Source organism: Actinoplanes sp. KI2 (assembly GCF_025630775.1).
GTDB lineage: Bacteria > Actinomycetota > Actinomycetes > Mycobacteriales > Micromonosporaceae > Actinoplanes.
Genome location: NZ_JAOSZE010000006.1, coordinates 112,712 through 225,383, shown reverse-complemented (window position 1 = coordinate 225,383; position 112,672 = coordinate 112,712). Strand labels below are relative to the sequence as shown.

Below are 112,672 nucleotides of genomic sequence, written 5' to 3'. Positions count from 1 at the left end.
CGCCACGACCGCCGCCGCCACGGCGATCCGTCTGCGCTGCATCTGAGGAACTCCCCTCGCCACGGGTGCCGTGGGGGCGGCACCGTGACCAGAGGTACGGACCTCGCAGACGGAAGGTTCAGACCTCGACGACCGTCGGCACGATCATCGGGCGTCGTCGATACGCGTCGTTCACCCAGCGGCCCACCGTGCGCCGCACGACCTGCTGCAGCTGGTGGGTGTCGGTGATGCCGTCCTCGGCCGACCGGTGCAGCGCGGCGGTGAGCAGCGGGATCACCGGGTTGAACGCCTCCGGGTCCTCGGAGAAGCCCTTCGCCGACACGCTCGGTTCGCCGACCACCTTGCCGGTCACCGAGTCGATCACCACGGTCGCCGAGATGAAGCCGCCGTCGCCGAGGATGCGCCGCTCGGTGAGCAGCGACTCGCTGACGTCGCCGACCGCGAGACCGTCCACATAGACGTATCGGTTCTCCACCCGGCCGACGTGCCGGGCGTGCCCCTCGACCAGGTCGACCACGTCGCCGTCCTCGCAGAGCACCACCCGGTCGGGGGCGACCCCCGACTCGACGCCGAGCTGAGCGTGCGCCCGCAGGTGCCGCCACTCGCCGTGCACCGGCATGAGGTTGCTCGGGCGTACCACGTTGAGCAGGAACAGCAGCTCGCCGGCCGGGGCGTGGCCGGAGACGTGCACCTTCGCCGTCTCCTTGTGGATGACCGTGGCGCCGGCCCGGGACAACTGGTTGATCACCCGGTAGACCGAGGTCTCGTTGCCCGGCACCAGCGAGCTGGCCAGCACCACCGTGTCGCCGGGGGCGATGGTGATGTGCCGGTGGTCGCCGGTGGACATCCGCCCGAGCGCGCTCATCGGCTCGCCCTGCGACCCGGTCGACATGAAGACGATCTCTTCGCCGGGCAGGTTGGTCGCCTCGTCCAGGCTGACCAGCAGGCCGTCCGGGATGTGCAGCAGGCCGAGGTCGCGGGCGATGCCCATGTTGCGCACCATCGAGCGGCCGATCAGCGCGACCTTGCGGTCGTACTCCCAGGCCGCGTCCATCACCTGCTGGACCCGGTGCACGTGGGAGGCGAAGCTGGCCACGATGATCCGGCCGCGGGCCTTGCCGAAGATCGAGCTGAGCACCGGGCCGATGTCCCGCTCCGGCGCCACGAAACCGGGCACCTCGGCGTTGGTCGAGTCGGAGAGCAGCAGGTCGACGCCCTCGGCGCCGAGCCGGGCGAACCCGGCCAGGTCGGTGATCCGGCCGTCCAGCGGCACCTGGTCCATCTTGAAGTCGCCGGTGTGCAGCACCAGGCCGGCCGGGGTGCGCACGGCGACCGCCAGCGCGTCCGGGATGGAGTGGTTGACCGCGAAGAACTCGCACTCGAACGGGCCGAGCCGCTCGGTCTGTCCCTCGCGCACGGTCAGCGTGTACGGGTCGAGGCGCCGCTCGGCGAGCTTGGCCTCGACCAGCGCCAGCGTGAACTCGGAGCCGACCAGCGGGATGTCCGCCTTGTGTGCCAGCAGATAGGGCACGGCGCCGATGTGGTCCTCGTGGCCGTGGGTGAGCACGATGGCCTGGATGTCCTCGAGCCGGCTGAGGATCGGGGTGAAGTCGGGCAGGATCAGGTCGACGCCGGGCTGCTCGACGTCGGGGAAGAGCACCCCGCAGTCGATGATCAGCAGCTTGCCGTCGAACTCGAGCACGGTCATGTTGCGGCCGATGGCTCCGAGCCCGCCGAGCGGAGTGACGCGCAGGGCGCCCTCGGGCAGCGGCGGTGGCGGATCCAGCTCCATGTGGGCTTGACTCATTCGCGTCTTTTCTCTTTCAGAGGACGATGCCGGCTTTCGCCGCGTCCTCGCGCAACTGGTTCAGTTCTTCGTCGCCGGCGTCGACCAGCGGGGACCGCACCGGGCCCGCGGGCAGGCCACGGGCGCGCAGGCCGGCCTTCACCAGCATGGTGCCGGGCGCCCGGAAGATGCCGGTGAACAGCGGCAACGCCTGCCGGTGCAGGGCCAGGGCGGTGGCGACGTCGCCCCGCTCGTACGCCTCGATCATGTCCTTGGCGAGCGGCCCGGTGAAATGGGTGGAGGTGCCGACCAGCCCGACCCCGCCGATCGACAGCAGCGGCAGGGTGGCCGCGTCGTCGCCGGAGTAATACGCGAGATCGGTGCGGCTGGTGACCCACGAGGAGGCGGTGAAATCGCCCTTGGCGTCCTTGACCGCGACGATCCGCTCGTGCTCGGCGATCCGGCACATGGTCTCGGTGGCGATCGCCGTGCCGGCCCGGTGCGGGATGTCATAGACCATGATCGGGAGATCGGCCGCCCCGGCCACGGTCAGGAAATGCTGGGCCACGCCGGCCTGCGGGGGCTTGTTGTAATACGGCGTCACCACGAGCAGGCCGTGCGCGCCCGCCTTCTGCGCGGCATGCGCCAGCTCGACGGTGTGTGCCGTGTTGTTGGTGCCGACCCCGGCCACCACCCGGGCCCGGTCGCCGACCGCCTCCACGACCGCGCGAAGCAGCGTCTCCTTTTCCGCGTCGGTGGTGGTCGGGGACTCGCCGGTGGTGCCGCTGACCACGAGTGCGTCGTTGCGCTGCTCATCGACGAGGTAGGTGGCCAGTTTCGCCGCGCCCTCGACGTCGAGGGAGCCGTCCGGGGCGAACGGGGTGACCATGGCGGTCAGCAGCCGTCCGAAGGGTCGCGGGTCGTGCGTCATACCGAACAACCTATCGGACGGCCCGCTCAGACGTAGAAAGCGGTGAACGGGGCCCAGGGCAGGTTACGCAGCACGCTCCAGACACCCCAGACCGCCACGAATGCGATCATCGTGCGCGGACCGATGGTGAGCTGCGGCAGCTTCCAGTTGAAAAGCCGCTTCCCGGCCCAGGCGATGTACATGTACACCAGGAACGGCGCCGCGAACGTGAAGATCGCGTGGTGCCGGGCCGCGGCCGGGACGTTGCCGTGCAGCAAATACCATGCCGCGCGGGTGCCGCCGCACCCCGGGCAGACGAAGCCGGTGGTGTATTTCAGCAGGCAGGTCGGTGCGTCGCCGGCGCCCGCCGCGGCCGGGTGGGTGGCCAGCGTGTAGCCGATCGCGCCGGACATGCAGACGAGCATCGCCATCGGGGCGGCCCAGACCGGCGACCTGCTCCAGGCGCGCTGGGCCAGGCGGGTGACCACGTCGGGGCGGGGCGCCACCCACTCCGGGGGCAGGGCGGGACCCTGCACGGGCTCGTCTGCCAGGGTCATGAGCGTCACGGTACACCCGCGAGGGCAGCTGCCAGCGGGCCCGCGAAGTCACCCTTGACCGGGGCGGCGATCGACTCCAGCCCCAGCCAGCCGGCCAGCCGCCGCAGCTCGGCCGCCAGGGCGAAAGCCGTCTCATCCTGATCCGCGGTCGGCTCCAGCCACGCCGCCGGGATCTCCAGCACGCCGGCCTTGCGGTCGGCCTTCAGATCGACCCGGGCGGCGAACCGATCGCCTAGCAGGAAGGGCAGGACGTAGTAGCCGTAAAGGCGCTGCGGCGCAGGCACATATATCTCGATCCGATAGGACAAATCGAACAACCGCTCCGTCCGCCCGCGCTCCCAGATCAGCGGATCGAAGGGGCTCACCAGCGTGGCCGCACGAACCCAGCGCGGGATCTTGGCGTCCTGATGCAGATAGGCCGGTTGTTTCCACCCCTGCACTGCGACCGGTACGAGCACCCTGTCCTCGACGAGCTCCGACACCGCCTGTTTGAAGCCGTCGACGGGCAGGCGGAAGTAGTCGCGGATCTCCGGCTCGGCGGCCACCCCCAGCGCCCGGGCCGACATCTCGACCAGCGCCCGGATCGCGTCCGGATATGCCGGGGTCGGCGCATCCAGCACCGTCGCGGGCAACACGCGTGACGGCAGGTCGTAGCGGCGGGCGAAGGACGTCGTCCGCTCGGCCGCGGTCACCTGGCCGGTGTAGAACAGCCACTCCAGCGCCTGTTTCACCACCGACCAGTTCCACCCCCAGTGATCCTTGCGGCGGGGCGCGTCGTGCTCGATCTCGGCGGCCGTGATCGGGCCCCGGGCGCGCACCTCGTCGAGCACCCAGGCGACCAGCTCGGGCTGCTCGGCCACGACCCGTTTCATGTTGCCCCAGGCGAAGTCGGCGGCCCGGGCCATCCGCCAGCGGAAAAGCGGCTGCAGATCGGTGGTGATCAGCGACGCCTCGTGCCCCCAGAACTCGAACAGCTCGCGGGGCTTGCGGTAGGCGGCACGCTCCAGCAGCTGCACCGGATAGGGACCCAGTCGGCTGTAGAGCGGCATGAAATGGGCGCGCTGCAACACGTTCACCGAATCCATCTGGATCAGATGCAGCCGGCGCAGCACGCGGCGCAGGTGGCGCAGATCGGTGGCGCCGCCCGGCCGGGGGTCGGTGAAGCCCTGGGCCGCGAGCGCGACGCGCCGGGCCTGGCTGACGGAGAGCGATTCGGGTGCCATCGATCTGCACGCTAGAGCAGGGGTACGACAATTTCGCCGAGCCACCCGCTCGGTAGGCTCGGCGCATGGCACTCGGCTTCGTCCGTCCCGCCCGTCCCGAGGACGCCGCGGAGATCGCCCGCATCCAGCTCTCCACCTGGCGCACGGCGTACCGGCGGATGTTCCCGGCGCACGTGCTGGCCAACCTCGACGAGGCCTTCCTGGCCCGCACCTGGCTCGAGGCGATCGAGCAGCCACCATCGCCGCGGCACCGGGTGCTGATCGCCGTCGAGCAGGGCGAGTCGGCCACCGAGGTGGTCGGCTTCGCCGCGGCCGGCCCCGCCGACGAGCAGGCGCAGGCCCCCGAGGAGCCGCCGCTGCCGGCCGAGGTCGCCGCCGTCACCGACCTGCTGGTCGAGCCGCGCTGGGGTCGCCGCGGCCACGGCAGCCGGCTGCTCTCGGCGACCGTCGACCTGTGGCGCGAGGACGGTTTCACGCACGCCGTGGCCTGGGCCTACGAGCAGGACGTCGCCACCCAGAAGTTCCTGACCTCGGCGGGCTGGTCCCCCGACGGCGCCGGCCGCGCGCTCGACGTCGACGACATGCTCGTACCGCAGCTGCGGCTGCACGTCGACCTGGCCGCAGAATGACCACGGCGACCCCGACCTTCGTCTACGACGGCGACTGCTCCTTCTGCACCACCTGCGCCGAGTTCATCGAGCGCCGCATCCCCACGCGCGCCCGCGTCGTCCCGTGGCAGTTCGCCGACCTCGACCGGCTGGGGCTCAGCCAGCAGCAGTGCGAGGAATCGGTCCAGTGGGTGTCCTCCGATCAGCGCGGCTCCGGCCCCGACGCGATCGCCCTCCTGCTCAACGACGCCGGCCGGTGCTGGCAGGTCGCCGGCGGCCTCCTCCAGCGCGGCCCGGTCCGCCTCGCGGCCTGGCCGGCGTACCGCTGGATCGCCGACCACCGCCACCTTCTCCCGGGCGGAACGGCAGCATGTTCGCTACCGCAAGCTCAGCGCGACGCACTCTTCGGAAAACCTTCCTGACGTACGCGTAGGCCAAGTCCCCGATGCGGCGCGCGAGCTAGCTGCAACCCACCCTCCGCGCGCGGCTGCCGGGCTGTCCTGCATGGCCGAACCCCTCAACCGCCGCCGATATCGACCGATCGATCGAAGCCGGTGGGCGGAATTCCGTCCCGCGACCGATGTGCAGCTTGACATGATCGACGATGCTGCAAGCGTGTACGACCGGCACGGGGGAGAAGGCGATGAGGCTGGCAGCACGCTGGTGCCCAGGAGACGAGGGACGACCGTGGCCGGGGTGAGCCGCCGCGCGGTCCTCGGCGGCGCCCTCCTCGGCGCGGCCGGGGTGGCCACCGGCGTGGCCGGCGCACCGCTGGTCCGCGGCTGGCTGGGCCTGGACCGGCTGCCGGTCTCCGGCGGTTACGCCGCCGCGGCCGACCACCTCGAAGCCGTCGCCAACCCGGCCGTGTCGGTCCACTACTACGCGCAGACCGCCGAGCCGGTGGTGGCGTTCACCTTCGACGACGGCCCGGCGCCGCACTGGACCCCGATGGTGCTCGACGAGCTGGACAAGGCCCAGGTCCCGGCCACGTTCTTCATGGTCGGGCGCAACCTGTCCGAGCATGCCGAGCTGGTCCGCGGCCGGCTGGCCCGGCACGACGTGGGCAGCCACTCGTGGCAGCACGACGACCTGGCCACCAAGGACCTCGCCCAGATCGGCGACGACCTCGACCGCACCCAGAGCGCGATCCGGCAGTACACCGGCCGGACCGCCACCCTGTTCCGGCCGCCGTACGGGCACCTGGGCGGATCCACCCTGCTCGCCGCCGACCAGCGCGGATACGACATCGTGCTGTGGTCGATGGAGATGCACGAGAACACGTACCGCAACGATCCGGCCGGGCAGGCGCGCTACATCGTCGAGTCGGCGCGGCCCGGATCGATCATCCTGGCCCACGACGCCGGCGGCGACCAGCGACTGGTCACGATCCGCGGCCTGGCCGCCATGTTCGACGGGCTGCGCCGCCGCGGATTCCGGCTGGTCACCGTCTCGGAGCTGCTGAGCACCGCGGCGGCGAAGCCGTCGACGTCGGGCCAGATGCCGGTCCGGGCGGTCGGGCCGAGCCGTTGATACCGTCCCGGCCGGTGCACCGCTAGGACGGACGGGACGAAGGAGGTCGCGTGCGACACCTTCAGCCCCTCCTGCACGACCTCGTCCCGTTGATCGCCGCGCCGACCACGGCGCTCTGCGGCGCGGACGGGCAGATCCGCCCGGCCGGTGTGCAGGGCGTCTTCCACGCCGACCGCCGGGTGCTCTCCGCGGCCGTGCTGCGCCTCGACGACCGCGAGCCGGAGCCGATCGGCTGGGCCGCGGCCGGGCCGGGTGCCGCCCGCTTCGTCTCGGTGGCCCGCTGGCTGGGCGATCAGATCGCCGACCCTACCGTACGGGTGGTCCGCACCCGCCGGGTCCGGCCCGGCTCGATCGACGAGGAGATCGAGGTCGCCTCCACCGCGACCGGGCCGGTCACCACCACGGTCACCGTCGAGACGGCGAGCGACCTCGCGCCGATCGAGGCGGTCCGCGCCGGCCGCCCCGGCCCATCGGCGCCGGGCGCCATCACCGTCCGGGTCGAGCCGATTCGCACCTGGGCGGTGACGCTCGCGCCCGGCGAGTCGACCGTCCTGCGCTGGTCGGCGACCGTCGATGACCCCGGCGCGGTGATGCTGCCCGGCCCGCGCGGCGCCTTCGCCGCCCCGGCCGTCCGCGCCCACGACCGGCGGCTCGCGAGGCTGGTCGCCCGGTCGGTCGACGATCTCGCGGCGCTGCGCCTGACCACCGCGATCGACGACGGCGACACCTTCCTCGGCGCCGGTGTGCCGTGGTATCTCACGCTCTTCGGCCGGGACAGCCTGTGGACGGCCCGGATGATGCTGCCGCTCGGCACCGAGCTCGCCCTGGGCACGCTGCGCGCGCTGGCCCGCCGTCAGGGCACGAGGGTCGACCCGGAGACCGGCGAGGCACCCGGCAAGATCATGCACGAGCTGCGCCGGTCCGACGTCTCGCCGGCCCACCGGCTGCCGGCCGCCTACTACGGCACGATCGACGCCACCCTGCTCTGGATCAGCCTGCTGCACGACGCGTGGCGCTGGGGCTTGGCGTCCTCGTCCGTCGCGGAGTTGCTGTCGCCCCTGGAGGCGGCACTGGGCTGGCTGGCCGAGCACGCCGACCCGGACGGCGACGGCTTCCTCGAATACCGGGACGAGACCGGGCGCGGCCTCGCCAACCAGGGATGGAAGGACTCGGGCGACGCGGTGCGCTTCCACGACGGCCGGACGGCGGCGGCGCCGATCGCGCTGGCCGAGGTGCAGGGCTACGCGTACCGTGCCGCCCTGGACGCGGCCGCCCTGCTGGAGGCGTTCGGCCGGCCCGGCGGTGCCCGGTGGCGGTCCTGGGCCGCGGCGATGGCGACCCGGTTCCGGGGCGCGTTCTGGGTGTCCGAGGGCCGCTACCCCGCGCTGGCGCTCGACCGGGACAAGCGGCCGGTCGACTCGCTCACCAGCAACGCCGGGCACCTGCTCGGCACCGGCCTGCTGACCGCGGCGGAGGAGGCGAGGGTGGCGGCCGCGCTGGCCGCCCCGGCGATGTCCGGCGGGTACGGCCTGCGCACGATGTCGTCGGCGGACCGCGGTTTCGCGCCGCTGTCCTACCACTGCGGCTCGATCTGGCCGCACGACACCGCGATCGTCGCCGCCGGCCTGGCCCGGGGCGGCTTCGCGGCCGACGCCCTGGCCCTGTTCGACGGGCTGCTCACCGCGGCCGAGGCGTTCGACTTCCGGCTGCCCGAGCTGTACGGCGGCGACGCCCGCACCGACCTGTCCCGCCCGGTCCCCTACCCCGCCGCGTGCCACCCGCAGGCGTGGTCCGCGGCCGCGGCGATCCTGATGATCCAGGCCTGGCTGGGCCTGGACCCGGACGTCCCGAACGGTGTGGTTCGCCTCGGCCCGCTCCCGGGCGCGCCCGTGGTCGACGGCCTCCGGATCGCCGGCCAAGCGGTGTCGTTCGACGGCGAAACCCTGACCGGCCTCCCCAAGGGCCTGCGACTCGACTGAGATGCCGCCGGCCCGACCCAGCTGCCCGAGCGCCTGCGACTCGGCTGAGATGCCGCCGGCCCGACCCAGCTGCCCGAGCGCCTGCGACTCGGCTGAGATGCCGCCGGCCCGACCGAGCCGCCCGAGAGCCGGCGACTCGGCTGAGCCGGGGGCGGCGGGAGCGGCAGCTCAGCCCGGCGGTGGCGGCACGGGCTTGCGTTGCAGCAAGCTCGCCTGCGGTTGGGGACGGTGCCGACGCGTACCGGCAAAGGGGTTTTGGAAAGCCGCGAGAAATCAGGCGAGGAGCGAGTCGATACCGACCGTGAGACCCGGAAGTTCAAGGACATTACGGACGGCGAGCAGCACACCGGGCATGAACGACACGCGGTCCAGGGAATCGTGGCGGATCGTGAGGGTCTCGCCGGCGCTGCCGAACAGGACCTCCTGGTGGGCGACCAGCCCGGCGGCGCGCACCGAGTGGATGCGGACGCCGTCGACGAGGGCGCCACGAGCCCCGTCGAGCTCCTCCTTGGTCGCGTCGGGCATCGGCGGGCTGCCGGCGGCGGCGCGAGCATCGGCGATCAGGCGGGCGGTGTGCGTCGAGGTGCCGCTCGGTGCGTCGAACTTGCGGGGATGGTGCTGCTCGATGATCTCGACGGACTCGAAGTAACGGGCCGCGGTCGCGGCGAAGCGCATCATGAGCAGGGCGCCGATGCCGAAGTTCGGCGCGACCAACACGTTCGCCCCGGGCTTCTCGGCGAGCCAGCCGCGCACCCGGTCGAGGCGCTCCTCGGTGAAGCCGGTGGTGCCGACCACGATGCTGATGCCCTGCTCGATCGCCCAGCGCACGTTGTCGAGCACCACGTCGGGGCTGGTGAAGTCGACCAGCACCTGGGCCGTGGCGCCGCTGAACAGCTCGTCGCCCTGATCGATCATGGCGACCAGCTCGAGGTCGTCGGCGGCGTCCACCGCCTTGCACACCTCGAGGCCCATCCGGCCGCGGGCTCCGAGCACACCAACGCGAATCGAGTCAGTCACCCGGTGAACTTAACGCACGCCGCCGGGCCCACCGGCGCTCCCCCAGCCCGACCGCGACGAAGGTCAGCGCCACGTACAGCCAGCCGACCAGCACGTCGGCCACGTAGTGCTCGCCGGTGTAGACCAGGGTGAACGTCATGGCCAGCGGGTATGCCAGCAGCAGCGGCCACCAGCGCTTACCCACCATGGGCAGGAAAAAGGCGACCGCCATCATGGCGTACGCCGTGTGCAGCGACGGCATCGCGGCCACCGGATTGGACTGGTCGGCCTGCAGCGCGTTCAGCGTGTTCCCGGCGCTGTGCAGGCCGATCGCGGCGAAGCCGTTGGACGAGATGCGGGCGACCGGCTCGGCGAGCGCGCCGTTCGCCGCGGCCCACCACGGCGGCGCGGCCGGGTACAGGAAGTACGTGACCAGCCCGGCCAGGCTCAGCGTGACCCAGCGGCGCATGAAGCGGTAGGACAGCCGACGGTTGCGCAGCCAGAGCACCACCGCCACGGTCGGCACGGTGAGGAAGTGCGACACGTAGATCAGCGTGACCACGACCTCCCACCACTGCACGTGGCCGGGCTGGTAGAGGTGTTGCTGGAGCCAGACGGTCGGGATGCGGCCGCCGGTGAGCCGGCCGAACATCCACTCGTCTGCGTCGATCATGAAGTGGACGTGCGGGGCGAAGAACCGGTCGGCCGAGCCCCGGGACAGGTTGTAGAAGACCAGCAGCAGCACGACCGGCAGCCAGTCGCGCAGGAACAGCAGGTGCTCCCGCCACGGCCGGTAGTTGCGCCAGGCGATAGTGGCCAGCCAGAGCCAGGCGAACGCGGTGAGCGGGTCGCTGGTGGGCACCCCGACAATCACCACGAAACCGGCGAAGGCCACCGCCCAGACGGCCATCCCGACGATCCTGCGCTGGCGCACATCAGGTTCGACGGGGGTCTCGGGCGGTGTCTCCAGGGTCGTCACGAGGTCCAAGGTTAACGGCGGCCGAACTCCGCCTCATCAAACGGCCCCACCACGGCTAACGACATGGGTTGGGTCAGCAGCTCGGCCGCGACCGCGTCGATGTCCTCGCGGGTCACCGCGTCGACCCGGGTGAGCAGCTCGTCCACGCTCATCAGGTCGCCGTAGAGCAGCTCCGACTTGGCCAGCCGGCTCATCCGCGAGCCGGAGTCCTCGAGGCCCAGCACGTACGAGCCCTTGACCATGCCCTTGCCGCGGGCGATCTCCTCGGCGGTGAGCCCCTTGGCCGCCACCTGCTCGAGCTCGCCCCGGACGATGTCCAGGACCTCCTCGACCTTGCCGGGGGCGCAGCCGGCGTAGACGCCCAGCAGGCCGGCGTCGGCGTACTGGCTCGCGTACGAGTAGACCGAGTAGGCCAGTCCGCGCTTCTCCCGGATCTCCTGGAAGAGGCGGCTGGACATGCCGCCGCCGAGCACGTTGTTGAGCACGCCCAGGGCGAACCGGCGCTCGTCGAGGCGGCCGATGCCGACCCCGCCCAGCACCACGTGCGCCTGCTCGGTGTCCCGGTTGCGGACCACCGTGTGCGCCTTCTGATGCCGGACCCGCTTCCGGACCCGCGGGCCGGCCGGGTCGGCCGGGGACGCGTCCAGCGCGGTGCCGGCCAGCGCCCGGCGCACCAGGCGCACCACCGTCGCGTGCTCGAGGTTGCCGGCCGCGGCCACCACGATCTGCGGCGCGGTGTACCGGTGCCGGTAGAAGCTGTTGATCTGGTTCCGGGTCATCGGGGTGATCGACTCCTCGGTCCCCGAGATCAGCCGGCCCAGCGGGTGGTCACCGAAGATGGTCTCGGTGAAGATGTCGTGCACCTCGTCGCTGGGCTCGTCCTCGTGCATGGCGATCTCTTCGAGGATCACGCCCCGCTCGATCTCGACGTCGGCCGGGTCGAGCAGCGAGTCGGCCACCGCGTCGCAGAGCACGTCGACCGCCAGCGGCAGGTCCTCGTCGAGCACCCGCGCGTAGTAGCAGGTGTATTCCTTCGTGGTGAAGGCGTTGGTCTCGCCGCCGACCGCCTCGATCTGAGCCGAGATCTCCAGCGCCGTGCGCTTGTGCGTGCCCTTGAAGAGCAGGTGCTCGAGGAAGTGCGAGGCGCCGGACATGGCCGGCGTCTCGTCCCGGGAGCCGATGCCCACCCAGACGCCGAGCGACGCGCTGCGCGTGCTGGGGATCGACTCGGTGATGATCCGCAGTCCGCTGGGCAGCACGGTCCGGCGGGCGGTTCCCTCGAGGGCCTTGGTGACCGCGCGGGCCGGCCTTCCGGCCGACCCGCGCGAACTGGTTGTCACCGGTGGTTACTCGGCGCGCGGTGCGCGGTCGCCGCGCTCGCCGCCGGTGCGCTGGCGCCGCCGACGCGGCTCGCCGCCGCCGTCCCGGTCGCCGCGAGGACCGCGGTCCTCGCGCGGCGGGCGGGACTCGCGGGCCTGGCCCTCGGCCGGAGCCGGGGCCTCCTCGCCCTCCGGGCGGACCTTGTCGAGGTAGATCTTGCCGCGGGCGTCGATGTCCGCGATCGAGACCTCGACCTTGTCGCCGACGTTGAGGAAGTCCTCGACCTTCTCCACCCGCTTGCCGTCGCCGACCTTGGAGATGTGCAGCAGGCCATCGCGGCCGGGCAGCAGCGAGACGAACGCGCCGAACGCGGCCGTCTTCACCACCGTGCCGAGGAACTTGTCGCCGATCTTCGGCAGGGTCGGGTTGGCGATCGCGTTGATCCGCTCGACCGCGGCCTCGGCCGACGGGCCGTTGGTCGCGCCCACGTAGATCGTGCCGTCGTCCTCGATCGAGATGTCGGCGCCGGTCTCGTCCTGGATCGCGTTGATCGTCTGACCCTTGGGGCCGATCACCATGCCGATCTTGTCGACCGGGATCTTCACCGAGGTGACGCGCGGGGCGTACTCGGACATCTCGGCCGGCGCGTTGATCGCCTGCTGCATGACCCCGAGGATCGTGGCGCGGGCCTCGTGCGCCTGCTGCAGGGCGGACGCCAGCACGTCCGACGGGATGCCGTCGAGCTTGGTGTCCAGCTGCAGGGCGGTGACGAACTCGCTGGTGCCGGCGACCTTGAAGTCCATGTCGCCGAACGCGTCCTCGGCGCCGAGGATGTCGGTCAGCGCCACGTACTGGGTCTTGCCGTCGACCTCGTCCGAGATCAGGCCCATCGCGATGCCGGCGACCGGCGCCTTCAGCGGCACGCCGGCCTGCAGCAGCGACAGGGTCGAGGCGCAGACCGAGCCCATGCTGGTCGAGCCGTTCGAGCCGAGCGCCTCGGAGACCTGGCGGATCGCGTACGGGAACTCCTCGCGCGACGGCAGCACGGGCACCAGGGCCCGCTCGGCCAGCGCGCCGTGACCGATCTCGCGGCGCTTCGGCGAGCCCACCCGGCCGGTCTCACCGGTCGAGAAGGGCGGGAAGTTGTAGTTGTGCATGTAGCGCTTGGACTTCTCCGGCGCGAGGGTGTCCAGCGCCTGCTCCATGCGCAGCATGTTCAGCGTGCTGACGCCCAGGATCTGGGTCTCGCCCCGCTCGAAGAGGGCCGAGCCGTGCACCCGCGGCAGGACGCCGACCTGAGCGGTCAGCGGCCGGATGTCGCGCGGACCACGGCCGTCGATGCGGATCTGCTCGCGCAGCACGCGGGCACGCACCTCGGACTTGGTCAGCGACCGGAAGGCGGCGCTGATCTCCTTCTCGCGACCCTCGAACCGCTCGTCGAGCAGCTCGTGCGCCTTCGCCTTGATCAGGTCGAGGGCTTCCTCGCGCTCCTGCTTGGCGGCGATCTTCAGCGCCTCGGCGGTCTCCTCACGGACGGCCTCCGTGACGGCGCCGAGGACGTCGTCCTGGTAGTCGAGGAAGACCGGGAACTCGGCGACCGGCTTGGCGGCGACCTCGGCCAGCTCGCTCTGCGCGCGGCACAGCTCACGGATGGCCGGCTTGGCGGCCTCCAGGCCGCTGGCCACTACCTCCTCGGTCGGCGCGACGGCGCCGGCCGAGATCAGCTTGATCGCGTGCGGGGTGGCCTCGGCCTCGACCATCATGATCGCGACATCGCCGTCCGGGAGGACCCGGCCGGCCACGACCATGTCGAAGGTGGCCCGCTCGAGCTCCTCCAGGGTGGGGAAGGCGACCCACTGGCCCTCGACGTGCGCGACCCGCGTCGAACCGACCGGGCCGCTGAACGGCAGGCCGGAGAGCTTGGTCGACATCGAGGCGCCGTTCATGGCGACGACGTCGTACGGGTGGGCCGGGTCGAGCGCGAGGACGGTCTCGACGACCTGGACCTCGTTGCGCAGGCCCTTGGTGAACGACGGGCGCAGCGGCCGGTCGATCAGGCGGCAGGTGAGGATCGCGTCCTCGCTCGGACGGCCCTCGCGGCGGAAGAACGAACCGGGGATGCGACCCGCGGCGTACATCCGCTCCTCGACGTCCACGGTGAGCGGGAAGAAGTCGAAGTGCTCCTTCGGCGCCTTGCTCGCGGTGGTCGCGGAGAGGACCACGGTCTCGCCGAGCTGGACGATCACCGATCCGGCGGCCTGCTTGGCGAGGCGGCCGGTGGAGAAGGTCACCTCGCGGGTGCCGAACGCACCGTTGTCGATGATGGCGGTCCGAGACTCGGTGCCGAGAGCGTTCTGCTCTGTCATGTTGTTGTGGTGCTCCTTCGTCGAGGACCCGGCGGTCTGCTACGCGGTGTTTCAGGCGGCCGGTCTTCGATCGAAGTGCCCAGGAGGTCTGCCTGGGAACCACTACCGAGGACCGGTGTCTGTTGGCCTGCAACCGCGCGGGTCCGTGGGTTTTGCTGCGGTTTCGCTGCACCGCGAAGGTTTCGCCAAACCGCGAAAGGGGAGCAGCCCGGTGGCCGCTCCCCGTTGCGAACTATCGGCGCAGGCCGAGCCGCTCGATGAGCGACCGGTAGCGCTGGATGTCCTTCTTCTGGACGTAGTTGAGCAGGCGGCGACGACGGCCGACCAGCAGCAGCAGGCCACGCCGGCTGTGGTGGTCGTGCTTGTGCACCTTGAGGTGCTCGGTCAGGTCGGCGATCCGCTTGGTCAGCATCGCGACCTGGACCTCGGGGGATCCGGTGTCGCCGTCCTGCGCCTTGTACTCGTCGATGATCTTGGTCTTGGTCTCTTGATCGAGCGCCATGTTCTCCAAAATTCTGTGTTGCCGAATGTCTCGGTTCCGTACCCGCGGCGTCGGGCAGGCACACGGAACCGGTCGTTGGATAGCCAACAGTGCTGTCAACCCTACCAGGGGGTCACCGGAGCAATGCGCGGGTCTCTTCCACGTCCTCGCGGATCTGCGCGACGAGCGGTTCGATGCCGTCGTAGACCCGCTGTTCCCGCAGGTGGGCGACGAAATCGAGGCTGACCCGCTCACCGTAGAGGTCACCGGCGAAATCGAGCACGTACGCCTCGACCCGGCGCTCCCGGCCGGAGAAGGTCGGGTTGGTGCCGATCGACACGCTGGCGGGCAGTCGCGCGGCGTGCTCGCCGCCCCGGATCAGCCAGGCCGCGTACACGCCGTCGGCCGGGACCGAGGCGTACCGGTGCACCATGAGGTTGGCGGTCGGGAAGCCGATCTCCCGCCCGCGCTGGTCACCGCGGACCACCACGCCACCCAGCCGGTGCGGCCGGCCGAGCGCCGCGGCGGCGGCCCGCACGTCCCCGGCGTCGACACAGCTGCGGATGTACGTCGAGGAGAACACCACCCCGTCCGCGGACACCAGCGGCGCGTCCTCGACCGTGAACCCGAACGACCGCCCCAGCCGCTCGAGCAGCGCCACGTCGCCGGCCGCCTTGTGCCCGAACCGGAAGTTGTCGCCGACCACCACGACCGCCGCGTGCAGCGCCTCGACCAGCACGTCGTGCACGAACGCCTCGGCCGGCAGCTGCGAGAACGCCGGGGTGAACGGCACCACGCAGAGCGCGTCGACGCCCAGCTGCTCGATCAGCTCGGCCTTGCGGACCGGCTCGGTGAGCACGGCCGGGTGCGAACCGGGGCGGACCACCTCGGCCGGGTGCGGGTCGAAGGTCATCACCACCGACTGCATGCCGAGGTCGTGGGCGCGCTTCACGGCGTGCCCGATGATCGCCTGGTGGCCGCGGTGCACGCCGTCGAAGACGCCGATCGTGACCACCGACCGGCCCCATCCGCCCGGCACCGCCTCGTAGCCGCGCCACCGCTGCATTGCTCCCCGCCCTCCTCGTACGCCCCTCGGGCAACAGCGTATCGGCCGGTTTGCGCCTCTTCAGGCGGGAGCCAGCACGATCTCCGCGCGGGCGCGTCCGGCCCGCTCCGACACGATCGCCAGGACCTCGCCGTCCGGGTCGAACACCGCATACGGCCCGCCGATGCCCACCGGCTCCAGCGGCCCGCCGTGGCTGAGCACCCGCGCCTCCTCCGGCGTGGCCGTACGCTGCGGAAACGCCTGCCGCGCCGCCTCGGCCAGGGAGAGCCCGACGACGTCCGGCGCCCGCTGTTCGAGCTCCTCCAGCGTCACCGCCTCGGCCAGCGTCATCCGCCCGACGGCCGTCCGGCGCAGCGCCGTCAGATGCCCGCCCACGCCGAGCGCCGCCCCGAGATCGCGCGCGATCGCCCGGATGTACGTCCCCGAGGAACACTCCACGTCGATGTCCACGTCGATCACCGCCGGCTCGCCCACCCGCCGGATGTCGAGCACGTCCAGCCGGGAGATCGTCACCCGCCGGGCCGGCAGCTCGACGGCCTCCCCGTCCCGGACCCGCTTGTACGCCCGCTGCCCATCCACCTTGATCGCGCTGACCGCGCTGGGCACCTGCTCGATCTCCCCGGTCTGCGCCGCCAGACCCGCCCGGATCGCCGCATCGGCAACCCCGGCGACATCCGCAACCGCGGTCGTCTCCCCCTCCGCATCATCGGTGATCGTCGACTGCCCGAGCCGGATCGTGGCGGCATAGCTCTTGCCCGAGCCGATCACGTAGGTCAGCAGCCGGGTGGCCCGGTTGACCCCGATGATCAGCACCCCGGTGGCCATCGGATCGAGCGTGCCGCCGTGCCCCACGCGCCGCGTCTTGGCCAGCCGCCGAATCCGCGCCACAACATCGTGCGACGTCATCCCCGCCGGTTTGTCCACCACGATCAGGCCGTCAGCGCTCACCCGCCCACCCTAGGGGGGCCACCGCCGGGCAATGAGTCTCGGGTCTGCCCCAGGGGCAGAGTCAAATCGGCCCTGTGGAAAACGGGCCGGCTCCCCGACCCGGTCGGGCCTGGCACCCAGGGGCCCACCAAGGCTCAGCGGACCACCCCGAGCACCGCCCACCGCCCCGAGCGCCACCGCCACACCGTGGTCACGAACCGGATCAGGATGAACAGCCCCAGCCCGGCCCAGACCCCGCCCAGCCCCAGGTCGAACGCGTACGCCAGCCAGACGGCCGGCAGGAAGCCGAGCAGCGCCGACGCCAGCGTGAGATTCCGCAGATAGCGCACGTCCCCCGCGCCGATCAGCACGCCGTCCAGGGCGTAGACCACACCGGCGAACGGCATCAGGCCGACGAACCACGGCCACACCACCGCCGCCTGCGAGTGCACCGCCGGATCGGGCGTGAACCAGCCGGGCACCACCCGGGCACCGGCCGCCGCGAGCACGGCGAACCCGATCCCGGCGACTCCGCCGGCGATCGTCACCCGGCGGGCGACCTCGCGGGCGGCCGTCCCGTCGCCGCCGCCCAGCGCCGCTCCGACCAGCGACTGCGCCGCGATGGCCACCGCGTCGAGCGCGAGCGCGCTGAAGAACCACAGTTGCAGCGCGATCTGATGCGCCCCGACCGAGGCGACCCCGAACCTCGACGCCACCGCGGTGGCCGAGAGGAAGCAGGCCTGGAAGGCCGCCCCGCGGATCAGCAGGTCACGGCCGAGGCGCAGCTGCTCGACGATGATCCCGGGCCGGGGGCGCAGCTCCCGGGTCTCCCGGACCAGCGCGACCAGGAAGCAGCCACCCGACACGGTCTGCGCGACCACGTTGGCGACGGCCGACCCGGTCAGCCCCCACCCGGTCGAGAAGACGACCGGAAAGACGAGCAGCGGGCAGAGCACGGCGGAGAGCACGTTCGCCCCGAGCACGAAGATCAGCGGCCGCCGGGTGTCCTGCACGCCGCGCATCCAGCCGTTGCCGGCGGCGGCGAGCAGCAGCCCGGGCGCGCCGAGCGCGGCGATCCGCAGCCACCCGGCCGCCGCCTCCGCCGTGGCGGGATCGCCCGCGAGGGCTTGCGCGAGCGGTCCGGCGCCGACTTGCGCGAGCAGAGCCAGCAGTACGCCGGCGGCCAGCGCCAGCCAGGACGTCTGCACACCCTCGGCGACGGCGGCGGGACGGTCACCGGCGCCGAAGCGACGGGCCGCGCGGCCGGTCGTGCCGTACGCCATGAGCGTGCCGAGCCAGGCGGCGACCGACATGACGGTGCCGCTGACCGCGACGGCCGCGAGCGGAAGACGCCCGAGGTGGCCGACGACGGCGGTGTCGACGAGCACGTAGAGCGGCTCGGCGGCCAGCACGACGAGGGCCGGGACGGCGAGCCGGGCGATCGTGCGGGCGGTCGGCGGCGCGGGCGCCTCAGCGGCAGACCGGGCAGACGGGCTCATGAAAACTCATGATGCCCGCCCGGCTGTAACGATCGCAAACAGATGTGGTGCTTACTTCCCCTACTGCCGCGTGTCCAGCGAGGTCTGCAGGGCGCGACGCGCCTGCTCGCGAGCTTCGTCGGTGGGCTGGGGCTTCGGCTTGGCAGCCATGATGGTGGATCCTCCGGTGCAGGAGGGCGCGGCACAGAGGGCGCGCGCCCAGAAACGGAATCGGTCGAGCGGTGGCGTCACGAGGCCGGTCCGGGGTCGCCGGACACATGGCGAAGGTGGCGCGGCCCGGGATCGGTGGACCCGGGTGGCTCGAGGTTTCGCGGCGGGCGGTGGTGACGGCCGCGCGAAACCAAATCACCGTTAAGGACCAAACTATCGTTCAGTTCCCGAGATCGAGACGCTCTTCCCACGCTCCGGGACGGAGGAGCGAGGAAAACCGCTACCAACCAGTACCTTTGCCGGGTGCGCTGGTCCGACTACGCCATCTGGTGGCACGTCTATCCGCTCGGCTTCCTAAGCGCCGAAGAAGCCGAGCGCTCCCCTGGCACGCCCGTCGAGCACCGGCTGCCCGAGCTGGCCAACCGGCTCGATCATCTGCTCGAGCTGGGCTGCAACGGGCTCGCGCTCGGGCCGGTCTTCGCGGCGGAGACCCACGGCTACGACACCGTCGACCATTTCCGGGTCGATCCGCGGCTCGGCGACGAGGACGATCTGGTGACGCTGATCGAGAAGGCGTCGGCCAAGGGCGTACGCGTGCTGCTGGACGGGGTTTTCAATCACGTGAGCCGATCGTTCGCGCACCGCGACTGGTTCGTCCGGGAGGGTGACGACTACCGCACCTTCGAGGGTCACCACCGACTCGTCACGCTCGACCACGCGAATCCCGCGGTCGCCGACTACGTCACCGACGTCCTCGGCTACTGGCTCGATCGCGGCGTGTCCGGCTGGCGGTTCGACGCGGCGTACGCGGTGCCGCTCCCGTTCTGGCGCACGGTCACCGACCGGGCCCGGGCAAAGCACCCGGACGCGTGGTTCGTCGGCGAGGTCATCCACGGCGACTACCGGTCCTACGTCACCGAGGGCGGGCTCGACTCGGTCACCCAGTACGAGCTGTGGAAGGCGATCTGGAGTTCGCTCAACGACGTCAACCCGCACGAGCTGGCCTGGGCGCTGGGCCGGCACAACGAGCTGCTCGCCACCTTCGCGCCGCAGACCTTCGTCGGCAACCACGACGTGACCCGGATCGCGAGCCGCCTCACCGACGCCCGGCACCTGCCGCACGCGCTGGCCGTGCTGTTCACTGTGGGCGGCATCCCGTCGGTCTACTACGGCGACGAGCGGGCCTGGCGCGGGGTGAAGCAGGAGCGCGAGGGCGGCGACGACGCGATCCGCCCGGCGTTCCCGGACGACCTCGGCGACGACGGCCTCGACACCCAGCGGCTGCACCAGCAGCTGATCGGCATTCGCCGGCGCCATCCGTGGCTGGTCCGCGCCGCCACCGAGATCCACTCGCTCGGCAACGGCGTGCTGTCGTACACGCTGGCCGGCCCGGACGACGCCGCCGTGGCGGTCGCCCTCAACTTCGGTGACGTCCCGGCCCGCGCCGAGCTTCCGCACCGGCCCTGGCGGCCGGAGGCCGGCAGCCCGACGGCCGACCTCCCGCCGTACGGCTGGATGGTCGCCACCGTCTGAGGCCCGCCGCCAGGTCAGGCTCCGGTCGAGAAGGTCAGGCTCCGGTCGAGAAAGGTCAGGCTCAGGTCGAGAAGGTCAGGCTCTGGTCGAGCAGCGCCCGCACCTGGGCCACCACCTCGCCGGGTGTGCCGTAGCCGGTGAAGCCCGCGGCCAACCGGTGCCCGCCGCCGCCGAGGGCGACCGCGACCTTGCTCACATCGACCGCGCCCTTGCTGCGCAGCGACACGCCCCACTCGTTCTCGGCCGCCTGCTTCACCAGGACCGCCACGTCCGCCTCGGCGACGCTGCGGACCGGGTCGATCAGCGCGTCCAGCACGTACGGCCGCTGGTCGAACCGGTCGAGGTCGGCGAGCGTCGCGTACGTCCAGACCATGCCGCGACCGCCCGCCGCGGTGGGGTCCAGACAGGCGCGGCCGAGCACCTCGCCGGCCAGCTTCATCGCCCCGAACGGGCGCGTGTCGAAGATCCGCCGGGAGATGTCGCCCGGCCGGATGCCGGTGGCGACCAGCCGCGCGGCCAGCTCGTGCACCGCGGGCGTGGTCAGCTCGAACTTGAACGAGCCGGTGTCGGTGGCCAGCGCCACGTAGAGGCACTCGGCGATCTGCGCGTCCAGCGGCACGCCGAGCCGGCCGAGCAGCCCGTCGACCATCATCGAGGTGGCCGCGGCGCGCGGGTCGACCAGGTGGACCCCGCCGAACCGGGTATTCGACGCGTGGTGGTCGAGCACGATCACGCACGGCGCCGCGAGCAGACGCCTCAGGTCGCCGAGCCGGGACACGGCCGCCACGTCGAAGATCAGCACGATCGCGGGCCGGGCGTACGCCTCGTCCTGCGGCACCAGAAGATCAAGACCAGGGAGATTTTGGTACGGGACGGGAAGCTCGAACTCGCCCGGGAACGTCGCGCGCACCCGGGTGAAGCCCAGTCGCCGCATGCCGAGCGCGAACCCGAGCATGCTGCCCAGCGCGTCCCCGTCCGGATTCACATGGCAGACGAGCTGGATCTCGTCGCCGTCCGGGCCGGGAGCGAGCCCGCGGACCGCCTCGACGGCCGCGGACCACTCCGCCTCGGTCACTCCCCCGGGCTCGCCCGAGGGAGTAGTCACCCGAGGTCCTCGCGCGCGCCGACCCGCTCACCGCTGTCGTCCAGCTCGGCGTCGTCCTCGTCCTCGGCCTTGTACGGGTCGGGATCGCCGGCGTACTGCTTGCCCGCCGCCAGGCGCTGAACCTCCTCGTCGCGCAGGCGAGCCTCGGCGAGCAGGTCGTCGATCTCCTTGGCATGGTCGAGCACGTTGTCGAGCACGAACGTCAGGCTCGGCGAGTGCCGCAGCCCGAGGGCATGGCCCACCCGGCTGCGCAGCATGCCCTTGGCGCTCTCCAGCGCGGCCTGGGTGGCCGCCTGCTCGGTCGGGTCGCCCAGGACCGTGTAGTAGACGGTCGCCTCCCGCAGGTCGCCGGTGATCCGGGCGTCGGTGATCGTCACCATGCCCAGTCGGGGGTCCTTGATCTCACGCACCAGCGACGCCACCAGTTCCCTGACGCGCTCCGCATGCCGACGCGTCTTGGCCGGGTCCGACATATCGCCCACCTCCGACTGTGAATCCCGCGGGCCCGAACCGCTCCCGCCCAACTGCTGAAGCCTACCCACGTGCCGTTACCGACGAACGTCCGCGATCGAAGCGGAACCGGCGAGCTCAATCGTCGTCGCCATACAGCCGTCGTTTGACCGACAGCAGCTCGATCTCGGGGCGGCCGGCCACCTGATGCTCACAGGTGTCGATCACGGAACGGGCCTGGGAGGCGTCGGCCGCGACCACGGCCACGCCGATCTGGGCCCGGCCGTGCAGGTCATGGAAGCCCACCTCGGCGGCGCTGACCTCGTACTTCTTCAGCATCGCGAGGATCGGGCGGACGTAGGAGCGCTTCTGCTTCAGCGAGCGGGAGTCGCCCGGAAGCAACAAGTCGAACACTGCGGTCTCGGTAAACATCAGCCAGCACGGTACCGCCGGGGCCGGACAGAATCAGCCGGGTTTCCTGGCGATCAGCACATCCCGCTCGATGCCCTGATCGACGCGGTGTTCCAGGGAGAGCTGCGGGACGATCTCGAGACCGCCGGCGAGCAGGATGTCCTCGGCCAGTTCGCGGCGGGCGACCTTGACGTTCCAGGAGAGGCCGACGGCGCCGCCCGGGCGGACCAACGGCAGCCAGTGCGGCACCGCGCGCTCCAGCAGGTCGAGCGGGCTGCGGGAGAGGCCGCCCCGGTCGTCGTGGCTGCCGTGCGCGATCCCGTACGGGAGGTCGGCCACCAGCACGTCGGCGACGCCCCCGCGCAGCAGCCCGTCCAGCTGGGTGGTGTCCGCCTGCAGCACGGTGACCTTCTGCACGGCGCCGGCCTTGTGGTCGTCCTTGCTGGCGGCCATGGTGACCTCCAGGCGGCGGGCCGCGCGGCGGCCCTGCCGCCGCACCGGGACGAGGTCGGCGGTGTGCTTGAGCCGCTTGCGCTTGAGCCAGGTCTGCAAGAAGAGCTTGTACGCCTCGACGTCCTTCCCGTCGATCTCGACCCCGACCGCGTCGTATCCGTACATCAGCGCCTGGTTCAGCGTGGTGCCCCGGCCGCACAGCGGGTCGAGCACGGTCAGGTGACCGTCCAGCATCCGGCCGGCCGACGCCGAGGCGAGCAGGGTGAGGTTGAGCAGCAGCTTGGTGAACTGCTCGTTCGTCTTGCCCGCGTACTTCGGGATGGTGATGAGGTCGCTGTCGTAGCGGGCCAGCGGGGTCAGCATGACCGGCCGCAGCAGGTGCTCGTCGACCCGTTCGAAGAGCGCGTACGCCGAGGACATGTTCGACAGGTACGAAATGTCGCGTGGGGACAGCTCGCCGGCAAAGGTCAGGTACTCCACGCCGCCGATGGACGCCAGGGAGATGTCCGAGACATCGGTCGACAGCGCGGGCTCGAAGGCGGCCAGTTCGGCCGAGGCGAGGCGGCCGGCCTGATCGGCGTAGACACGATTGGCGGAGGGCGCGAGCAGCAGGGCGTACCGGGACATGCCTGACATTGAACAGGGACGGCCCCGACTCCGAAGAGCCGGGGCCGTCCCTGACCTACCTGCTTACGCGCGCGGCTTCTCGCGCATCTCGAAGGTCTCGATCACGTCGCCGATCTGCGGCGTGCCGAACCCGCTCAGGGTCAGACCGCACTCGAAGCCCTCGCGGACCTCGGTCGCGTCGTCCTTGAACCGGCGCAGCGAGCTGATCGTGACGTTCTCCGCCACCACGACACCCTCGCGCAGGATGCGCGCCTTGGCGTTGCGGCGGATGAGACCGGTGCGGACCATACAGCCGGCGATGAGACCGATCTTGGACGAGCGGAAGACCTCGCGGATCTCCGCCGTGCCCTGCTCGACCTCCTCGTACTCCGGCTTGAGCAGGCCCTTGAGCGCGGCCTCGATCTCCTCGATGGCCTGGTAGATCACGCTGTAGTAGCGGATCTCCACGTTCGACCGGTCGGCCATCTCCTTGACCTTGTTCGAGGCCCGGACGTTGAAGCCGATGATCGTGGCGGTGGCGTCCGAGGACGCCGAGGCCAGGTTCACGTCGCTCTCGGTGATCGCACCGACGCCGCGGTGGATGACCTTGAGCTGGATCTCGTCCGGAATCTCGATCTTGAACAGCGCGTCCTCGAGGGCCTCGACCGAACCGGACGAGTCACCCTTGATGACCAGCGTGAGCGAGGTCTTCTCGCCCTCCTTGAGCTGCTCCATGAGCGTCTCGAGGGTCGCCTTGGTACGCGAGTTGGCGAAGCTGGCCGCACGACGGCGAGCCTGCCGCTGCTCGGCGATCTGCCGAACCGTGCGGTCGTCCTCGCCGGCGAGGAACGTGTCGCCCGCGCCCGGCACCGAGGTGAGACCCAGCACCAGGACCGGCCGGGCCGGCAGCGCCTCGGCCACCTGGTTGCCGTTCTCGTCGAGCATGGCGCGGACGCGGCCGTGCGCGCCACCTGCCACGATCGAGTCGCCGGCCCGCAGGGTGCCCTTCTGCACCAGCACGGTCGCGACCGCACCACGGCCCTTGTCGAGGTGCGACTCGACGACCGCGCCCTGGGCCGCCCCGTCCACCGGAGCGGTCAGCTCCAGCGACGCGTCGGCGGTCAGCAGCACGGCCTCGAGCAGGTCGTCGATGCCGATTCCGGGCTTGGCGGCCACGTTCACGAACATCGTCTCGCCGCCGTACTCCTCGGCGAGCAGGCCGTAGTCGGCCAGCTGCTGGCGCACCTTCTCCGGGTTGGCGTCCGGCTTGTCGACCTTGTTGACCGCGACCACGATCGGCACCTCGGCGGCCTTGGCGTGGTTCAACGCCTCGACCGTCTGCGGCATCACGCCGTCGTCGGCGGCCACGACCAGGATCACGATGTCGGTCACCTGGGCGCCACGGGCACGCATGGCGGTGAACGCCTCGTGACCCGGGGTGTCCAGGAACGTGATCGCCCGCTCCTCGCCGTTGTGGTCGTAGTGCACCTGGTAGGCGCCGATGTGCTGGGTGATGCCACCCGCCTCGCCGGCCACCACGTTGGTCTTGCGGATCGCGTCGAGCAGCTTCGTCTTACCGTGGTCGACGTGACCCATGACGGTCACCACCGGCGGCCGGACGACCAGCCGGTCCTCGTCCACCTCGGCGTCGAGGTCGATGTTGAACTGCGCGAGCAGCTCACGGTCCTCGTCCTCCGGGCTGACGATCTGCACGTCGAAGCCCAGGTGCTCGCCGAGCAGCAGCAGCGTGTCGTCGGAGCACGACTGCGTCGCCGTCACCATCTCGCCCAGGTTGAACATCTCCTGGACCAGCGAGCCGGGGTTTGCGTTGATCTTGTCGGCGAAGTCGGAGAGCGACGCGCCGCGGGACAGCCTGATCTCCTGGCCGTTGCCGCGGGGCGCGCCCGAGCTCATGGCCGGAGCCGACAGGTTGTCGAACTCTTGACGCCGCTGCTTCTTCGACTTGCGGCCACGCGTGGGCCGGCCACCCGGACGCCCGAAGGCACCCGCGGCGCCGCTGCCACGGCCACGACCGCCGCCACCGGGACGACCCGGGGCGCCGGCACCGACCGGGCCGCCGCCACCACCGCCGCCACCGGGGCCGCCGCGGTAGCCACCGCCACCGCCGCCACCACCGCCGGGACCGCCGCGGTAGCCACCGCCACCGCCGCCGCCACCGCCCCCACCGGGACCGCCGCGGAAGCCGCCACCGGCTCCGCCGCCGCCACCGCCGGGACGGAAGCCGCCGCCGGCACCACCACGACCGCCGCCGGGACCGCCGGGGCCGCCGGGACGACCGGCGCCACCGCCGCCGGGGCCGGGCCGGCCGGGGCGCTGCGAGGGCATGGACGCGGGGCTGGGCCGCGGCGGCATCGACGCCGGGCTCGGCCGCGGCGGCATGCCGGGCTGGCTGGGACGCGGCATCGCCGCGGGCGTGGGCCGGGTGGCCCCGCCGCCGGAGACGCCGAACGGGTTGTTACCGGGACCGCGCGCCGGCGGTCGCGGAGCGCCACCGGCCGGGCCGGGACGCGGGCCACCGGGAGCACCCGGTGCACCGGGACGGCCGGGTGTGGCCGACGGGGAGCCGGGGCGCGGGGGAACCGCGCCGGGACCCGGGCGGGGGCCGCTCGGGCGACCCTCGGCCGGCGGCTGCTGGGCGCGACGCTCGGCGTCGCGGGTGCGGGCGGCCTGTGCGGCCTTGACCGCGGCCTCCTGCTCGGCCTTGAGCGCCGAGGCACGCGCCTCGGCCGCCGCGACCTCGATGTCGTGGGCGCTGGCCGGCTTGGCGACCGGTCCGGGCGCGGGGCTCGGACGGCCGGCGGGCGGCTTGGGACGGGCGAACGAGCCGGGCGACGGTGCCGGGGACGTGGGCGCGCTGGGCGCGCCCGCGGCCGGTGCGGCGGGCCGACGCGGCGGCTGCGGCCGCGCGCTGGTGGGCGGAGCCGGACGAACGGCGGCGGGGGCGGACGCGCCGGACGCGGACGGGGCGGGCGCCGCCGCGGGGGCGGAACCGGCCTCGAGGGCGCCACGCAACCGCCGGGCCACCGGGGCCTCGACCGTGCTGGATGCGGATTTGACGAACTCGCCCATCTCCTTGAGCTTGGCGAGAACGGTCTTGCTGTCGACCCCGAGCTCCTTCGCGAGCTCGTGTACGCGGGCCTTGCCTGGCACTGCACTCCTCACTTCGAGGTCGTGCGAGCGCACCCGCAACGACCTCACTCGTGCACTAGAAGCCTGTTCATTTCAGGGACTTCATCGTGTGCTCATCTGGGTCGTCCTACCTTGGGTCGTGACCCGGCCACCAGGGCCGGATCATCAGTCGTTCCGAGCGGCCACGGAGACCGCACGGATGTGCTCGGCCAGCGAGCCGGTGTCGGGGACACCGGCGAGTCGCAGCGCCCGCCCGAAGGCCCGGCGCCGCTCCGCCAGCGCGAAGCAGGCCGGATCAGGATGCAGATGCGCTCCCCGACCCGGCAGTCGGCGGCTCGGATCGGCCTTGAGCAGGAAAGAATCTCCGCACGCGGCCGCTACGAACCTGATCAAACTGGAGGCCGGCGCGCGTTTGCGGCAACCGACACAGGTGCGTGTCGGGCCGACCACCGAAAAGTCTACCCCGCGGCCGCGCCCGCCGCTTATCCGGTCAGCTTCCCGCCTCGGCCGCATCACGATCCGCCTGTGTCGCCCGGTCCGACGGGGCCGCCGGCTCGTTGTCCGGCCGGATGTCGATCCGCCAGCCGGTCAGCCGGGCCGCGAGCCGCGCATTCTGCCCTTCCCGCCCGATCGCCAGCGACAGCTGGAAGTCGGGCACGGTGACCCTGGCCGTCCGGGTGGCGGCGTCCACCACCTCGACACGCAGGGCCTTTGCCGGCGACAGCGCGTTCCCGACGAACTGCGCCGGATCCTCCGACCAGTCGATGATGTCGATCTTCTCGCCGTGCAGCTCGCTCATCACGGCCCGCACCCGCTGGCCCATCGGACCGATGCACGCGCCCTTCGCGTTCACGCCCGGCACGGTGGAATGCACCGCAATCTTGGTGCGGTGACCTGCCTCACGTGCGATCGCGGCGATCTCCACGGTGCCGTCGGCGATCTCCGGCACCTCGAGTGCGAACAGCTTCTTGACCAGGGCCGGGTGCGAGCGGGACAGGGTCACCTGGGGGCCGCGGAAGCCCTTGGCCACGTGCACCACGATGGCCCGGATCCGGGCGCCGTGCTCGTACGTCTCGCCGGGCACCTGCTCGGACTGCGGCAGCACGGCCTCGATCTTGCCGAGGTCGACGGTCACGATGCCCTTCTCGGCCCGTGCCGCGTCGGCCTGCACGATCCCGGTGATCAGGTCGCCGTCGCGTCCCGCGTACTCACCGAAGTGCTGCTCGTCGGTCGCCTCCCGCAGGCGCTGCAGGATCACCTGTTTGGCGGTCATCGCCGCGATCCGGCCGAAGTCGTGCGGGGTGTCGTCCCACTCGCGGACGACGGTGCCGTCGGCGTCCAGTTCCTGGGCGAGGACCGACGCCACGCCGCTCTTGCGGTCGATCTCCACGCGGGCGTGCCCCTGCGCGCCCTCGGTGTGCCGGTAAGCGGTCAGCAGCGCGGTCTCGATCGCCGCGAGGATCGTCTCGAACGGGATCTCCCGCTCGCGCTCCAGTGCGCGCAGCGCCGCGAGGTCGATGTTCACTCCTCGCCCTCCCCATCCTCTTCGTCGTCTACGTCGTCTTCGTCACCGAAGTCGGCCTCGTCCAAGCGCTTGAACTCGATCTGCACCTTGCCCGGTCCGAGCTCGGCGAAGGTCAGCGCGCGGGTCACCCCGTCGACGTCGAGCACCACGCCCGCGTCGTCCACGTCGACCAGCCGGCCGGTCAGGCCGTTGACCGCGACCAGCCGGCCGCGGTTGCGCCGCCAGTGCCGCGGCAGGGTGAGCGGTCGGTCGACCCCGGGCGAGCCGACCTCGAGCTGATATTCCCCGGCCAGGACCTCGCCGCCATGCTCCTCGGCCTCGTCCAGGGCCGCCGAGATCTCGCGGGAGACCACGGCCACGTCATCCAGGTTGATGCCCCCGTCGGTGTCGACCAGGACCCGCACCACGTGCCGGCGCCCGGCGCGCGACACGTTGACCTCCTCGAGGTCGTAACCGGCCTGCGCGATGACCGGCTCGATCACCGCGCGCACCCGGGCCCGCGCCGCCACCAGGTCGATCCGCGGGGCGGTGGGCGTCCGCTGCTGTTCGTCGTCCCGGCGGCGGGCGCCGGGGTGGCTGCCAGGCCGGGCGCGACCACGCTGCGTCATCGGGCTCGACCTTTCGCTCATCGTCAAAGGAAAGCACTATATGCCGCCGGGCCAGAAAGCCCCGCGGCTGATGCAGAGCGTAACGCGCGGGACGCCCCGGAGGTTCTCCGGCGCTCCGATTTCCCGCTATCGCCCCCCACCACCCAGGAAAGGAGTGAAGGCAGCCGACTGCGCCGCCTTTGCTCGATGGTGTTGACTGGGCCGCGTGCGGACCAGCGGGACGGGACATACACGGCGGCAACTGCTTGGGGCCGGCCTCGCCGTCACGACGCTCGCCGGCTGCGGCGTCTTCGACGACAAGCCCGCCCCGGCGGCCACGCCCGACGCGCTGCAGCCGTTGCTCGACGAGGCCCTGGCGCTGGCCGCCGCGTACGACCGGGCGGCCGCGGCCCAGCCGGCGCTGAGCGCCCGGCTCACCCCGCTCGCCGCCGACCACCGGGCGCACGCCGCCGACCTGGCTCACCTGATCGGCACGTCGGTGCCGCCCGCGGCAAGCACGACGAGCGCGCCCGGGGCGACGGGCTCGACGGGCACGACGGGCACGACGGGCGAAAGTGCCGCGGCCGACCCGTTCACCGCCCTGCGCGCGGCCGAGCAGGCGGCGCAGAAGACGGCGGCAGCCGCCTGCCTGGCGGCGCCGCCCGACCGGGCCGGGCTGGTCGGGTCGATCGCCGCGTGCCGGGCCACCCACGCCGAGGCGCTGCGATGAACCAGCAACTCGCGGCCGCGATGGCCGCCGAGGAGGCGGCGATCTACGCGTACGGGATCCTCGGGGTGCATCTGGTGGCGCCGGCCCAGGTGGCCGAGGCCCGGGCGGCCGAGACGGCGCATCGGAACCGCCGCGACTACCTGCTCGGCCAGATCGACCAGCCGCCGGCCGCGGCGGCCGGGTACGACCTGCCGTTCCCGGTGGCCGACCCGGTGTCGGCGGTCAGGCTAGCGGTGCACGTCGAGGACGGCGTGGCGCAGTCCTGGCGGCCGGTGCTCGGGGCGAGCCAGGGTGCGGCCCGCGCGGCGGCGCTGTCCGCGCTGACCGACGCGGCCGTACGGGCCACCCGCTGGCGCCGGATCGCCGCGCTGTCGCCGGTGACGATGCCCTACCCGGGCAAGGCCGCTTGACGGGGATTTGTCGATTTTCGTGCTCGGCGGCGGACACCTTCCGTCGACCGGGGATTCACCGAGAATGACGGGGTGCACGAAGAGATCGACATCGCGTCGCCGCGGGCCCGGCTGGCGGTGCGCCTCGGCGAGATGATCGAGCGGCGCTGGCCGGCCGACGTGCAGGCGATCGGCGTGCACGGCTCGCTCGCGCACGGCGACGACCACGACGGCAGCGACGTGAACATGCTGGTCGTGACGTTCCGCGCCGGCGCCGGGCCGAAGCCGGCGCTGCGCCAGGTGGACGGCACGACCGTTGATCTCACGGTGGTGACCGCGGAGGAGGGTCTGCGCCGGGCCCGGGAGCTGACCGCCCGCTGGCCGCTCGAGGCCGACCGGCACGTGACGACCCGGCCGCTGCACGATCCGAAGGGGTGGTTCGCCCGACTGCGCGACACCCATCTGGCGCGGCTGGCCGAGGCGCGGCCGCCGGAGTTCAGCGCGCCGGCCCGGCACAACTGGGCGCTCGCCGCGGCCGCGCGCAGCCGGGCGGTGCGGCTGGCCGAGTGGTACGAGACCGACGCCGCCCTGCTCATGATCGCCGAGTCGCGGCTGCACGCGGCGCTGGTCACCGGCCTGCTGACCCGCACGTACTTCCGCAACGCGGCCGACGCGGTCCGGCGTACCGGCGTGGCCGGCGCGGACATGCAGGAGCTGAGCGCCGTGCTCAAGGAGCAGGCCGAGGAGCTCGCGGCGCGCGGCAAGCCGGTGGACGGGAGCCTCCCGGCGCTATTTGATTAGCGCGCCGATCCCGTAGGTGACCGTGGCCGCCAGTGCGCCCAGCGCGAGCTGCCGCAGGCCGCTGAGCCACCATTTGCGCCCGGTGAAGCCCGCGAACAGCGCGCCCGCCGCGAACAGCCCGAGCCCGCCCATGCCCAGCGCCAGCCCGAGGCTGCCGAACCCGAGCAGGTACGGGATCAGCGGGATCAGCGCCCCGACCGAGAAGCACACGAACGAGGACCCGGCCGCCACCCATGGGCTGGGCAGCTCGTCCGGCACCACGCCCAGCTCCTCCTGCGCGTGCACCCGCAGCTCCTGCTCCGGATGATGGCGCAGCGCCGCGGCCACCTCGCGGGCCAGCGACTCGGGCAGGCCCCGCGCGGTCCAGGTGGCGACCAGCTCCTCCCGCTCCCCCTCCGGGTTGACCCGCAGCTCGTGCCGCTCCTTGGCCAGCTCGGCGGAGATCTGCTCGTTCTGGGTGGCGACGCTGGTGTACTCGCCGAGTCCCATCGAGATCGCGCCGGCGACCAGGCCGGCCACCCCGGTGAGCACCAGCGTGTGGCTTCCGGCGCCGCCGCCGCCCACCCCGGCGATCAGCGCGATGTTGGTGACCAGGCCGTCCATCGCCCCGAACGTGGCGGCGCGCAGCCAGCCTCCGGAGACGTCCGCGTGGTGGTGCTCGATGACCGGCGCCGTCACGGGAGCGTAAGGATCTCGAAGCCGTCCTCAGTCACCACGAGCGTGTGCTCGAACTGGGCGGTCCACTTGCGGTCCTTGGTGACCACGGTCCAGCCGTCCGGCCAGATCTCGTACTCGTGGGTGCCCAGGGTGATCATCGGCTCGATCGTGAAGGTCATCCCCGGCTCCATGACCGTGTCGAGGCGAGGGTTGTCGTAGTGCGGGATGTACAGCCCGGAGTGGAACGTCTCGCCGATGCCGTGCCCGGTGAAGTCGCGGACCACGCCGTAGCCGAAGCGCCGCGCGTACGCCTCGATGACCCGCCCGATCGCGTTGATCGGCCGGCCCGGCGCCACCGCCCGGATGCCCCGCATCATCGCCTCGTGGGTGCGCTCGACCAGCAGCCGGGCCTCCTCGTCGACGTCGCCCACGCAGAACGTCGCGTCGGTGTCGCCGTGCACGCCGCCGATGAAGGCCGTCACGTCGACGTTGACGATGTCGCCGTCCTCGAGCACGGTCGAGTCCGGGATGCCGTGGCAGATCACCTCGTTCAGCGAGGTGCAGCACGATTTGGGGAAGCCCTTGTAGCCCAGCGTCGACGGGTACGCACCCTGGTCCACCAGGAACTCGTGCACCACCTGGTCGATCTGGTCGGTGGTGACCCCGGGCTTGCAGTGCTCGCCGGCGAGCTGGGTGGCCTGCGCCGCTATCCGCCCGGCGAGCCGCATCTTCTCGATGGTCTCGGGGGTCTGCACGTGCGAGCCGCGCCACTCTTTCGGGCGCTTCTTGCCGACGTACTCGGGACGGACGATCTGCGCCGGGACCGCCCGCCAGGGCGACTGCTTTCCCGGCGCCAGTGCGGCGCGAACGGTCATAGTCCCAGCCTATCGTCGGGAGCCTCGCGGCCACCGGTGGCGGCGGGCGCACGATAACGGCTCGGCTGCCCTGTTCGGCCGGTTCTTGCTGCCCCCGGGGGCCTGTGTAATCGTGTGTTCGTGGATCACCAGGGGCTGGACCCGCACTTCTCGGCCACCTCCGCCGTGTCCGACGACCGCGCGCTGGTGACCGTCACCGGCGAGGTGGACATGTCGACCGCCGACGCGATGTTCCGGGCCGCGACCAAGGACGACGCCTCGGCGGCGACGCTCGATCTGCGCGGGGTGACCTTCTTCGACTCGGCCGCGATCCATGCCCTGCTGCAACTGGCCGAGTTCTACGGCGAGCGGCTTCGGGTGCTGCCCTCCCTGCAGGTGCGCCGGGTTCTGGAGATCTCCGGGCTGTCGTCCCAGCCGTGGCTGGGCACTGAAGGCTGAGCCGCACCGGGCGCCGAGCGGCCGGCGCAACGTCACCGCGGTCCCGCCCGGTTCGCGCGCCACCGACAGCTCGGTCAGCGTCCCGATCTACGCCTGGCGGGCGTTGGCGTTGCGCCGGCGTAGGTATTTATGCAGATGGCGGGACAGCGCGCCGTGGTTGGGGTGGTCGAGTCGCAGCCCGTGGAACTGCCGGACGCCGTACAGCAGCCTGACTGGATGCCCCGGTTGAGCACGGTAATACCGGGGCGACGGACCGCGCCGGGATGGCGGCGGGCCGCGGCCCGGACCGGGCGGCCGGGCGGGTTACGCGGCGATGGCGGCGGGCCGCACACCGGCCCGGCCGGCGGCGGCCTCGGCCAGCGCCGCGAAGACGCGCAGGTCCGGGGTGCGCTCCGGGTGCCACTGCACGCCCAGCGCGAACGACCGCTGTGGATGTTCGATGATCTCGACGACCCGGTCGTCCGGGCACCAGCCGACCGCCCGGAACTCGCCCAGGCCGTCCACCGCCTGGTGGTGGAACGAGTTGACGGTCAGGCGCGCGCCCAGCAGGTCGTGCGCCCGCGACCCCGGCTTCACCACGACGTCGTGCCGCCCGTACGCCGACGCGTCCGCGGCCAGCGGGTCGGTGCCCGAGGCGGCGCGGTGCCGGTCGTGCCCGATCAGGTCGGGCAGGTGCTGATGCAGCGTCCCGCCGCCGACCACCGCCATCACCTGCATACCCCGGCAGACGCCGAGCACCGGCAGGTCGCGATCGAGCGCCTCGCGCATCAGCATCAGCTCGGCCTCGTCCCGCGCCGGGTCGACGTCCGTCTCCGGATGCCGCGCCGCCCCCCAGTTCGCCGGGTCGACGTCCCCGCCACCGGAGAACACGATCCCGTCCAGCGACTCGAGCACGTCGGTGTCCGGGTCGTCGGGGGTGATCAGCACGGCCCGGCCGCCGGTCGCGTGCACGGCTCGCACGTAGGTCATCGGCAGCATGCCCGCCATGACGTCGTTGCTACCGTATTGCACCTGCTGGGCGTACGCGGTCAAGCCGATCAGGGGCCTGCGCATGCGGTGGGATCCTCCTCCTGGTCGCTCACGGTCTCCGTGACTTTCGGCACGCCGCCGGGCCCGTTTAGGGTTCGGCGGCCGCGACCAGCGCGCCGAACAGGCGCCGGTCGCGGACCACCTCCGGATGCCACTGCACGCCGAGAACGAACCGCTTGGCTCGGTCCTCGACCGCCTCGGGCAGCCCGTCCTCGGCCCAGCCGGTGACGGTGAGCGCGCCCGGGTCGGCGACGCCCTGGTGGTGGTAGCAGTGGATGACGACGTCGTCGCCCATCAGCGCGTCGATCCGGCTGCCGGGCTCGAACCTGGCCTCGTGCTCGCCGTACACGCCGGGGGCGGGCCGGTGCTTCTCGTGGCCGAGCACGTCGGGCAGGTGCTGGTGCAGCCGGCCGCCGGCCGCGACGGTGAGCACCTGCATGCCCCGGCACACGCCGAGTAGCGGGAGGTCCAGCTCCAACGCCTGCCGCACGAGCGCGAACTCGCCGGCGTCCCGCTCCGGGTGACTCTCGGTCAGCGGCTCGCGCGCGGCACCGTACCGGCCGGGCTCCAGGTCGGGCCCGCCTGCCAGCACCAGGCCGTCCAGCCGGGCGAGCACATCGGCGTCCTGGTCGTCCGGCGGCAGCAGCACCGCCCGGCCGCCGGCCTCGTGCACCGCGGCGACGTAGTCGTACGGAACCAGCGCCGAGGGCAGGTCGTGCCAGACCCCGAAGGTCGCGGGCAGCACATAGGTAGTGATGCCGATGATCGGACGCATCGCTCCACCGTAGTCAGATCATGTTTCGGTCTGTGTCGCCCAGACGGCGGATCCCGTACGTCCTCCTGTGCGGTTCCTGGGTGCGCGGCGTCGTCCGTCGCCGGACGGCGCCGCGCCCGGGCCCCTCTGCCCACCGGCGCAGGGGCAGGCCTGAGTCGGCGGGGATTCGACCCCTACGCCTGCTGAGCTGGGCGTACCACCCTCGTCCCCATTGATCGGGGTGCTCAAACATCACAATGGAGTTACATAAGCCCCGGTGATGCCGCCGTCGACCACGAACTGGGACGCGGTCATGAACGAGGCGTCGTCGCTGGCCAGGAACGCCACCGCGGCGGCGATCTCGGCCGGCTCGGCGAACCGGCCCATCGGCACGTGCACGAGCCGGCGTGCGGCCCGCTCCGGATCCTTCGCGAACAGCTCCAGCAGCAGCGGGGTCGCCACCGGTCCCGGACAGAGCGCGTTGATCCGGATTCCCTCGCGGGCGAACTGCACGCCGAGCTCCCGGGTCATCGCCAGCACCCCGCCCTTGCTCGCGGTGTACGCGATCTGCGAGGTCGCCGCGCCGAGCAGCGCCACGAACGATGCGGTGTTGATGATCGAGCCCTTGCCCTGGCGCTGCATGTGCGGGATCGCGTACTTGCAGCAGAAGAACACCGAGGTCGTGTTGACCTTGAGCACCCGCTCCCACGCCTCGATCCCGGTGACCAGGATCGAGTCGTCGTCGGGCGGCGAGATGCCGGCGTTGTTGAAGGCGATGTCGACCCGGCCGTGCCGCTCGACGACCCCGTCGAAGAGCGCCCGGACCTGCTCCTCGTCGGACACGTCGCAGGCGACGAACTCGCCGCCGGTCTCCTCGGCGATCGCCTTGCCCGTCTCGGCGGAAATGTCCACGGCGACGACGAAGGCGCCCTCGGCCGCGAACCGCCGGGCGGTGGCCAGCCCGATCCCACTGCCGGCGCCGGTAATCACGGCGATCCGGTCCTGCAAACGATCCACTTATTCTCCCGAGGCTAGGAACACGTTCTTGACATCGGTGAAGCCGTGCAGCGCGTCCGGGCCGAGCTCGCGGCCGAGGCCGGACTGCTTCATGCCGCCGAACGGGGTCCAGTAGCGCACCGAGGAGTGGCTGTTGACGCTGAGCGCGCCGGTCTCCACCGCTCGCGAGACGCGCAGCGCCCGGCCCAGGTCGCGGGTCCACAGCGAGCCGGAGAGGCCATACTCGGTGTCGTTGGCCAGCCGGACGGCGTCCTCCTCGTCCTTGAACGGCAACACGCTCAAAACGGGCCCGAAGACCTCTTCACGCCAATGCCGGTCGTCGGGCGAGCGGGCGAGCAACACGGTCGGCGGGAACCACCATCCGTCCCCTGAGGGGGCAGTTCCGACAAATCCGATATCAGCGCCGTCCACGTAGGATGCCACGGTGTCGCGGTGGGCCGCGGAGATCAGCGGGCCCATCTCGGCGGTGGCCTCGGCGGGATCGGAAACCCGGAAGGCGCGGACGGCCGGCTCCAGCAGGGCCAAGAACTTGTCGTACACCGACTCCTGGACCAGCAGCCGGGACCGCGCGCAACAGTCCTGGCCGGCGTTGTCGAAGACGGACGACGGCGCGGACGCCGCCGCCTTCTCCAGGTCGGCGTCGGCGAAGACGATGTTGGCGCTCTTGCCGCCCAGCTCGAGCGTCACCCGCTTCACCTGGTCGGCGCAGCCCGCCATGATCGACTTGCCCACGTCGGTGGAGCCGGTGAAGCAGACCTTGCGGACCGCGGGGTGGGTGACGAACCGCCGGCCGACGATCGAGCCCTTGCCGGGGACGATCTGGAAGACGTCCGCCGGCAGGCCCGCCTCCAGCGCGAGCTCGCCGAGGCGGATCGCGGTGAGCGGGGTGAGCTCGGCCGGCTTGAGGACGACCGTGTTACCGGCCGCGAGCGCCGGGGCGAACCCCCAGCCGGCGATCGGCATCGGGAAGTTCCACGGCACGATGATGCCGACCACGCCGAGCGGCTCGTGGAAGGTCACGTCGAGGCCGCCGGGGACCGGGATCTGCTTGCCGATCAGCCGCTCGGGCGCGCCCGCGTAGTAGTTGAGCACGTCCCGGACGTTGCCGGCCTCCCATCGGGCGTTGCCGATGGTGTGCCCGGCGTTGGCCACCTCCAGACCGGCGAGCTCGTCGAGGTACTCGTCCACCACCGCGGCGAAACGGCGCAGCAGCCGCGCCCGCTCGCCCGGCGCGACCGCCCGCCAGGCCGGAAAGGCCCGGTGAGCCCGCTCGATCGCGGCGTCGGTCTCCTCGAGCCCCAGCGAAGGGACGCTGGTCAGTACGGTTCCCGTCGCCGGGTTGATCACATCGGTCGGCACGAAACAGAGCCTTTCACAGTCTCTCGAAGCCCCGGCGCAGTTCCCAGTCGGTCACCGCGGCGTCGAAGGCGGCCTGCTCGACCCGGGCCATGTTCGCGTAGTGGCCGAGCACGTCCGCGCCGAACGCCTCCCGGGCGATCGAACTGCCGAGCCAGAGCTCGCCCGCCTCGCGCAGCGTCGCGGGCACCCGCGGGGCGGTGGCGTCCTGGTAAGCATTACCGGTGAACTCGGGCTCCAGCTCGAGTTCGTGTTCGATGCCATAGATCGCCCCGGCCACCAGCGCGGCGATCGCCAGGTACGGGTTGACGTCCCCGCCCGGAACCCGGTTCTCCACCCGCATGCCCTGGCCGTGCCCGGCCATCCGCAGCGCACAGGTGCGGTTGTCCACGCCCCAGCGCACCGCGGTCGGCGCGAACGACCCGGGCTGGTACCGCTTGTACGAGTTGATGTTCGGCGCGAAGAACAGGCTGAACTCGCGCATCGTGGCGAGCAGCCCGGCCAGCACCCGCTGCCCGGTCACGCTGAGATGGCCGGGCCCGTCGCCGAGCATCGCCGACCGCCCGTCCCGCCCGCGCAGCGAGAAGTGGATGTGGCAGGAGTTGCCCTCGCGGGCGTTCGGCTTGGCCATGAAGGTGAGCGCCATGCCCTCCTGGGCGGCGATCTCCTTGGCCCCGTTCTTGTAGATCACGTGATGATCGGCGCAGGTGAGCGCGTCGGCGTAGCGGAAGGCGATCTCGTGCTGGCCGAAGTTGCACTCGCCCTTGGCGCTCTCCGGTTGCAGGCCGGCGCCGTACATCTCGTTGCGGATGCGGCGCAGGAGCGGCTCGACCCGCGCGGTGCCGAGCATCGAGTAGTCCACGTTGTACTGGTTGGCCGGGATCAGGTCGCGGTAGTTCTTGTCGAACGCCTGCTCGTAGCTGTCCCGGTAGAGCACGAACTCGAGCTCGGTGCCGGCGAACGCGGTCAGCCCGTGCTCGGCGAGGCGATCCAGCTGGCGCCGCAGGATCTGCCGGGGCGACGCGTAGACCGACTCGCCGCCGACGGTGAACAGGTCGGCCAGCACCAGCGCGGTCTTCGGCTGCCACGGCACCCTGCGCAGGGTGGCGAAGTCGGGCTGCATCACGAAGTCGCCGTAGCCGGTGGACCAGGAGGACATCGGGTAGCCGTCCACCGTGTTCATGTCGACGTCGACGGCCAGCAGATAGTTGCACCCCTCGCTGCCGCCGGTGACCACCTCGTCCACGAAGTACCGCCCGTGCAGGCGTTTGCCCTGCAGGCGGCCCTGCATGTCGGTCAGGGCCAGCAGCACGGTGTCGATGCTGCCGTTGTCGACGGAGACGTCGAGCTCCTCCAGGTCCATGGCACCGTCCTCACGATGATTCCGGGGGACGAGCGAACGCCCGTCCCCCGGACTTCATCAGTTGATCATTCGGTAGGCAAGGTCTGCTCGCCGTGTGCGGCCTTGTCGATGAGGTTGGACCGCGGGCCGGTGAACCAGTTCTTGGCGCTCGCGAACCACCAGATCGTCGCGGCGCCCACCACGATCGCCACGGCCACGATCGTGTAGTTGAAGGTCGTCGCCGTGATCGGGCTGGCCGTCGGCAGCACGAACAGCACGCAGATGACCACGACCCAGACGATCGCGATCCAGCCGACCGGCGCGCTCCATTTGCCGAGGTTCCACGGACCGGGCTGGAACTCGGGGTTCATCCGCCGCAGGAACACCGGCGCCACGTACGCGATGTAGAGCCCGATCACCGCGATCGAGGTTGCCGCCAGGTACGCCGTGGTGTTCCACAACGACGGGAGCACCAGGATGGCGGCGAGCGTCACGCACAGCCAGATCGAGTTGGTCGGCGTGCCGGTCCGCGGGTTGACCTGCTTCCAGATCCGCGAGCCGGGCAGCGCGCCGTCCCGGGAGAACGCGTACGACATCCGCGAGTTCGCGGTCACCGACGCCATCCCGCAGAACCACTGCGCGACCATGCAGATGAACACCAGGAACGTGCCGGTGTTGTGGCCGACCGCGTCGATGAAGATCTGTGCGGGCGGCAGGCCCAGCGCGGTGGTCCGCTCGGCCTCGTAGTCCTGGATCGACCAGGTGATCGCGAACAGCAGCACGAAGCCGGCGATCACCGAGACCACCACGGACATCACGATGCCGCGCGGGGCGGCGTTGGCGGCGTCGTGCGTCTCCTCCGCGACGTGCGCCGACGCGTCGTACCCGGTGTAGGTGTACTGCGCCATCAGCAGGCCGATGAGAACGGCGTACACGCTCGCCCCGGCGAAGGTGAAGCCGGTGGCGTTGTGCACCTCGGTGAACACCTGGGAGATCGGCTTGTGCTGGTCGGGCAGGACCGCCAGCAGCACCACGATCACGCCCACGCCGACCAGGTGCCACCAGGCGCTGACGTCGGAGAGGATCTTGACGAGGTTGACGCCGAAGGTGTTCAGCAGCCCGTGCACGATGATGATCGCCAGGAAGATCAGGAAGGTGCGGGCCGGGGTGACCTCCATGTCGAAGGTCAGGCTCAGGAACGCCGCCGTGGTGATCGCCGCGCCGAAGTCGATGGCCGCGGTGACCGCGACCTCGCCGAGGAAGTTGAACCAGCCCACGAACCAGGCCCAGGCGGCCTTGTTCTTCCGGGCGAGCGCCGCCGCCCACCAGTAGAGCGCGCCGGCCGTCGGATACGCCGAGCAGACCTCGGCCATGGCCAGCGCGACGAAAGTGACCATGATGCCCACGGCCAGCCAGCCGAGCGTGATCGCGAGCGGGCCGCCGGCGGTCATGGCGATGCCGTACGACGTGATCGCACCGGCCAGGATGGAAATGATCGAGAAGGAGACCGCGAAGTTCGAGAAGCCGGAGAGTCGGCGATGCAGTTCCTGTTGGTAGCCGAGTTGGGCCAGGCGTTCTTCGTCGGTGCTGGGTGCTGGGTTGACGCTCATGCGCACTCCCTGGACCGAAGGGTTGCTGTGACCGAAGTCACCGCGTGCCGTGATGATCTCCCCAGGTTGTTACGCGCGTCAATGATCAGCGTTAATTGCGTTGCTCGCGGTGCGTGCGGACCGCCACACTCGTAGACAGAACAGACAACGCAAGCCCTCGGCAGGCTTCGCGCTCAGGGGCTGTCCACTCGCCCCTGCCCCGCGGCGGTGCGGGGCGCGGTCACCTCTCTCCAGTGCGGCTTCGCCGCGCCCGGCGCCCGCCCCGCACCGCCGCCATAGACACCGAGGCCAAGCCTTGGTCGGACCTTTTGTCCGAAAAATCTACAGCCGCGGTACTAGAAATCAGCGCGTCTCGGGCATAGCATTCCTGGAGTCGGCCACGCACAGCCGACATGCAACTGGCACAGACCCCGAGTTGGCTAAGGAGGACGAGATACCGCAGCAACGCGTAATCACAACGTCCCCGACCCGACAAGAGGTGATCGCAGCCGATGCCCATCATTCAGGTCGTCCGCTAGCGGCACGCAGACGGACGACCGCATGCGCCGACGACGGTCGGCATCAGAATTGAAAAGCCAGGGCCCCGGTTACCCGCCGGGGCCTTGGACTGTGATCCCCCGCGTGACATCCTCCCCAACCCCCGGGAAAGGACAGATGAGCTCCGCCTTCGATGACGCCGACTTCCCGGCGTACACGATGGGCCGGGCGGCCGACATGATCGGTGTGACTCCGGCCTTTCTCCGCAGTCTGGGCGCCGCGGGCTTGATCGAGCCCGACCGCTCCGCCGGCGGCCACCGCCGCTACTCGCGCCACCAGCTCCAACTGGCCGTCCGCGTCCGCCAGCTCCTCGACGAGGGCATCCTGCTCACCGCCGCATGCCGCATCGTCATCCTGGAGGATCGCCTGGCCATCGCTCATCGCCGGATCATCGAGCTGGGCGGCGTCCTCACCCCGGAAGACGACCTCGACCGCCCCACACCCACCGCGCCGGCCGCCTAAAGCCGGCGGCGGACGATCGCCAGCAGCGACTCCTCGACGTCCTCGATCGGCCGCTCCGGCTGGAAGACCAGCCAGTCAACCGCCACCACCAGTCCGATGCCGAACAATGCCGCCGACGCGACCCGCACGTCGAGATCGCTCGGCAGGTCGCCGGTGTCCACACCGGCCCGCAACGTCTCGGCGATCACGCCGATCGCCTGCTCACGCAGCAGGATCAGGGTTTGGTGCCACTCCCGGTTGGTGCGCCACATCTCGGAGAGCAGCAGCTGGGCGAACGCCTGATAGCGCTGGATGTAGTTCAGCTGAGCCCGCACCAGCGCGCCGACCGCCTCGCGCGGCGGCAGTCCTTGCACCGCCGCGCGGAACTCGTCGGTGAGCAGCTCGATCCCGTGCCGCAGCAGCTCCTCGAACAGGTCGTTCTTCGACTTGAAGTTGTAGTAGACGGTGCCCTTGGCGACCTTGGCGCGCAGCGCGATGTCGTCCACCGTGGTCGCCGAGAAGCCCTGCTCGGCGATCAGCTCGACGGCCGCCTCGTACAACCGCTGCCGGGTGTCGGCTCGCCGCCGACTGCGCCCGTCCGTCACGGTCCCGTCCTTCGTCACGACGCCAGTTCATCACACCGCTCAGATCGCCAGCTCCGGGTGGAGCTTCGACGGGGTCAGTTGCCGCCCGCGGCGAGCGACGAGCACGGTCAAAATCCACGAGCAGATTCCGTACGCCAGGAGCACCAGCACCCCGGTCACCACCGGACCGGTCGTGCCCCCGTCGATCGCCTGGCGCACGGCCGCCACCACGTACGTCATCGGCATCGCGGGGTGGATCGCCTGGAAGAAGCCCGGGGTGGTCTGCACCGGATAGGTGCCCCCGGACGAGGTCAGCTGCAGCATCAGCAGAGCCAGCGCGATGATCCGGCCGGCCGCGCCGAGGGCGGCCCCGATCAGCTGCATGATCGCGGCGAAGGCCGCGGCGGTGAGCAGCAGCAGCCCCCAGGTCAGCATCGGGTGCATCGGGGACAGCCCGAGCCCGAAGCACACCACCGCGAACAGCAGCGTCGCCTGGGTGAATCCGATCGCGACCGCGGGCAGCAGCCCGGCCAGCGCGACCCGGGTGGCCCGCACGCCGGACATCTGGTGCCGCCGGTTGAGCGGGCGCAGCAGCATGTACGTGATCATCGCGCCGACCCAGAGCGCCAGGGCGAGGAAGTACGGGGCGAAGCCGACGCCGTACGTGCCGGCCGGGTGCTGCACGGTGCGCTCCAGCGAGACCGGGTCGGCCAGCACGTCGGCCCGCTGCGACGGGTCGTCGCCGTAGCCGGGGATCTGCGCGGCGCCGTCGCTCAGCCCGGAGGCGAGCTGGTCGGCGCCGCCCTGCAACTGGCCGAGACCGTCGACCAGCTGGTGCTGACCGGAGGAGAGCTGGGCCAGTCCGCCGCTGAGCTGGCGGGCGCCGGTGTCCAGCCGGTAGATCCCGCCCTGCAGCTTCTCGGCGCCGTCCTTGGCCTGCGCGGTGCCGGTCTGCAGCCGCTGCGCGCCGGTGGCGAGCTGCCCGAGCCCGTCGGCCAGCTGGTCGACCCGGCTGCGGGCCGCGTCGATGTCGTCGGCGAGGTGCGGGGCCGCCACGGCGACCTGCCGGGCCGTGGCCGCCACCTGCTTGAGCTGTTTGCGCAGCTGGTCTAGGTCGGCGGCCTTGATGATGTGCTGCGCCTTCTCGGCCGCCGCGACCAGCTTGGCGGCCGTCGCCTTGGCGTCGGCGAGCCCCGGCGTGTCGGGCGGCAGCTCGTTCAGGTAGGCCTGCAGCTGCTTCGCGTCGTGCACGGCCTGGTTGGCGAGCTGGTCGATCTGGCCGATGTTCGCGGCGAGGGTGTCCGCGCCGGCCGCCACCAGGTTCGCGGCGTCCGCGATGTTCTTCGCGTTGTTCCGCAGCGCCGGCTCGATCTTGTCGGCCGCGGCGTCGACCGCGGTCGCGAGCTGCCGGCCGCCGGCCGCCGCCTGCTGGGTGCCGGTGGCCAGCTGCTGGGCGCCCTCGTTCAGCCGGGTGAGGCCGTCGACCAGGTCGCCGGCGCCGTGGTTCGCCTGGTCGAGCCCGGTCGCGAGCTGGCCGGCCCCGCGGTGCGCCCGGTCGATCCCGGTCGCGACCTTCCCGGCCCCATTACCGGCGGTCCGGAGGTTCGTGTCGATCTTTCCCGCACCGTCGGCGGCCTTCTGGGTCTGCGACTTGAGGTCGGTGAAGCCGATCAGCATCTTGTCGTAGTACTTGACCGAGGCGCTGGCCGAGGCGGCCGAGCGCACCTCGTTGAACGCGGTCTTCGCGAACACGCCGGACAGGTAGTTGGTGGCGTCGTTGCTGACCGCCCGCAACTGGGCGGTCTGCGCGGTGTCCTTGGCGTTCGGGGCCTTGGCCAGGTTCGCCGAGAAGTCCGCCGGAATGCGCAGCACGATCTGGTACTTGCCGTCGGCCAGACCTTTCTCGGCCGCCTTCTCGTCGGTGGCGTGCCAGTCGAAGACCTGCCGCCGCTCCAGCTCGTCGGCGAGGTCTCGCCCGGCGTGCACCGTGCTGCCGTCGCTCGCCTTGGCCGGCCGGTCCTCGACGACCAGCGCCGCCGGGATGTGGTTGAGCCGGCCGTACGGATCCCAGAACGCATACAGGTAGAGCGCGCCGTACAGCAGCGGCACCACGCAGAGCACGGCCAGCGCCGCCGCCGTGAGCCGGCTGCGCAGGAATCGCCTGATCTCCATCCTGGCCAGGGTCAGGATCTTCATCGTTCCCCCTCGGTGTCCGCCGCATCCACGTCGGACCCCTCCACATCGGACATCTCCGGAAAAGTCAGCACTGCGGTATCCGCCACGGAAATCTGCAGCACCGCGGTATCCGCGGAGACCTGCAACACCGCGGTATCCGCCGCGGAGGCAGATGCCGTCACCGCCGGCATGGCCGCCTCGCCGTCGCCGGCATGCCGGCCGACCAGGCGGATCACCGTGGTCACCGACGCCGGGTCGATGTCACGGGCGGTGAAGACGACCGCGGTGCCCTCGGCGGCGATCTCGGCCAGCTGCTTGAGCAGGGCCTCTCGCTCGCCCGCTTCCAGGCCGTCGTCGAGGCCGTCCAGCGCGATCAGCGCCGGACCGGACAGCAGCGCCAGGACCAGACCCAGGACCTGCTTCTCGTACGGGGTCAGATCGCGCCCCTTGAGCTCCGGGTCGAGGCCCAGCAGGTCGACCGGCTCGCCCTTCTTGCGGCCCAGCAACGCGAGCCGCTCGCGGACATGCTCGGCGACCGTGAAGACCGGTTCCGGCGCGGTCACCGCGGGCACGTGGCCCAGCGCCGACCCGCCGTCGATCGTGATCTTCCCGGCCGACAGCCGGAACCGGCGGGCCAGCGCGAGCAGCAGCGTCGTGCGGCCGCTGCCGGGCGGGCCGACCACGGCGACCAGGTCGCCCGGCTCGACGTGGAGGTCGAGATCGCGGAAGAGCCAGCGGCGGCGGTGACGAACCCCGGCCCCTCGGGCGGTGAGCACCGGCATCATGGACCCTTCTTTTAAACTGACCGGTCAGTACAAAAATATAGCCGCGAGGGGTTAATCCCACACGTCACGGTGGTGGACCTCACTCACAACGCCAGGCAGGATCATGCGCATGTCGATGCGATGGGGCATGACCGTGCCGCTGGGCGGGGTTCCGCTGGCCGACCACCGGGCCGTCTGCGACGCGCTGGCCGGGGCCGGATTCACCGATCTCTGGTCGTCCGAGGTGGCCGGGAGCGACGCCTTCACGCCGCTGGCGATGGCCGCCGCGTGGACGCCGTCGATGCGCCTGGGCACGGCGATCGCGCCGGTCTTCACCCGCGGGCCGGGCCTGCTGGCGATGAGCGCCGCCGCGCTGGCCGAGGCGGCGCCGGGCCGGTTCCAGCTCGGCATCGGCTCGTCGTCCCCGGTCGTGGTCGGCGCCTGGAACTCGGTCGACTTCACCGAGCCGTACGCGCGCAGCCGCGACATGCTCCGCTTCCTCAAGTCCGCGCTCGCCGGCGACCTGGTCGACCACGACTACGGCACCTTCGCGGTGCGCCGGTTCCGCCTCGAACGCCCGCCGGCCACCCCGCCGCAGGTCCTGCTGGCCGCGCTGCGCCCCGGCATGCTGCGGCTGGCCGCCGCCGAGGCCGACGGGGTGATCCTGAACTGGCTCTCCCCCGCCGACGTCGGCACGGCGCTGGCCGAGACGAAGGCCGCGCCGGCCGGCTTTGACGTGGCGGCCCGCATCTTCGTCTGCCCCACCGACGACGCCGCTTACGCCCGCGCGACGGCCCGCCGCCTGATCGCCGCCTACCTGACCGTTCCGGCGTACGCCGCGTTCCACCGCTGGCTGGGCCGCACCGAGACGCTGACCCCGATGTGGGAGGCGTGGGCGGCCGGCGAGCGCAAGGCGGCCCTGGCCGCGATCCCCGACGAGGTCGTCGACGACCTGATCGTGCACGGCAGCCCGGCGCAGTGCCGGTCCAAGGTGGAGGCCTACGCCCAGGCCGGCGTGACCGTCCCGGTCATGGCCCTGCTACCGACCCCGGAGCTGGAGTCCGGCGGCCCGGCGGCCCTGCTGGAAACCCTGACCGCCCTGGGCCGGTAAGCACCGTACGGGGCTCGCCTCGTACGGTGAAAGCAAGAAGGCGCACCCCCGCGGAATGCGCCTTCCCACCCGGCTGAAGCTCTTTCCCGGCCGGCCTTACTCGGCGTCGGCGAGGATCGCGTAGAGCTTGCGCTTGGTCTCGTTGAGCACCTCGAGCGCCTTCTGGCGCTGCTCCGGGGTGCCGTTGAAGCCGACCTGCTTGAGCGCGCCCATGATGCCGACCGCCGCGTCGCGGAAGTCCTGCACCTGGTTCATGGTGTCGTCGCCGATGCTGGCCCACGGCGGGTTCTGCGCCGCCGTCTCGGCCTCGGGCCGGCCCGCGTCGGTCAGGTGATAGCTCTTGCGGCCGCCCTCGGCCGCCGCCTCGATCAGGCCCTCGTCCTCCAGGAGCTGGAGGGTCGGGTAGACCGAGCCGGGGCTGGGACGCCAGATGCCGTTGGTGCGGGAGTCGAGCTCCTGGATGATCTCGTAGCCGTGCATCGGGCGCTCGAGCAGGAGCGCGAGCACGGCGGGCCGCACGTTGAGCCGGCTGCCGCGGCCTCCGCGGCGTTGGCCTCGGAAGCCGGGCCCGCCTGGGCCGAACCCGCCGGGGCCGCCGAACTCCGGGCCGCCGAAGGGGAACCCGGGGCCGAAGAACCCGCCACGCATGCGACGTCCGTGGAAACCTTCTGTGTGCCTCATGATTATCTCCGTTCTGTCGTCGATAGTTTGACGATATATCGGCAATGCATCGCTGGCAAGGGTTTCTTCAAGACAGGGGGTTGCGGCACGTGTCGAGGGCACCGGATCTGGCAATGTGATACCTGTGCTGACGGTGCCCATTCGCCAACTCGGGGAGTCCGAGCGCGCGGCGGTCGAGCGGATCCTCGACCGCGATCCCTACGCGGGCGCTCAGATCGCCGAGCGGGTCGCCGCGCACGGCCTGAACTGGTGGCGGTCCGACGGGCGCATCTTCGGGTACGGGCAGGGCCGGCGGGTCGAGTCGATCGTCTGGTCCGGCGCGCACCTGGTGCCGGTCTGCGCGACGCCGAACGCGACGGCCGCCTTCGCCGACATGCTCGGCTCCGAGACCCGCATCTGCTCGTCGATCATCGGCCGCTCCGAGCAGGTCCTCGACCTCTGGGACCGCCTCGGCGGGTATTGGGGCCGCGCCCGCGACCTGCGCCCGAACCAGCCGCTGCTGGTTGCCGACCGTGATCCGGCGATCGGGCCCGACCCCGAGGTGCGACTGGTCCGCCCGAGCGAGGTCGACCAGCTCTTCCCCGCGGCCGTGGCGATGTACACCGAGGAGGTCGGCGTCTCCCCGCTGCTCGACGACGGCGGCCGCGGCTATCGGCGCCGGATCGCCGAGCTGGTGAAGGGCAAGCGGGCGTACGCCCGGTTTCTCGGCGACCGGGTCATCTTCAAGGCCGAGCTCGCGATCGTCACCCGGAGCACGGCGCAGGTGCAGGGGGTGTGGGTCGACCCGGAGTTCCGCGGCCGGGGGCTGGCCGCGCCGGCGATGGCCACGGTGGTGCGGGACGCCCTCCGGCGGGTGTCACCGACCGTGAGCCTGTACGTCAACGATTACAACGAGCCGGCTCGGCGTGTTTACGCTCGGTGCGGGTTCGTCTCCGCGGGCTCGTTCGCGACGGTCCTCTTCTAGCCGGCCTCTCCCCGGCACTCGTGATCGCATTGCCCCGGGCTGCTCCACGATCATGCAAAGGTCCAGTTCAGAGGGGCTCGATCTGATCTGTCAACCTTAGGTTCATGAACGCGGAGACGAGCCGGCTTCTGAGCCACGACGAGCTAGCGATGGTGGCCGCTCTGCTTGACCTGCCCGATGTGGACGGCGTCCGGCTCCGGCAGCAGATCACCGACCTGCGCGTGGTCGGCACGTGCGGGTGCGGCTGCCCGACCGTCGACTTCCGCGGCGGCCCGGACGGCCTGGAGCTGATCGCGGATGCCAGGGTGGCGGGCACCGACGGCGACGCGATCCTCCTCTTCGGCCACGACGGGCTCCTGGACCGCCTGGAGTACGTGTGGGTCGGCGGGCCGCCCCCGGCGATCTGGCCGTCCCCGCGCATGCTCCGCAAGCCGCGCCGCCCCGACCCGGCGGCCGAGGCGGACCGTGACTGGTGACCCTCAGTGCACGGTGACCTGCGGCCCCGGCATCAGCTCGCGCAGTTCGTCGGGCAGATCGGCGCCCATCTCGTCGGCGAGGCGCAACGCCTCCTCGACCAGGGTCTCGACGATCACCGACTCGGGCACCGTCTTGATCACCTGGCCCTTCACGAAGATCTGGCCCTTGCCGTTGCCCGAGGCGACGCCGAGGTCGGCCTCGCGGGCCTCGCCGGGACCGTTCACCACGCAGCCCATGACCGCCACCCGCAGCGGCACCGGGAAGCCGTCCAGCGCCGCGGTCACCTGCTCGGCGAGCGTGTAGACGTCGACCTGGGCGCGGCCGCAGGACGGGCAGGAGACGATCTCGAGGCCCCGCTCACGCAGGCCGAGCGACTCCAGGATCGCGTTGCCGACCTTGATCTCCTCGACCGGCGGGGCGGACAGCGACACCCGGATCGTGTCGCCGATGCCCTCGGCGAGCAGCGCGCCGAACGCGACCGAGCTCTTGATGGTGCCCTGGAAGGCCGGGCCGGCCTCGGTGACGCCCAGGTGCAGCGGGTAGTCGCACTGCTCGGCGAGCTGCCGGTACGCGCGGATCATGACGACCGGGTCGTTGTGCTTCACCGAGATCTTGATGTCCCGGAAGCCGTGCTCCTCGAACAGCGAGCACTCCCAGAGCGCCGACTCGACCAGCGCCTCGGCGGTGGCCTTGCCGTACTTCTCCAGCAGGCGCTTGTCGAGGCTGCCGGCGTTGACGCCGATCCGGATCGGGATGCCGGCGTCGGAGGCCGCCTTCGCGATCTCCTTGACCTTGTCGTCGAACTGGCGGATGTTGCCCGGGTTGACCCGGACCGCCGCGCAGCCGGCGTCGATCGCCGCGAACACGTACTTCGGCTGGAAGTGGATGTCGGCGATCACCGGGATCTGCGACTTCTTGGCGATCGCGGGCAGCGCCTCGACGTCGTCCTGCGACGGGACGGCCACCCGGACGATCTGGCAGCCCGACGCGGTGAGCTCGGCGATCTGCTGCAGGGTGGCGTTCACGTCGGAGGTCAGCGTCGTCGTCATCGACTGCACGCTCACCGGCGCGCCGCCGCCCACCGGCACGCTGCCGACCATGATCTGGCGGCTCGCCCGACGGGGTGCCAGCGGCGGAGGAGGCACGGCCGGCATACCGAGACTGACTGCGGTCACTTTCGCATCACCTGCTGAAGATCTGGATCGGGTTGACGATGTCGGCGGTCACGGTCAACAGCGTGAACGCGCCGCCGATGAGTATGACCGCGTACGTGATCGGCATCAGCTTGTAGTAGTCGACTCGCCCGGGATCGGGTTTACCCAAACGGCCGTACAGCCACGACCGCACCCGCTCGAACCAGGCGATCGCGATGTGCCCGCCGTCCAGCGGGAGCAGCGGCAGCAGGTTGAAGATGCCGATGAAGATGTTGAGCGTGATGAAGATGCTCAGGAACAGCTGGGGCACGCCGTGCTCGATGGCTTCGCCGCCGAGCCGGCTCGCGCCGACCACACTGATCGGGGTGTTCGGGTCGCGCTCGCTGCCGGTGAGCGAGTGCCACAGGGCCGGCACCTTCCCCGGGATGTGGCCGAGCGACCGGAACGTGTTCTCGACGATGTACCAGCCGTAGTTGAGGGTGCCGCCGACCGCCGACGCGGGGTTGTACTTGATCGTGCCGGGGACGCTCTCGCGGTCCCAGCCGAGGCCGGCGACGGCGACCGTGCTGACCGGGCCGTTGTCGTCGGTGACCGGCTTGCGCTGGGCCGCGACCAGGGTGACCGGAATCGTCTTGGTGACGCCGTCGCGGACGAACTCGAAGGTGACCTGGCCCGCCTTCTGTGCCCGGATCGCGTCGGTGAGCTGGCCGTAGGTGCCGACCGCGGTGCCGCCGACCTTGGTGATCAGATCGCCGTTGCGCAGGCCGGCCGCGTACGCCGGGCCGGGCACCGAGCCGGCCTCGCCCGGCGTGCAGGAGTGCCCGTCGGCCGGGATGTTGATCCAGGCGCAGTCCGAGATCTCGATGTACGGCTTCTGCGCGAGCTGGGCGTCGGTGGTCACCGGGTACGACGTGTTGGGCAGGCCGATGGTAAAGGCGACCACCCAGGCGGCCGCGAGGGCCAGCAGGAAGTGGGTGATCGAGCCGGCCGACATGACGATGGTCCGCTTCCAGACCGGGAACCGCCACATCGCGCGCGGCTGGTCCTCCGGAGCGACGTCGTCGTCCTGTGGCGTCATCCCGACGATCTTGCAGAAGCCGCCGAGCGGGATCGCCTTGAAGCCGTACTCCGTCTCGCCCCGGCGCCATGAGAACACGGTCGGGCCGAAGCCGACGAAGTACCTCGTCACCTTCATGCCGAAGCGCTTGGCGGTGATCATGTGACCCGCCTCGTGCAGGCTCACCGAGATCAGGATGGTCAGCGCGAAACCGGCCACTCCCAGCCAGTACAGCATCAGGCTCCTTCGGCCACAATTGAGATCATCCGCTGCGCCTGGGCACGAGCCCATGCCTCGGCGGCAAGCACCTCCTCGACGGTACCCGGCTCGGCAAACTCCGGGGCCGCGGCGAGGACCCGCTCCAAGGTGTCGACGATGCCCAGAAAAGGTAGCCGACCGGCGACGAAGGCGGCCACACATTCCTCGTTCGCGGCGTTGTAGATCGCCGGACGGCAGTGCCCCTGCCGGCCCGCGTCCTTCGCCAGGCGTACGGCCGGGAAGGCCTCGTCGTCGAGCGGACGCAGCTCCCAGTTGTGCGCCTCCCGCCAGTTCACCGCGGCGGCCGCGCCCGGCACCCGCTCCGGCCAGGCCAGCGCCAGCGCGATGGGCAACCGCATGTCGGGTGGGCTGGCCTGGGCCAACGTCGAGCCGTCGGCGAACTCGACCATCGAGTGGATCACCGACTGGGGATGCACCATCACCTCGATGTCGTCGTACGCGACCCCGAACAGCTCGTGCGCCTCGATCACCTCGAGACCCTTGTTGACCATCGTGGCCGTATTGATCGTGACGACCGGGCCCATGTCCCAGGTCGGGTGCTTCAGCGCGTCCTCGACCGTGACCGTGGCCAACTCCTCGCGGCGCCGGCCCCGGAAGGCGCCGCCGCTGGCGGTCAGGATGAGCTTCGTCACCTCCGCCGCCGCGCCGCCGCGCAGGCACTGGGCGAGCGCCGAGTGCTCGGAGTCGACCGGCACGATCTGGCCCGGCTTGGCCACCTTGTGCACCAGTGGGCCGCCGGCCACCAGCGACTCCTTGTTCGCCAGGGCGAGGATCCGGCCGGACTCGAGCGCGGCCAGCGTCGGCGCCAGGCCCAGGCTGCCGACGACGCCGTTGAGCACCACATCGCAGGGCACTCGGGCGAGCTCGGTCATCGCGTCCGGCCCGGCCACGATCCGCGGGATGCGGAAGCCGCCGGTGGCGTACCCGCGCCGCTGCGCCTCGGCGTAGAAGGCGAGCTGCAGGTCCTGCACGACGCTGGCCCGGGCCACGCCGACGACCTCGACGCCCAGCTCGAGCGCCTGCTCGGCGAGCAGTGCCACGTTGCCGCCGCCGGCGCCGAGCGCCACCACCCGGAACCGGTCGGGGTTGCGCCGGACGATGTCGATGGCCTGGGTGCCGATGGAACCGGTCGAGCCGAGCAGAACGAGGTCACGCATACGTCCATCTTCCCGGAAGCGCCCGGGCCACGGGGAGCGGCGGTGGGGGTCGCCGATCGGGCCGCACGCCGATCGTGAGTGAATACGGGTGGAAATTCACGTACGAAGCAATGAGGCCGACGCGCCTTCGGCCGCGCTACGCTCGCACGTCATGACGCCTATCCCCGCCCAAGCCGACGTCGTGATCATCGGCGCCGGTCACAACGGTCTCGTGTCCGCGATTCTGCTGGCCCGGGCCGGGCTCGACGTCGTCGTGCTCGAGTCCGCGAGCGTGCTGGGCGGGGCGACCCGCACCGAGCGGCCGTTCGCGAAGGTGCCCGGCCTCGGCCAGTCCACCGGGTCGTACCTGCTCGGCCTGATGCCCCCCGAGCTGCTGCGCACCCTCGACGTGGACATCCCCGTGCTGCGCCGCGACCCGCACTACTTCCTGCCCACCCCGGGCCCGGCCGGCTCGCCGTACCTGCTGTTCGGCCGCAACCACGCGGACACCCGGGCCCAGCTCGAGCGCTTCTTCTCGCCGCGCGACATCGCCGCCGACGAGCAGCTGGCGGTCGAGATCGCGGCGCTGCGGGCCGACCTCGCGCCGGCCTGGCTGGAGGAGCCGTCCGGTGTCGAGGAGATCGCCGACCGGCACATCCGGCCGCAGCTGCAGAGCACGTTCATCGATCTGGTGCGCGGCTCGGTCGCCGACTACCTGGCCCGGTTCGGTTTCAAGAACGAACTGCTGATCAGCATGTACGCCGTGACCGACGGGCTCTCCGGCCTCAACGCCGGCCCCGACGACCCGGGCACCGGCCACAACTTCCTGGTGCACAACATGTGCCGGCTGCCCGGCGCGGACGGCACCTGGATGATCGCCGAGGGCGGCATGGGCACCGTCTCCCGGACGTTCGCCGAGGCGGCGCGGGCGGCCGGCGCCCGGCTCTACACCGACGCCGAGGTCACCGGCGTGACGACGGACGGCGGAGCGGCCAGCGGGGTGGTGCTCGCCGACGGCCGGTCGCTGCGGGCCCGGGTGGTGCTCGGCTCCTGCGACCCGTACCGGCTGATGAGCCTGGTGCCGTCGGGGGTGCTGCCCGAGTCGCTGACCACGCGGATGGAGTCGGTGCGCCGCCCCGGCACCACACTGAAGGTCAACCTGGCACTGCGCGGGCTGCCGCAGTTCTCCTGCCTGCCGGCCGGCACGCCGTCGCCGTTCGGGTCGACGATCCACCTGCTGCCCGGGTCGGCCGGCCTGGCCGGGACGGCCGACCGCGAGTCGCCGATGGCGGCGCTGCGGGCCATGTGGGCGGAGGTGCAGGCCGGCCGCCTCCCGGAGGAGCCGACCATCGAGTGGTACCTGCACACGACCGTCGACCCGTCGCTCCAGGACGCCGCCGGGCACCACTCGTCGGCGCTGTTCGTGCAGTCCGTGCCCTACGAGCTGGAGGGCACGACCTGGGACGAGGCGCTGCCCGGGTACGTGGAGAAGCTGCTGGCGATCTGCGACCGGTACGCGCCGGGCACGTCGGAGCTGGTGGCGGACATGATGCCGCTGACCCCGCCGGGCATCGAGCGGCACTTCGGCATCACCGGCGGCCACATCCACCACGTCGACAACACGGTCGCGTTCGACGAGCGCATGCCGTACTTCACCGGCGTGGACGGGCTGTACGCGGGCTCGGCCGGCACCCACCCGGCGGGCAGCGTGATCGGCGCGGCCGGCCACAACGTGGCCAAGCGCATCCTCGCCGACCTGGGCAAGTAAACCGACCACCGCCAGTGGCCGTCGCTCCGATGAGCGGCGGCCACGCGCCGCTACGCCCGCTCTGCGCCCCCGCTTTTGCGCCTCCGAGCCCGCTCTGCGCACGCTTACGGGGGGCTGAGGCTGGAGAGCAGCCGTGCCGCCAGCGGATGCGCGCCTGAGGGCGGGGCGGGGGCCGGGCCGGCGGTCCCGGGAGGTCGCCCACCGCCTCACGCGAGACGCGCGCTACGACCTTTCGCGGCAGGTGGCCGCGCTGGTAGCCGGGGGCGGCCGCGATCGGCGGGGAGCCGTCGACTCGTACCTCTGCTTGGGGTTTGTCCTGCTCTGCTCGCCCTGCTCAGGACTGCGTCTTCTCCGCCCGGAGCTTGTGGCCGACGCTGGTGAGGCACCGCCCGCTGGGGAGGTCGAACTTCCAGCCGTGCAGCTGGCAGGTGAGGGTGTTGCCCTCGACGATGCCGAAGCGGCTGAGGTCAGCCTTGAGGTGGGGGCAGCGGCGCTGCACGGTCCAGTCGCCGAGCTGGGTGTCCTCGGCCTCGACGGTCTTCTCGTGCTCGTCGTACCAGCCCTCGGCGTACTGCAGGCGCTCCTCGCTGAGGCACTTGAAGAACGCGTAGACGAACTCGTTGTACTGCCCGATGCGGGCCGCGGAGAAGCGGCAGGACAGGAACAGCGAGTTGACCCAGTCACCCTCGTCGATGTGGATGAGGTGCTCGATCAGGGCGCGGCCGGTCTTGAAGCGGTAGCGCACCTTTTCGTCGGCGTACGGGCGGACCTGCTTGCCGGGGAAGTCGACCACGATCGACTCGACGACGGTGCCGGTCGGGCCGTCGGTGTCGGTAAGGTCGAAGCGGACCGGGCCGCCGACGCCCTGGGCCAGGTAGATCGACTCCTCGAGCAGGGGCTCGATGCGCTTCTTGAGCTCGCCGAGGACGTCGATCTCGGGGTGCCGCCAGGAGGCCTTCTCGGCGGCGATGATCGGGGCCTTGCGGGCGCGCATCTCGTCGAGGTGCTGCTGCTTGTTCGCGAAGAACTCGTCGACCGGGACGGGGTGGGTGGTCGTCGCCTTTTCGGCGGACAATTCGGTCACGGAGCCGGGAAGAAGAACAATTCCGTTATTTCCGCCGACCTTGGCATATTCGCTCATGAAGACCGACTGGTCGGGGAAGATGTTCCCCTCGTCGCCGAAGATGTCGTTGAACTGCCAGAGCTCGTCGTCGAGGAAGCACGGCGGGCCGGCGATCGGGAAGACGTGGTCGGCCTTGAGGTCGTCGATGTAGCGCCAGGTGCGGTCGAACTGGCGGTCGCGCTTCTGCTTGCCGAACGCGGTCTTGGCGCCCTCGGGCAGCTCGTAGACCATCGGGTACCAGATCGCGCCGGAGAACTGGAGCATGTGCGCGTGCACGTGGCCGAGCTCGGCGAACGTGGTCAGGTCGGTGGGGCGGGCGTCGTTCTGGTTGAGCAGCCGTACGCCGTCGTGCTCCACCCAGAGCGAGGAGTCGCCGATCGGCCCGTCGGTGGGGCTGGTCAGCGCCTGGATCATCACCTTGAGCCCGCCGTCGAGCTCGTGCACCTCGTTGGACCGGGTCTTCAGGAAGCTCGTGAAGCCCAGGTCGCGCAGCTCGTCCTCGAGCTGACTGGTCGGGTACTCCGGCAACAGGACGGTGGCCTTCTTGCTGACGAACCGCTTGAGGTGGGCCGCGTCGAAGTGGTCCCGGTGCAGGTGGGAGACGTAGAGGTAGTCGACGTCGCCGAGGGTTTCCCAGTCGAGCAGCGAGTTGTCGGGGAACGGGAACCAGGAGGCGAAGTAGGCGGGATTGACCCACGGGTCGCACAGAATGCTGCCGGCGGACGTGTCGATCCGCATGCTGGCGTGGCCGGTGCCCGTGATCCGCACTGTTCGCTCCTCCTGTCGTCGTTGACCGACGGCCTCGAAGGTACCCGGTCCGGGTTGGTGGCTTGCGCCCGGAGGCGTCGTGCGAGACTTGACGGCACTGGGATCACTCGTGAGGAAGGACTTTCGCCGTGTCTGCGGAACAAGACCCGGTCTACGCCCCCGACCAGCTCAAACCGGGCAACCGGAAGCTGGCCCGGCTCGGCGCGCTCGGCGCCGCGGCAGTCATTCTGATGTTCTTCTGGGGCAACCACGAGGGCAACACCGAGAACATCTGGCTGGCCGTCTTCGCGGTGGGCCTGATCCTGATCGTGATCGCCGACGCCGTGCTGCGGCGGAACGGGCTCAAGCCGAACGACCAGTAGCTTCTCTTTCATGAAAAAGGCCCGCTTTCGCGGGCCTTTTTCATTTTCATCGCCTTCTGAGGAGAATGTCCTTGACCTCGCGCAGGGCGGCGTCCACCTCGGCCTCGAAGTAGCCGCCCGGCACCAGGCCGAACTGCAGCATGTCCAGCTCGTTCTCGGGCACCGGCATCGGGCCGCGCCCGGTCATCGCCTGCAGGATGCCCTCGAACAGCCGGTCGACCTGCATCGGGTCGTAGCCGCTGCCGAACCGGCGCACCTGGAACGTGCGGCGCAGCTGGTCGACGCGGTAGAGCTCGCCGCCCGGCTCGCCCATCGGCGGGGGCAGCTGCGGGCCGCCGTAGCCGCCGCCCATCGGCGGGCCGCTCATCGGGGGACCACTCATCGGCGCGCCGCCGTAGCCGCCGCGCGGATCGGAGTCGTAGCCGCCGCGCGGATCGGAGTCGTAGCCACCGCGCGGATCGGAATCGCGCTGCGGCATGCGGATCTCGGCGGTCATGTCGGTCTTGCCGTGCCGGCCGGCCTCGAAGCCGTCGAAGCCGCCGGTGTCGTAGCCGCCCGGGTCGTAGCCCGGCGGCGGACCCGGCCGCTGCGGAAGCTGCGGCTGCTGGCCGTACGGCGGCTGGGCGGGCTCGTCGTAGCGTCCGTACGGGTCGCTCGGCGGCATCTGCTGACGCTGCTGCTGCATCCGGTCGTCACGGATCGGAGCGGGCAGCCGCTCGGTCGGCGGCGCCATCCGGCCACCCATGCCGGTGCCGCCCATGCCACCCGGACCCATACCGCCGCCGCTCATGCCGCCGGCACCGGTCATGCCCGCGCCGCCGCGCGAGGCGATGCCGCCGGTGGTCAGACCGCCGCGCATGGAGTCGCGCATGGGGTCGACGGGCCGGCCGCCACGGTCCTCGAGCTCGGCCAGCTGTCGCTCCACGCGGTCGAGGTGCAGGTCGACCTGCCACTCGTCATAACCGCCGAAGCGCACCCGGAAGACGACGTCGTGCACCTCCTGGGCACCGACCGGCGGGCCCACGGCCTCGCCGGCCAGGGTGGCCTCGACCCGGTCGAGGAAGGTGTCGACCTCGTCGACCTTGTAGCCGCGCCGCAGCGCACGCCGCCGGAAACGCTGCCCCTGACTCGTCACAACGTCTCCCACTCCGCTCGCTGGGACCTGCGCCCCGTCACTGTGCCACCTCCGCGTCGGCGGCGCCCCCTGCGCTCGCCTCCGTGAGCTCGCCCGCGGCCAGTTGGCCACAGGCGCCATCGATCTCCCGACCCCGGGTGTCGCGGACCGTCGTCGCCACGCCCGCGTCTCGCAGACGGCGCACGAACTCGCGCTCTACCGGTTTCGGACTCGCATCCCACTTGCTCCCCGGTGTCGGGTTGAGCGGGATGAGATTCACATGCGCCAGCTTGCCGTGCAAGAGCTTGCCCAGCAGGTCGGCACGCCATGGCTGATCGTTGACGTCCCTGATCAGGGCGTACTCGATCGAGACCCGACGACCGGTCTGCGCCGCGTAGTCGAACGCGGCATCGAGCACCTCGGCCACCTTCCAACGCTGGTTGACGGGTACTAGCTCATCGCGCAGATCATCATCGGGGGCATGCAGGGACAGCGCAAGGGTCACGGACAGCTCTTCCGCGATCAACCTCCGCATTGCCGGCACGAGACCCACGGTGGAGACGGTTATGTGCCGTTGCGAAAGTCCGAGGCCCTCCGGAGCGGGCGCGGTGAGCCGGCGTACCGCCTCGATCACCCGGGGGTAGTTGGCCATCGGCTCGCCCATGCCCATGAACACCACCCGGGACAGCCGCGGCGGTGAGCCGGTGACCGCGCCACTCGCCGCCACGCCGGCCAGATAGACAACCTGGTCGACGATCTCGGCGATCGACAGGTTGCGGGTCAGGCCCTGCTGACCGGTGGCGCAGAACGGGCAGGCCATGCCGCAACCCGCCTGGCTCGAGACGCAGGCGGTCACCCTGTCCGGGTAGCCCATCAGCACGCTCTCCACCAGGGCGCCGTCGTGCAGCCGCCACAGCGTCTTGCGGGTGGCGCCGTCGTCACAGGCCAGCTCGCGCACCGGGGTCAGCAGCGTGGGCAGCAGGTCGCCGGTCAGCCGCTCGCGCGTCGAGGCCGGCAGGTCGGTCATCGCGTCGATGTCGCGGACCAGACGGCCGAAGTAGTGCGTGGAGAGCTGCTTCGCGCGGAACGCCGGCTCGCCGAGCGTGGTCACGGCCGCCTTGCGGGCCGCGAGATCGAGGTCGGCGAGGTGCCGCGGGGGCATCGACGGGCGGCGCCGGGTGGTGACCGCGTCGGGCTGATCGGGACTGGTCGGGATGACCGGAAGAATCGTCATGGCGTATCCAGTGTCCCACGCCGCGAGAGTAGGTCACTCATAGCTGATGGACGATCACGGCGAAGAGGAGGTACGCGGTGGGCACCGCGAACAGGATCGAGTCCAGCCGGTCCATCACGCCGCCGTGTCCGGGCAGCAGGTTGCTCATGTCCTTGAGACCCAGGTCACGCTTGAGCATCGACTCGGCCAGGTCACCGACGACTGCGACCACCGAGATCACCGCGCCGAACAGCAGGCCCCAGTACGCCGGGATGTCGAGCAGGAAGTAGAGGAACAGCGCGCTGCCGATGGCCGAGGCGCAGATCGACCCGGCGAAGCCCTCCCAGGTCTTGCCGGGGCTGATCGACGGGGCCATCTTGTGTTTGCCGAGGAAGACGCCGGCCACGTAGCCACCGGTGTCCGAGAGCACCACCGCGAACAGCGTGCAGAGGATCCGCCAGCGGCCGTCGGAGTTCGCGTCCGGCTGCTGGAGCAGCACCGCGAAGCTGAGCAGGAACGGCACGTAGACGGCGATCATGACGGTCGGCGTGAACGCCCTGCGCACCGCCTGGAGGCCGTCGGCCAGCCGCCACAGCAGCGCCGCGACGACCGTGACCACCAGGCCGATCAGCAGCGAGTCGGGTCCGTCGTGCCAGGCCAGGCCGACCATCAGCAGGGCACCGCCGAGCAGCGGGATCAGCGGCGGCTCGGCGCCGGTCACCTTGAGCGCCCGGGTCATCTCCCAGACGCCCGTGCCGGCGGCCAGCGCGATCAGGCCGGGCAGGGCCGGCGGCCAGATCAGCAGCGAGGCCAGGACCAGCAGCACCAGGCTGACGCCGACGGCGATGGCGGCCGGGAGGTTGCGCCCGGCCCGGCTCTTGCCGCCGGTGCCCTTCTTGCCCGCGCGACGACGCCCGGGCCCACGTTTCGCGGGCTCGGGCTCCGACTCGGGTTGCGGGGTCACGTCGCCTAGGTGCTGCGGCCGCGGATCGAGGTAGGACATCAGACCTCGAGCAACTCGGCTTCCTTGTGCTTGACGAGCTCGTCGACGACCGAGACGTAACGGTGCGTCACGTCGTCGAGCTCCTTCTCGGCGCGGCGGCCGTCGTCCTCGCCGGTCTCGCCGTCCTTCACGAGCTTGTCGATCTGCTCCTTGGCCTTGCGGCGGACGTTCCGGATGGCCACCCGGCCCTCCTCCGCCTTGTGCCGGGCCACCTTGATCATCTCGCGGCGGCGCTCCTCGGTCATCTGCGGCAGGTGGATGCGCAGCTGGGTGCCCTCGTTGTTGGGGTTGACCCCGAGGTCCGAGTCGCGGATCGCGCGCTCGATCGGCCCGAGCTGGCTGGCGTCGTACGGCTTCACGATCACCATGCGCGGCTCCGGCACACCGACCGAGGCCATCTGAGTCACCGGCGTGGGCGCGCCGTAATAGTCCACCAGAATCTTGGAGAACATCGCCGGAGTGGCCCGCCCGGTACGGATCGCGGCGAACTCCTCCTTGGCGTGCTCGACCGCGCTCTCCATCTTCTCTTCGGCCTCGAAGAGGGTCTCGTCGATCACCGGCTCTTCTCGCCTCCTTGCTTTGTCAAAAATGCGGGGACGTTTTGTTGGCTCAGCTGGTGATCAACGTGCCGATCTTCTCGCCGCTCACCGCGCGGACGATCGTGTCGTCCCCCTCCGCGCCGAAGACCAGCATCGGCAGGTTGTTCTCCTCGCAGAGGCTGAAGGCGGCCTGATCGGCGACGCGCAGCCCACGCTGGATGATCTCCTGGAAGGTGGCGGTCTCGAGCTTCTCGGCGGCCGGGTCGACGCGCGGGTCGGCGGAGTAAACGCCGTCCACACCGTTCTTGCTCATCAGCACGATGTCCGCGTGGATCTCCAGCGCGCGCTGGGCGGTGACGGTGTCGGTGGAGAAGTACGGCATGCCCGCGCCGGCGCCGAAAATGACCGCGCGCCCCTTCTCGAGGTGCCGGATCGCGCGCAGCGGGATGTACGGCTCGGCGACCTGGGCCATCGTGATCGCGGTCTGCACCCGCGTCTCGATGCCCTCCTTCTCCAGGAAGTCCTGCAGGGCCAGGCAGTTCATCACGGTGCCGAGCATGCCCATGTAGTCGGCCCGGTTCCGGTCCATGCCGCGCTTCTGCAGCTCGGCACCGCGGAAGAAGTTGCCGCCGCCGACGACCACGGCGACCTGGATGCCACGGCGGATCACGGTGGCGATCTGGCGGGCGATGGACTGCACGACGTCGGGGTCGACGCCGACCGCGCCTCCGCCGAACACCTCGCCGGAGAGCTTCAGCACGACCCGGCGGGGCCGCAAGGGCGGCGAGGTCGGATCGTCAACCGGAACTGCCTGCTCGGTCACCATCGTCATGAGACCCGCCTTCCCTTCAGTGCCCAGCAGAGACCTTATGTGACGGGGAGGCCGGACGCAGAATCGCGTTCCCGACCTCCCCCGCCTCTGGCGCTCGTATTACTCCTGGCCGACCTCGAAGCGTACGAAGCGGGTGATGTTCAGCCCGGCCTCGTCGGCGATCTGCTTCACGGTCTTCTTGTTGTCGACCACCGAGGACTGCTCGAGCAGGACGAAGTCCTTGAAGAAGGAGTTCACCCGGCCCTCGACGATCTTGGGCAGCGCCTTCTCGGGCTTGCCCTCCTCCTTGGCGGTCTCCTCGGCGATGCGGCGCTCGGAGTCGACGACCTCGGCCGGCACCTCGTCGCGGGTGAGGAAGCGCGGACGCATGGCGGCGATCTGCATGCCGATGCCGCGGGCGTCGGCGTCGGCGGCCTCGTCGGTCTTGCCGGTGTACTGCACCAGGACGCCCACCTGCGGCGGCAGGTCCTGCGCCTTGCGGTGCAGGTAGACCGCCACGGTGCCGTCCAGGTCGACGAACCGGTTGAGGACGATCTTCTCGCCGATCTTGGCGCTGTACTCCTGGATGGTGTCCGCCACCGACTTGCCGTCGGGCAGCGTCGCCGCGGAGAGCGCGGCCGCGTCGGCGATGTTGTTCTTCGCGCCGAACTCGACCAGCTGCTGGCCCAGGGCGACGAAGTCCGGGGTCTTGGCGACGAAGTCGGTCTCGCAGTTGAGCTCCAGCAGCGCCTTGCCGAAGTGGCTGACGATGCCGTTGGCGGCGGTGCGGCCGGCCCGCTTGCCGACGTCCTTGGCGCCCTTGATGCGCAGGAACTCGACGGCCTTGTCGAAGTCGCCGTCGGCCTCCTCGAGCGCCTTCTTGCAGTCCATCATGCCGGCACCGGTCAGATCGCGGAGCTTCTTGACATCCGCGGCGGTGTAGTTAGCCATGGCTCTCTCTCGATGGTCTCTTACTCGGCGGCGACGGTCTCGGCGGAGACGGTCTCGGCGGAGACGGGCTCGGCGGCCTCGTCGGCCTTCTTCTCGGCGCCCTCGTAGAGGTCGCGCTCCCACTCGGGCAGCGGCTCGCCGGCCGCGACGGCGCCCGCCTCGGGCTTCGCGTCGTCGTTGCCCCGGCCCCGGCCGGAACGGGCGATCAGACCGTCGGCCACGGCGCTGGCCACGACCTTCGTCAGCAGCTCGGCCGAGCGGATCGCGTCGTCGTTGCCCGGGATCGGGAAGTCGACCTCGTCCGGGTCGCAGTTGGTGTCGAGCACGGCGATCACCGGGATGCCCAGCTTGCGGGCCTCGTCGACGGCGATGTGCTCCTTCTTGGTGTCGACGACCCAGATCGCCGACGGCACCTTGGTCATGTCACGGAGACCGCCGAGGGTCTTGGTGAGCTTGTCCTTCTCGCGGGAGAGCTGCAGGGTCTCCTTCTTGGTGTACCCGGCGGCGGTGCCGCTCAGGTCGCCCAGAGCCTCGAGCTCCTTCATCCGCTGCAGACGCTTGTACACCGTCTGGAAGTTGGTGAGCATGCCGCCCAGCCAGCGGTGGTTGACGTACGGCTGGCCGACGCGGGTCGCCTGCTCGGCGATCGCCTCCTGCGCCTGCTTCTTGGTGCCGACGAAGAGGATGTGGCCACCCTCCGCGACGGTGTCCCGCACGAAGCTGTACGCCTTCTCGATGTAGTCGAGCGTCTGGCGCAGGTCGATGATGTAGATGCCGTTGCGCTCAGTGAAGATGAAGCGCTTCATCTTGGGGTTCCAGCGCCGGGTCTGGTGCCCGAAGTGGACACCGCTCTCCAGCAGCTGGCGCATGGTCACGACGGCCATGGTGGGTTGCTCCCTGTTTTCCCTGGTTGTCACGCTCACCGGCGGTGGGCGTCCTGGCGCCCGGTCGCCGGCCACAGTCGGACCCGATGAAGATCGAGACCAGGGAGGGCCGTCGCCGCCGGTAACGTGAACGCTTCCGGCAGAGGGCACGCGAGGTCGACCGCATGTCGCGGTCGCCGAGAACCAAGCATACGCCAGCTTTTTGCCGTCGTTCTTTGTGGGGTTTCAGGCAGTTTTCTTCTTTTTAGGCGACAGCCAGCCCGGCGGCCACCATCAAGATCAAACCCACCGGGAGGTACGCCACGGGCGGGCGCAGCCAGGTCTCGCGGCTGATCGTGCCGCCCCGCGCGACCGTGAACAGCCCGACCCCGGTCAGCGTGAAGCCCAGCGTGAGCAGTACCGCCGGGACGATGCCGCGGGCGCTCGGATCGCCGGTGAAGGTGGACACCAGGAGCAGCCGGATCACCGGGATCAACAGGACGACCATCACGATCGCCACCAGGAAGGACGAAACCGGGCGGCGGGACTGGTAGACGCTCTCCGGCCGGGTCGCCACCGGAGGCACCAGACTGGTCGGTCCGGCCAGCGGCAAAGCGGGCTCCGGGACGGGGGCCGGCGCGGGAACGGGCGGCGCCATCGGCTCCGCCGTCGTCGGCCGGATCGTCGGATACTCCGGGCCGCGGACCGGGATCCGCCCCGAGTCGTACGTCTCGTTCGGCACGGCATGGCTGCCCGACGTGGCGAGGGGGTCGGTCAGCGCGTACGGGTTCGCGGCCGCGGGCCGTTGCTCCGGCAGCCGGAACGCGCCGCTCGGACGCTCATGGATTCCCGAGATCTCCGGGTCCGTGGTGCGGGCGTACTGGCCCTGGCCGGCGTACCAGCTCGGCTCGTCGTCGGCGTAACGGTGTCCTTCCACGATCTCGCACCGTAGGTGACCACGGACGGCGATGCCACCGCTGCGGCCATAACACACCCGAACGACTACCGTGCGATTTTCCACAGTTGCGCTCCGTCCACAGGTTTTGACCGGTCCGCTCGCGAAGACCGCCGGAACGGTCCACGGTTTCCGGCCATGACGACGGAACGACAGGCGGTCGGCGCGTACGGGGAGCGGGTCGCGGCCCAGCACCTCCAGCAACAGGGACTGGTGATCCTCCACCGAAATTGGCGCTGCCGCGACGGCGAGATAGACCTCGTCCTCCGCGACGGCGACACCCTCGTCTTCTGCGAGGTGAAGACCCGTCGCGGCGCGGGGTTCGGCACGCCCGCCGAGGCGGTGACCCAGCACAAGGTCCGCAAGCTGCGCGTTCTGGCCGGCCGCTGGCTCGACGAGACCGGCATCCATCCTCGTGCCATGCGCTTCGACGTGGTCGAGGTGCTGCCCCAGCGGCGCGGCGCCCCCAGGGTCGTCCACATCCGCGCGGCGTTCTGATGAGCTACGCGCGAGTGCTCTGCGTCGGCCTGGTCGGCGTCACCGGCCACCTCGTCGAGGTCGAGGCCGATCTCGCCGCCGGACTGCCCGCCGTGATGCTGACCGGACTACCCGACGCGGCATTGAACGAGGCCCGCGATCGGGTGCGAGCCGCCATCGTGAACTCGGGGCAGGAGTGGCCGAATCGCCGGATCACCGTCAACCTTCTCCCGGCCGATCTGCACAAACACGGCAGCAGCTTCGACCTCGCCATCGCCACCGCGCTCCTCACCGGCGCCGGTAGCCTGCCGGCCGGCCCGCTGCGCGAGGTGGTCCTGCTCGGCGAGCTGGGCCTGGACGGCACCGTGCGCCCGGTCCGCGGGGTGCTCCCGATGGTCGCCGCGGCGGTCCGGGCCGGCGCGACCCGAGTGATCGTTCCGGTCGAGAACGCCTGCGAGGCGACGGTGGTGCCGGGCGTGACCGTCCGGGCCGTCGACACGCTGCGACGCCTGGTGGAGTTCGTTCGCGGTCAGGAACCCCTGCTCGACCCGCTGCCGGCGGCCCCTCCGCCGCCGCCTCCACGGCTCGATCTCGCCGATGTCGCCGGGCAGCCGATGGGCCGCCTGGGTCTGGAGGTCGCCGCGGCGGGCGGACACCACTTGGCGCTGTTCGGGCCGCCCGGCGCCGGCAAGACCATGCTTGCCGAGCGCCTTCCGTCGATCCTGCCCGAGCTCGACGACACGGCAGCGCTGGAGGTGACCGCACTGCAGTCCATCGCCGGCGTGCTGCCGCCGGGCAGCCACCTCGTCCGTCGGCCGCCGTTCCAGGCGCCGCACCACAGCGCAAGCCTTGCGTCCCTGATCGGCGGCGGCAGCGGGCTGGCCCGACCGGGCGCCATGTCGCTGGCCCATCGCGGCGTGCTGTTCCTCGACGAGGTGTCCGAGATGTCCGGGCGGACCCTTCAGGCCCTGCGTGAGCCGCTCGAAACCGGGCAGGTGGTTCTCGCCCGGCTGCACGGCACGACGGAGTACCCGGCTCGTGTTCAGCTCGTCGTCGCGGCCAACCCCTGCCCGTGCGCCAGCCCGGCCGGCGATCAGCACTGCACCTGTTCGCCCCACGCCCGGCGTCGGTATCGGGCCAAGTTGTCCGGGCCCCTGCTCGACCGTATCGACATGCGGATCACGCTGCGCCCGATGCGCGCGGCCGACCTGGTCCCCGTCGACGACCCGGCAACACCCTCCGCCGTGGTGGCCGCGAAGGTGAGCCAGGCCCGGAAGGTCGCCGAGGAGCGCTGGGCGGCGCACGGATGGCAGGTGAACGCCGAGGCTCCGGGGCCGGTCCTGCGCAAGCCGCCGTGGCAGTTGCCGCCCAAGGACACCACCGACCTGCGCCGCGCCCTCGACCTCGGCCTGTTGTCGGCGCGCGGCTTCGATCGCGTATTGCGTCTGGCCTGGACTCTCGCGGATCTGGACGGACGGTCCCGCCCGGAACGTGCGGACATCAGCGAGGCCATCCAACTGCGGATGGGAGAGAGCCATGAATGGGCCGAATAGCGCGGGCTCGGACGAGGACCGCGCGGCGCGGGTCGCCCTCACGTATCTCGTCGAGCCGGGGCATCGGGCGGTTTGGGCGCTTGTGCAGGAGTACGGGGCGCCGGCGACGCTCGAGCGGCTGCTGGCCGACGATTTTCCCGATGCGGCCACGCGTAACTCGGTGCGGGCCAAGCGGCAAGGGCTCGACCCGCGGCGGTTCGCCGAGACGACGCTGCACCGGGCGGCTCGGCTGGGGGCACGGATCGTGGTGCCCTCGGACGACGAGTGGCCGGCCCGGGTCGACTCGCTCGCCCTGCTAGAGCTGGACCTGCCGGGACGGATCAACCGGGACGTACGGCCGCCGCTGTGCGTGTGGGTGCGCGGGGGCCGGCGACTGGGCGAGACGCTCGACCGGTCGGTCGCGGTGGTCGGGGCGCGGGCGTCGACCGGGTACGGCAACAACGTGACCGCCGACCTCACGTACGGGCTGGTCGAACACGGCTGGACGGTCGTCTCGGGCGGCGCCTTCGGGATCGACGCCGCGGCGCACCGGGCGACGCTGGCCGCGGGCGGGCGTACGGTCGCGGTCCTGGCGTGCGGGGTCGACCGGCCGTACCCGGCCGGGAATGCGGGGTTGTTCGAGCGGGTCGCGGAGAAGGGACTGCTGATCAGCGAGTGGCCGCCGGGGTCGGAACCGCTGCGGCATCGCTTCCTGATCCGCAACCGGGTGATCGCGGCGGCCACCGCCGGCACGGTCATGGTCGAGGCCGCCGCCCGCAGCGGCGCGATCCAGACGATGAGCCGGGTGCTCGCGCTGCGCCGGGCCGCGATGGTGGTGCCCGGGCCGGTCACCTCGGCGATGTCGGTCGGCTGTCACGAGCTGTTGCGCTCGAGGCCCGACGCCACGCTGGTCACCGACGCGGTCGACGTGCTCGAGGCGGTCGGAAAGATGGGCGAGTACGGGCGGCCGCCGGCGCGGGGTCCCGAACATCGGCGGGACACGCTCGACGAGGAGTCCGCGCTCGTGCTCGAGGCGCTGCCGCCGCGCGGCTCGATCTCGCCCGAGGAGTTGGCCGCGCGGGCCGGCCTGGCCTTACGCAGGGTGCTACGCCGGCTGTCCCTGCTGGAAGTCGCCGGTCTGGTGGAACGCCGGGACGGCAAGGTCACCCTGGCGCGGCGGGCGAAGGCGGCGCCGTGAGCCCCCACGACTCGCGTGCGCCGCCCCGCCGGGTGAGAGATGACGCCCCGTCAGTCCTCGGAGTCGTCCAGGTCGCGTCGGTGGACCTTCATCCACGCCTCGACGTCGTCGGCCAGCCACACCTTGCCCTGCGCCAGATCGGCGAGCGGCTTGGGGAAGTCGGCCCGACTGGTGATCTGGTACGCACGCTGCCGGCTGACCCCACCCAGTCGGATTCGGATCTCGTGCGCGCCCATGAGCCGGATCGGTTTCACTGCCACGTGATCGACCGTAGGCGTGAGACTATTAGTCGATCGCTAAGTTGATAGGAGACAGCTAGTCGTATGACATCTATACTCTCCCCATGACTAGGCGTCGCCAGACCTTCAAGCCGGTCCCACTGACCCCCACACACAGGCGAGATCGGCGCACCTTCTGGCGGCGCTGCACCTGCGGCCTGACCAGCCCTTGCGTCGACCGGCTGGTGCCGGCCACGCCCCTGCCGTTCCCGCCGCGCACTGCCACCACGCCTTGCCCACCGGCCGGCGCCCTCGAGGAAAGGAGCCCTCGCCACCCGGCCCTGATCGAGTACCTCGCCACGGCCCCGCTACCGCTGCACTGCGGCGTCGCCATGCTGCGGACGTTCCCTGCCGAGGCACCCCGATCACCCGATTCCCCCGAGCCATCACTCCCGCGCGCCCCCGCCGCCCAGTCCGGCGGTTCCGGCGCCTTGGGCGGCCCCGGTTCGCGCCCGTGCCCCGGTCTCCGAGCCGGGGCCGCCCCCATCCCGATCCCGCACGGCCCGACGATCGCCCGTGCTACCACCTGCCACACATCCGAAACCGCGCGCGGAGCTCGGAGCACGAACGCCAACCCGACGAACGAACGCCAATGGAGGAACGGCAGCCGGAACTGGAACAAGCCCTCGCCGATGATGCGGATCAGCCGGGCACCAGACGCGGCGGCAGCGAGGAAGTGATCTCGGCCGCCGAGGGCACGAGACCCCAGGCCACCGGTGCCGGCCGGACGGACCCGGGCGGAGCGACAGCAGGCCGCCGCAGCCGGACCGCCCCGGGCAGAGCGACAGCAGGCCGCCGCAGCCGGACCACCCCGGGCAGAGCGACAGGCACAGCAGGCCGCCGCGGCGGGACCAACCCGTGCGGAGCGACAGGCACAGCAGGCCGCCGCTGCGGGACCAACCCGTGCGGAGCGACAGGCACAGCAGGCCGCCGCTGCGGGACCAACCCGTGCGGAGCGACAGGCACAGCCGGGGCCGCAACGCCGCCGCCCCGCGGTGTCCGAGTTGCTTCAGCGCCGGCGCCGGCGGTCGCAACAGAGCCGGTGAGCGCGTCGGTCGGCTCGGTGCGCGAGATCTGCGTGCCGGGCCGGACGGGGGTCGGCGCGGTCGCCTTCGGTGCACGGGTCCGGTGCTCGGACAACAACGGCTCGTCGGATCTGATCGAAGACGGCGAGCGATTGGGGACAACGATGACCAAAACCATTCAAAGTACCGACCACCTGTACGCTCGGCCAGCCTGGGACTGCCGCGCCTGCAGACAGCCGTGGCCGTGCGCCAGTGCCAAGGCGAGCCTGCTGACCGAGTTTCGGGGCTTTCCTTCGGTGCTGACCGTCTACCTGTCCGTCCAGATGTATGACGCGTTCCGCGACCTGACGTCGCACGGCGAGACCATGCCGGCCGATCTCTACGAGCGCTTCATGTCCTGGGCCCGCGTCAACTGACATCAGCCGCGATCGAGACCACCGCCGAGACGCGATCGAGACCACCGCCGAGAGCAGCGGGCCGTGGAAGTCGTGGATCCGAGCGACATCTGGCAAGCCCCACCGACCGCGCGAAGTCAGCGCACATCGGAAGAGCGGCACGCCGAGACCCACCGCCGCGGCGCGCAGCCCCACCTGGGCCGCACACGGCGCGCGGAACATCCGGTCCACATTGCCCTGTCGGACATGAATGCCGTCGACGAGGGCAGCTGACCGCAGGCCCTGCCCTCCACACGGCACTGCCGGCGCTCCACGACGACAAACTCGCTCCACGACGGTAGGCGTACGGCGCGCGCCCGAACCGCCAACACTCGGCGACGCGGTCACGTCGACGAAGGCGCCGATGCGCCGACGCGCTGGGGCGCTGGGGCGCTGGGGCGCTGGGGCGCTGGGGCGCTGGGGCGCTGGGGCGCTGGGGCGCTGGGGCGCTGGGGCGCTGGGGCGAACCACCACACGCTTGGCACCCAACCTCGGATAGGCGGACCGGTTGGCTCCGGCCACTTTGGACCGCGGAGTGGACGCCGCAGGTCTCCCGACTGCGGTGGAACGGGCGACGGCCGGACCGCGCACCAGGCGCTTTCGCGACCCTACGAGCGATCGACGACCGCCGCCCGCCCTGCCGCCCGATCAAGTCTCGGCCTTCTCAGTGCGGCAGTTGTATCATACCTACATGGCTTCATACGTACAATATGATGGAGCGTCGTGGGCACGTAAAGTGACTGACATGATCGATCCTTCCGCGGACCGAGCGGTGTTCCGCCAGCTGGCCGACCTGCTCCGCAATCAGATCGAGTCGGGAGAGCTGGGCCCCGGTGAGCCACTGCCCAGCGAGCTGCGCCTCGCGCAGGAGTATGGGATCAGCCGCACCACCGTGCGCCAGGCCATCGGCCAGCTGCGCACCGAAGGGCTGGTGACCGTCGACCGGCCACGAGGGACATTCGTCCGGGTGCCGGAGCCGACCGAGCTCGTCACGCTGGGCCGGGGCGAACGCGCCGGCGCCCGCATGCCCACCGACGCCGAACGGCGAAAGTATCGCCTCGGCGAGGGTGTGCCCGTCCTCGTGGTGACCGCCGCGGACGGCACCGAGACCGTCCACCCGGCCGACCGGGTGCGGCTCACCCGCCCCTGAGAGAGGACCGGCGCGACCGCGACCGGCGCGACCGCGACCGGCACAGCAGCGACCGGCACAGCAGCGACCGGGGCCGCCATCACCGGCACAGCAGCGACCGGCAGCGCCGCCACCAGCACAGCAGCGACCGTCACGGCCGGGAGCGACGGCGGGCCGACGAGGGCGAGCGGGCGCGGGAACGGCCGGGTGCGCCGGGCGGCTGGTCATGGTTCGACCGTAGGGCGGGGGTACGACAGAAATCGGCGGCGCCAGAGAGCGCCGCAACGCGACCCAGCAAGCACACGACCCAGCAAGCAGACGACCCAGCAAGCACACGACCCAGCAAGCACACGACCCAGCAAGCACACGACCCAGCAAGCACACGACCCAGCAGGAACGCGACCAGCAAGAACGGGACTCAGAAGAGGCTGTAGCGCGAAACCGCCAACGTAAATCCCCGCCCGCTCTTCTCGTCCAAGCAGGTCAACCCCGTACTCTCGCTGGTGCACCGAACCGAGCCCGACCGATACGCGTGCCCGTACTCCAACGTCTCGGCTTCGGTCTCCCCGATCAGGCTGTCCCCGGCGCAGGTGAAGCCCGCCTTCCCGCCCGTGATGTGCATCCCGAACCCCCAGTCCAGCTCGCACGACGACGGCTTGGGCGGCGGCGACCAGGACTTACGGATCATGTCGCAGCGCACCTCGGACGGGCCCAGATCGCAGATGATGTTCTTCGAGGGCGTCCGGAAGAACACCCGGTCCACCACGATCGGGGCGGCCGCCGACGCAGCCGCCGACGCCACCGGGCCGCCGAATCCGGCATTGGCCGACCGCGACGAGGATGACGACGTCGACGGCGTGCCGCCGCCCCCGCTCGAGCAGGCCGCGATCGCCAGGCTGAGCAGCGCCACCAGGGGAATTCCTCGCTTCGATGCCATAGTGAGGCGAAGTGTAAGGAGCGACTGCAACCGCGTGGGAGCTTGACTCCGGCCGCCCCAGCGATGACCGTCGACGCGATGGACACCCGCCAGATGCACGAGGAACTCCCGGCCGCCATGCGCGACGCCGTCGACGAGTTCGGCCGCCACCTGTCGCGGGTCGACAACCGGTCCGAGCACACCGTCCGGGCGTACGTCGGCGATGTGGTCTCCCTGCTGCACCACGCCGCCCAGGCCGGCCGCCGAGCGCCCGGCGACCTCGACATCGCCGTCCTCCGCGGCTGGCTGGCGACGCGCATGCGGGACGGCGCCGCGCGTACGTCTCAAGCACGCCGCGCCGCCGCGGCCCGCAACTTCACCGCCTGGGCGCAACGCGCCGGTCTCGCCTCCAACGACCCCGGAGCGCAGCTGGTCAGCCCCCGCGCCCACCGCGACCTGCCCACCGTGCTGCGCGCCGATCAGGCCGGCGCCCTGGTCGAGAACCCGGAGAGCGACCGCGACCGGGCCGTCCTGGAGTTGCTCTATGCCACCGGGGTGCGGGTCAGCGAGCTCTGCGGCCTCGACCTGGCCGACCTGGACGAGGGCCGCCGCCTGATCCGGGTCTTCGGCAAGGGCGCCAAGGAGCGGGCCGTCCCCTATGGCCTGCCCGCCCAGCGCGCCCTCGACGACTGGCTGCGCCACGGCCGGCCGGCGCTGGTCACGAAGGGCAGCGGCGACGCGCTCTTCCTCGGCGTCAAGGGTGGCCGCCTGCAGCAGACCGTGGTGCGGCGGATCGTCGACACCGCCGCCCGCGCGGCCGGCCTGCCGCACACCAGCCCGCACGACCTGCGCCACTCGGCCGCCACCCACCTGCTCGACGGCGGCGCCGACCTGCGCGCGGTGCAGGACCTCCTCGGCCACTCCTCCCTGTCGAGCACCCAGATCTACACACACGTGTCGACCGAGCGCCTGCGGGCCGCCTTCAAACAGGCACACCCCCGCGCGTGACGCCGTACGATCGAGGCGTGAGCGCCGGAGACCCGCCCGCACCCCTCCCGGGTGCCCGCCTCCTGTTCTCGCTGGACCCGGCCGTGTCCTATCTCAACCACGGCTCCTTCGGCGCGGTCCCGATCGGCGTTCAGCGCGCCCAGCAGCGGCTGCGCGACGAGATCGAGGCGAACCCGCACAAGTTCCACACCCAGGGCGTGGTCGACCGGGTGATCCACACCCGACGGCACATCGCGGCGTTCCTCGGGGCCGACCCGGACGGCAGCGCGCTGGTGCCGAACACGACCTCGGCGATCTCGCTGGCGCTGCAGACGGTGCGGCTCGGTCCGGCCGACGAGGTGCTGCTCACCGATCACGGCTACGGCGCGGTCGACCTGGCCACCCGCCGCCAGTGCCGCCGGGCGGGCGCCACCGCGCGGACCGTCGCGCTGCCGTTGGCCGCCTCCGACGCCGAGGTGATCTCCCGGGTGCGCTCGGCCTTGCGGCCGGGCAAGACCAGGTTGCTGATCATCGACCAGATCGCGTCCGCCACCGCGGCGACCTTTCCGGTACGCGAGATCGTCGCGGCCGCCCGCGAGCACGAGATCCCGGTCCTGGTCGACGCCGCGCACGTCCCGGGCATGCTGCCGGTCGACGTCGACGCGATCGGCGCCGACTTCTGGGTGGGCAACCTGCACAAGTGGGCGTTCGCGCCGCGCGGGACGGCGCTGCTGGCGGTCGGTCCGGCCTGGCGCCGGCGGATCGAGCCGCTGGTCGTCTCGTGGGAGCAGGAGCAGGGTTTCCCGCTGTCGGTGGAGTTCCAGGGGACGCTGGACCTGACGCCCTGGCTGGCCGCGCCGACCGGGCTCTTCACGCTGCGCACGCTGGGCTGGGAGGCGGTCCGGGCGCACAACGCGGCACTGGTCGCCTATGGCCAGCGGGTGGTGGGCGCGGCGCTCGGGCTGGCCCCGGCCGAGCTGCCGCAGCCCACGATGCCGGAGGTGGCGATGCGGTCGCTGCCGCTGCCGGCCGGGCTGGCCACGACCGGGCCGGAGGCCGTCGCCCTGCGCACCCTGATCTCGGACAAGCTGGCCACCGAGACCGCGGTGAACGCGTGGGGCGGGCGCGGGATGCTGCGGCTGAGCGCGCAGGTCTACAACCGCCCGGAGGAGTACGACCGGCTGGCCGAACGCCTCCCGCAACTAATCGCCGGCCTCCAGCGGTAGCAGGCGCACCCGCCCGAGGCCGAGCAGGGCGAGCGGGTCGAGATAGGCGTCCCCCCGGCGCAGACCCCAATGCAGGCAGGCCGCGGCCGGGCAGCCGGGATGGCCGGCGTCGAGGCGGCCGATGGGATCGCCCGGGGCAACCTGGTCGCCCGCCGCGACGGTCGCGGTGATCGGCTCGTACGTCGTCCGGAGGCCGCCGGGATGGGCGATGCTCACCACCCCGCGGCCGGCCACCTCGCCCACGAAGACGACCGTTCCCGGACCGGCGGCACGCACCTCGGCGCCCGCGGTCGAGCCCAGGTCGACACCGCGGTGGCCGGCCAGCCAGGGCCGCGGTGGAGGCTCAAACCGGCGGGTGAGGTGCGCGGGCGAGACCGGCCAGTCGTATCTCGGCGGAGCCGCGTGGCCCCCGATGGGCACGGTCAGCAGGGCGATGAGGAGAGCGAGCACGGGTGGCATGGCAGCCACCCTGCCGAATTCTCAGCGCCCCTGCGACCGCCCCTGTGGACAACCCTCGGTCAGCTGCCGAAGCCGGCGTCGTCCGGCAGGGAGATATCCGGCTTCTCCAGCTCCTCCACGTTGACGTCCTTGAACGTCATAACGCGAACGTTTTTCACAAACCGAGCCGGGCGATACATGTCCCACACCCAGGCGTCGTGCATCTCGACCTCGAAATACACCTCGCCGTCCGAGTTGCGCACGTGCAGGTCAACCTGGTTGGCCAGGTAGAACCGGCGCTCCGTCTCCACCACGTAGGAGAACTGGCGGACGATGTCGCGGTACTCCCGGTAGAGCTGCAGCTCCATCTCGGTCTCGTACTTCTCGAGATCCTCTGCGCTCATCGCTTCTCGCCCTCCATGGCCTCATCTTCCCCCACCAACGGCGACGGCTGAGGCTGGTCGCCCGACGCCACGCCGACGGTACCCTCACCGACGCCCGGAAGCACCGGCGGCTCGGCCTCAACCTCGACGGGGACCGCATCGAAAACCTCGCCGGGGACCGCGTCGAACAGCGACGCGGCCGGCACCGTCGCCGGGCGCCGCGCCCGGGGCGGCCGATTGCCCCGGCCCGACGCCGCCGCCACGTTCACGTACGAGAACCGGTGCTCGGCGCACGGCCCGTGCCGCAGCAGCGCGGCGCTGTGCTCGTCGGTGATGTATCCCTTATGCACGGCGAACCCGTAGTTCGGAAACCGGTCGTCCAGCTCCACCATGATCCGGTCCCGGGTGACCTTGGCCAGCACGCTGGCCGCCGCCACGCAGGCCGCGACCCGGTCGCCCTTCCACACCGCGAGGCCGGGCACGCCCAGGCCGTCGACCGGGAACCCGTCGGTCAACACGTACTCGGGCGGGGTGGACAACGACGCCAGCGCGCGGCGCATCGCCGCGAGATTGCACACGTGCAGGCCGCGCGCATCGACCTCGGTGGCCGGGATGATCATGACGGACCAGGCCAGCGCCCGATCGACCACCTGCTCGTAGACCCGCTCGCGGGCCGCCGGGGTGAGCAGTTTCGAGTCGGCCAGCTCGTCGATCTCGCCCCGCTTGCCCTCGGGCAGGATCGCGGCGGCGGCCACCAGGGGCCCGGCACATGCGCCGCGGCCGGCCTCGTCGGCGCCGGCGACGGAGCGGAAGCCGCGGCGCTGCAGCGCCCGCTCGAGGGCGTAGAGGCCGCCCTCCCGGCGGACCACGGTGCGCGGCGGTGCCAGCATCAGCGCCCCCCGACAGGGACAAGCCGGCGCAGCAGGCCGGCCAGCCCAGCCGGGAAGATCTGCTCGTCGCTCGCCTCGATCTCGGCGGCCGACCACCAGCGATGCCCGGTGATGGTCTCCCGCTCGTTGTCGTCCATGCCGGCCCGGTCGACCCGCCACTCGGACACCCGGAGCAGGAAGAAATCCTGTTCCTGACGGTACGAGCGGGCGCGAAAGCTGAACTCGGTGATCTCGTGCCACACCGGGTCGCCCAGCTCGGCCGGGTCGACCCGCAGGCCGGTCTCCTCGAACAGCTCGCGCGCGGCGCCCTCGGCGAGCGCCTCGCCGTCGTCGAGCCCGCCGCCCGGCGTGAACCACCAACTCTCCCCGGGACGGGCCGGATCGCCCCCGTGCAGCAGCAGGGTGCGGCCGGCGTCGTCGACGAGCAGCACGCGCGCAGCTCGGCGGTCGATTACGGTCACGCGGCCAAGCCTATTGCGCCCGGCGTTGATCTATCGACCGGGTGCTAGTTTGCCGCCGGGGCATCGGGAATCTTGTCGAACCCGTCCGGCACCGTGAGCCACTTGGCCCGGCTGATCGGCCAGAACACCGTGAAGGCGCGGCCCACCACCGATTTCTCGGTGATCGTCGCCTCCTGGATGTTGCCGTTGCTCTCCTCGTAGTGCTCGAGCGAGTCACCCGAGGCCGAGCGGTGGTCGCCCATCACCCAGAGCCGGTCCTTGGGCACGGTGATGTCGAACTTCCGGTCGGCGGCCGGGTCCTGGTTGCCGTCGGCGTCCCGGTAGATGTACGGCTCGTCGAGCGAGACACCGTTGACCATCAGGCGCTCCTGGGCATCGCAGCAGACCACGTGATCGCCGGGCGTACCGATGATGCGCTTGATGAAGTCCTCGCCCTCGGCGCCGGACTGCCAGTCGTCGGGCGCCTTGAAGACGATGATCTCGCCGCGTTTCGGGTCGCGGAAGTCGTAAACGAGCTTGTTGACCAGCACCCGGTCCAGCACGTTGAGCGTGTGCTCCATCGACGGGGATGGAATGTAGAAGGTCTGCAGGACGAAGGCGCGCACGAGAACGGCGACCAGGATCGCCACCCCCAGCAGAATCGGAAGCTCGCGCCAGAAGGATCCCCGGCGCTTGGCGGTCTGCTCGTCAATCACGAACGGAGCCTACGACGCCGGGCTGCGAAGTTCAGTCCGGAACGCGCGGATAGACCCGCAGATAACAGAAACGGTAGGACGAAAACGTCGGACGCGGGGTCGCCACGCCGAACCGGCAACCGGCTTTCCGCCGCGGCGGTCGGATGGGCGGCGGCGTAGGTCTTCCAGACGTCGGGCACGGAGAGGCTGGTGAACCGGCTGCTCGGCCAGACGATGACGAATGCCCGGCCGATGATGTTCTTGATCGGGACGGGCCCCTGGCATCGCGCGTCCTGGGAGACCAGCCGGTGGTCACCCATGACGAACATCTCACCTGGCGGGACGGTGATCTCGGCGAACCGCCGGCTGGTGCACTGCGTCGGGTTCGGCGGCTGGTTCAGATCGGAGTTGTAGCCCTCCGCGATGTACGGCTCGTCGATGCCCACGCCGTTGACCGTGATCCGGCCCTTGGCGTCGCAGCAGGCCACCTTGTCGCCGGGCAGGCCGATCACTCGTTTGATGAAGTCGCGCTCCCCCGGGCGGCTGACCCCGACGAGGTCGCCGATGGTGCGCCCCAGCTTGGCGCCGAAGCTGTTGCTGACCGGCTCGGTGACCTCGGGCGCCCAGTTGTCGGTGCCCCGGAAGACCACGATCTCGCCGCGGAGCGGGTCACGCAGGTCATAGACGACCTTGTTGACCAGGACGCGGTCCTTGATCTCCAGCGTCTTCTGCATCGAGCCGCTGGGGATGTAGAACGCCTGCACCAGGAACGTGCGAATCAGCACGGCCAGACAGAACGCCACCACGAGCAGCAGCGGCAGCTCCTGCCAGAGCGGCATTTCCTTGCGCCGAATCATCGAGCGTCGCCGCCGCTCGGACGGCCGATAGCCCTGCATCGGTTCCACGCTTCGCATCTCCTGCCGCCGACCGGCCGAAAAGCCCCGGATACAGCACTACCGCCCGGTTGTACGGGCGGTAGCACTGGAAGGGTTCACACTGATCCCATCCGGCCCAGGCGCAAGCGTAGTTCGCCGAACGCCGGATTGATGAGTATCAGACGGTCTGCTTCTCCCGAAGCTCCTTGATCTTGGCCTTCTTGCCCCGGAGCTCGCGCAGGTAGTAGAGCTTGGCCCGGCGCACGTCACCGCGGGACACGACCTCGATCCGGTCGATCGCCGGGCTGTTGATCGGGTAGGTCCGCTCGACGCCGACGCCGAAGCTGATCTTCCGGATCTTGAAGGTCTCGCGGAGGCCGGCACCCTGGCGGCCGATCACGACGCCCTGGAAGACCTGGACGCGGGAACGGTTGCCCTCGACGACCCGGGCGTGCACCTTGAGGGTGTCGCCGGCGCGGAAGTCGGGAAGGTCGGTGCGCTGCGACTGGGCGTCGAGAGCGTCCAGCGTGTTCATCGCTGCATCCTCGTCGTGCTCAAGCGCATCGGGAGTTCGATGCGCGGGTGGGTACTGCTGATCCTCCGGCACGTGCTGGGAGGATCCTCGTCCTCGCCCCGCGGCGCGGAGCGAAAACGGCAACCTCCCTACTCTGCCACAGCAGGGGGCATGATCCGAAATCCACCCTCGTCGAGGGTCTTCCTGTCCGCTTTGTCCAAAGACGCGGGCGGGTACGCGGCCACCATGTCCGGCCGGCGCGAAGCGGTCCGCAGGAGCGACTGATCCCGCCGCCAGCGCGCGATCCGGCCATGATCGCCCGACCGCAGCACCTCCGGCACCTCCCGGTCCCGCCAGGAGGCCGGCTTGGTGTACACCGGCGCTTCGAGCAGGCCGGCGGCGTGCGATTCCTCGTCGAGGGAGGAGGCGTTGCCGAGCACGCCCGGCAGCAACCGGGTGATCGCCTCCATGATCACGATGACCGCCACCTCGCCGCCGAACAGCACGTAGTCGCCGAGCGAGACCTCCCGCACCGGCATCCGCGAGGCCGCGTCGTCGATGACCCGCTGGTCGATCCCCTCGTACCGGCCGCAGGCGAAAATCAAATGATCGAGAGAGGCCATCTCGTACGCGTCGGCCTGGGTGAACGGCTTGCCCACCGGCGACGGCACGACCAGCGTGCCCTCGCCCATCGCGTCGAGCGCCTGGCCCCACGGCTCGGGCCGCATCACCATGCCCGGCCCGCCGCCGTAGGGCGTGTCGTCGACCGTCCGGTGCACATCGTGCGTCCAGGTGCGCAGGTCGTGCACGGCGAGGTCGAGGACGCCCGTGGCGCGGGCCTTGCCGATCAGCGACAGGTCTAGCGGCGAAAAGTAATCCGGAAATATCGTGACAATGTCGACACGCATCAGAGGTCCAGCAGACCCTCGGGCAGGTCCACCACGATCCGCCCACCGGCGACATCGACCGTCGGCACGAGCGCGGTCACGAACGGAATCAGCGCCGTCCCGCCGCCCGACTTGGCCAGCACGATCAGATCCGACGCGGGCGCGTGGTCGATCCGGGCAACCGCCCCCAGATCGTCGCCACCCACCGAGACGACCCGCAGCCCGACCAGCTGGTGGTCGTGGAACTCGTCCGGGTCCGCGGGCGGCGTCAAGGAGGTGCTCTCGACCTGCAGCAGCACACCGCGGAGGGCCTCGGCCACGTTCCGGTCATGGATGCCCTCGAACTGCACGATCCCGCGGCCCTGGTGCCAGCGCACGGACTCGACGACGAGGGCCGAGGGCACCTGATAGGGCACCCCGGGAACGGCAGCCGCCGGCCCGGCGCTCACCCGGCGGCCCCGGGGGACCTCCGTGGTGAACACCGAACCGGCGACGAAGCGCTCCTCGGGCTCGTCGGTGCGCACGGACACCGAGACCTCGCCCCGGATCCCGTGCGGCTTACCGATCTGACCGACTACGAGCAGCATCGGTCAGTAGGCGTCGACGATGTCGACGCGGATGCCGCGCCCACCGATCGACCCGATGACCTGACGCAGGGCCTTGGCCGTCCGGCCGCCGCGCCCGATGACCGTTCCCAGGTCCTCCGGGTGCACGCGCACCTCGAGCCGCTTGCCGCGGCGCGCGTCGACCAGCCGGACCCGGACGTCGTCCGGGTTGTCGACGATGCCCTTGACGAGGTGCTCCAGCGCCGGCCGGAGCGCCCCGTCAGCTCGCGTCGGCGCCGGCACCGGCCGGGTCCTCTGCGGTCTCGGCGACGGCCTCGCGGTTCGGCTCGGCGGCCTCGGCGGCCTTCGGCTCGGCAGCCTTGGCCTCGGCGGCCTTCGGCTCGGCCTTGGCCGACTTCTTCGGGGTGGCCGGCTTGCTGTCGGCGACGCCCGCGGCCTGCTTGGCCTCGGCCTCGTACACCTCGGTGCGGCTCTTCTTCACCTCGGCCACCAGCAGCGGCGGCGGGGCCGGCAGGCCCTTGAACTGCTGCCAGTCGCCGGTCTTCTCCAGGATGCGCTGGACGGCCTCGCTCGGCTGCGCGCCGACCGAGAGCCAGTACTGCACGCGCTCGGACTTCACCTGGATCAGCGAGGGGTTTTCCTTCGGCTGGTAGATGCCGACGTACTCGATGGCACGACCGTCGCGCTTGGTGCGCGAGTCGGCGACGACGATGCGGTACTGCGGGTTGCGGATCTTGCCCATCCGCAGAAGCCGGATCTTAACGGCCACGGTAGTTCGCTCCTGATGACTGCGTGAGTTTTGAGACTGGGACCCACGTGGGGTTGCGGGACCGTCGCCTCGGGGATGGCAACGCGCTCAGAGTTAGAGGGCGCCTCACGCGTGCCAAGCGAAACCATTCTGCCAGATCGTCTTTCGCTGCTGCCAATCGGGCCGTAGATCCGGACAAAATTCAACTTCAAGGTCAAATTAATGTCGTATCTGGGTGCATGGTGCAGACCGTCGCTCCCGCCGAGGCCGGGCCGGGGCCCAGCAGAGCTGGCCCTGGCCCTTCATTCTGCGTGAGTGGGAAGACCCGGAACCCCGAAGACGGTCCGCGGCACCGGCGGCCGATCCCAGCCCTCCGGCATGGTCGTGGGGATGGACCAGCTCGGATCCGGCCGGAAGTCCGTCCAGGTGCCGTCGAACGGGAACTCGCCCGCCTCGATGACCTTCACCAGCCGGCGGCCCTCGGCGCGGACAGTCCGCTCGTCACGTACCCAGTAATGGTCGGGGAACGCCAGGCGCTCGGCGAACTCGTCCTCGTCCTTCCAGTGCCAGGAAAGGTCGGGGTCGACGACGATGTCGAGATCCTGGTCGGTCACGTCGATGCCGGCCACGTCGCCGTCGTCCCAGCGCAGCGCGCCGTACTCGAGGTTGACGTACCAGTTCTGGAACGTGCCGTCGTCGTCGCGGAAGAACCAGACCGAGTGGTCGCCGGCCGGCGGCACGAACTTGAGCAGACCCGGCCCGCGCCAGGAGCCCACCACGTTCTCGTACTCCAGGCGGATCCACTCGGCGAACGGCATGTCCCGGATCCCCCGGCCGTCGACGGCCCGCTCGACGACCACGGCGCTGCCGCGGGCCAGCCACAGCAGCAGTCCACGCTCGTCGTCGGAGATCACCCGGCAGGGGCGCACACAGGCCAGCCGCGGGCCGTAGACGTTGCGGTACAGAACCTGGCGGCCCGGGGCGAAACGCACGTCCGGAACCCGCGCCTCAGTAGGAGCGTGCCAGGTACGCGATCAGGTTCGGCTCCTCGTCGGAGTCGGGCATCGTGCCGTCCTCCCGGGTCAGGCAGCGGACCGTGACGGCCTTGCCGTTCGCCTCCTTCTCGCCCGCGTCGCCGACCGCCGACCACGGCACCCGCGCCCAGCCGGTCTGCGCCGCCTCGATCGCCTCGCCGAGCGTCTTCACGTCGACGGTGCGCTCCTCCCGGAACGCCAGGGCGTCGTCGTACAGCCGCTGCTGGTCGGCCTTGAGCGCGGAGGTGACGGCGCCGACCAGGTCGCCCATCGGGATCGGCGACTTCGAGCCGTCCACCCGGCGGGCCACCGTCACGTTGCCGGCCGCCAGGTCGCGCGGGCCGACCTCGACCCGGATCGGGATGCCCTGCAGCTCGGCGTCGACCGCCCGGCGGCCGAACGGGACGTCCGCGCGGTCGTCGAGCTTGACGCGTACCCCCGCTGCTTTGAGCTCGTCGCGGAGCTTGGCCGCCGCTTCCGCGACGCCCTCGCCCGCCTTGACCACCATGACCTGCACCTGGATCGGCGCGAGGCGCGGCGGAAGCCGCAGGCCGTTGTCGTCGCCGTGCACCATGATCAGCCCGCCCATCATCCGGGTGGAGGTGCCCCACGACGTGGTCCAGCAGTGCTCGACCGAGCCGGCCGCGGACGAGTACGTGATGTCGAACGCCTTCGCGAAGTTCTGCCCGAGCTCGTGCGAGGTGCCCATCTGCAGCGCCTTGGTGTCGCCCATCATGGCCTCGACGGTCATCGTGTTGGTGGCGCCGGCGAAGCGCTCGCCCCGGGTCTTGCGGCCCGGCACCACCGGCACGGCCAGGATCTCCTCCATGAACGCCTGGTACACGTTCTTGTGGATGTCGCGGGCGTGCTCGCGGGCGTCCGCCTCGGTGGCGTGCGCGGTGTGCCCCTCCTGCCAGAGGAACTCGGTGGTGCGCAGGAACGTGCGCGGCCGCAGCTCCCAGCGCACCACGTTGGCCCACTGGTTGAGCAGCAGCGGCAGGTCCCGGTACGAGTCGACCCACTTGGCCATGAACTCGCCGATCACCGTCTCGCTGGTCGGGCGCACCACCAGCGGCTCGGCAAGCTCCTTGCCACCGGCGTGGGTGACGACGGCCAGCTCGGGCGAGAAGCCCTCCACGTGGTCGGCCTCGCGGCGCAGGTAGCTCTCCGGGATGAACAGCGGGAAGTAGGCGTTCTGCACACCGGCTTCCTTGATCCGCGCGTCCATGTCGGCCTGCATGCGCTCCCAGATGGCGTAGCCCACCGGCCGGATCACCATCGTGCCGCGCACCGGGCCGTTGTCGGCCAGCTGCGCCTTGGCGATCAGGTCCTGATACCAGCGGGGAAAGTCTTCCGCACGGGGAGTGAGCACTCGAGCCATGAGGCAGCATCCTAGTCGCGTCGCCGCACCGGTTTTCCGGCGCGGTCAGCTCCTGCGGCACGGCTAGCTCTCCGGCGCGGTCAGCTCCTCCGGCGCGGCCGGCTCTCCCGCGCGGTCAGCGGATCACCTCGCCGCGCAGCACGATTCGCTTCGGCGCCCGCACCACCCTCAGGTCGGCGCGCGGGTCGGCCTCGTAGACCACCAGGTCGGCGAGGCCACCCTCGACCAGCCCGGGGAAGCCGAGCCACTCCCGCGCCTTCCACGAGGCGGCGGCGATGATCTCGGCCGCCGGCAGCCCCGCCTCCTGCAGGATCAGCATCTCCTCGGCCTGGAGCCCGTGCTGGATCCCGCCGCCCGCGTCGGTCCCGAGATAGATCGGCACCCCCGCCTCGTACGCCGCCCGCACCACCCCCGGGAACCGGTCGCGCAGCGCGATCATGTGATCGGCGTACCCGGCGAACTTCTCGCGCGCCTGCTCGGCGATCTTCCCGAACGTCCGGATATTGATCATCGTGGGCACCAGGGCCGTCCCCTGCCGGGCCATCTCGTCGATGAGGTCGAGCGACAGCCCGGTCCCGTGCTCGACCGAGTCCACCCCGGCCCGCACCATGATCTCGACGCCGTCCTCGGAGAACGTGTGCACCGCCGCCCGGGCCCCCGCCGCGTGCGCGGCCTCGACCGCCGCGGTCATCGTGGCCGCATCCCACGAGGGCGCGAGATCGCCCACCCCGCGGTCGATCCAGTCCCCCACCAGCTTGACCCAGCCGTTCCCGGCCTTGGCCTGCGCCGTGACGGTGGCCGCGACCTCCTCGGCGGCCACCTCGACCCCGATGTCCCGCAGGTACCGCCGCGGCGGCGCCACATGCCGCCCGGCCCGGGCCAGCCGCGGAATCCCGGCCTCGTCATCCAGCTCCGGATACGGAAACGGGGACCCGGCATCCCGCAGGGCCAGCACCCCCGCATCCCGGTCGATGACCGCCAGCTCCCGAGCCTGATCGACCCTCTCGATCGGCTTGGCCCCGTAGGCGATCCCGAGATGACAGTGCGCATCCACCAGCCCCGGCACCACAAACCCACCGTCACTGATCGTCTCGGCCCCACCAACCGGCTCGAACGTGACCCGATCCCCCACCAGCCACAGATCGCGAACGTCGCCCTCAGGCAGGATCGCCCCACGCACATGCAAAGCCATGGCTTCTTCCTACCCGATCAGGACATCATCTCGGGGACCGGATTCGCTGCCACCGCCTCTTCCATTGTGCCGTCAGAGCCGGAAGGTCGATCGTCACCGGGTATGGCTCATCCGTGGTGAACGCCTCGTGCGTTGAGCGGACCATCTCGTAGCGGCCAGCCAGCCGTCAATGAGCTCGAACCGCGGGTGGTCGAGAAGACTTCTCAACCTGCCTACGGTCCAGCCGCCGGTCATCAACACGTCGGGCGAGGACTGCCACATCACCGCGGGCCTTACCGGCCACTGATCGGCGGCGAAAGCCGGTCACGGCGACGCGTGAGTGCGGGCAGATCGACGATGACCGAATAGGGAACCTCGGTGGTGAACAGCTTGCTGGTGCTCGTGACCACGTCATAGGCCCCGTGCTCGCCGAGCCGAAACTCGGTCAGCACGACACCGTCCGCTGCTGCTGGATTCAGAGTCCAGTAGCTTTGCACTCCCGCGGCGGCATAGTCCCTGACCTTGGCCGTCATATCCCGAGCGCGCGAGCTCGGCGAGATGATCTCCACGGCGAGCAGGGCGTTGTCGATCGGCACAGGGCTTCGAAGAAGCGCACGCTCAGGAATGACCACCACGTCAGGCCGAGGCTCATTGCCCTGGTCGACGCTCAGCGACATATCGGGCACCGGCTCATAACCTGGTGGGCAATGTGACCGCAGCGCCAAGACAAGCTCGACGCCCAAGATCTGATGGAATCCGGTGGGGCACGGCAAGATGAGCCTTCCGTCGATCAATTCATAACGAAGATCCTTCGGAAGGCTCGCCAGGTCGTCGACGGTCCAGTCCTGCTTTTCATCCAGCAGGCTCCGCAGCTTAAGGGCCGCGGTCATCGGGACCTCCTCAGGGGTGTCACGAGACTACTGTACCCATGCCTAGATCACCAATCGGGTCAGCGCTTGTCGTCGTCGTCCTTCTTGGGCTTGGTCAGCTTGTTGAAGTCGAGGTTGGGGAGCTTGAAGCCGCCCGGCGCGCCCCCGCCGCCCAGCGCGTTCGGGTCGAAGCCCGGGGGCAGCTGGGGCATGCCACCCGGGAAGCCGGCCGGCAGGCCGCCGCCGCCCGCGCGGGGACGGGTGGAGCCGCCACCCTTGGTGCCCTTGCGCTTGTTCTTCGGGCTCTTCGTGGCCTTCCGGCGGGCGCCGGGCAGGCCCATCATGCCGGTCATCTGCTTCATCATCTTCTGCGCGTCGGCGAAGCGGTTGAGCAGCTGGTTGACGTCCATCACGGTCACGCCCGATCCGTTCGCGATGCGGACGCGGCGGGAGCCGTTGATGATTTTCGGGTTGGTGCGCTCCTGCGGGGTCATCGAGCGGATGATCGCGGTGACCCGGTCGAAGTGGGAGTCGTCGAGCTCGTCGAGCTGGGCCTTCATCTGGCCCATGCCGGGCATCATGCCGAGGATGTTGGCGATCGGGCCCATCCGGCGCACGGCGACCAGCTGGTCGAGGAAGTCCTCCAAGGTGAACTGCTCGCCACCGAGCAGCTTGGAGGTCATCTTCTCCTTCTGCTCCTCGTCGAAGGCCTGCTCGGCCTGCTCGATGAGGGTCAGCACGTCGCCCATGCCGAGGATCCGGCTGGCCATCCGGTCGGGGTGGAAAAGGTCGAAGTCCTCGAGCTTCTCACCGGTGGAGGCGAACAGGATCGGCTCGCCGGTCACGTGCCGGACGGAGAGGGCCGCGCCGCCGCGGGCGTCACCGTCGAGCTTGGAGAGAACCACGCCGGTGATGCCGACGCCGTCGCGGAACGCCTCGGCGGTCTGCACCGCGTCCTGGCCGACCATGGCATCGATGACGAAGATGACCTCGTCCGGGTCGACGGCGGCGCGGATGTCCCGGGCCTGCTGCATCATCTCGGCGTCGATGCCGAGGCGGCCGGCGGTGTCGACGATGACGATGTCCTTGGCGTGGCGCCGGGCGTACTCGATCGAGTCCTTGGCCACCTGGACCGGGTCGCCCACGCCGTTGCCGGGCTGCGGAGCGTAGACCTCGACGCCGGCCCGGCCGCCGAGCACCTGCAGCTGGTTGACCGCGTTCGGCCGCTGAAGGTCGGCGGCGACCAGCAGGGGCTGGTGGTTCTGGTTCTTGAGCCAGCGGGAGAGCTTGCCGGCCAGCGTCGTCTTACCGGAGCCCTGCAGACCGGCCAGCATGATCACGGTCGGCGGCGTCTTGGCGAACCGGAGCCGCCGGCCCTCGCCGCCGAGAATGTTGATCAGCTCTTCATGGACGATCTTGATGATCTGCTGGGCAGGGTTGAGCGCCTGGGAGACCTCGGCGCCCCGGGCCCGCTCCTTCACGTTGAAGACGAAGGCCTTGACCACGGGCAGGGCGACGTCCGCCTCGAGCAGCGCGAGGCGGATCTCTCGTGCGGTGGCGTCGATGTCGGCATCGGTGAGCCGGCCCTTGCCCCGGAGCTTGGTGAAGATCCCGGACAGGCGGTCACTCAGAGTGTCAAACACGGTGCGCTCGATTTCTTAGGCAGCAGGGCCCGTTGGTCAGAGTGAAGACGATGCCGCAAGCCTAGCCGCACGGGCGAACGCTCACCGGTTGCGCATGCGGTAGGTCTTCTGGGCGGCCTCGATGCGGCGCTGGGTGCGGGTGCCGGGGGCGATCGACTTCTTGACCCGGCCGTAGACGTAGAAGCCGCCGGCGATCGCGAGCGCCCCCACGATCAGGTAGAAGAGGGCGGGCCCGATCAGCGAGCTGACCACCCAGCCGACCACGATCACGCCGGCGATCAGAGCCACCAGAAACGCCAAAGCCTTGCCCATCGGGTCCTCCCCCTGGGTCCGAAACCGTCGACCTCCACCATGCCTCAATGCGGCAACCACGCCCATCCGCCGTAACCCTGAGCGCACCCGTAGGGGTCGGTCTCCCGCGTTTACCCACGTCACAGACGCCAAAAGACGTATACCGGCGTTATCAGGCGTCACTCGACACCGCAACCTGGAGTCCCGAGCGCCGTTGAGGGTCACAGACCCCGGCGGACCCGACGGAAGGACGACGGCGTGCCCCTACGGCGGATCCTGCGACACACTCCCTGGCCGGTGCGGCGCCGCCTGATGGCCGGGATGCAGCACAAGCTGCTGCGCTATCTGCCGGCCGAGCGCCGGCTGGCCACGGCACGACGGCTGGTCCCGCTGGCCGACGCGGCCGGGCGCCGGGGCCGGGCCGGCGGCCTGGCGCGCTTCGGCCCGTTCAAGGGTGGTGGGCTCGGCGTGACGGCCCGGGTGACCGACCGGGCAACCCCGGCGGGCGTACGCCGGGAGAACCTCGACCGCATCGTCACCGCCCTGCAGGCCGCGGATCTGGAGTGGTTCCGGGTGCCGGTCGACTCGCTCACCGGCTCGGCCGTCGCCGTCCGGGAAGAGGACCGCCCGCAGGTGATCGGCCTGCTCGAAACGCTCAGCGCCAACGACGACGCCCTGCTGGAAGTGGTGCGGCCGGCCGGCCGGTCGGGGCGAAGCGCCCGCCGGCGGGCCGAGGTGCTGCGGCTGAGCCGCCCGGTGACCGATCCGGGCGGCACCCTCGTGTTCGGGCCGGAGTACGGCTGCGAGATCGAGTTCTGGAAGACCGTGGACGGCAATCTCGTCGGGCCGCGCAGCAACCCGGTCGCCGACGTGGTGCCGGCCGGCGAGCCGATCGTGGACGCGCCCGAGTCGGTCTTCGGCTCGTTCAGCTCCCCGGTCGACCCGGCCTCGTACCGCACCTATGAGATCTTCACGATGGTCAGCCCCGATCGGGTCGCATTCCCGATCGACGTGGTCTACACCTGGGTGGACGGCGGCGATCCGGTCTGGCGCGAGCGCAAGGCCGCCGCGCTGCGCGAGAACGGCTGGGTCGCCGAGGTCAGCGAGCAGTCCGCCAACGACTCCCGGTTCGCCTCCCGGGACGAGCTGCGCTACTCGCTGCGCGCGCTGCACGCCTTCGCGCCCTGGGTGCGGCACATCTTCCTGGTCACCGCCGACCAGGTGCCGGACTGGCTGGACACCACCCGGCCGGACCTGACCGTGGTGAGCCATCGGGAGATCTTCGGCGACACCGGCCGGCTGCCGACCTTCAACTCGCAGGCCATCGAGTCGCGGCTGCACCGGATCCCGGGGCTGTCCGAGCACTTCCTCTACCTCAACGACGACGTCTTCCTGGCCCGGCCGGCGCCGCCGGAGATGTTCTTCACGCCGGGCGGGCTGACCCGGTTCTTCCCCTCCGGCGCGCTGGTCGACTCGGCGCCCCGGCAGCCCACCGACCCGCCGGCGAACTCGGCCGGCAAGAACAATCGGCGGCTCATCCAGCAGGCCTTCGGCCGGGTGCTGACCCGCAAGATGAAGCACACCCCGCACCCGTCGCGGCGCAGCGTGCTGGCCGAGATCGAGCTGCGCTTCACCGAGCAGGTGACCGCCACGGCGAGCCATCAGTTCCGGCACCCCGACGACATCTCGCTGCTGTCGTCGCTGCAGCAGTACTACGCGTACCTGACCGGACGGGCCGCGCCCGGCGATATCAAGTACATGTACACCGATTTGGCCGACCCGGCGACGCCGATGCGGCTGGCGCGGGTGCTGCACGACCGGCACATGGACGCGTTCTGCCTGAACGACACCGACTCGTCGGCCGAGGCGGCCCGGGAGCAGGCGGTGCTGCTGGCCGAGTTCCTGCCCGCCTTCCTGCCGTTCCCCTCCCCGTACGAGCTGATCACGCCGCGCTCGGCAAGACCGGCGACGGGTACGCCGGTGGTCGGGCGGCAGAGCACGCCCCGCCCGGCCCCGGCGCACCCGGACATCCCGCTGCCGGCCCAGCCGTCCACCCCCGACGCCACGCGCGCCTGACGCACAGCCCGCCCCGAAGCCGGCCATCTCCTGTACCTTTCGAGAGGATTTTTCGTGAGTTTTGATGTTGTAGTGCTGGGCCTCGGGTACGTCGGGCTTCCGCTCGCACAGCAAGCCACCCGGGTCGGCATGAGCGTGCTGGGCTTCGACGTCAACCCCGGGGTGGTCGGCTCGCTGGCCGCCGGCCGTTCGCACGTCGACGACCTCAGCGACGCCGACGTGGCCGCGATGGTGGCCGGCGGCTTCCGCACCACGACCGACGAAGCGCAGATCGCGACCGCCGAGACCGCGGTCATCTGCGTGCCCACCCCGCTCGCCGAGGGCGACGGCCCGGACCTGAGCGCGGTGATCGGCGCCACCGAGGCGATCGGCCGCAACCTGCGCCCCGGCATGCTGGTCGTGCTGGAGTCGACCACCTACCCCGGCACCACCGACGAGGTGGTCCGGCCGCTGCTGGAGACGCTCTCCGGGATGACCGCCGGCATCGACTTCCACCTGGCCTTCTCGCCCGAGCGCATCGACCCGGGCAACGAGCGGTTCGGCGCGCAGAACACTCCGAAGGTGGTCGGCGGCTACACCAGCGGCTGCGCCGACCATGCGGCCGCCTTCTACGGCCGGTTCATCGACACCGTGGTCCGCGCCCGGGGCACCCGTGAGGCGGAGACCGCGAAGCTGCTGGAGAACACCTACCGGCACGTCAACATCGCGCTGGTCAACGAGATGGCGCGGTTCTGCCACGAGCTGAACATCGACCTGTGGGACGTGATCCGCGCCGCCTCGACCAAGCCGTTCGGGTTCCAGGCCTTCTACCCCGGCCCCGGCGTCGGCGGGCACTGCATCCCGATCGACCCCAACTACCTGTCCCACAACGTCCGCAGCAAGCTCGGCTACCCGTTCCGCTTCGTGGAGCTGGCCCAGGAGATCAACGCGACCATGCCGAGCTACGTCGCCCGGCGTGCGCAGAACCTCCTGAACGCCGACGGCCACGCCGTGCACGGCGCCACGGTGCTGCTGCTCGGCGTCACCTACAAGGCGAACATCGCCGACCAGCGGGAGTCGCCGGCCACCCCGCTGGCCCGCCAGCTGGCCCAGCTCGGCGCGACCGTGCTCTACCACGACCCGCACGTGACGTCCTGGTCCGTCGACGACGTCGAGGTGGCCCGCACCGAAGACCTGGAGGGCGCGGTCGCCTCGGCCGACCTGGTGATCCTGGTGCAGCAGCACCGCGAGTACGACGCCGACCACCTGGCCCGGATCGCGAAGCGCTTCTTCGACACCCGCGGCGTCACCACGGCCCGCGAAGCGCATCGTCTCTAGCCCGGCCGTCAACTTCCAGTTCAAGTTCATTTGCCCGTACGAGGCTGAGCCGGGTCCCCGCCTACCAAGGCGGCCTGGCTGCCGTCCCGACCCGGTGCCGCCACCATCCGGGCTGAGCTGCAACGAGGGCGGGCCGAGCCAGGCACCCGGTCACCCTCGCTGCCGCCGCTCACCGCGGCGGGGAGGGCCGCTAACGTTCGGTCTCGAGCGGGCGATGATCGGGCGCCGGACGAAAGGTCCAGCGGGAATTCAGCGAGTAGTTCAGGACCGGGATGGCGAGCAGCGCGACCGCCTGCACGATCGGATAGGGCGCGTGCAGCACCTCGGTGCCGGCCCCGAGCACGATCGTGTTGAGCGCGAAGGCGGCCGCCGTCACGGCGAGGAACCTGGTCCCGGCCACGGCGTGACCGGCGGCCGAGCGGAACACCCAGGCGTGCTGCAGAACGTAAGAGACGACGATGCTCGCCACGAAGCCGGCGGTGGAGGCCGCGACCGGGCGGACGCGCAGGCCCTCGGTCAGCGCCAGGCCGACGCCGAAGTGGGTGCAGGCGCTGGCGCCGCCGCTGACCGCGTAGCGGAGCAGGCGAGCGATCCGGGACAGCGCGGCCTCCCGCACGAAGGTCACTTGCGGTCCGCGACCAGCTGTTCGGGAACCTCAGCCACCGCCCGGGCCGACTTCTCCTGCACCAGGTAGCGCGGCCGGCCCCGGACCTCCTCGTGGATGCGGGCCAGGTACTCGCCGATCACGCCCAGCCCGAGCAGCACGAACGTGCCCATCACCAGCAGCACCAGGATCACGGTGGGGAAGCCGGCCAGCGAGCCGCCACGCACCCAGCGGATCAGCGTCTGCGCCCCGAGCAGCACCGAGAACCCGGCGAAGGCCAGCCCGACCAGCGTCACCAGGTGCAGCGGCGCCGAGGTGAACGAGGTGAGGCCGTTGACCGCGAGCCGGAACAGCGCGCCGAACGTCCACCGGGACGCCCCGCCCTCCCGCTGGTCGATGTCCACCTCCACGGTGGTCCGCCGGAAGCCGATCCAGCTCGACGTGCCCCGGAAGAACGACGAGTGCTCGGGCAGCAGCAGCAACGCGTCCAGCGCCGGGCGGCTGAGCAGCCGGAAGTCGGTGGCGTTGACCAGATCCACCTTGGTGAGCCCGGTGAAGGCCCGGTTGAACAGCCGGCCGCCGAGCCGGCCGATCAGGCCCTGCCCGGTCCGGTTGCGCTTGACCGCCTCGACCACGTGCGCGCCGTCCCGCCAGCGCTGCACCATGGCCGGGATGGCCGACGGCGGGTGCTGCAGGTCGGAGTCGATGACCACGACCACGTCGCCGGCCGCGTGCTCGAGCCCGGCCAGCACGGCCGGCTCCTTGCCGAAGTTGCGCGACAGCTGGATGCCGCGGACCCGGTCGTCGGCGAGCGTGTGCTGGACGATCCGGACCCACGAGTCGTCCGCCGAGCCGTCGTCGACCAGCACCAGCTCGTACCGCAGCCCGGCCTCGCCGAGCACCTGGCCGAGCCGGTGCACGAAGCGGTCGACGCCCGGGCCCTCGTTGTAGATCGGCGCGACCACCGACACCAGCGGGCTCATCGCGGCGCCCGGCTGCAGAAGCGGCGGCCGTCCAGCAGCCGGGTGGCCCGATCGAGACTCACGTCGAAACGCTCCACATTAGAGAAGTTCACCTTCTTGAAGGCGGCGCGCAGGGCGCAGCGGCGGGCGTCGCCGGCCGGCGTCCGGTCGAAGCCGGCCACCTCCTGCGCGATCCGGTCGTAGAGGTACGGGAACCGTCCGCCGGCGGAGGCGTCCCGGAAGTCCTTGTTGGCCGCCGCCGAGATGGTTCCGGCGACCACCAGCAGAACCAGCAACACCACGACGAAGCGCCGCCACAGGGCAAGCACGAGCACGCTCCCGGCCACCGTGGTGAGCCCGCTGTCGCGCCAGCCGCCGCCGACCGGCAGGCGCTGCGCGTCGGCGCTGAGCGCGGCCAGCGCACCGGCCAGCACCAGCAGAGCGACCGCCACGCCGGCCAGCGCGGCCGACTGCCGGCCGTCGAGGGTGGGCAGCGACCGCAGCCCGCGCAGCGCCCGCCAGGCCAGCACGGCCAGCGCGATCAGGGCCATCGCCGGGACGGCGGCGGCCAGGTGCGGGAACTCGCCGCCGGCGGCCCGCGGCCACATCAGCGGCGGCAGCCAGGAGAGCATCCGGCCGGGCAGGGCCGCGGCCGCTCCCCCGTACGCGATGTCCGAGCCCACGTAGCACCCGCCGCTCGCGCACCGCTGCCGGATGATCAGGCGGACCGGCACGAAGACCGGCAGGAAGCCGACCCAGAGCAGGCCCGCGAACCGGGCCGGCGTCCCGCGCAGCACCCGCCGCCAGTCGAGCCCGAGCACGACCCGGCCGCGCAGCAGCACCGCGACGGTCGCGAGCGGCACCGCCAGGCAGGCAAGCTCGTTGAAGGCGGCCAGCCCGGCCCCCACCAGCACGACGAGCACCCCGGCCCGGCGCGCCCGGCAGGCCCAGGCCGCGACGCCGAGCACGAGCGCGCTGGTGGTCAGGTAGAGCCCGCCGAACAGCACGGTGGTGCTCAGCCAGCCCGCCGCCACCAACCCGGCCGCGACCGCGAACGGCAGCAGCGCGGCGGTCACCGACGGCGACCCGGCGAACAGCCGGCGCCGCCGGGCGACCACCGCCTCGGCGAACGCCACGGCCGCCAGGGTCAGCAGGATCGCGGCCACGAACGAGATGACCCGCAGACCGATCGTGGCCGGCACGCCGAACAGCGCGGTCAGTGCGAACGCGGCCACGTCGAGCGACCACTCCAGCATCCGGCCGAGCGGACGGAAGTTGCCGAGGGCGAGATACGGCGGAACCGTGGCCACGGCCGTTTCGAACAGCCGCCAGGGGTGCGTCGCGTACTGGCCGCCGTTGTTGTAGACGTTGAACCGGTGGTCGGCCGAGAAGGTGAGCGTGACCAGCGGCGCGAGCACCACCAGCGGGGCCAGCAGGCACCGCCGCAGCAGCGCCCGCCACGGCCGGTGCACGGCCGGGGCAGCAGGCTCGCGGACGGCCGTCGATCCGGCTTGATGTGGCACTTCCACGATCTCGGCGGTCACGAAAGAGGAACGACCGCACCGAGTCCAAAGTTGCGAACGAGCGTTGGTCGGGCGTGCGCAACGTAGCCGCCCTGGACTCGACCGCTCGTCGGCTGCCCAGTCAGCGCGACCCGCTGCCCGTTCCGTTCCGGCCCGGCGAGGGCACCTTCCGGCCCGACATCGAGGGCCTGCGGGCGGTGGCCGTGCTGCTCGTGGTGGCGGCCCACGCGGGCGTCGCCGGACTGGCCGGCGGCTACGTCGGCGTCGACGTGTTCTTCGTCATCTCCGGCTTCCTGATCACCTCGCTGCTGCTGCGCGAGGCCGAGCGAACCGGCCGGATCTCGGTGGCCCGCTTCTACTGCCGGCGGGCCGTCCGCCTGCTGCCGGCCGCCGCCGTGGTGCTGGTCAGCACCCTGGTCGCGGCCCGCTTCCTGCTCCCGGCGGTGCGGCTCGCCGAATACTGCAAGGACGCCCTGTCGGCCGCCACCTACGTCGCGAACCTGCGCTTCGCCGCGATCGGCACCGACTACCTGAGTGCCGACCGGCCGCCCTCGCCGTTCCAGCACTTCTGGTCGCTCGCCGTCGAGGAGCAGTTCTACCTGGCCTGGCCGCTGCTGATCCTGGCCGCCGCGTACCTGTGGCAGCGTCGGCGCCCGCTCGCCGCGGTGCTCGGCGTGCTGGTGGTCGCGTCCTTCGTGCTGAGCGTCACCGAGACCGCGCGCTCGGCGCCGTGGGCCTACTTCGGCCCGCACACCCGGGCCTGGGAGCTGGGCGCCGGCGCGCTGCTGGCGCTCGGCATCAAGAGGATCAAAAAACCGGTGCCGGCGTACGGCTGGGCCGGGCTCGCCGCGATCGTGGCGGCGGCGCTGTGGTTCGACGATGCCACCGCGTACCCCGGATGGCGCGCGCTGCTGCCGGTGGCCGGCGCGGTCGCGGTGATCGCCGCGGGCGGCAACCGGCTGCTCGAGATCCGTCCGATGCAGACGGTCGGCCGGCTCTCCTACGGCTGGTACCTCTGGCACTGGCCGGTCCTGCTGATCCTGCCGATCGGCAACGGCGGGCTGAAGGCGCTGCTGGCGCTCGGCCTGGCCGCGGCCTCCTATCGCTGGGTGGAGAGCCCGCTGCGCCGCCATCGCTGGCGCCGGGCGCGCGGCGGCCTGGCCCTGGGCGCCGCGCTCTCCGGCACGGTGGCAGCGGTCGCGGTCGGCCTGGTGCTGCTGCCGCACGCGGTGCCGACCGGCGCCCGCCTTGCCGACCTGCGCGTCGCCCTGGCCACCGCCGAGCGGCCGGAGCAGGAGCTGACCGCCGCGATCGAGGCGAGCCGCACCATGGGCCCGCTGCCCGGCAACCTCGCCCCGCCGCTCGCTCGGGCCGCCCGCGACCGCCCCCGGGTGTGGACCGACGGCTGCCACGCCGACGTGCCGGCGACCACCCCGCCCGAGGGCTGCGTCTACGGCGACCCGGCCGGCGCCCGGACCGTCGTCCTGTACGGCGACTCGCACGCCGCGCAGTGGTTCCCGGCCCTGCAACAGCTCGCCGTCCAGCGGCGCTGGCGGCTCGTCGAAATGACCAAGAGCTCCTGCTCGGCCGCGGACCTGCCGCTCTGGCACGACACGCTGAAGCGGGAGTACACCGAGTGCACCGCGTACCACCGCTCGGCGCTGGCCCGGATCGCCCGGCTGCGCCCGGCGCTGGTGGTGGTCGGGTCGAGCTTCAACTACCGCCCCGCCCACCCGTCGGCCGACCCGCGGGCGCAGTGGCGGGCAGCCTGGGACAGCACCTTCGCCCAGTTGCGCGCCGGCGGCTCCCGGGTGGTCGCGATCTCGGACACCCCGTACATGGGCGGATCGGTGCCGGAATGCCTCGCCGCGCCGGCCAACGCCGGCCACGCCGGCAACTGCACCCGCAGCCTGCGTTCCGCGGTGCGCGGACCGGAGCAGCGCGAGGTCTTCCTGTCGTACGCCGGCGTGATCGACCCCACCGCGTGGTTCTGCACCGACGTCTGCCCCGCCGTGATCGGCAACCTGCTGGTCTACCGCGACTCCAACCACATGACCACGACGTACGCCCTGGCCCTCACCCGGGTCCTGGGCGCACGCCTGTCAACGAAGTAGGTCGGCCAGCGTGGGCGGCTGGGCGGCGTCCACGATGATGGTGCGGGCCGTGTCGTGGTCCCGGTACAGGCGGTTCAGGCGCTTGGTGAGCATGCCGTCCCAGGGCCGGTCCGGGCGGTGCCGGTCCCAGGTGGCCCGGTCCGGCAGGTACTCGATCAGCACGCCGAGGTCCCGGAGCAGCGCGAACGACGAGCAGTCGGTCACCACCACCGGGCGGTGGTCCGGGTTCACCAGCAGGCGCTGCCGGAGGGTCAGGACGAACTCGCGGACCGCCGCGATGTCCAGGCCGATCGCGACGTACAGGTGGGTGGGCGGTCGCTGCGCGGCCGAGGGCACCTGGCGGTCGGCGTCGGATCGGCCCCGGCGCCGGCCACGCAGCCGGCGCAGGACCGCCCGGCTCACCCGCGGCACGGTGTGCACCGGGTCCTTGACCAGCGACACCAGCCCGAAGCCCAGGCGATAGGACTCGCTGTGCCGCAGCCGTTCCAACCGGCGCCGCTCGCGGTCGAGCTCCTTGCGCGCGGCCTCGGCGCTCTGCTGTTCCTCGGCGAGCCGGGCTTCCAGCGTGCGCATCCGGCCGGCCATCGCGGCCAGTTCCCAGCGGGCCCGCTCGGGCGCGTCCAGCGCCACGGGCCGGTCGGGCATCTTGACGTTGCTCACGTCAGCCTCCGTGTCGGCGGGACCGCAGCCCGCTCAGCCACGCGGCGGCCGCGCCGCCGCCGTTCTCGAATGTCAGCTCCCGGCAGCGGTGCACGAGCCCGGCCCGCACCTCCGGCCGGGCGGCCTGGTCGAGCACCTCCTCGAGCTCCCCGGTGGACGGGTCCTCGACGCTGAGTGCCACCCCGGTGGCCGCCGCGAACCGGGCCCGGCCGACCTGGTCGTCGAGCCGGGTCGCGGCGTTCGGCAGGAACACCGTGGGGATGCCGAAGCCGATCTGCTCGTGGAACGAGTTGTAGCCGGCCGCGCTGACCGTGAGGTCGAACGCCCGCAGGTAGCGGCTGACCGGGTAGAGCTTCACCACCTTGACACCGGCGATCCGGGGCAGCGGGGTGGTCGCGATCGTCGACTCGGCGAGCACCAGCTGGAAGCCGCGCTCGGTCAGGTGCCGGCAGATCCGGGCGGTCGGCGAGGAGATGTCGTTGATGTTGCCGGCGCCCAGTTGCAGCAGGGCGGCGGGCCGGTCGTCCAGGTCGAGCTCGGTCCGGGCCGCCTCCCGGGTCAGCAGCTCGCTCTCGTCGAGAAACGTGATCGGCTCGACCTGCACGGCCCGGGGCCGGTCGGCGACCGTCGGGCCCTCGTCGACCACGGCGGCGAACTCGCCCGGCTCGAGCACGTGGTCGAAGACCTTGCCCTCGGTGATCCAGTCGACGCCGACGCCACGCTGCCACATGGCCCGGCGCACCCACACCCAGATCAGCCAGGGGTGGTCGCGAACCGCCTCGACGATCCCGGCGTGCGGCAGGCAGTCGACCGCGACCACGGCCGGCTCGTGCAGGTCGATGAGGTGGGCCAGCCGGTCGCGCAGCAGGGCGGTCCACCGTGGATGCGCGGCCTGCAACACCTTGCGGGACGGGATGTACTCGGTGAGGAAGCCCTCGCCGTGGGCGACCGAGGCCGCGTACGACTGGGTGGCGATCACCGCGGAGTGGCCGTCGGGCAGCCGCCGGGCGATAGCCATGAGCCGGGTGAGGTGGCCCATGCCCGCGCCGTTGTCGCTGACCATGAGAACCCGGCGGGCGGTGTCGCCACGGGCGCCCGATCCGGCGGACGGCGCGGAGACTTCAGGCGCCGGCAGGACCCGCCGGTCGGCGGCCGAGGGCGAGATGCGCGGCCGGATGCCGAGGGTGGCCAGCCGGGTCAGGTGGGACTGGTGGCCGTACCGGTGCTCGGCGAACTCACGGGCCCGGCCGGCCACCGCGCGGTAGCGGGCCGGGTCGGCGTACAGCTCGCGGACCAGGCCGGGCACGTCGGCCGGCGTGCCGTAGAGCGCGGCGCCGGCGAAGGTGGGCCGGAAGTGCTCGCCGATGATGACCGGGACGCCGCTGGCCATCGCCTCGAGGATGGTCCGGCCGAACGCCTCGACCAGGTCGGGGTCGTGGAAGTAGACGAAGAAGTCGATGGTGCGCAGGAACTCCTCGGGCGACTCGGCACCGAACGGGACCACGTCCCAGTTGTCCGGCCGGTGACCGAGGCGGCGCACCGCGATCTCGCCGCCGCCCAGCACGCGTACCCGGAAGTCGTCGGTCGCCGGATAGGCGCGCAGGATCTCGTCCGGGTCGCGCGGCCACTTCACCGCGTCGGCCCGCCCGTGCCGGCCGATCACCGGCACGTCGCCGACGAAGCCGTCCCGGTCCCGCCACCAGTGCGCCACGTCGATGATCTCGTGCCAGTCGGCGCCGGCCAGCCGGGCGTCGGGCTCGACGTGGCGCACCTGGTCGCGCACCTGGGAGCTGATCGGCGCCCACTCCACCCGCGGGCCGAAGTAGCGGTGCACCCGGTCGCGTACCGCCGCGAAGTCGTAGTAGCGGAACGGGTTGCCGGCGTCGCCGGGCGGTTGGTTGATCACCATGACGACCCGCTCGGCGCGGATGCGCGGGAGGACGGCCAGGTCCTCGGTGAAGATCCGCGGCTGGCGTATGAGCAGCAGCTTGCACTCGATCGGCTCCCCGTCCGACCACCCCGCCGCCGCCCTTGAATCGACTGAAGGCCCATCTTGACGGGCGAGCGTGGCCATCCCGTCCCGCAGCAGCTCGCTGATCCGCGGGCTGAACGGCAGGGTCTTGGGCTGGTGCGGCGACGGCACGTGCACCAGGACGGTGGAGAGCGCGGCCTCGGCCTGCGCCTGCACCTCCGCCGCGATGCTGGCCGAGGTGCCCCCGGGGTAGCGGAAGTCGGAAAGGATCGCCACGTCATGGACGGTCACGGGCACGCGGTGATCTCCCTAGGTCGGCGTGGAAGGGCCCCAAAACCTCAACGAGAAACCGGTACGCACCGTGACGGCAACCGGCCCGCACCCCTCGGGCGCCGTCAACCGTCCGGCAACCCAGAGGCCCCGGCAAGGCAACCGCTACCGGGTCATCGGGTCTCGGATGGAGTCGAACTATGTCGGTGAACCCGGCGGTAACTTTCGCGTCCGCCCACACCGAACAAGGGAGTTCGACTGATGCGCACCAAGATCGCCAAGCGTCTGGCCCTGATCGCCATGATCCCCGCCACCATGCTCGGCCTGGTCGCGGTTGCGACGCCGGCGAACGCTGCGGTGGTGAGCGAGACCAAGCTGCAGGGCGACATCGTCTACCTGACCAACAAGCAGCGCGTCGCCAACGGCTGCAAGAAGGCGCTGCACCTCGACGCGCGGCTGACCAAGGCGGCCCGGGTGCACAGCGCCTACATGGCCAAGACCGGCGCGTTCAGCCACACCGGCAGCGGCGGATCCACCTTCGTGGCCCGGCAGAAGGCGGCGGGCTACAAGCAGCCGGCCGGCGAGAACATCGCGTACGGCTACCGCACCGGCGCCGCCGTGGTGACGGCCTGGATGAAGAGCCCCGAGCACCGCGCCAACATCCTCAACTGCAAGGCCACCACGATCGGCGCCGGCACGGTGTACGCGAAGAGCGGCACCCCGTACTTCACCCAGGAGTTCGGCTACTGAGTCATTGCGCCGCCATCTGGCGCACCACGCGCCGGTAGGACAGCACGGCATGCCGCCCGGGGGCCTCACCTTCTTCGGTGAGGCCTCCGATCGTCTCCACCCACTTGCGCAGCGCCTGCTGCTCGTCCTTGCGGTGCGCGTCGTCGAAGACCACCGTGGCCGCGTCGGCCAGCTTGTCCTCGAGCACCCGCATCGCCGGGTAGCGGGCGTCCGGCCCGGTCTTCTCCGGCGGACCGTCGATCAGCAGCATGTCCACCCCGTCCAGGTCGGTCACCGCGTCGGTGTCGTACCACGGGAAGCTGCGGCCGTCGAGCAGCACCGGTCGCAGCGGGGCGTCCCGCACCTCGGCCACCTCGGTGAGGCCGTGCGCGGCCAGCATCGCCCGGGTCTTCTCGGCGTATCCGGGGTCGTGGTCGAGCGACACCAGCCGGCCGCCGCACCTCTGCAGGGCGTACGCGATCCACACCGTCGACGTGCCGCTGCCCAGCTCCAGCACCAGCTTCGGCCGGCGGGTCTGCACCAGGTGCAGCACGTCGAGCAGGTCGGTCGGGTTGAGTGCGAACCCGCCCGAGGACGGCATCGGCGCCCGCGGCGTGAACCCGTCGAACAGCTGGAAGAGCGCCTCCACCTCGGCGGTCTGCGCGCGCAGCAGCCGGTCGACACCGTTGGCCGAGCCCCTCTGCTGTGCGGCCAGCTTGTCGGTGATCTCCCGGTGCCGGTCGCCGGCGGTCAGCAGCATCTCCTCGACGGCGCCGAGCAGCCGGCGCTGGGTGTGGTCGAGCACCTTCCGGACGTCCCGCTGGTGCGTCCGCTGCAGCGCGAACAGCTGAGCCAGCCGGTGCAGGACGAACAGCAGGCCGGCGACCGTCCCGGCGAGGAAGATCCCGAGCAGGCCGAGCGCGAGCCCGAGCTGCCCGGTGAGCGCGCTGCCGACCACCGCTAGGCCGAGCACGGCCGCGGCGGCCAGCACGGTCGCCTGGCGGCGGTTGAGTTTCCGCAAACGGCTCATCATCACACCACCTCAACGCCCTTGCCCCGAGCCGGTTACGGGGCAGAACGGTTGCCCGGCCCGCTGCCGGGCGGCCGCATCGAAGGAGACGTCGAAGCGCCGGGCCGGCGTCCGGCCGCCCGGGTTGAGCGCGAGGAACTCGGTGCGCAGCGCGCAGCGGCGGGCCGCACCGGCCGGGGTCGGATCGAAGTCGGCGACCTCCTGGGCGAGCCGGTCGTCGAGCCGCGCGACCGGCGATTGCAGCATCGTGTCCCGGAAGCGCTTGTTCACCGTGGCGGTGACCGCGCACCCGGCCACCAGCACGGCGATCAGACCGCCGAGCAGCACCCGGCGCGGCCCGGCCAGGTGGGCGGCGCCGGCCAGCAGCAGGGCGCCGCCGGGCGCGACGACCGCGGTGTCCCGCCAGCCCTGCCCCCAGCGGTGCGCGGCCACCAAGTGCTGCACGTCGGCGCTCAGCGCGGCCAGGCCGGCGCCGAGCGCGACCAGGGCGAGGGCGACCACCACCAGGGCCGCGGCGGCGGGCCGGCCGAGGGCGCCGAGCCGGCGCAGGTCACGCAGCGCGGTCCAGGCGAGCGCGGCCAGGGCGGCCAGCGCCAGGGCCAGGGTCAGGCCGGAGAGCGCCCCGCCGCCGCGCACCGCGCTCTGCCACTCCAGAGGCGGAAACCACGCGATCAGGCGTACCGGAAAGGTCTTGGCCACCGCGGAGCCGAGGGCGACGTCGGAGGCGGGATAGCACGGGCCGGTGTCGCAGTAGGACTTGATGACCAGCCGGACCGTGCCGAAGACCGGCAGGAAGCCCAGCCCGAGGGCGCCGAGCGCGCGGGCGGGCGCGGCCGTGCCGATCCGCCGCCAGGCCTGGCCGAGCACCCACCGGCCGCGCGCCGCCACCGCGACCGTGGCCAGGGGCAGCGTCAGGTAGGTGAGTTCGTTGAAGGCGGCCAGCGCGGCGCCCGCCGCCACCAGCAGCGGCAGCTGCCAGGCCCGGATCCGGCCGATCCGCGCGATCGCCGCCGCCACCAGCAGCACCACCGCGGCGGTCGTGAAGTACAGGCCGCCGAACAGCACCACCGGGCTCGACCGGCCGGCCGCCACCAGGCCGGCGGCGAACGCGAACGGCGCCACCGCGGCCACCGTGGACGGTTCGGCGCGGAACAGCCGGCCGCGGGCCACCACGCTCTCGGCCAGCACCAGGACGGCCACCCCGAGCAGCATCGCCGCGGCGATCGACACGACGCGCAGGCCGACGTTGGCCGGCACGCCGACCTCGCCGAGCGCGTACGCGGCCAGGTCGACCAGCTTCTCCAGCATCCGCCCGAGTGGCCGGAAGTTGCCGTTGCGCAGGTAGCTCGGCAACGAGTCGAGCGTGTCCGGGACGATCCGCAGCGGGTCGTCCCGGAAGAGTCCACCGTGCCAGTACACGTTGTACTTGTGGTCGGCGGTCGGCGCGAGCGCCACGATCGGTGCCAACACGACCAGCGGCGCCAACGCGGCCCGCAGCAACGCGCGCCGCCAGAGGAAGCCGATCGGCGGCCGGGCGACGACGAAGCGCATCGCGGTCCGCGGCCTCGGGACGACGACGGTCACACCGCGCCAACGAGGCCGCCGCGCGGTCAGTTACTCAGCAGGCGTGCCAGGGTGGGCGGGTCCCGGGGGTCGATCACCACCGTGCCGGCCGCGCCGTGGTCGCGGCAGAGCTGAGCGATCCGCCCGGCCAGCATCGCCTCCCAGCCGGCGCCGGGATCGTGCCGTCGCCACGTCTCCGGGTCGGGCAGATACTCGAGCACCACGCCCGGCACCTGCAGACCGCGCAGCTCCGGCTGGTCGGTGACCAGCACCGGCAGGTGGTCGCCGTCCACCACGATCCGCTGCCGCAACGCCCGCACCAGCGCGTGCGAGGCGGCGCCGTCGAGACCGACGGCGACGTAGACCAGGGCCGGCACCGAGCCGACCGGCGGCCGACGGCGTGGTGGCGGCCGCCGGCCGTGCCGGATGCGCCGGGCCGCCCGGCCGGCGACTCCCACCGGGTGCCGGGCCAGCTCGACCAGCGCCCGCCCGAGCCGGTAGGACGGGCTGCCCCGCAGGGTCGCCGCCTGCTGCTGATGCCGATCCCGGTCCTCGACCGCGGCGTCCCGCTCGGCCTCCAGCCAGCGCAGGCGGCCGGTCAGCGTCGCCACCTCCCAGCGGGCCAGCGACAGGTCATCGGTTTCCGACACGCCTTCCCTCCCAGGTAGATGTGGCCTCCCGGGTGAAGCCGGCGAGCCAGGCGGCCGCGTCCCCGGCGCCGTTGCCGAACGACAGCTCGGCGCAGCGCCGGCTCAGCGCCTCCCGGACCGCCGGGTCGGCGAGCCGCTCCAGCTCGGTGGCGGCGGCCTCGTCGTCAGTGGCGTACGCGGCGACCCCGGCGGCGGCCGCGAACCGGGCCCGGGCCAGCTCGTCGTCCGGCGCCGCCGGGTCGGGCACGAAGACGGTCGGCACCCGGGCGCTGATCAGCTCGTGGAAGTTGGTGTAGTCGGCCCGCGACACGGCCACGGTGACCTCGCCCAGCTCGGCCCCGGTGGCCTCGACGGCGCGGAAGCCGGGCAGGGTGGCCTCGACGCCTCGGCAGAGCAGCGTCAGATCGCCGGCCCGGCGGGCGATCCGGTCCGGCAGGTCGATGATCGGATCCACCGTGGACACGCCGTGCCGGGCGGTGGTGGTCCACCCCTCGTCCCCGGCCGCCGCGAACTCGCCGGGCTCGAGGATGCCGGCGAAGGTGAGGCCGCGGGCCGCCCACTCGCCGCCGGCGCCGCGCCGCCACATCGCCGGGCGCAGCCACAGCCATCGGGTCGCCGGGTTCTCCCGGACCGCGTCCAGGATCCCGTCGTGCGGCAGCCCGCCGACCAGCACGGCCCGCGGGCGGTACAGCTCGACCAGGTGGCGCAGCCGGTCGCGGACGAATCGGGGCCAGCGGGCCGGCGGCACGCCCAGGTCGGCGGCGCCCGGCAGGTATTCGGTGAGCAGGCCGGCGGCGTGTGCCTGGGCCAGGCTCGCGGTGCCGACCACGACCGCCTCGAGGCCCTTCGGCAGGCGCCGGGCGATCGCCCGGAAGCGGGCCACGTCGTCGCCCACCATGAGGACCCGCCGGGCCTTGGGCTTCTCCCGGGAGCGGACGAGCGCCCTCGGCGGCCGGGACAGCGGCAGGACGCCGAGCGAGGCGAGCCGGGCGACGTGCGAGGCGCTGCCGAACTGGTCGGCCACGAATCGGCGGGCCCGCTCGACCTGGTCGTCGTACGCGTCCCGGTCGTGGTGCAGCCGGCGGACCACCTCGCGGACGCCGGCCGGCTCGCAGTAGAGCGCCGCGTCCCCGAAGATCGCCCGAAAGTGCGGCCCGACGATCACCGGCACCCCGCTGGCCATCGCCTCGAGGATGGTCCGGCCGAACGCCTCGCGCCAGTCCGGGTCGTGGAAGTAGACGAAGAAGTCGAGCCCGGCCAGGAACTCGCGGGGCGACTCGGCGCCGAACTCGATCACCTCCCAGGACCGCGGCAGCCGGCCGAGCCGGTGTACGCCGATCTCGCCCCCGCCGAGGATGCGCACCTTGAAGTCGGGCGAGTCCGGGTAGGCCTGCAGCAGCTCGGCCGGGTCGCGCGGCCACTTCACCGGATCGGGCCGGCCGTGCCGGCCGAGCACCGGGATCTCGCCGGGCTCACGGCGGTGCTCGACCTGCCAGTCGGCGACGTCGATGATCTCGTGCCAGTCGGTGTCCGGCAGCGCGATCCCGGGCGCGACCTGCAGGACGTTGTCGCGCACCTGGGTGCTGATCGGGGCCCAGACGGCGTCGCCGAACAGCCGCTCGACCCGCGCGCGTACCTCCTCGAAGACGTAGTAGCACTGGGCGTGCCGTTCGTCGCCGGGCGGCTGGTTGAGCACGACGATGGTGTGCCCGGCCCGGATCCGGGGCACCACGGCCGGCTCCTCGGTGAAGATCCGCGGCTGGCGGATCAGCAGCGCCCGGGCGGTGATCTCGGCGCCGTCGTCGTGTGCCAGGTCGGCCAGCCCGTCGCGCAGGCAGGCGACGATCCGGTCCTGGAACGGCCGGGCGTGCTTCAGATGCGGGGAGGGCAGATGGGCGAGCACGGTGGACAGTCCGGCCGCGGCCTGAGCGCGCACCTCGGCGACGATGCTCGCCGAATTGCCGCCCGGATACCGCAGGTCAGACAGGATGGCGACGTCGTACTGGGGCACGCGAGGTCAAACGATACGAACCAAGGGGGCGATACGGACAATTCACCCGACTCCCTCGGTCGTTAAAGACACCGAGACCAGGAGGACGCGCATGATCGAACCGCACCCGCTCGCCGTGGCAGCCCTACAGGCCCGATCGGTCGCCGCCCGGGCGCCGCTGGCCCGCGCGGCATCGGAGGAGCCCTGGCCGCTCGGCGAGCTGGCCCGGGTGATCGCGCTGCAGGACCTGCGCCCGGACGACCAGGCGGAGGCGCTGGCGATCCTGGCCAGGCTGCGGCGGGCCGGCACCATCGCGCCGGCCCATCAGGGGCTGCACTGCCAGATCGCGTACGCCGCCGGCGACCGCACCCTGGCCGCCGCGCTGCTGGCGGAGTACACCGAGATCGCCGAGCCGATCCGTACCGCGGTGACGCTCGACCTCGCCAACCCGTACGCGGGCGGCAACGGCTCCACCGGCGCCTGGTCCTCCGGACGGAACGGGGAGCCGCGCGCCCTCCCCGGCTGGGAGACCCGGTTCGCCGGCCTGCTGCCGCACCCGTCCTGCCGGGTGACCGAGGGCGACGGCCCCCCGCTCGACCGGCTGGTCACCGGCACGGCGCAGCGGATCGGCCACCCGCGCCGGATCACCACCATCGTCACCACCTGGCGGCCCGGCCGAGGGCTGCTCACCGCGATCCGCTCGCTGGTCGCGCAGACCTGGACCAATCACGAGATCCTGCTGGTCGACGACGGCTCGCCGGTCGAGTTCGACCCGATCCTGCGGGCCGCGACCGGGCTCGACCCGCGGGTCCGGCTGATCCGGATGGTCACCAACGGCGGCACCTACGTGGCCCGCAACGCCGGTCTGGACGCCGCGACCGGGGACTTCGTCACGTTCCAGGACTCCGACGACTGGTCGCACCCGCTGCGGCTGGAGCGCCAGGTCGCCCCGCTGCTCGCCGACGACGCGGTCTTCTCGACCACGTCGGCCGGCATGCGGGTCACCCCCGACCTGGTGCTCACCCGGCCCGGCGTCGAGCAGACCCGGTCGTACAACCTGTCCTCGCTGATGTTCCGGCGGGCCGCGGCGCTCAACCGGGTCGGCTACCTCGATCCGGTCCGCAAGGGCGCCGACGCCGAGTACGTCGAGCGCGCCCGCGCCGTCTTCGGCCGCGCCGCCACCCAGCACCTCGGTGGTGCCCCGCTGGCCCTGATCCGGCTGTCCGGCGACTCCCTGTCCAGCGAGGACTACCGGCCGGGCTGGATGCACCCGGCCCGCCGCTCCTACCTGTCGGCGTTCCAGGCCTGGCACACCAAGGTCAAGAACGGTACGGCCGATGCCAAGCAGGCGCGGGCGTTCGCGGTGCCGCGCCGGATCCGGGGCGAGACCGGACCGCGGGCGTACGACGTGGTGCTGGCGGGCGACTGGACCACGGCCGGGGGCGCCGGCGCCGCCGGGATCGGGCAGCTGCGGGCGCTGCGCGACCGGAAGTTGCGGGCCGCCCTGCTGCAGCTGGACGTGCTCTCCCACCTGCGCCAGGGCCCGCGCAACCTGGACCCGGAGGTGCAGGAGCTGATCAACCGCGGCGAGCTGACCCAGGTCGAGCTCACCGACGACGTCCGGGCCCGGCTCGTGGTGTGCCGCACGCCCAAGGTCCTGCAGCACGCGCCCGACCTGCCCAGCGGGATCCGGGCCCAGCGCGTGGTGATCGAGTCGGCGACGATCGCCCGCTCGGCCGCCGCGTCCAGCCGCCGTCTGTTCGGCCGCCGGCCGCTCTGGGCCCCGGCCGGGCCGGACGGCCGCCGGCTGCTGGCCACCGCGCTCGCCGAGAACCCGCTCGCCGAGGGCTCCCCGTCCGACCAGCTCACCGCGCTCGACCTGCCCGGCACGGTCGACCCGAGGCAGTGGCGGCTGGACCGGCGCGGGCCGCGGGCGGACCGGCCGGTGGTGGGGCGGCGCTGCCGGGGCGGCCGGGCCGAGTGGCGCCGGCTGCGCGCGGAACTGCCGGACGGCGAGCGGGTGGATGTACGCCTGCTGGACGCCGACGGCTCCGCCGAGCGCTCGTTCGGCCGGCCCGGCGTTCCCCGGTCCTGGCTGGTCTACGGCCCGGCCGAGGTGAGCCTGCGCTCGTTCCTCTACCAGGTCGACTTCTACCTGCATCTGCCGCGCCCGGACATGCCCGCCGACCCGGACCCGGACGTGCTGGCCGCGCTGGCCGCCGGCTGCGTGGTGCTGCTGCCCTCCCGGTACGCGGCCGCGCTCGGCGACGCCGCGGTGTACTGCGAGGCGACCGACGTGCCGGAGACCGTGCGCCGGCTGCACGCGGACAAGGCCGCGCTGCGCGCCCAGGCGGCCCGCGGCCCGGAGTTCGTCCGCCGCCACCACGGCCACGAGGTGTACGCCGAGCGCGCCGCCCGATTGGCAACCCAAGGGCACCCGTCCCGCGGGTAAACCGCCGTATCCCCCGACCGATCTTTGCCTGCGTAAGAACAAGGGCAGCCGGCACCCCCGCCGGTCGGTCGCGGGATACTCCCCTGCTTCCCGCGGCCCCGCGGTCCCGCCGTCCCCCGCGGCGGGACCGCTCTTATTTCACGGTCTTCATCGGCGCCTCGGGATGGGCGAGCACGGTCCAGCGGCTGCTGACCCGGCGCTGCTCGGTGAGCCCGAACCCGCCCTGCCGCGGCGCGACGTGCGTCGGCGCCTCCACCACCACCGCGCCCCCGTCGGCCAGTCGGCGGCCGAGCACGTGCAGGGCCGGCGCGACCCCCTCCGCCCCGTCCACCACCAGCAGGTCGATGTCGGTCAGGCCGTCCAGCGCGTCGACGTCGTACCAGTCGACCGCCCGGCCGTCCACGGTGAGCTCGACCGGCGGCGCGTGCCGCACCTCGACCCCGGTCAGGCCGTGCTCGCGCAGCGACTCGCGGGTCGCCTCGACCCGGGACAGCTCGTACTCGACCGCGACGAGCCGCCCGCCGCAGCCGGCCAGCGCGTACCCGAGCCAGACCGCGGTCGGCCCGGCGCCGCCGAGCACCACGGTCAGCCGGGGTTTGCGGCCGGCCGCCAGGTTGTGCAGGCCGAGCAGGTCGGTCGGGTTGAGCGCGCCGCCGGCCGGCATCGGCGCCCGCGGCGCCACCCGCCGGAAGAGCTGGAACAGCGCCTCGATCTCCTGGGTCTGCTCGCGCAGCAGCAGCTCGGCGCCGCGGCCGGTGAGCCGCTCGGCCCGGGACAGCGCCTCGGTCAGCTCCTGGTGCCGGTCGCCGGCCGCGAGCCGTTCCTTCTCGACCGCGGCGATCACCCGACGCTGCACCTGCTCGACGAGCACCCGCAGGTCACGGACGGCCTCGCGGTTGGCGCGACCGACCCCGCCGAGCCGCCGGGAAAGATGGATCACCCCGGCCGGGACGGCGACCAACAGCAGCGCGAGCAGGCTGGTGGCGAGCGCGGCCCGGCCGGCCGCCGAGGCCACCGCGACCCCGAGACCGATCGTCGCCGTTGCCAGCAGGCCGGCTATCTGCCGATGGGAAAGGCCCCGAACGGCCTTGACCAGCCTCTTCAGCTTCACCTTCACCCGTCCCAGCACCCCGCCCGCCACCTTAAATACGACTAAAGGCACACTCCGTCAACGCGGGCGTCGTCACCGTCGTTACGGGAAGCATGTCCATGATCCGCTCGACCAGCAGCTCCGGATCATGCGCGCGGGCGACCACCGATCGGGCCCGGCGACTCTGCTCGGCGAACAGCGCCGGGTCGGCCCGATAGCGCTCGATCAGCGGCGCCACCTCGGTCCGGCTGCAGTAGACGGCGGCGTCGCCGTACAGCCCGGCGTAGCGCTCCGGCATCACCACGACGCAGCCCAGGGCGGCCGCCTCCATCGCCGGCCGCGAATACCACTCGGCGCTCTCCGGCGGCGGGAAGTGCAGATAGAAGTCGAGCTGGTGGAGGAACGGGCGGGGGCCGAGGTCGGCGACCTCGTAGGCGAGCCAACCGCGGCGCAGCGGCACGTCGAGCGAGCCGCGCGGGCGGTCGGGCAGGCGCACCCGGATGTCCGCGTCGGGCAGCCGGCGGCACACCGCGAGGGTCTCCGCGAGGTCGGTGGGCCAGTTCGCCGCGTCGCACAGGTCGGTGCCGGCCAGGGCCGGTCCCGGGCCGGCGGCGGTTCGCCGTGGGATCCATCCGGCGGAGGCCAGCGCGGTGGGAAAGTCGCGGTCCTCGCCGGTACGCAGGGCCGCCCGCACCCCCGGGTCCTGCGGAACCCACCCCGGCTCCGCCCCGAACAGCTCGCGCGCCGTCTCGGTGCAGGTCTCCGGCACGTAGCGCTGGTCGGTCCCGTTCGACCGGCGCGGCGCCCGGTCGGCGACCACGACCACCCGCCTTGCCCGCACCCGACTCGGCAGCCCGCCCGCGAACTGCAGCACCGCGGCCTGCCGCACCAGCACCAGCTCGGCCTCGATCCGATCCTGGATCCCGGCCCGGTCCACCACGCCCGCGTTGATCAGGTCTTGCAGCGGCGCGCAGAGCGGTTGCCGCTTGAGGTAGACCGCACGGTACGACTCCAGTTGCAGCACCGCGACCCGCAGGCCCGCCCCGGCCAGCGCCCGCAGCTCGTCGATCGCGGTGCGCTGCGCGCTCTCCAGGAACCGCCAGTCGGCGACCATCACCACGTCGTACTCCGCGACCCGCTCGGGGTCGGCGCCGATCAGGTGCCCGGGCGCCGGGAACGGCCGATTCGAGCCGTCGGCCGGGCGTACCGGCGAGGCGTCGCCGGCCGCGATCCGCGCGTGCCAGCGCAGATACGCCGAGCTGTACGCGACCCGGGCCGGGTGCATCCAGTTCGGCTTGATCTCCATGCGGGACAGTGAGTTCGCGCTGAGCCGGATCAGGGCGAGCGGCAACGAGTCGAGATGCCGCACCCGGCTCTCGCCGAACGCCGCCTGGATCCGTCCGATGTACTCGCTGTCCGCCGCCTTGCGCACCCGGTCGAACCAGCCGACCTTGCCGAGCACCGCGTTCCGGTGGAAGACCAGCGAGGACGGGTTGAACCGGCCGCTGCGCACCCCCGGCCGGCTGAGCATCAGCTGGTCGGTGACGGCGAGCCCGTCCGACGTGGTGGCGACCAGCCGGCGGTCCTCGAGCATCGGGCGCACCTGCAGCTCCAGCCGGCGCGGGTGGGACCAGTCGTCGGAGTCCTGGAAGGCCGCGAACTCGCCGGCGGCCGCCTCCAGCCCGGCGTTGCGGGCGGCGTACGTGCCGGCGTTGACCGCGAGCTTGACCAGCCGGATCCGGTCGCCGAGGGCCACCGCCGCGCGCAGCAGCTCGTCGTACTCCGGCGGGGACGCGTCGTCGACGATGACGATCTCGATGTTCGCCCAGCTCTGCGCCAGGATCGAACGGACCGCGGTGAGCAGCCCGCGATCGGGCCGGTAGGCGGTCACCACCACCGAGACCCGGTGCGCCTCCTCGACCCGCGCGACGGCCGGCGCGGCCAGCCGGTCGAACGGCACGCCGTCGCCCTCGCCGACCACCGGACCGGGCGCGGGCAGCATCGCCTGGAAGGCCCGCAGCCACGGCTCGGCGGGCAGCTCCCGGACGTACGGGTTGATCAGGTCGGCCAGCAGGCAGCTCAGCGCCGGCTCGTGGATCCGCCAGTAGCCGGCGAGCAGCGCGCGGGCCCGGTCCGGCCCCTCGTCCGCGAGCGCGAGCGCGACGTGCAGCGCCTGGTTGGCCGGGTTCAGCGCGCGGCCGCCGACCGCCCGGCGGATCAGCTCGTAGAGGGCGCGCGCGTCGGCCCGGTCCTCCGGCGCGAGCTCCTGCTGGGCGTACGCCTGCGCGATCGTGGCCAGCAGCGGCCGGGCCACCTTCCGGCGAACCTTCCGCAGGCGCCGGCGGTCGCCGGCCCGCGCGGCGGCCAGCAGCTCGTCGAGGGTGAGCGCGTCGCCGAGCGCGGCCCGGGCCAGCAGCAAGCGGCCGTCCCGGGAGCGATTGCGGGTCACGGTGGCGGTCAGCGCCAGCCGCAAACCCTCGCCAAGGGCGTGGATGTGATCATCGAGCAGCCCGGTGGGCTGGGGCTCCCGCATGACCCGACCAACGCGCATTCACCGCCTTTGGTTACACGGCGGCCAGCACCGCCGCCTCGACCCGATCGCGTTCGCCCTGCTCAGCCCACGAGCCGACCAGATAGAACGCGTCCACGACGTCGCCACCCAGGGTCGAGATGCGGGCCGCGCGCACCTCGGCGCCGGCCTCGTCGAGCGCGGTCGCCACCCGGTACAGCAGGCCGGCCGAGTCGGCCGCGCGCAGCTCCAGCACGGCCGCGTCGGTCGCCGCATGCCGGTGCCAGACCACGCGGGGCGACGCGGTGCCGCCGCGGGCACTCATCGCCCGGGCCCGCACCCGCTGGGTGACCGACACGTCCCCGGCCGCGACCCGGCGCAGGTCGGCCGCGAGCGCCACCGGGTCGTACGGCGAGCCGTACCGCGGCTGGGTGAGGAACTCGACGATGCCCCGGCCGTCGACCGTGCCGCAGTTCGCGCCGACCACGTCCAGCCGGTGCAGCGCCAGGCAGGCGGAGATCTGGCCGAGCAGGCCACGCCGGTCGGCGGCGGCCACCGCCACCCGGTCGCCGTCCAGATGCACGGCCGGCAGGTCGCCGTCGAGCAGCTCGGGGTCGGGCAGCGGCGGCTCGGGCAGCTCGCCGTTGTCCAGCGCGGCGTGCACCCGCTGCACCAGCTCGGCCATCAGCCGGCCCTTCCAGTCCGACCAGGCGGCCGGGCCGGTGGCGTGCGAGTCGGCCCGGGCCAGCGCGTGCAGCAGGTCCAGGGTGGTGCTGTCGCCGACCTTTTCGGCCACCGTCGAGATGGTCACCGGGTCGCTCAGGTCGCGCCGGGTGGCTACCTCCGGCAGCAGCAGGTGCAGCCGCACCAGCTTCTCGATCGTGGCGACGTCGGCCGGCGGCAGGCCGATCCGGGTGGCGATCTCGGCGCCGATCGGGGCGCCGACGAGACTGTGGTCGCCGGGCAACCCCTTGCCGACGTCGTGCAGGAAAGCGCCGATCAGCAACAGGTCGGGGCGGTCCACCTCGCGGGCGTACGCGCTGGCCTCGTAGGCGGCCTGCACCAGGTGCCGGTCGAGCGTGAACCGGTGCACCGGGTGATGCTGCGGGAGGCTGCGCATCCGGGCCCACTCGGGCAGCCAGGCGTCGATCAGCCCGTACCGGTCGCAGGTCTCCCAGGCGGGCAGCAGGCCGGGGCCGGAGCCGAGCAGCGAGACCAGCGCGGCGCGGGCGGCCGGCGGCCACGGGTTGGGCAGCGGCGGGCTGAACGCGGCGAGCCACTCGCAGGTGGCGCGGGCGATCGGCAGCCGCACGATCGCGGCCGCCGCGGCCACCCGCAGCGACAGGCTGGGGTCGGGGACGGGTCCGATGGCGGTACGCGCGAGCACCAGCTCGCCGTCCTGCTCCACCACGTCCCGGGCGATCGGCCGGCGGGTCGGCGACCCGCCCGGACCGCCCCGGCGGCGCCCGGCCCGCAGCCGGTCCACCGCCCGCCAGGCGTCGTCCACCGCGTGCGCGACCGTGCGCGCGTCGCCGGCCACCCGGCGCAGCAGCGCGTCGCCGTCGTCGAGCTCGAGCAGCTCGGCGACCGCGGCGCGCTCCTGGGCGACCAGCCGGTCGACCCGGCGGCCAACGGCGAGGTGCAGGGCGTCCCGGGTGTCCAGCAGGCGCAGGTTGGCGGCGCGCACCGCGGGGCGCATGGTGTCGGCGACCCCGGCCCGGCCGATGCCGCGCAGGATGGTGACGTCGCGCAGCCCGCCGGCCGCCTCCTTGAGGTCGCCCTCGAGCAGGAAGGCCAGCTCGCCGTGGCTCGCCCAGCGGGTGGCGGTGAGCTCCTTGAGCTGCGGCATCAGGCGTACGGCGGTACGCCGCCACTGATCGCTCGCCGCCGCGATCAGCTCGCCGGAGAGCGCCGGGTCGCCGGCCACGTGCCGGGCGTCGAGCAGGCCCAGGGCCACCTTGACGTCGTCGTGGGCGATCGACAGCGCCTCGGGCAGCGTGCGCACCGAGTGGTCGAGGCCGAGCCGGGCGTCCCAGATCGGATACCAGAGGGCGGAGGCGATCCGGTCGATGCCGGCCGTGCCGTTGTGCAGCAGCACCAGATCGAGGTCGCTGTACGGGGCGCAGTCGCGCCGGCCGAGCCCGCCCACGGCCAGCAGGCTGACCCCCGGCAGGTGACCCGGGAAGATCGCGTTGAGCCAAGCGTCGAGCGCCGCTGCCCGGTCGGACCGGGCGGCGGCGCCGATGTGCTCCCTCAGCTTGTCGAGCGAGCCGCCGACCGGCACCGACGGCGGGGCCGGCGGCTCGCTGGACATGTTGTTCATGCAGAGACCGGTCTCAGAGGGCGTCGAGGCCGCGCTCGCCGGTACGGACCCGGACGACCTCCTCGACGGCGGTCACCCAGACCTTCCCGTCGCCGATCTTTCCGGTCCGCGCCGAGGTGACGACGGCGTCGACGATCTTCTCGACGTCGATCTCGTCGGTAACCACCTCGACCTTGATCTTTGGCAGGAACTCCACCGTGTACTCGGCGCCCCGGTACACCTCGGTGTGTCCCTTCTGCCGTCCGTATCCCTGTACCTCGCTCACGGTCAAGCCGGTCACGCCGAGCGCGTGCAGCGCTTCCTTCACCGCGTCGAGCTGGTACGGCTTGATGACCGCGGTCACCAGCTTCATGCTCAGTCCCTCTCTCGGAGCAGTCATACGGGTATTTAACCGGCGACCTTCTCGCTGACGTCCGCCTTGCCGTCACTGTCGGCCTTGGAGCCGCCGACGCCGGCCATTGCGAACGCGCCGCCGCTGGAACCCGCGGCCGGGGTCATGTCGTACGCAGTCTCGCCGTGGTCGGAGATGTCGATGCCACCGACCTCGTCCTCCTCGCTGACCCGCAGGAGCTTCGCGAGCTTGAGGAGGTAGGCGAGGCCCGCCGCGACGGCGAACGAGAACACCGTGACCGCCCCGCTGGCGACGGCCTGCCGCCACAGCTGGTCGGCGCTGCCACCGTAGAAGACCGACTTGTGGGTGACGACCGCGTTCACGCCCGAGGAGGCGAACAGGCCGATCCACAGCGAGCCGATCCACCCGCCGACGAAGTGCACGCCGACCACGTCGAGCGAGTCGTCGTAGCCGAACCGGTACTTCAGGCTGACGGCCAGCGCGCAGACCGCGCCGGCGACGATGCCGAGCAGGATCGCGGCCAGCGGCGGGATGAAGCCACAGGCCGGGGTGATCGCGACCAGGCCGGCCACGGCGCCCGAGGAGGCGCCGACCAGGGTCGGCTTGCCGTCCCGGAGCCACTCCACCAGGCACCAGCCGCAGAGGGCGGCGGCGGTGGCGAGCTGCGTGTTGACGAAGGCGACCGAGGTGACGGTGTCGACGGTCAGCTCGGAACCGGCGTTGAAGCCGAACCAGCCGAACCACAGCAGGCCGGCGCCGAGAGCGACGAACGGCACGTTGTGCGGCCGCATGTTCTCCCGCGGCCAGCCGATCCGCTTGCCCAGCACGAGGGCCACGCCGAGGGCCGCGGAACCGGCGTTGATGTGCACCGCGGTGCCGCCCGCGAAGTCGAGCGCACCCAGGTTGGCGCCGATCCAGCCGCCGCCCCAGATCCAGTGCGCGACCGGGACGTACACAATGGTGAACCAGCCGATCGCGAAGAGAACCCAGCCGCCGAACTTCAGCCGGTCCGAGAGCGACCCGCTGATCAGAGCGACCGTGATGATCGCGAACATCATCTGGAACGCCATCACGACCAGGGTCGGGATGCCGATGCCGGTGCCGGCGACCTTCCACTCCTCGCCCATCCAGCTGGTGCCGGTGCCGAGGTACTGGGTGAAGCTGCCAAGGAACTTGTTGAGACCGGAGCTGTCGTTCGTACCGAACGCAATGGTCCAACCGTAAAGCGCCCAGAGTACCGAGATGAGCCCGATGCACGAGAAGCTCATCATCATCATGTTGAGGGTGCCCTTGGACCGGTTGAGGCCACCGTAGAACAGCGCCAGGCCGGGGGTCATGAGCAAAACGAGCGCAGACGACAGGAGCAACCAGGCGGTATTGCCGGTGTTGATCTCCACGCTGCCTCCTCCCGAAATTGAGGTGTCCTCCCACACGACCTACGGAGGCAGCATCGCCTGTCGGCCGGTTCGTGGCGGAAGCCTTCCCGGCCGCTGTTTCACGCACGGTCTACGTGCGATTTCCAGCAAGTGACGGCTTGTTTCGTACGTGTGAAGAAACTCTCACAGCCCGCGCTCAGCGCAGGGCGTACTCGAGGGTGTGGCGCTCGTAGTCGAGCAGCCGGAGATCGCGCATCGGGCGCCGGAGATGGCCCTTGTGCACGATCCGCACGAAGGCCGGGTCGCCGGCCGCGGCCATCCGCCGGATGCCCTCGACGTGGTCCACGATCCGTTTCCGGATGGTGCGCACCAGCCGGTGCCGGTCGCGCGGGATCAGCCCGTACGCGTCCGCGAACAGCCGCAGGCGGCGCGGCCGGTTCGGCCGCTTCCAGCCCAGCGTGTACGAGTCCCGGTCGCTGAACAGCGGCACCCAGGTCCAGGCCGCGTACGCGACGTCGTAGATCCGCGCGCCGGGCGAGGCCAGGTCGAAGTCGATCAGGGCGAGCGTGCCGTCCGGCCGCCAGACCACGTTGTGCGGCGCCGCGTCGTGGTGACAGATCACCTCGGTGTCCGGCGGGGGCGGCCCGAACGAGCGCCACACCGCGTTCGGCGGCGGCGCGAAGCCGTACTGGGCGTCGTGGAACATCCGCAACATGGTCGCGACGGTGACCAGCGCCTCCTCGGTCACCCAGTGCGGGGCCAGCGGGTACTCACCGCACTCGCCGTCGAGGTACGACAGGACTTCGCGGCCCTTCTCGTCCACGCCGAGCGCATGCGGCGAGCCGGTGAAGCCCACCCGCTCCAGATGGTTGAGCAGCGCGTGCACGGCCGGGGTCCACGGTCCGGTGTTCCGCCGGACGGTGTCCCCGATCCGCGAGACCGTGCTGACGTTGCCGCCGTGCAACGGAATCTCGCGCACCGGCTCCTGCGCCACCCACGGCCCCCTAGTGTGTCGACCCGACTTGGTCTCTGAGACTAACTGTCGGAGCCAAGCAGTG

The 112,672-nt window shown here is 71.7% G+C and carries 108 protein-coding genes (2 of these 108 cut by a window edge); 28 read left to right on the top strand and 80 right to left on the bottom strand.

Translation table 11 applies throughout. The features are described from left to right. The 5 genes from ODJ79_RS08655 to ODJ79_RS08635 all read right to left on the bottom strand — a co-directional run. On the bottom strand, window positions 1-42 hold the 5' end (the start) of the coding sequence (locus ODJ79_RS08655) for a S1 family peptidase (protein ID WP_263022795.1). 1,506 nt of this gene lie to the left of the window's left edge; the window shows 42 of its 1,548 coding nt (coding positions 1-42); its start codon is at window positions 40-42; its stop codon lies off the left edge, out of view. 76 nt (window positions 43-118) lie between these two features. Then, window positions 119-1,807, bottom strand: coding sequence for a ribonuclease J (locus tag ODJ79_RS08650; RefSeq protein WP_263022794.1), 1,689 nt, complete (start codon window positions 1,805-1,807; stop codon window positions 119-121). 16 nt (window positions 1,808-1,823) lie between these two features. Further along, complete coding sequence (dapA, locus tag ODJ79_RS08645; protein ID WP_263022793.1) at window positions 1,824-2,717, bottom strand: 4-hydroxy-tetrahydrodipicolinate synthase; 894 nt, start codon at window positions 2,715-2,717, stop codon at window positions 1,824-1,826. Window positions 2,718-2,743: 26 nt separating this feature from the next. Further along, on the bottom strand, window positions 2,744-3,253 hold the full coding sequence (locus ODJ79_RS08640) for a DUF2752 domain-containing protein (protein WP_263022792.1): 510 nt from the start codon (window positions 3,251-3,253) through the stop codon (window positions 2,744-2,746). Between the two features lie 5 nt (window positions 3,254-3,258). Next, the gene (locus ODJ79_RS08635) at window positions 3,259-4,476 is read right to left on the bottom strand and encodes a winged helix-turn-helix domain-containing protein (RefSeq protein ID WP_263022791.1); all 1,218 of its coding nucleotides are present in this window, start codon (window positions 4,474-4,476) and stop codon (window positions 3,259-3,261) included. 65 nt (window positions 4,477-4,541) lie between these two features. Here ODJ79_RS08635 and ODJ79_RS08630 point away from each other — a divergent pair, with 65 nt between their 5' ends. The 4 genes from ODJ79_RS08630 (at window position 4,542) to ODJ79_RS08615 (ending at window position 8,593) form a co-directional block, all read left to right on the top strand. Beyond that, entirely contained in the window at window positions 4,542-5,105 is a 564-nt protein-coding gene (locus ODJ79_RS08630; protein ID WP_263022790.1) for a GNAT family N-acetyltransferase, read from the top strand. Beyond that, on the top strand, window positions 5,102-5,506 hold the full coding sequence (locus ODJ79_RS08625) for a thiol-disulfide oxidoreductase DCC family protein (protein ID WP_263022789.1): 405 nt from the start codon (window positions 5,102-5,104) through the stop codon (window positions 5,504-5,506). The genes ODJ79_RS08630 and ODJ79_RS08625 overlap by 4 nt, the downstream gene beginning before the upstream one ends. Before the next feature lie 274 nt (window positions 5,507-5,780). Then, entirely contained in the window at window positions 5,781-6,614 is an 834-nt protein-coding gene (locus tag ODJ79_RS08620) for a polysaccharide deacetylase family protein (protein ID WP_263022788.1), read from the top strand. A 50-nt stretch (window positions 6,615-6,664) separates the two neighbouring features. After that, window positions 6,665-8,593 (top strand): glycogen debranching N-terminal domain-containing protein, encoded by a 1,929-nt coding sequence (locus ODJ79_RS08615; protein ID WP_263022787.1) that lies wholly within the window; start codon window positions 6,665-6,667, stop codon window positions 8,591-8,593. Window positions 8,594-8,866: 273 nt separating this feature from the next. Here ODJ79_RS08615 and dapB read toward each other — a convergent pair whose 3' ends face one another. From dapB to ODJ79_RS08575, 8 genes are all read right to left on the bottom strand, one after another. Beyond that, entirely contained in the window at window positions 8,867-9,610 is a 744-nt protein-coding gene (gene dapB, locus ODJ79_RS08610; protein ID WP_263022786.1) for a 4-hydroxy-tetrahydrodipicolinate reductase, read from the bottom strand. Further along, window positions 9,603-10,499, bottom strand: a complete 897-nt coding sequence (locus tag ODJ79_RS08605) for a phosphatase PAP2 family protein (protein ID WP_263022827.1) — start codon at window positions 10,497-10,499, stop codon at window positions 9,603-9,605. The genes dapB and ODJ79_RS08605 overlap by 8 nt, the downstream gene beginning before the upstream one ends. Before the next feature lie 80 nt (window positions 10,500-10,579). Beyond that, on the bottom strand, window positions 10,580-11,908 hold the full coding sequence (locus tag ODJ79_RS08600) for a M16 family metallopeptidase (protein ID WP_263022785.1): 1,329 nt from the start codon (window positions 11,906-11,908) through the stop codon (window positions 10,580-10,582). Window positions 11,909-11,914: 6 nt separating this feature from the next. After that, the gene (locus tag ODJ79_RS08595; RefSeq protein WP_263022784.1) at window positions 11,915-14,254 is read right to left on the bottom strand and encodes a polyribonucleotide nucleotidyltransferase; all 2,340 of its coding nucleotides are present in this window, start codon (window positions 14,252-14,254) and stop codon (window positions 11,915-11,917) included. 232 nt (window positions 14,255-14,486) lie between these two features. Continuing rightward, window positions 14,487-14,756, bottom strand: coding sequence for a 30S ribosomal protein S15 (gene rpsO, locus ODJ79_RS08590; RefSeq protein WP_026206975.1), 270 nt, complete (start codon window positions 14,754-14,756; stop codon window positions 14,487-14,489). Window positions 14,757-14,868: 112 nt separating this feature from the next. Then, window positions 14,869-15,801, bottom strand: coding sequence for a bifunctional riboflavin kinase/FAD synthetase (locus ODJ79_RS08585; protein ID WP_263022783.1), 933 nt, complete (start codon window positions 15,799-15,801; stop codon window positions 14,869-14,871). 60 nt (window positions 15,802-15,861) lie between these two features. Next, entirely contained in the window at window positions 15,862-16,749 is an 888-nt protein-coding gene (truB, locus tag ODJ79_RS08580; RefSeq protein ID WP_263022782.1) for a tRNA pseudouridine(55) synthase TruB, read from the bottom strand. Between the two features lie 134 nt (window positions 16,750-16,883). Then, entirely contained in the window at window positions 16,884-18,227 is a 1,344-nt protein-coding gene (locus tag ODJ79_RS08575; protein ID WP_263022781.1) for an MATE family efflux transporter, read from the bottom strand. 453 nt (window positions 18,228-18,680) lie between these two features. On the opposite strand from ODJ79_RS08575, the gene ODJ79_RS08570 reads away from it, so the two are divergent. After that, window positions 18,681-19,910: an alpha-amylase family glycosyl hydrolase gene (locus ODJ79_RS08570; protein ID WP_263022780.1), complete on the top strand. Its 1,230-nt coding sequence runs from the start codon at window positions 18,681-18,683 to the stop codon at window positions 19,908-19,910. Between the two features lie 61 nt (window positions 19,911-19,971). On the opposite strand, the gene ODJ79_RS08565 is transcribed toward ODJ79_RS08570, so the two are convergent. From ODJ79_RS08565 to rimP, 8 genes are all read right to left on the bottom strand, one after another. Then, window positions 19,972-21,015, bottom strand: a complete 1,044-nt coding sequence (locus ODJ79_RS08565) for a DHH family phosphoesterase (protein WP_263022779.1) — start codon at window positions 21,013-21,015, stop codon at window positions 19,972-19,974. Further along, on the bottom strand, window positions 21,012-21,488 hold the full coding sequence (gene rbfA / locus ODJ79_RS08560) for a 30S ribosome-binding factor RbfA (protein WP_263022778.1): 477 nt from the start codon (window positions 21,486-21,488) through the stop codon (window positions 21,012-21,014). Before rbfA ends, ODJ79_RS08565 begins: the two co-directional genes overlap by 4 nt. 115 nt (window positions 21,489-21,603) lie before the next feature. Beyond that, complete coding sequence (locus tag ODJ79_RS08555; protein ID WP_263022777.1) at window positions 21,604-21,897, bottom strand: DUF503 domain-containing protein; 294 nt, start codon at window positions 21,895-21,897, stop codon at window positions 21,604-21,606. A gap of 33 nt (window positions 21,898-21,930) precedes the next feature. Continuing rightward, complete coding sequence (locus ODJ79_RS08550) at window positions 21,931-22,956, bottom strand: TRM11 family SAM-dependent methyltransferase (protein WP_263022776.1); 1,026 nt, start codon at window positions 22,954-22,956, stop codon at window positions 21,931-21,933. A 63-nt stretch (window positions 22,957-23,019) separates the two neighbouring features. Next, window positions 23,020-26,106: a translation initiation factor IF-2 gene (gene infB / locus ODJ79_RS08545; protein WP_263022775.1), complete on the bottom strand. Its 3,087-nt coding sequence runs from the start codon at window positions 26,104-26,106 to the stop codon at window positions 23,020-23,022. 144 nt (window positions 26,107-26,250) lie between these two features. Next, on the bottom strand, window positions 26,251-26,598 hold the full coding sequence (locus ODJ79_RS08540) for a YlxR family protein (RefSeq protein WP_263022774.1): 348 nt from the start codon (window positions 26,596-26,598) through the stop codon (window positions 26,251-26,253). Then, the gene (gene nusA / locus ODJ79_RS08535; RefSeq protein WP_263022773.1) at window positions 26,576-27,610 is read right to left on the bottom strand and encodes a transcription termination factor NusA; all 1,035 of its coding nucleotides are present in this window, start codon (window positions 27,608-27,610) and stop codon (window positions 26,576-26,578) included. Before nusA ends, ODJ79_RS08540 begins: the two co-directional genes overlap by 23 nt. After that, complete coding sequence (gene rimP, locus ODJ79_RS08530) at window positions 27,607-28,218, bottom strand: ribosome maturation factor RimP (RefSeq protein WP_263022772.1); 612 nt, start codon at window positions 28,216-28,218, stop codon at window positions 27,607-27,609. The genes nusA and rimP overlap by 4 nt, the downstream gene beginning before the upstream one ends. A gap of 205 nt (window positions 28,219-28,423) precedes the next feature. Between rimP and ODJ79_RS08525 the strand changes: the two genes are divergently transcribed. The 3 genes from ODJ79_RS08525 (at window position 28,424) to ODJ79_RS08515 (ending at window position 30,117) form a co-directional block, all read left to right on the top strand. Beyond that, window positions 28,424-28,927, top strand: coding sequence for a hypothetical protein (locus tag ODJ79_RS08525; protein ID WP_263022771.1), 504 nt, complete (start codon window positions 28,424-28,426; stop codon window positions 28,925-28,927). Then, window positions 28,924-29,337 carry a ferritin-like domain-containing protein gene (locus ODJ79_RS08520; RefSeq protein ID WP_263022770.1) on the top strand — a complete coding sequence of 138 codons (414 nt, stop codon included), beginning with the start codon at window positions 28,924-28,926 and terminating at the stop codon, window positions 29,335-29,337. Before ODJ79_RS08525 ends, ODJ79_RS08520 begins: the two co-directional genes overlap by 4 nt. A gap of 72 nt (window positions 29,338-29,409) precedes the next feature. Continuing rightward, window positions 29,410-30,117: a nucleotidyltransferase domain-containing protein gene (locus ODJ79_RS08515; protein WP_263022769.1), complete on the top strand. Its 708-nt coding sequence runs from the start codon at window positions 29,410-29,412 to the stop codon at window positions 30,115-30,117. On the opposite strand, the gene ODJ79_RS08510 is transcribed toward ODJ79_RS08515, so the two are convergent. Both ODJ79_RS08510 and map read right to left on the bottom strand, forming a co-directional pair. Beyond that, window positions 30,106-30,795: a VIT1/CCC1 transporter family protein gene (locus tag ODJ79_RS08510; protein WP_263022768.1), complete on the bottom strand. Its 690-nt coding sequence runs from the start codon at window positions 30,793-30,795 to the stop codon at window positions 30,106-30,108. The genes ODJ79_RS08515 and ODJ79_RS08510 overlap by 12 nt on opposite strands. Next, a complete protein-coding gene (map, locus tag ODJ79_RS08505) occupies window positions 30,792-31,649 on the bottom strand; it encodes a type I methionyl aminopeptidase (protein ID WP_263022767.1) in 858 nt (285 codons plus the stop codon). Before map ends, ODJ79_RS08510 begins: the two co-directional genes overlap by 4 nt. 120 nt (window positions 31,650-31,769) lie before the next feature. On the opposite strand from map, the gene ODJ79_RS08500 reads away from it, so the two are divergent. Next, window positions 31,770-32,087, top strand: coding sequence for an STAS domain-containing protein (locus ODJ79_RS08500; RefSeq protein ID WP_411267284.1), 318 nt, complete (start codon window positions 31,770-31,772; stop codon window positions 32,085-32,087). 303 nt (window positions 32,088-32,390) lie between these two features. Here ODJ79_RS08500 and ODJ79_RS08495 read toward each other — a convergent pair whose 3' ends face one another. The 6 genes from ODJ79_RS08495 to ODJ79_RS08470 form a co-directional block, all read right to left on the bottom strand. Then, window positions 32,391-33,140, bottom strand: coding sequence for a gamma-glutamyl-gamma-aminobutyrate hydrolase family protein (locus ODJ79_RS08495; RefSeq protein ID WP_263022765.1), 750 nt, complete (start codon window positions 33,138-33,140; stop codon window positions 32,391-32,393). 64 nt (window positions 33,141-33,204) lie between these two features. Further along, window positions 33,205-33,891, bottom strand: coding sequence for a gamma-glutamyl-gamma-aminobutyrate hydrolase family protein (locus ODJ79_RS08490; protein WP_263022764.1), 687 nt, complete (start codon window positions 33,889-33,891; stop codon window positions 33,205-33,207). Between the two features lie 231 nt (window positions 33,892-34,122). Then, entirely contained in the window at window positions 34,123-34,887 is a 765-nt protein-coding gene (locus ODJ79_RS08485) for a 3-oxoacyl-ACP reductase (RefSeq protein ID WP_263022763.1), read from the bottom strand. After that, complete coding sequence (locus ODJ79_RS08480) at window positions 34,888-36,246, bottom strand: aldehyde dehydrogenase family protein (RefSeq protein ID WP_263022762.1); 1,359 nt, start codon at window positions 36,244-36,246, stop codon at window positions 34,888-34,890. It lies immediately after the preceding gene. A gap of 13 nt (window positions 36,247-36,259) precedes the next feature. Then, a complete protein-coding gene (locus ODJ79_RS08475; protein WP_263022761.1) occupies window positions 36,260-37,606 on the bottom strand; it encodes a glutamine synthetase family protein in 1,347 nt (448 codons plus the stop codon). Window positions 37,607-37,671: 65 nt separating this feature from the next. Then, on the bottom strand, window positions 37,672-39,195 hold the full coding sequence (locus ODJ79_RS08470) for an amino acid permease (RefSeq protein WP_263022760.1): 1,524 nt from the start codon (window positions 39,193-39,195) through the stop codon (window positions 37,672-37,674). A 654-nt stretch (window positions 39,196-39,849) separates the two neighbouring features. On the opposite strand from ODJ79_RS08470, the gene ODJ79_RS08465 reads away from it, so the two are divergent. Then, entirely contained in the window at window positions 39,850-40,194 is a 345-nt protein-coding gene (locus tag ODJ79_RS08465) for a MerR family transcriptional regulator (RefSeq protein WP_263022759.1), read from the top strand. Here the strand turns inward: ODJ79_RS08465 and ODJ79_RS08460 are convergent. Genes ODJ79_RS08460 through ODJ79_RS08450 form a run of 3 tightly spaced genes read right to left on the bottom strand, consistent with a single transcriptional unit; the run spans window position 40,191 to window position 43,717 of the window. Beyond that, window positions 40,191-40,778 carry a TetR/AcrR family transcriptional regulator gene (locus tag ODJ79_RS08460; RefSeq protein WP_263022826.1) on the bottom strand — a complete coding sequence of 196 codons (588 nt, stop codon included), beginning with the start codon at window positions 40,776-40,778 and terminating at the stop codon, window positions 40,191-40,193. The genes ODJ79_RS08465 and ODJ79_RS08460 overlap by 4 nt on opposite strands. A 39-nt stretch (window positions 40,779-40,817) precedes the next feature. Next, window positions 40,818-42,953: a YhgE/Pip domain-containing protein gene (locus tag ODJ79_RS08455; protein ID WP_263022758.1), complete on the bottom strand. Its 2,136-nt coding sequence runs from the start codon at window positions 42,951-42,953 to the stop codon at window positions 40,818-40,820. Further along, entirely contained in the window at window positions 42,950-43,717 is a 768-nt protein-coding gene (locus ODJ79_RS08450; RefSeq protein ID WP_263022757.1) for an ABC transporter ATP-binding protein, read from the bottom strand. Before ODJ79_RS08450 ends, ODJ79_RS08455 begins: the two co-directional genes overlap by 4 nt. Window positions 43,718-43,844: 127 nt before the next feature. Between ODJ79_RS08450 and ODJ79_RS08445 the strand changes: the two genes are divergently transcribed. Then, window positions 43,845-44,807 (top strand): LLM class F420-dependent oxidoreductase, encoded by a 963-nt coding sequence (locus ODJ79_RS08445; RefSeq protein WP_263022825.1) that lies wholly within the window; start codon window positions 43,845-43,847, stop codon window positions 44,805-44,807. 96 nt (window positions 44,808-44,903) lie between these two features. Here ODJ79_RS08445 and ODJ79_RS08440 read toward each other — a convergent pair whose 3' ends face one another. Continuing rightward, window positions 44,904-45,488, bottom strand: coding sequence for a PadR family transcriptional regulator (locus ODJ79_RS08440; protein WP_263022756.1), 585 nt, complete (start codon window positions 45,486-45,488; stop codon window positions 44,904-44,906). Between the two features lie 124 nt (window positions 45,489-45,612). Here ODJ79_RS08440 and ODJ79_RS08435 point away from each other — a divergent pair, with 124 nt between their 5' ends. Together ODJ79_RS08435 and ODJ79_RS08430 are read left to right on the top strand one after the other, a co-directional pair. Then, window positions 45,613-46,452, top strand: coding sequence for a GNAT family N-acetyltransferase (locus tag ODJ79_RS08435; RefSeq protein WP_263022755.1), 840 nt, complete (start codon window positions 45,613-45,615; stop codon window positions 46,450-46,452). A gap of 104 nt (window positions 46,453-46,556) precedes the next feature. Then, window positions 46,557-46,928, top strand: coding sequence for a hypothetical protein (locus ODJ79_RS08430; protein ID WP_263022754.1), 372 nt, complete (start codon window positions 46,557-46,559; stop codon window positions 46,926-46,928). A gap of 3 nt (window positions 46,929-46,931) precedes the next feature. Here the strand turns inward: ODJ79_RS08430 and ispG are convergent, their stop codons facing one another. From ispG to dxr, 3 genes are read right to left on the bottom strand one after another with little or no spacing between them, the layout of a single operon-like run. After that, window positions 46,932-48,104 carry a flavodoxin-dependent (E)-4-hydroxy-3-methylbut-2-enyl-diphosphate synthase gene (gene ispG, locus ODJ79_RS08425; RefSeq protein ID WP_263022753.1) on the bottom strand — a complete coding sequence of 391 codons (1,173 nt, stop codon included), beginning with the start codon at window positions 48,102-48,104 and terminating at the stop codon, window positions 46,932-46,934. Between the two features lie 7 nt (window positions 48,105-48,111). Continuing rightward, the gene (locus ODJ79_RS08420; protein ID WP_263022752.1) at window positions 48,112-49,377 is read right to left on the bottom strand and encodes a M50 family metallopeptidase; all 1,266 of its coding nucleotides are present in this window, start codon (window positions 49,375-49,377) and stop codon (window positions 48,112-48,114) included. Continuing rightward, window positions 49,377-50,576, bottom strand: coding sequence for a 1-deoxy-D-xylulose-5-phosphate reductoisomerase (gene dxr / locus ODJ79_RS08415; protein ID WP_263022751.1), 1,200 nt, complete (start codon window positions 50,574-50,576; stop codon window positions 49,377-49,379). The genes ODJ79_RS08420 and dxr overlap by 1 nt, the downstream gene beginning before the upstream one ends. 151 nt (window positions 50,577-50,727) lie before the next feature. Between dxr and ODJ79_RS08410 the strand changes: the two genes are divergently transcribed. Continuing rightward, complete coding sequence (locus ODJ79_RS08410) at window positions 50,728-52,323, top strand: phytoene desaturase family protein (protein ID WP_263022750.1); 1,596 nt, start codon at window positions 50,728-50,730, stop codon at window positions 52,321-52,323. A 334-nt stretch (window positions 52,324-52,657) separates the two neighbouring features. Here the strand turns inward: ODJ79_RS08410 and ODJ79_RS08405 are convergent, their stop codons facing one another. Further along, entirely contained in the window at window positions 52,658-54,214 is a 1,557-nt protein-coding gene (locus tag ODJ79_RS08405; protein WP_263022749.1) for a Rieske 2Fe-2S domain-containing protein, read from the bottom strand. A gap of 128 nt (window positions 54,215-54,342) precedes the next feature. On the opposite strand from ODJ79_RS08405, the gene ODJ79_RS08400 reads away from it, so the two are divergent. After that, on the top strand, window positions 54,343-54,576 hold the full coding sequence (locus tag ODJ79_RS08400; protein ID WP_263022748.1) for a DUF2631 domain-containing protein: 234 nt from the start codon (window positions 54,343-54,345) through the stop codon (window positions 54,574-54,576). 46 nt (window positions 54,577-54,622) lie between these two features. On the opposite strand, the gene ODJ79_RS08395 is transcribed toward ODJ79_RS08400, so the two are convergent. The 8 genes from ODJ79_RS08395 to ODJ79_RS08360 all read right to left on the bottom strand — a co-directional run bounded on the left by ODJ79_RS08395 (window position 54,623) and on the right by ODJ79_RS08360 (window position 62,007). After that, entirely contained in the window at window positions 54,623-55,711 is a 1,089-nt protein-coding gene (locus ODJ79_RS08395; RefSeq protein WP_263022747.1) for a DivIVA domain-containing protein, read from the bottom strand. A gap of 37 nt (window positions 55,712-55,748) precedes the next feature. Beyond that, a complete protein-coding gene (gene rlmN, locus ODJ79_RS08390; protein WP_263022746.1) occupies window positions 55,749-56,924 on the bottom strand; it encodes a 23S rRNA (adenine(2503)-C(2))-methyltransferase RlmN in 1,176 nt (391 codons plus the stop codon). Between the two features lie 37 nt (window positions 56,925-56,961). Continuing rightward, window positions 56,962-57,906, bottom strand: a complete 945-nt coding sequence (locus tag ODJ79_RS08385; RefSeq protein WP_411267283.1) for a phosphatidate cytidylyltransferase — start codon at window positions 57,904-57,906, stop codon at window positions 56,962-56,964. Next, a complete protein-coding gene (frr, locus tag ODJ79_RS08380) occupies window positions 57,906-58,463 on the bottom strand; it encodes a ribosome recycling factor (RefSeq protein ID WP_263022745.1) in 558 nt (185 codons plus the stop codon). Before frr ends, ODJ79_RS08385 begins: the two co-directional genes overlap by 1 nt. A 52-nt stretch (window positions 58,464-58,515) precedes the next feature. Beyond that, window positions 58,516-59,277: a UMP kinase gene (gene pyrH, locus ODJ79_RS08375; protein WP_263022744.1), complete on the bottom strand. Its 762-nt coding sequence runs from the start codon at window positions 59,275-59,277 to the stop codon at window positions 58,516-58,518. Window positions 59,278-59,376: 99 nt separating this feature from the next. Next, window positions 59,377-60,207: a translation elongation factor Ts gene (gene tsf, locus ODJ79_RS08370; protein ID WP_263022743.1), complete on the bottom strand. Its 831-nt coding sequence runs from the start codon at window positions 60,205-60,207 to the stop codon at window positions 59,377-59,379. 20 nt (window positions 60,208-60,227) lie between these two features. Continuing rightward, complete coding sequence (gene rpsB / locus ODJ79_RS08365; RefSeq protein ID WP_263022742.1) at window positions 60,228-61,091, bottom strand: 30S ribosomal protein S2; 864 nt, start codon at window positions 61,089-61,091, stop codon at window positions 60,228-60,230. Window positions 61,092-61,335: 244 nt separating this feature from the next. Then, window positions 61,336-62,007, bottom strand: a complete 672-nt coding sequence (locus tag ODJ79_RS08360) for a hypothetical protein (RefSeq protein ID WP_263022741.1) — start codon at window positions 62,005-62,007, stop codon at window positions 61,336-61,338. A gap of 156 nt (window positions 62,008-62,163) precedes the next feature. On the opposite strand from ODJ79_RS08360, the gene ODJ79_RS08355 reads away from it, so the two are divergent. From ODJ79_RS08355 to ODJ79_RS08345, 3 genes are read left to right on the top strand one after another with little or no spacing between them, the layout of a single operon-like run. After that, the gene (locus ODJ79_RS08355) at window positions 62,164-62,523 is read left to right on the top strand and encodes a YraN family protein (protein ID WP_263022740.1); all 360 of its coding nucleotides are present in this window, start codon (window positions 62,164-62,166) and stop codon (window positions 62,521-62,523) included. Further along, window positions 62,523-64,055: a YifB family Mg chelatase-like AAA ATPase gene (locus ODJ79_RS08350; RefSeq protein WP_263022739.1), complete on the top strand. Its 1,533-nt coding sequence runs from the start codon at window positions 62,523-62,525 to the stop codon at window positions 64,053-64,055. The genes ODJ79_RS08355 and ODJ79_RS08350 overlap by 1 nt, the downstream gene beginning before the upstream one ends. Continuing rightward, the gene (locus ODJ79_RS08345) at window positions 64,039-65,232 is read left to right on the top strand and encodes a DNA-processing protein DprA (protein WP_263022738.1); all 1,194 of its coding nucleotides are present in this window, start codon (window positions 64,039-64,041) and stop codon (window positions 65,230-65,232) included. Before ODJ79_RS08350 ends, ODJ79_RS08345 begins: the two co-directional genes overlap by 17 nt. Window positions 65,233-65,282: 50 nt before the next feature. On the opposite strand, the gene ODJ79_RS08340 is transcribed toward ODJ79_RS08345, so the two are convergent. After that, on the bottom strand, window positions 65,283-65,468 hold the full coding sequence (locus ODJ79_RS08340) for a DNA-binding protein (protein WP_203780320.1): 186 nt from the start codon (window positions 65,466-65,468) through the stop codon (window positions 65,283-65,285). 1,084 nt (window positions 65,469-66,552) lie between these two features. Between ODJ79_RS08340 and ODJ79_RS08335 the strand changes: the two genes are divergently transcribed. The 3 genes from ODJ79_RS08335 (at window position 66,553) to ODJ79_RS08325 (ending at window position 68,119) form a co-directional block, all read left to right on the top strand. After that, window positions 66,553-66,951 (top strand): hypothetical protein, encoded by a 399-nt coding sequence (locus ODJ79_RS08335; RefSeq protein ID WP_263022737.1) that lies wholly within the window; start codon window positions 66,553-66,555, stop codon window positions 66,949-66,951. A 63-nt stretch (window positions 66,952-67,014) separates the two neighbouring features. Then, entirely contained in the window at window positions 67,015-67,203 is a 189-nt protein-coding gene (locus ODJ79_RS08330; RefSeq protein WP_263022736.1) for a hypothetical protein, read from the top strand. Window positions 67,204-67,714: 511 nt separating this feature from the next. Next, window positions 67,715-68,119: a winged helix-turn-helix domain-containing protein gene (locus ODJ79_RS08325; protein ID WP_263022735.1), complete on the top strand. Its 405-nt coding sequence runs from the start codon at window positions 67,715-67,717 to the stop codon at window positions 68,117-68,119. Window positions 68,120-68,516: 397 nt separating this feature from the next. On the opposite strand, the gene ODJ79_RS08320 is transcribed toward ODJ79_RS08325, so the two are convergent. Then, window positions 68,517-69,035 (bottom strand): DUF6636 domain-containing protein, encoded by a 519-nt coding sequence (locus tag ODJ79_RS08320; RefSeq protein WP_263022734.1) that lies wholly within the window; start codon window positions 69,033-69,035, stop codon window positions 68,517-68,519. Between the two features lie 78 nt (window positions 69,036-69,113). On the opposite strand from ODJ79_RS08320, the gene ODJ79_RS08315 reads away from it, so the two are divergent. Then, window positions 69,114-70,022, top strand: coding sequence for a tyrosine recombinase XerC (locus tag ODJ79_RS08315; RefSeq protein ID WP_263022733.1), 909 nt, complete (start codon window positions 69,114-69,116; stop codon window positions 70,020-70,022). A 17-nt stretch (window positions 70,023-70,039) separates the two neighbouring features. After that, a complete protein-coding gene (locus ODJ79_RS08310) occupies window positions 70,040-71,227 on the top strand; it encodes an aminotransferase class V-fold PLP-dependent enzyme (protein ID WP_263022732.1) in 1,188 nt (395 codons plus the stop codon). Here the strand turns inward: ODJ79_RS08310 and ODJ79_RS08305 are convergent. The 17 genes from ODJ79_RS08305 to ODJ79_RS08225 form a co-directional block, all read right to left on the bottom strand. Next, complete coding sequence (locus ODJ79_RS08305; protein WP_263022731.1) at window positions 71,204-71,686, bottom strand: murein hydrolase activator EnvC family protein; 483 nt, start codon at window positions 71,684-71,686, stop codon at window positions 71,204-71,206. The genes ODJ79_RS08310 and ODJ79_RS08305 overlap by 24 nt on opposite strands. Before the next feature lie 59 nt (window positions 71,687-71,745). Continuing rightward, entirely contained in the window at window positions 71,746-72,069 is a 324-nt protein-coding gene (locus ODJ79_RS08300; protein WP_020517955.1) for a DUF2469 domain-containing protein, read from the bottom strand. Further along, complete coding sequence (locus ODJ79_RS08295) at window positions 72,066-72,938, bottom strand: ribonuclease HII (RefSeq protein ID WP_263022730.1); 873 nt, start codon at window positions 72,936-72,938, stop codon at window positions 72,066-72,068. Before ODJ79_RS08295 ends, ODJ79_RS08300 begins: the two co-directional genes overlap by 4 nt. Then, window positions 72,938-73,399 carry an NUDIX hydrolase gene (locus ODJ79_RS08290; protein WP_263022729.1) on the bottom strand — a complete coding sequence of 154 codons (462 nt, stop codon included), beginning with the start codon at window positions 73,397-73,399 and terminating at the stop codon, window positions 72,938-72,940. The genes ODJ79_RS08295 and ODJ79_RS08290 overlap by 1 nt, the downstream gene beginning before the upstream one ends. 44 nt (window positions 73,400-73,443) lie before the next feature. Beyond that, window positions 73,444-74,094 carry a signal peptidase I gene (gene lepB, locus ODJ79_RS08285; RefSeq protein WP_263022728.1) on the bottom strand — a complete coding sequence of 217 codons (651 nt, stop codon included), beginning with the start codon at window positions 74,092-74,094 and terminating at the stop codon, window positions 73,444-73,446. Further along, entirely contained in the window at window positions 74,091-74,987 is an 897-nt protein-coding gene (gene lepB / locus ODJ79_RS08280; RefSeq protein ID WP_411267282.1) for a signal peptidase I, read from the bottom strand. Before lepB (ODJ79_RS08280) ends, lepB (ODJ79_RS08285) begins: the two co-directional genes overlap by 4 nt. A 139-nt stretch (window positions 74,988-75,126) precedes the next feature. Next, complete coding sequence (gene rplS, locus ODJ79_RS08275; RefSeq protein WP_263022727.1) at window positions 75,127-75,483, bottom strand: 50S ribosomal protein L19; 357 nt, start codon at window positions 75,481-75,483, stop codon at window positions 75,127-75,129. A 128-nt stretch (window positions 75,484-75,611) separates the two neighbouring features. Next, window positions 75,612-76,370, bottom strand: a complete 759-nt coding sequence (gene trmD / locus ODJ79_RS08270) for a tRNA (guanosine(37)-N1)-methyltransferase TrmD (RefSeq protein ID WP_263022726.1) — start codon at window positions 76,368-76,370, stop codon at window positions 75,612-75,614. Beyond that, complete coding sequence (rimM, locus tag ODJ79_RS08265) at window positions 76,370-76,933, bottom strand: ribosome maturation factor RimM (RefSeq protein ID WP_263022823.1); 564 nt, start codon at window positions 76,931-76,933, stop codon at window positions 76,370-76,372. The genes trmD and rimM overlap by 1 nt, the downstream gene beginning before the upstream one ends. 6 nt (window positions 76,934-76,939) lie before the next feature. Then, on the bottom strand, window positions 76,940-77,197 hold the full coding sequence (locus tag ODJ79_RS08260; RefSeq protein ID WP_263022725.1) for an RNA-binding protein: 258 nt from the start codon (window positions 77,195-77,197) through the stop codon (window positions 76,940-76,942). Continuing rightward, on the bottom strand, window positions 77,175-77,684 hold the full coding sequence (rpsP, locus tag ODJ79_RS08255) for a 30S ribosomal protein S16 (protein ID WP_263022724.1): 510 nt from the start codon (window positions 77,682-77,684) through the stop codon (window positions 77,175-77,177). The genes ODJ79_RS08260 and rpsP overlap by 23 nt, the downstream gene beginning before the upstream one ends. A 281-nt stretch (window positions 77,685-77,965) precedes the next feature. Continuing rightward, window positions 77,966-78,655, bottom strand: coding sequence for a DUF402 domain-containing protein (locus ODJ79_RS08250; RefSeq protein ID WP_263022723.1), 690 nt, complete (start codon window positions 78,653-78,655; stop codon window positions 77,966-77,968). Window positions 78,656-78,671: 16 nt separating this feature from the next. After that, on the bottom strand, window positions 78,672-80,078 hold the full coding sequence (proS, locus tag ODJ79_RS08245) for a proline--tRNA ligase (protein WP_263022722.1): 1,407 nt from the start codon (window positions 80,076-80,078) through the stop codon (window positions 78,672-78,674). Between the two features lie 115 nt (window positions 80,079-80,193). Next, entirely contained in the window at window positions 80,194-81,270 is a 1,077-nt protein-coding gene (locus ODJ79_RS08240) for an amidohydrolase family protein (RefSeq protein ID WP_263022721.1), read from the bottom strand. Window positions 81,271-81,542: 272 nt separating this feature from the next. Beyond that, the gene (locus ODJ79_RS08235; RefSeq protein ID WP_263022720.1) at window positions 81,543-82,139 is read right to left on the bottom strand and encodes a Uma2 family endonuclease; all 597 of its coding nucleotides are present in this window, start codon (window positions 82,137-82,139) and stop codon (window positions 81,543-81,545) included. 59 nt (window positions 82,140-82,198) lie between these two features. After that, window positions 82,199-83,761 (bottom strand): signal recognition particle protein, encoded by a 1,563-nt coding sequence (ffh, locus tag ODJ79_RS08230; RefSeq protein ID WP_263022719.1) that lies wholly within the window; start codon window positions 83,759-83,761, stop codon window positions 82,199-82,201. A gap of 81 nt (window positions 83,762-83,842) precedes the next feature. Continuing rightward, on the bottom strand, window positions 83,843-84,073 hold the full coding sequence (locus ODJ79_RS08225) for a hypothetical protein (RefSeq protein WP_263022718.1): 231 nt from the start codon (window positions 84,071-84,073) through the stop codon (window positions 83,843-83,845). 237 nt (window positions 84,074-84,310) lie between these two features. On the opposite strand from ODJ79_RS08225, the gene ODJ79_RS08220 reads away from it, so the two are divergent. Together ODJ79_RS08220 and ODJ79_RS08215 are read left to right on the top strand one after the other, a co-directional pair. After that, on the top strand, window positions 84,311-86,128 hold the full coding sequence (locus ODJ79_RS08220; protein WP_263022717.1) for a stealth family protein: 1,818 nt from the start codon (window positions 84,311-84,313) through the stop codon (window positions 86,126-86,128). A 54-nt stretch (window positions 86,129-86,182) separates the two neighbouring features. Beyond that, window positions 86,183-87,445 (top strand): nucleotide sugar dehydrogenase, encoded by a 1,263-nt coding sequence (locus tag ODJ79_RS08215; protein WP_263022716.1) that lies wholly within the window; start codon window positions 86,183-86,185, stop codon window positions 87,443-87,445. Between the two features lie 190 nt (window positions 87,446-87,635). Here the strand turns inward: ODJ79_RS08215 and ODJ79_RS08210 are convergent, their stop codons facing one another. Genes ODJ79_RS08210 through ODJ79_RS08200 form a run of 3 tightly spaced genes read right to left on the bottom strand, consistent with a single transcriptional unit; the run spans window position 87,636 to window position 90,534 of the window. Next, the gene (locus tag ODJ79_RS08210; RefSeq protein WP_263022715.1) at window positions 87,636-88,070 is read right to left on the bottom strand and encodes a GtrA family protein; all 435 of its coding nucleotides are present in this window, start codon (window positions 88,068-88,070) and stop codon (window positions 87,636-87,638) included. After that, on the bottom strand, window positions 88,067-89,032 hold the full coding sequence (locus ODJ79_RS08205; protein ID WP_263022714.1) for a glycosyltransferase family 2 protein: 966 nt from the start codon (window positions 89,030-89,032) through the stop codon (window positions 88,067-88,069). Before ODJ79_RS08205 ends, ODJ79_RS08210 begins: the two co-directional genes overlap by 4 nt. Continuing rightward, a complete protein-coding gene (locus ODJ79_RS08200; protein WP_263022713.1) occupies window positions 89,029-90,534 on the bottom strand; it encodes a hypothetical protein in 1,506 nt (501 codons plus the stop codon). The genes ODJ79_RS08205 and ODJ79_RS08200 overlap by 4 nt, the downstream gene beginning before the upstream one ends. A 74-nt stretch (window positions 90,535-90,608) precedes the next feature. On the opposite strand from ODJ79_RS08200, the gene ODJ79_RS08195 reads away from it, so the two are divergent. Further along, window positions 90,609-92,648, top strand: a complete 2,040-nt coding sequence (locus tag ODJ79_RS08195) for an acyltransferase family protein (RefSeq protein WP_263022712.1) — start codon at window positions 90,609-90,611, stop codon at window positions 92,646-92,648. Here the strand turns inward: ODJ79_RS08195 and ODJ79_RS08190 are convergent. Further along, a complete protein-coding gene (locus ODJ79_RS08190) occupies window positions 92,637-93,308 on the bottom strand; it encodes a hypothetical protein (RefSeq protein ID WP_263022711.1) in 672 nt (223 codons plus the stop codon). The genes ODJ79_RS08195 and ODJ79_RS08190 overlap by 12 nt on opposite strands. A 1-nt stretch (window position 93,309) precedes the next feature. Beyond that, complete coding sequence (locus ODJ79_RS08185; RefSeq protein WP_263022710.1) at window positions 93,310-95,577, bottom strand: glycosyltransferase; 2,268 nt, start codon at window positions 95,575-95,577, stop codon at window positions 93,310-93,312. Between the two features lie 234 nt (window positions 95,578-95,811). Here ODJ79_RS08185 and ODJ79_RS08180 point away from each other — a divergent pair, with 234 nt between their 5' ends. Further along, complete coding sequence (locus ODJ79_RS08180; RefSeq protein ID WP_263022709.1) at window positions 95,812-96,300, top strand: CAP domain-containing protein; 489 nt, start codon at window positions 95,812-95,814, stop codon at window positions 96,298-96,300. A 1-nt stretch (window position 96,301) separates the two neighbouring features. Here the strand turns inward: ODJ79_RS08180 and ODJ79_RS08175 are convergent, their stop codons facing one another. Genes ODJ79_RS08175 through ODJ79_RS08160 form a run of 4 tightly spaced genes read right to left on the bottom strand, consistent with a single transcriptional unit; the run spans window position 96,302 to window position 101,533 of the window. Then, window positions 96,302-97,312: an O-methyltransferase gene (locus ODJ79_RS08175; RefSeq protein WP_263022708.1), complete on the bottom strand. Its 1,011-nt coding sequence runs from the start codon at window positions 97,310-97,312 to the stop codon at window positions 96,302-96,304. A 9-nt stretch (window positions 97,313-97,321) separates the two neighbouring features. Further along, entirely contained in the window at window positions 97,322-98,893 is a 1,572-nt protein-coding gene (locus tag ODJ79_RS08170) for a hypothetical protein (RefSeq protein ID WP_263022707.1), read from the bottom strand. Window positions 98,894-98,919: 26 nt separating this feature from the next. Continuing rightward, the gene (locus ODJ79_RS08165) at window positions 98,920-99,522 is read right to left on the bottom strand and encodes a hypothetical protein (protein ID WP_263022706.1); all 603 of its coding nucleotides are present in this window, start codon (window positions 99,520-99,522) and stop codon (window positions 98,920-98,922) included. Further along, a complete protein-coding gene (locus ODJ79_RS08160; protein WP_263022705.1) occupies window positions 99,506-101,533 on the bottom strand; it encodes a glycosyltransferase in 2,028 nt (675 codons plus the stop codon). The genes ODJ79_RS08165 and ODJ79_RS08160 overlap by 17 nt, the downstream gene beginning before the upstream one ends. Before the next feature lie 91 nt (window positions 101,534-101,624). Here ODJ79_RS08160 and ODJ79_RS08155 point away from each other — a divergent pair, with 91 nt between their 5' ends. After that, window positions 101,625-103,964, top strand: coding sequence for a glycosyltransferase family A protein (locus ODJ79_RS08155; RefSeq protein WP_263022704.1), 2,340 nt, complete (start codon window positions 101,625-101,627; stop codon window positions 103,962-103,964). Between the two features lie 133 nt (window positions 103,965-104,097). Here ODJ79_RS08155 and ODJ79_RS08150 read toward each other — a convergent pair whose 3' ends face one another. The 7 genes from ODJ79_RS08150 to ftsY all read right to left on the bottom strand — a co-directional run. After that, a complete protein-coding gene (locus ODJ79_RS08150) occupies window positions 104,098-105,093 on the bottom strand; it encodes a class I SAM-dependent methyltransferase (protein ID WP_263022703.1) in 996 nt (331 codons plus the stop codon). 13 nt (window positions 105,094-105,106) lie between these two features. Further along, entirely contained in the window at window positions 105,107-107,587 is a 2,481-nt protein-coding gene (locus ODJ79_RS08145) for a glycosyltransferase family A protein (protein WP_263022702.1), read from the bottom strand. A 31-nt stretch (window positions 107,588-107,618) separates the two neighbouring features. Continuing rightward, window positions 107,619-109,886: a [protein-PII] uridylyltransferase gene (locus ODJ79_RS08140; protein WP_263022701.1), complete on the bottom strand. Its 2,268-nt coding sequence runs from the start codon at window positions 109,884-109,886 to the stop codon at window positions 107,619-107,621. 13 nt (window positions 109,887-109,899) lie between these two features. Further along, entirely contained in the window at window positions 109,900-110,238 is a 339-nt protein-coding gene (locus ODJ79_RS08135; RefSeq protein WP_203724369.1) for a P-II family nitrogen regulator, read from the bottom strand. A 35-nt stretch (window positions 110,239-110,273) separates the two neighbouring features. Further along, window positions 110,274-111,635, bottom strand: coding sequence for an ammonium transporter (locus tag ODJ79_RS08130; RefSeq protein ID WP_317620645.1), 1,362 nt, complete (start codon window positions 111,633-111,635; stop codon window positions 110,274-110,276). A 175-nt stretch (window positions 111,636-111,810) separates the two neighbouring features. Next, window positions 111,811-112,608, bottom strand: a complete 798-nt coding sequence (locus ODJ79_RS08125; RefSeq protein WP_203779974.1) for an aminoglycoside phosphotransferase family protein — start codon at window positions 112,606-112,608, stop codon at window positions 111,811-111,813. A 41-nt stretch (window positions 112,609-112,649) separates the two neighbouring features. Next, window positions 112,650-112,672: the final stretch of a signal recognition particle-docking protein FtsY gene (ftsY, locus tag ODJ79_RS08120; protein ID WP_263022700.1), read on the bottom strand. Its footprint extends 1,147 nt past the window's final position; 23 of the gene's 1,170 nt are visible here — the last part of the coding sequence; its start codon lies off the right edge, out of view; it ends in the stop codon at window positions 112,650-112,652.

Excerpts from the sequence above, each read along its gene's own strand:
- ODJ79_RS08575 (WP_263022781.1), bottom strand. The coding sequence starts at position 18,227 with ATGAGCCCGTCTGCCCGGTCTGCCGCTGAGGCGCCCGCGCCGCCGACC.
- ODJ79_RS08495 (WP_263022765.1), bottom strand. The coding sequence starts at position 33,140 with ATGCGCAGGCCCCTGATCGGCTTGACCGCGTACGCCCAGCAGGTGCAA.
- lepB (WP_411267282.1), bottom strand. The coding sequence starts at position 74,987 with ATGCGAAGCGTGGAACCGATGCAGGGCTATCGGCCGTCCGAGCGGCGG.
- ODJ79_RS08555 (WP_263022777.1), bottom strand. The coding sequence starts at position 21,897 with ATGTTTACCGAGACCGCAGTGTTCGACTTGTTGCTTCCGGGCGACTCC.
- ODJ79_RS08650 (WP_263022794.1), bottom strand. The coding sequence starts at position 1,807 with ATGAGTCAAGCCCACATGGAGCTGGATCCGCCACCGCCGCTGCCCGAG.
- trmD (WP_263022726.1), bottom strand. The coding sequence starts at position 76,370 with ATGCGTGTCGACATTGTCACGATATTTCCGGATTACTTTTCGCCGCTA.
- ODJ79_RS08325 (WP_263022735.1), top strand. The coding sequence starts at position 67,715 with ATGATCGATCCTTCCGCGGACCGAGCGGTGTTCCGCCAGCTGGCCGAC.
- ODJ79_RS08625 (WP_263022789.1), top strand. The coding sequence starts at position 5,102 with ATGACCACGGCGACCCCGACCTTCGTCTACGACGGCGACTGCTCCTTC.
- dapA (WP_263022793.1), bottom strand. The coding sequence starts at position 2,717 with ATGACGCACGACCCGCGACCCTTCGGACGGCTGCTGACCGCCATGGTC.
- rpsO (WP_026206975.1), bottom strand. The coding sequence starts at position 14,756 with ATGGCGCTCGATCAAGAGACCAAGACCAAGATCATCGACGAGTACAAG.
- ODJ79_RS08205 (WP_263022714.1), bottom strand. The coding sequence starts at position 89,032 with ATGAGCCCGCTGGTGTCGGTGGTCGCGCCGATCTACAACGAGGGCCCG.
- ODJ79_RS08295 (WP_263022730.1), bottom strand. The coding sequence starts at position 72,938 with ATGCTGGCACCGCCGCGCACCGTGGTCCGCCGGGAGGGCGGCCTCTAC.
- ODJ79_RS08135 (WP_203724369.1), bottom strand. The coding sequence starts at position 110,238 with ATGAAGCTGGTGACCGCGGTCATCAAGCCGTACCAGCTCGACGCGGTG.
- ODJ79_RS08440 (WP_263022756.1), bottom strand. The coding sequence starts at position 45,488 with ATGAGGCACACAGAAGGTTTCCACGGACGTCGCATGCGTGGCGGGTTC.
- ODJ79_RS08420 (WP_263022752.1), bottom strand. The coding sequence starts at position 49,377 with ATGCTGTACTGGCTGGGAGTGGCCGGTTTCGCGCTGACCATCCTGATC.
- proS (WP_263022722.1), bottom strand. The coding sequence starts at position 80,078 with ATGGCTCGAGTGCTCACTCCCCGTGCGGAAGACTTTCCCCGCTGGTAT.
- ODJ79_RS08550 (WP_263022776.1), bottom strand. The coding sequence starts at position 22,956 with ATGTCCCGGTACGCCCTGCTGCTCGCGCCCTCCGCCAATCGTGTCTAC.
- ODJ79_RS08355 (WP_263022740.1), top strand. The coding sequence starts at position 62,164 with ATGACGACGGAACGACAGGCGGTCGGCGCGTACGGGGAGCGGGTCGCG.
- ODJ79_RS08300 (WP_020517955.1), bottom strand. The coding sequence starts at position 72,069 with ATGAGCGCAGAGGATCTCGAGAAGTACGAGACCGAGATGGAGCTGCAG.
- ODJ79_RS08305 (WP_263022731.1), bottom strand. The coding sequence starts at position 71,686 with ATGCCACCCGTGCTCGCTCTCCTCATCGCCCTGCTGACCGTGCCCATC.
- ODJ79_RS08470 (WP_263022760.1), bottom strand. The coding sequence starts at position 39,195 with ATGAGCGTCAACCCAGCACCCAGCACCGACGAAGAACGCCTGGCCCAA.
- tsf (WP_263022743.1), bottom strand. The coding sequence starts at position 60,207 with ATGGCTAACTACACCGCCGCGGATGTCAAGAAGCTCCGCGATCTGACC.
- ODJ79_RS08385 (WP_411267283.1), bottom strand. The coding sequence starts at position 57,906 with ATGTCCTACCTCGATCCGCGGCCGCAGCACCTAGGCGACGTGACCCCG.
- ODJ79_RS08605 (WP_263022827.1), bottom strand. The coding sequence starts at position 10,499 with ATGGCCGTCTGGGCGGTGGCCTTCGCCGGTTTCGTGGTGATTGTCGGG.
- rbfA (WP_263022778.1), bottom strand. The coding sequence starts at position 21,488 with ATGTCGGACCCGGCCAAGACGCGTCGGCATGCGGAGCGCGTCAGGGAA.
- ODJ79_RS08455 (WP_263022758.1), bottom strand. The coding sequence starts at position 42,953 with ATGAAGATCCTGACCCTGGCCAGGATGGAGATCAGGCGATTCCTGCGC.
- ODJ79_RS08345 (WP_263022738.1), top strand. The coding sequence starts at position 64,039 with ATGAATGGGCCGAATAGCGCGGGCTCGGACGAGGACCGCGCGGCGCGG.
- ODJ79_RS08540 (WP_263022774.1), bottom strand. The coding sequence starts at position 26,598 with ATGCGGCCGAGGCGGGAAGCTGACCGGATAAGCGGCGGGCGCGGCCGC.
- rlmN (WP_263022746.1), bottom strand. The coding sequence starts at position 56,924 with ATGACGATTCTTCCGGTCATCCCGACCAGTCCCGATCAGCCCGACGCG.
- ODJ79_RS08155 (WP_263022704.1), top strand. The coding sequence starts at position 101,625 with ATGATCGAACCGCACCCGCTCGCCGTGGCAGCCCTACAGGCCCGATCG.
- ODJ79_RS08225 (WP_263022718.1), bottom strand. The coding sequence starts at position 84,073 with ATGGGCAAGGCTTTGGCGTTTCTGGTGGCTCTGATCGCCGGCGTGATC.
- ODJ79_RS08520 (WP_263022770.1), top strand. The coding sequence starts at position 28,924 with ATGAACCAGCAACTCGCGGCCGCGATGGCCGCCGAGGAGGCGGCGATC.
- ODJ79_RS08240 (WP_263022721.1), bottom strand. The coding sequence starts at position 81,270 with ATGGCTTTGCATGTGCGTGGGGCGATCCTGCCTGAGGGCGACGTTCGC.
- ODJ79_RS08175 (WP_263022708.1), bottom strand. The coding sequence starts at position 97,312 with ATGATGAGCCGTTTGCGGAAACTCAACCGCCGCCAGGCGACCGTGCTG.
- ODJ79_RS08430 (WP_263022754.1), top strand. The coding sequence starts at position 46,557 with ATGAACGCGGAGACGAGCCGGCTTCTGAGCCACGACGAGCTAGCGATG.
- rpsB (WP_263022742.1), bottom strand. The coding sequence starts at position 61,091 with ATGGCCGTCGTGACCATGCGCCAGCTGCTGGAGAGCGGTGTCCACTTC.
- ODJ79_RS08140 (WP_263022701.1), bottom strand. The coding sequence starts at position 109,886 with ATGAACAACATGTCCAGCGAGCCGCCGGCCCCGCCGTCGGTGCCGGTC.
- pyrH (WP_263022744.1), bottom strand. The coding sequence starts at position 59,277 with ATGACGATGGTGACCGAGCAGGCAGTTCCGGTTGACGATCCGACCTCG.
- ODJ79_RS08490 (WP_263022764.1), bottom strand. The coding sequence starts at position 33,891 with ATGCGTCCGATCATCGGCATCACTACCTATGTGCTGCCCGCGACCTTC.
- ODJ79_RS08315 (WP_263022733.1), top strand. The coding sequence starts at position 69,114 with ATGGACACCCGCCAGATGCACGAGGAACTCCCGGCCGCCATGCGCGAC.
- ODJ79_RS08450 (WP_263022757.1), bottom strand. The coding sequence starts at position 43,717 with ATGATGCCGGTGCTCACCGCCCGAGGGGCCGGGGTTCGTCACCGCCGC.
- ODJ79_RS08630 (WP_263022790.1), top strand. The coding sequence starts at position 4,542 with ATGGCACTCGGCTTCGTCCGTCCCGCCCGTCCCGAGGACGCCGCGGAG.
- map (WP_263022767.1), bottom strand. The coding sequence starts at position 31,649 with ATGACCGTTCGCGCCGCACTGGCGCCGGGAAAGCAGTCGCCCTGGCGG.
- ODJ79_RS08180 (WP_263022709.1), top strand. The coding sequence starts at position 95,812 with ATGCGCACCAAGATCGCCAAGCGTCTGGCCCTGATCGCCATGATCCCC.
- ODJ79_RS08145 (WP_263022702.1), bottom strand. The coding sequence starts at position 107,587 with ATGCGGGAGCCCCAGCCCACCGGGCTGCTCGATGATCACATCCACGCC.
- ODJ79_RS08585 (WP_263022783.1), bottom strand. The coding sequence starts at position 15,801 with ATGCAGCGGTGGCGCGGCTACGAGGCGGTGCCGGGCGGATGGGGCCGG.
- ODJ79_RS08445 (WP_263022825.1), top strand. The coding sequence starts at position 43,845 with ATGACCGTGCCGCTGGGCGGGGTTCCGCTGGCCGACCACCGGGCCGTC.
- ODJ79_RS08235 (WP_263022720.1), bottom strand. The coding sequence starts at position 82,139 with ATGACCGCGGCCCTTAAGCTGCGGAGCCTGCTGGATGAAAAGCAGGAC.
- ODJ79_RS08475 (WP_263022761.1), bottom strand. The coding sequence starts at position 37,606 with ATGGACCTGGAGGAGCTCGACGTCTCCGTCGACAACGGCAGCATCGAC.
- ODJ79_RS08595 (WP_263022784.1), bottom strand. The coding sequence starts at position 14,254 with ATGACAGAGCAGAACGCTCTCGGCACCGAGTCTCGGACCGCCATCATC.
- ODJ79_RS08340 (WP_203780320.1), bottom strand. The coding sequence starts at position 65,468 with ATGGGCGCGCACGAGATCCGAATCCGACTGGGTGGGGTCAGCCGGCAG.
- ODJ79_RS08635 (WP_263022791.1), bottom strand. The coding sequence starts at position 4,476 with ATGGCACCCGAATCGCTCTCCGTCAGCCAGGCCCGGCGCGTCGCGCTC.
- ODJ79_RS08350 (WP_263022739.1), top strand. The coding sequence starts at position 62,523 with ATGAGCTACGCGCGAGTGCTCTGCGTCGGCCTGGTCGGCGTCACCGGC.
- dxr (WP_263022751.1), bottom strand. The coding sequence starts at position 50,576 with ATGCGTGACCTCGTTCTGCTCGGCTCGACCGGTTCCATCGGCACCCAG.
- ODJ79_RS08465 (WP_263022759.1), top strand. The coding sequence starts at position 39,850 with ATGAGCTCCGCCTTCGATGACGCCGACTTCCCGGCGTACACGATGGGC.
- rplS (WP_263022727.1), bottom strand. The coding sequence starts at position 75,483 with ATGAACACGCTGGACGCTCTCGACGCCCAGTCGCAGCGCACCGACCTT.
- ODJ79_RS08320 (WP_263022734.1), bottom strand. The coding sequence starts at position 69,035 with ATGGCATCGAAGCGAGGAATTCCCCTGGTGGCGCTGCTCAGCCTGGCG.
- ODJ79_RS08410 (WP_263022750.1), top strand. The coding sequence starts at position 50,728 with ATGACGCCTATCCCCGCCCAAGCCGACGTCGTGATCATCGGCGCCGGT.
- ODJ79_RS08640 (WP_263022792.1), bottom strand. The coding sequence starts at position 3,253 with ATGACCCTGGCAGACGAGCCCGTGCAGGGTCCCGCCCTGCCCCCGGAG.
- rimP (WP_263022772.1), bottom strand. The coding sequence starts at position 28,218 with ATGACGCAGCGTGGTCGCGCCCGGCCTGGCAGCCACCCCGGCGCCCGC.